The following is a 115,343-nucleotide window of genomic DNA, read 5'->3' on the forward strand; positions in this document are numbered from 1 at the left end:
AAACCGTGGAATCACTTATGTTCTCCAAAAGACATCAAGCGGTCGGTTTGTCTTTTTGGTTTTTCTTCCACTTGATGCTTTTCAGTCTTACAATTGGCTGGAGAGCCCTACTTCCTCCAAAGTACGGGTTACGTCTCACTTACACAGTGGCCAAAAAATCTACGACGTTACAACCCCAACTTCTGACCCAATTTTTGCCTATACCCGTTTCAATAACTTTATTGTATCCTGTATTTCAGGCGACGTGTTAGAAGATTGGATTCGCTACGCATCAAGTCCGCTGCGCACTACTCGCCCAAGTCGTTTTGAAACAATTAAAGATGACGCCAGTGAGTTAAGTGTTTTTCTTGACAACACACTCCTCTCTGATGTCTTGCGACGCGATGTCTCCACCAAATCGGACGCTGGTCTGCTTTATTTTCTTTCTTTTCTACCTAGTATTGAAAGTTTACACCTCGACCCCGTCTTTTCAAGCAAAAACACGACCCTTACCTCAAAAGGGAAAAAAATAAAGGTAGAAGGCTACCTCGATGCCCTCAACGACCAAAAAGCAAGCCCATTTAAAAATACCTTTTTTATCCCCAACAATACGGCCATCATGTACCGCCTTGGGTTTGATGATGCAGGTTTGTTTACGCGGAAGTTACGGGGACAACTTCAAAGTCTCTCTGCGGATTCAATCAACCAATCTCGGTCAGCACTCCAATCATTGATTAGTGCCAGCCGCATTGATTCTTTTTATCGTTTTTCTCACAAAGAACTTATTCTTTGTCAATTGGAGCCCAACAACGTCCTCACCAAAGGACAAGTAATTCTGCAACAAGTAAGCCCTAGCACTTCTTTAGAGCCATTTATTCGACGTTTAGCGATTCTTTTAAACAAAAATAAAGGATTACCCATCGAGCCCTTTCAAGGAGGAAAAGTGTATAGAATCGACTGGAATGAGCTTCCTGCGGTACTTTTTGGGGGACTTTTTAAAGGGTTTCCAAAATGTTATGTGGCCTTTCACAAAAATTTTGTCGTCTATGCCAACGATTCGCAAGTGCTAAAGGATTACCTCATTGACCTCGAATACCAACGTACTTGGGCAAATTCGGCCGTTTATAATGCTTTTTTTGACAAAACATTTCGGTCTTCCAACTTTACTTTTGTCATCAATCCACGTAAAAGCAAAGAATACATGGGCAGCGGCTTTATGAATTATCTTTTTAAAGCCCTTAGTTATGATATTACCGAACAATTGCCCTTTGACCAGCTTGTTTTCCAAAGTGCTTACAAAAAATCACGAGCTTATTCGTCGCTTACTTTTGGGCGTCTTAGTAAGGCATCTAGTGCTAAAATTTTGAATAAAGTATTCCTACAGCAAGAACTTGAAATACCAGAAGCTCCTTCAGGTGGCATTTTTACCGTGCGGAACTATCCCAATGGTATGGAAAAAGTTATCATCGCAACCGCAAGCAACGAATTACTGAACCCACTTGCCGAAGAGAAAAAACGGAAAATTGCGAAACTAGATGCCCCCATCGTAAGCGATATTTATTCGGTTGATTTTTTGAGTGTAGGCCGCCTTCAATACGTTTTTGCTACCGAAAAAAGCCTCAACGTAGTTGACGAAGACGACCAACAGCGGTACATGACCATTCCTTCGATTCGTTTACCATTAGGACGAAAAATTAGAAGCCTCCAACAACTTGAAAGTGGAATTGAGGGAAGTTTTCGGTTTTTGGTTATCGACACTAACGGATTTCTATACCTATGGAATAGCCCGACCCAACCCCCTATTTTGCTCAACACTTCTCGCCCTTTTGCTGATTTACTACTTCCAATTCACGAAGTCGAATACCAGAGCAAACGTCATTTTTTATTTACCCAGAGTACGGGTCAGATTGGCCTCATCAACGAATCGGGTGTTATTCCTGAACCTTACAAAATTGACTTTAAAACCAACTTTTCAGGACCATTCTTTGGCGTTTTTCTTCCTGAAAACAATTCAACTCAGCTCATTGGTGTAACCAAATATGGTGAGTTCATTGAAAATACGCTTACTGGAAAAACCATCGATCGGCGTCAGCTTTTCCGCACTGACCCAACTTCTTTTTTCCGCGCCAAAGCTGCTCCTAACAACCGTGATTGGTTACTTTTCCGCGAATCCGAAACACAATTTGCCGTGTTAGATAAAAAAGGAAACGAACTCTTTTCGGCCAAAGGTCTTATTGCCGCCAAAAACCAAGTTCAATACCATTACCTAAGTTCCGAAGTAAAGTTTTTGAGTGTAAAATCAGGAAATTACACCACACTTTATGACCTCAAAGGGTATCAGATTGGCGACAAACCTTTCCCAAGTGAGTATCCCGTTCGCATTAACCTTGTCGAAGGCTACAACAAGCTATTGGTCTATGGCTTTGCGAATAAAAAAATACAAGTTTGGTCGCTCAAACTACGTTAGTTACCGAATTTATGAAGATTTTTTTAAAATACTTACTCCTATTTATTGGGGCATTGCTTTGGGTCGTAGGCTGCGTTCCTACGTTTCGTAAAACAGCTTTTGAATGGGGTTTAACGAAAGATTCTTACCGTTATGGGGATTTGTATCGTTTGTCCAATTTGCCCCAATTCAAACAAGAACAGCTACCTTGTAACAACGCCCCACGCTTCGACTCCCCAACCGATTCCACGGCTTTATACATCATTGGGGATAGTTTTACGGAGCATCAGCGCGTTGGGAAACAAGATTTCAACGTTGGAGCTTACACCCGCATCCACTGGAACGAAGTAGAAACAATTCAACTTGATACTTCACGACGAAATATCTTGGTTCTTCAAACGGTAGAACGGCATTTTCGGGAGCACTTTGCGGTAGAAGTACGTAATTTTACCATTGGCCCCAAACAACCAAAAGTAAGCGGATTTTCGTTTGAAAATTGGGTGGCTGAAGTATATCAGAGTTTTGAAGAAACGTTAAAAGAAAGCGAAGAGTCTTTGGCTAGTTTTCTTTTTTCTGGCGATATTTTTCTGACCTTGAAAGAGTGGAAAGCCAACCTAAATCTTCAATGGTTTGGACGTCACAACGACCAAGTGGCTTTGTCTCCCGATAAAACACAGTTGCTGTTCGTCTGGGATACCGACTCTAGCCGTATTACGTCGTCTTTTAAGCTATTACCAGACAAAGAGCTAAAAACACTCATTAAGCAGGTCAATCAGACCCGTGATTATTACAAATCGCTTGGGTTTGATGAAGTATATCTCTCTATCATTCCTAACAAAACAAGCATTGTCGCATCCGACTTGGGACCTTACAACCACCTCATTGAGCGCGTTCAACGTGATTCGACCCTACAAGTTCCATTTATCGACGTCTGGACACCCTACTCCCAACGACCAACCACCGTTTACAGCCTAAGCGATACCCACTGGAGCTGTACGGGTCGGGCGATTTGGTTGGAAAAAGTAAACGGGGTACTTTCATTTTGATGAAAATACCCCGTTTGGTAACTTACTTTTACTATCAGTTAAATACTTGCTTGTAGTTTTTCTTTCGGATTAGCGCTATTAGTATGCCCAAGAAACCACCTACTAAGCCTGATATTGCGATAATTACACTTCTCCTAGGCTCCGATTTACGGGTAGGAGCTGTAGGTGGTTCTAGTACTTTAATAACTGGAGTTTCTTGATGGAGCTTAATCTTCGCCTCCTCGTATTTTGTCAACAAAGAATTATAAAAGTTAGACGACGTATTGTATTCTGCTTGAATCCGCTCTCGTTGAACATCGGCCGCTTGCAACCGAATCGTAGGTGCTTGAAATTGATCGCTATATTGCGCTTTTTTCTCCTGGTTTGAATAATACTTTCCCCTCGCTACATTCAAGCGTTCTGCCAAAAAGTCCACTTCTCTTCTATTTTTTTGAGTACGGTAATTAATTACATATTCTGTCAAATAGTCCATTGAAAATTTAGCCACAGTAGCCGCAACTACAGGATCAGGCAACTTAACATTGATACTAATTACTCCTGCTTTACGATCATACGTACTAAATATTCGCTTCCTCAAATCTTTGATACGGTTCTCATTTATGCGATTCAATACATAAAATCCTTTGGCCTCCACATTGAACTTCTTTAATAAAGTAGTATCTATTTCCTCATTTTCTTCTACTACTCGGTGATAAAACTCCTCGAATGTCAATTTTTGATTTGTTCGAGTTACCACGGGTTGTTTCATTAAGTCCAAATAAAAGGTCGTGCTTTTAAGCACTTCTGGGTATAAATCTGGCCGAATTGCTTCGGTAGCATTTTTTAAATCAATACCACTTAGCCCTAGTGCCCCTGCCAAACTTCCTAATGAGCCCGTTGCAGATGGTGGTATTTCTGGCAAAATTTTACCCTGAGACTCAAATTCCTCTTGAGCCGTAAACGCATAATACCCCCCACCGAGTGTGGTTAAAAGCCCAAATAGAATCACAATCCACTTTTCCTTCCAAACTATACGCCAGAGCTCCCCTAAATTTATGGGTGCTTTTAACTCTTTCTCGTCCAAATATTCTTCGTCTTTCATTAACCAAGTACTAATTTAAGGTTCTAATTAAAGTGATAATCAATACCGTAGCCGATGTCAAACCTGTAAACAAGGATAAGCGCTCTGCTGAATTTAGACGATTTTTTCTAGGACGAGTAGGTACAAACACTTGCATACCTCGTTCAACTTTGGGATAGAACTTCATCCCCAGAAATTTCTTAGTTCGGGCTGTAAATCCATTTGAATAAATCGCATATACCTTCGCAGTGTGGGCACTATCTGTAAATCCCCCTGCTTGTGTAATGTAACTTTTAAAACTAAACGTAGGGTTAAAAGCTATTACATTTGGATTAAACACTTGCCCACTCACGGTAACCGTTTCGGGAATTTTAGGTACGATAAGCTCATCTCCAGGCGCAAGCAACAGGTTATTGGAATGTTTCGGGTTCTTCAAAATCTGGGTGATATCCATGGCGATTAAGCGTCCATTTCTAAAAAACTGAATACCAGGCAAATAAGCTTCTTGACGAAAACCACCCGCCCGTTCAATCAAATTACTAATTCGTTCTTCCCGACTTGCGATTACGTACGTACTAGGGTACAATACCTGCCCTTTGATACTTACCGCTTGTTGAGCCAAGTAGTTGGGTAAACTACGAACAATCACCTCGTCATAAGGCTTTAATACAATACTAGAAACCTCACTAAGCTCCTTTGAAATATCGTACTTCGTCACTTCTACTGTTTCACTTTTTGTTTCATCATTGTATAATCGACGCGACAACTCTATTCCTTTTCCAGTAGCTCCATCCGTAAAACCTCCCGCCAACAAAATTAAATCTTGTAAGGTCATTTTTTCAGCAAAATCAAACACTCCCCCGCTATTTACCGCCCCCTGAATACCTACCGTCTGTGCCTGACGAGTTTCTGCAATTGACTTAATTACTAACACGTCTTCTCTTTTGAGTAGAATATCGTCACCCTCATTTTTAAACAATTGATCTAAATTAATTTGAATCAATTCTGGGTCTAAATTTTCGCGTTTTCTCTTTAATACCGCCCTGTTACGGAATGCATCTTCCCGCAATCCTTCTGCTTTTTTAATCAGTTGTTTGACCGTCTTAATATCATCACTCAAAGCAAATTCTCCAGGCCGAAAAACAGCACCAATAACTTCTACTTTATTTTCAAAACGATTTAAAATCGTCCCAACCACTAATTTATCTCCATTTTGAAGACTAAATTGACTTTGAGCGATTGGGTCAAATGTTATCAATTGTCTTTCTTTGGCCGTGTTACGATACACATTCACCGACGCCTGATACGATTGTTCGGTATAACCTCCTGCATAACGTAATAACTCACCAAAATTTTCATTGGTCTTCAATTCAAACGTCCCACTTCTTTTGACTTCTCCTTCTATCTCTGCCTTTTTAGCTGCTATCGGTATCAAAATCACGTCTTGGTCTCTCAAGTTGATATTTTCGGCTAGTGTACCTTTCATCAAAAACTCGTATAAGTCAACCTTTTGAATGACTTTATTATTTCTAAGTATTTGTATTTCGCGCATTGAACCATTTCCATTAGGGCCGCTGCATAAATAAAGTGCATGGAATGCCGTCGCTAATGAAGAAACAGTGTATGTTCCAGGATTAGTGGCCTCACCAATGACTGTTACTTTTATACTCCTCACATTTCCCAAAGTCACATCCACGTTTAACGTTCCATTTCTAAGTCCTGCGTAGAGGATTTTTAGGCGTTCAATAATTTTACTCTTTGCTTGTTCTATTGACAAACCGTTAACCGACAATGGGCTCAAGCTTTCTAGTTTAATCGTACCTTCAGGCGAGACCCTTGCATCGTAATGCTGATAAGCATATCCAGTAATGTCTATTCTGAGTTCATCATCTGGACCTAAAATATAATCTTTAGGAGTTGGTAATCGTAAGTTTGGCTCAAACGACAACGATTTATTAGAGAATAGTTGCGCACCGAACACATCCTTCTTTTTGCCAACTTCTTGGTCGTTGCCTACGGGCGTTGGTGTTTTTTCTGAAACCTGACCCTGTTGCTGACGAACGGTGTTATTCACATTCGTAGGAGTAGAACTTTCAGTTTTTATTTTTAGGGTGTTAATTCTAGCCCGAATTTTCGCGACATCCGCTTCACTATAACCTCTGGCCAATGCCCCAGCTTCTAATTCGGCTTGTGATAAGCCCTTACTCTGGGCCACTTTTATAAATTCTTCCAATTGTGCATCGGTCACTTCGTCAGCCGCTGGCAGGGCCTGTGAATAAGAGAAATGACATATTAAAAACAGAAGGGATACCCAACAATACTTTCTAAAACGCATGAATTTCAATAGGTTTAATAACTGGCCTTTCACTAAAAACGCCCCTACAAAGGTAGTGGCGTTTCGGATAGTTTACAAGCGATAAAACAGAAAGCCCCGCAGTTGCAGGGCTTTCGTTCGTATGAATCGTCTCGAGGATTAGTCTTGAGATACTTTCAATACTTTCAAAGCAGCACGCTTAGATGGAGTGCTAACTTGGATGAAGTACATACCAGTATTTTGGCTAGTCATGTCGATTTCTTCACGGTGAGTGTTAGTTTCAGGAGTTACCGAAGAAACTTTGATAGAACGGCCAGAGGCGTCAACCAAGTTCAACTTCACATCTTGACCTTTAGCACCGTTGATTGTCAATGACAATGTACGAGTTACTGGGTTTTGACCCATTGTCACAAATGGAGCTTCAGTATTCTCAGTTACGCCCTCACGAGCTGCACCTGAACCGATACCATTTTGTGATTGGATACGGAACCAGTATTCTTGGTATGCCAATTGTGTACCTTGAGCTGTACGTACGGCTGGATAAAGACCCATACCTTTTTCGCTCCAGTAACGGATGCTCAATTTATACAAACCTTTTGGCAATCCTTGCGTGTACTTAGGCTCACTTGTGAAACCATAAGCTCCGTGGTTGTGCGCATACAATTCAGTGAAACCATCACGGTTAGCATACATCAAGTATGGTGCGTTGTTTTCAACAGTGTTGTACGAGTATGGTACACCAGCTTCTGGTGTCACTAACATATCGTAAGAAATAGCACCTGCTGTTCCCAAAGCACATGACTCAACGTGTACAGTCCAGAAACGATCCGCTCCTTTGTTAGGATTCTCAGTAAAGAATACTGAAGGATTACCTTGTGAGCTGCTTTGCAATGATGGACCTGCGTCAACTGTTACAAAGTTAGCTGCCCAAGCAGATTTTGGTACGTTTGAACCAGGTTTAACACCTGACAATGGAGAACCGATATTGATAATTGTAATATCGAATGTTTTCCAAACTACAGTAGTTGTAGCACTCACTGGAGACTCACATGTAGTGCTTCCTACAGTAGTTACACACTTCGCAGTTACGGCACGTACTTGTGGTACATCTGATACCAATGCCAAAGCATTTCCTTCAGCACCTGTGCTCCACTTAACTACTGATCCTGATGGGCAGTTTGTTGTAAGCGTTACGTTTACACCAGTACATACTTCTGTTCCACCAATTGAAGTGATGACAGGAGCAGTAGCATTAGGAATGATATTGAATGTTACGTTATCACTCTTCTCGCTGTAGCAAGTAGCGTTAGCAGGCGCATTCTTGTCTTTACATTTAGCGTAGTAAGTTTTAGCCGTCGCAGGGATAGTTGATGGCAATGATGCCAATTCAACATCTCCACCAGCAGTTACTTCAAACCATACTGTTGCAAACTCACCACAGGTTGAACTACCTCCAAATGGAGTAGAAGCAGGAGCCGTTGCACATACATTACCAGGAGTCAATGTTGCAACTGGCTTAAATGAAGGCTTCTTATTGATTGTCAATTGCATTGGCGTTGACTCATTAGCACTGAAACAATCACCTAATTGACACTTAATACTATAGAATACAGTAGTACCTACTGCTTGAGTAGCTGGCGTTACTGTAGAGTTCATGTATTCTCCGCCGCCTGCGCGATACCAAAGTGTTTCGCCAGCTGGACATCCAGTAAATGTAATAGGAGTACTAGCGTCAGAGCTACAAATAGTAGCATTTCCACCTGCATTTACAGTTGTACCTGCGGCAGTCAAAGATACTCCTGTTGGATTTGTACCACGAGGATTAACTGTGTAAACCACCGTAGTTGTATCACTCACGCAACCATCAGAACCTGTGCTCTTACAAACAACTTTCCAAGTAGTTGTCTCAGCTGGTTGTGTATTTGGTTGTGATACCTGAACACCACCTTTAAGCCAAACCAACAATTGAGTTGAATTGCTACAAGTCAAGTTATTTTGTAATGGCTGACCTGCGCTTGTGTTAGCACACACAACCATTGGAGCGATTGGCGTAGCAGCAGTAAAGCTTGGCTTACCTGGACGAGCAGTCACCGTAACTGTAACGCCTGTAGTATTGCGTGGACCTTCGCAACCAATTGCACTAACGCAAGCTGGGTAGAATTTAAACGTACCAGCCTCTGGCATAATACCAGATGTTGGGTTTGTACCAGCACCATTTTGGTCTTTGAAGAACGTCTCTGCAGAACCTGTAGCTGTTGTATAGAACTTCAATGTTTCTCCAGAAGCACATCCGTTAGTTGTCACTGACACTTGACCACCTTGGCATACAGAAGCTGTAAGTGCAGTTGTTGTTGGAGCTGCTGGTAACGCTTGAACAATAACAGTAACCGTTTCCGAAGCGCCTTCACAACCATTAACAGTAATGCATGTCAAAGCATATGTGTATGTTGCTGGAGTAGCAGATGCTTTGCTTCCTTGAAGTACCATTGTAGTTGCAGGGCTAGGACCTACAATTTTCAATTGGCCAGCATTACATGTTCCGTAGAATTGCAATGGAGCCTCTGGGCACACTGTTGCTGTTGTAGCCGATGTTCCACCAACTTTGCTAACTCCAACAGCTGTTGGAGCAAGTGGAGTTGAAGTCGCTGTATAAGGTTGTACGTTCACCAAGTTTGCTACTGGTGTAATACAGCCTCCTGCCGTTTTACAGCCACCACCTACTTGGTAAGTAGTACCTGTAGTAAAGCTAGCAGGTGTCAATTCCAAGCCTGTCGTAGCATCTACCAAAATCGCTGTACCGCTGTTTGAACATGTAAAGCCAATCGTTGGTGCAGCTGGTGAAGCACCAACACAGCTTTGTACCAAATTCAATTGTCCCGATGGCAATGAAAGTGGATTAACCGTTGATGACGGTAATGCTACGCGAGGACTAACACATGCTCCATCTACACAAGCTGCATAGTACGTATAACCTGCAACCGCTGGAAAAGGAGAAGTAATTGTGGTAGAACCTGTTTGGCTAGTATAAATTACAGGATTACCAGTAGCACAAGAAATACCAGAAACAGTAATCGGAGCTCCTTCACATACAGGATTAGGAGAAACACTTAATCCTCCAAGATTAGGCACAGTGAGTGTATTATTAGTCCATGCAATGTTAGAACTAAGAGTACCTGCATTGAAAGTACAAACACCACCTGTTACGCGATAGCGAAGAGCAATGTTTGCGGTTGATGGTGATGCGGTTGCTGGCAATGTTAAAGTTCCACCAGTTGGTGAACCTACAGTACCTGCCGAGCCTGTAGCCAAGTCAGAATTGTCAGCTAAGTTAATAGCGACCAATTGAAGCGCTTGACCAACACACGAACCCGCGGGATTTTCAACAATGGTAGGGGCTGACGCAAGCGTAATCGTACTTCCACCACACACACTGGCGGGAACGCCTGTGGGGGCCGAAATACTCGAAATCTGGGCCATTGCTCCTACTGCCACCATCAATACCGCACAGAGTGAGAGTAAAAATTTGATTGGTTTCATTTGGATTTGTTTTAAGCTTTCTCCCCATGGAAAGCGTTTGGATTGTTTTAATGATGACTACTTGGGGGGGTAGTCCATAGTTTTTTCTAATAGCCTTACCGAGCACTCCCACTCGCAAGAGCTTACAGGGTGTAAGGTCAGCTAGGGGTTCCTTTGTTTTTGGGGGTTATAGTCTTTGAATTGTTTAACATAATTTAAGGTTTTGATACACGTACAAGACAGAGCAAAACAAACCTCACTTACTGTGACTCACAAAAATACGATAAGTCTCTACAAAACAAAAAAAAGTTAATCGCTATTTTTAAGTTTTTTTTAATGATTCTTGTCAGCCAACAGAGGATGAGTTATTTAATACTTGCTAGTAACGAGCGGTAGCCACTTGTGTCCGTTTTAGCAGTCGTTCCTATTTCTACTGCCTTTTGGGCTGCTTTTTTTGCTTCTTGTTTATTGCCCACTTTCAACAAAGCCTTGGCCTGTTCTGCGTACAAATCAGCCACTTCTTTGGTATTTTTTTCATTAGGTTTTAATAATTTCACGCCATTGGTCACCCAAGAGCTTACCGAGGAGACGTACGAATTATCGGTGGCTTTTTCATTAAAATATTTAACCAGATACGCGTAGTCAGCAAACACCATATAGCCCGTTTTTGCATACTGATTAAGACGCGCGGTTGCTTTAGCAGTTTCTTTCTGGCGGAAGTAAGCTTCAAGCTCTTTTAATAAGGTACGGCTATTGGCCATCTTGGCTGGCACTCCCAGTTGAAGAAAACGTTCACGAATGTTGGCAATTTCTTGAGGGGTGAGCTTTGCTGCCCGCGTACTTTCATACATCGTCAAGAATAGAATCAGTTCGCCCGCGTCTTTTACCTCTTTGGCTGGATATTTGGACTGATACTTTGCCAAATTTTTGAAAAAATAATCAGCCAACGGATTGGTTATGTCATTAATGAGGTTTTGTAAAATATAAAAACCCGTTTTCCCTTCGGCATCACTAGGTTTAGCAAGAGCTTTCGCGATATCGCGGTTCAGCAGCTCTAGCCTTTCTTTGTTTTTTGTAGCTTTTGCATATTTAGCATAGTTCACCAAAAATACAAAATCACGGTCTCCCTTTGCATATCGTTCGGCATAAGCGCTACTGCGCTTGCCTGGATCAAGAACATCCGAACCATGTCTTAGAACTTCTTCAATAAATTCGACCCGGTTAGGGCGCTCCATGGGGGGAGCTTGATGAATCAGGCTACCTGAGGCGGGATCAAAAAACAAAAACAAGGGAAATTCGACATAAGTAATTCCTTTCTGAGTTTGGATTACTTTCGAGTCTTCTGAGTTGGCCTCAAGTTTCATACTTATGAAATTGGCATTAAAAAAATCCCCTACTTTTTTTTCTTCCAAAACGGGCGCTAAGGCTGCACAGTGAGGACAGCCGTTGAGGTATATCTCAACGAATAAAATCTTGTTAGCCCTTCTCGCGGTTTCGAGTGCGGTTGAAAATGAAGTTGTTTGAAATTTAATACCCTGAGCTTGAGCACTCAATGCACTGATGAGTAGCATTGTCCCTACCAACAAACTAAACTGGGGACACTGGCGTAATTGACGTCGCATATATCTATTATGTATGTGTATTATTGGCTTGCCCGCAAATATAGTAATCTAACCCCGATGTTCTAATATATAAGGTAGGGCTTTTCTTCTAAAATTTATCAAAAGGTTTTAGCACCATCGTTCATTGCTTCACAAATAAATATTTTTAATTTTCCCCCAAAACAATATTTATCTTAGTAGTTTTGTTCTAGTAGGTCTCACAAGTATCCTACCTGTGCCCCGCCATCATAGCCAACGAGAACTTTGCGTTTATTATTATGTATATTAAGGACATTCCTCTTTTTCTCTATATTCGATATGTTATTACCCTATTTTTGTGTTTAGTATTCTCCGTTGATGGCAATGCCCAGAAAGATACAACAAACACCAAACGTTCGTTCTTCTATGGGGAACTAATAACAACTGCATCAACTGGTACTACTACGCCATTTTGGATTAAGAGTAACCAATATGGAAGCATACCCGATACATCATTTGCGGGACTAATTAAGACTGGCACGCACATACGTTTCGGGAAAGGCTGGCAGATAAACGCCGAAGGCATTATCAATACGCTCGCTATTGCATCAAGCCAAGTACCAGTATTCAATGGTACTTTTCAAAACAAATATCTTGATATTTACATTGGACGCCGCAAGGAAGTATTTGGTATCGGTGATACATTGGCGGGCGCTGGCTCTTTTATCTGGTCAGGAAACGCACTTCCTATTCCCAAAATTCACCTTGGCACCAACGGGTTTATATCTCCAAAGTTTCTAGGTGGGGCAGTCGCACTCCAAGCAACCATTGCGCATGGTTGGTTTGGAAAAGGGAAGTTTGCTTCGGGCTATTATTTACATCAGAAAAGTATTTTATTGCGTATCGGAAAAGTCCATAACCGTTTTGCATTATACGGTGGTTTTTTTCATTTTGCCCAGTGGGGGGGGAAAGCACCTCTACTAATTGGCCTCAATCGAACTCAGCCCGACGGCTCACTTCCGCATTCGTTACGTGATTTTGGATACGTATTTATAGCCAAAAATACACCCAAAATACCCAACATTAGCTCTTACGATTCTGTTAATCGAATTGGAAACCACCTAGGGGTACTTAATCTAGGGCTACAGTGGCAAACAGCCCACCATAAACTCCTCTTATATTACCAAAGACCTGCTGAAACGGAGGCCGTTTTTAAATATAATCTTCCAGATGGCCAATACGGTATCTCATGGACAAACAAGCGCACCTCTAAACAGCTAAAGTTTGATCAAATAAGCCTTGAATACCTCAGTACACTTAGACAAAATCTTCGTTTAACCCCTCAGTGGGGGTATCTTAACGATGACTACTTCAATAATTCTCAATACATGGACGGATGGACGTATCAAGGACAAGTAATAGGGACTCCCTTTATGAGTTTGCGTGATGCCACTCAAGCACGTTGGTTTGATGTCAAAGGAAAATACGAAAATCGTAACTATCAACAAATAAACGGCAACAGTTTTCAGGTATATTATTTAGGCGCACGGATAAGTTACCGCAGACAAAACATCCTTCAGATAAAAATAAGCCACACTCGGCAATCTCTTTATCAAAATACCGATGGTTCCTATCAGCAAGTAATACCTCAAACATCTATGTATGTAACTTTTGAAAGAAAAATGAGGTCAAATGCGGCTATAAATTTGAAGCTGGCTAGAGACACTGGAGATTGGCTACCCAATACTCACGGGGTTTATCTTTCCTATTTTAAACAAATTACTTTTTAGTTTCATAGAGCATCGCGTCTGAGAATCCTTGTACTTTTCTCAATTGCCATGGTATATCTTCTCTAATAAGAACTAGGTTTTCCCCACAAATATATGTTCGAAAAGGAATGTCTCCCAAGGCTTTATAAATAACCTGCGTTGTAGTAGGTCGATCACTATCAGGCACTTCAAAAATCAGGCACTTGACCTTCGATATCCATTGAAACGTACTATGACGAAACAGTTCATACTCAGCCCCCTCTATATCAATTTTCAAAATATCAATTGATTCCCATTTCATGAACTCCATTAACTCGGGCACCGAATATGCTCTTACTTCAGAGGAAGCTGTATCTGGAGTTGATTGAATCGAGTAACTTTCAGCTAAATCGCCCAATTTATTCCCAATTTGTACAAGTCCAGGCTCCCACCAGAGAGCTCCGTGAATCGTCTTAACGTTTGTAGTTTTTTTGAAATTCTGATATAAAACTTCATAATTTTTTGTTTCAGCTTCAATAGCCAAGATGACCGCATTTGGATAAAATAAGTAAAAACGAGTCGTTTCGTCGCCTATGTTTGCCCCTGCATCAAGTATGGTCTTGATTGGCTCTCCTCCATTTATGTCTATAAAATAATTCTGTTCGTAGAAATGAGTCATGACACCACTATCTATTGCTCCTCTGAACCAAAAGTCATGCTTACCCATTAATTTAACACCTCTTACATTGGGTTTTGTATGATATTTTCTACGCCTATTCGATAAGATAAGTACCTTAAAAGCTCCAAGTAAGCCAAAAACTTCAACACCTTTACAAAATCGGGTAAGCCATTCTAACAATCTTTGTACAATTCTGAACATATATTTTTCACTTTACAAAATGGAATAGCCACAAAAATAGACAGATTAAATCTAATTCGCACAGTACCCATCGATATTCAGCTACCCAATACATAAGCATGATGCATATTTCAAATTTCACACATTTCCCAAAAACTGAAACATTTTCTATATTTGCAGTCTAACCAATAGTCTCTTGTATTATATTTTCTACAAGACTTTTGATAAAGTAGGCAAATGAATATAACATATATTGGTAATTCTCATCCGTCCCAAACCTCATACCATCGCTACACATCACTACAAAGACTCGGTCATAATGTAGTAATTTGTGACCCTTATGAAACTTTAGCGAGCACCCTGAACCATCCAATTATCGGGCGTTTTCACTATTATAGTGGCTATAAGTTTTTGCAAAATAAGGTAGTAAATTGGATTCGTAAAAATTACAGCAGTTTTCAGAGTGACGTGATTTGGGTAGATAACGGAGAGCTATTTGGGTTGGAGGCTGTAACACATCTAAAGAGCTTGGGGGGTAAGGTTATCCTATATAATACAGACGACCCCACTGGTAATCGAGATCATGGACGCTTTAAAAGTTTTCTTAAAGCATTGTCAAAATACGACTTAATTGTAACAGTACGAGAACCCACTTTGCAGGATTTAATCAAGTTAAATGCACAAAACGCAATAAAAGTATATCGGTCTTATGATGAAGTAGTCCACAAACCCCCAGTAAAACCGATTCCAGATTATTTCAAATCTGACGTAGCTTTTATTGGAACTTGGATTCGGCACGAAAAGCGTGATCTATTCCTCCTAGAATTAATTAACCAAGGGATAAATGTTTCTATTTGGGGAGATAACTGGTCTAAGTCACCTCAGTGGCAAAAGTTAAAGCCATACTATAAAGGATCCGCCTTGTTTGGAGAGAACTATGTTAATGCAATAGCGGGTGCAAAAGTTAACCTAGGACTATTATCGAAAGGGAATCGAGATTTACATACAACTCGTTCAATGGAAATCCCATATGCTGGAGGGCTTTTCTGTGCAGAGAGAACAACCGAACATTTAGCCTTGTATAAAGAAGGCGAAGAAGCTGTATTTTGGTCAACAGCCGAAGAATGTATAGAAATATGCCATAAATTACTTCAAGATGCCGACAGAAGAGATAAAATTAGGAAAGCGGGGCAAAAGAAAGTGATAGAGTTAAAACTAGGAAATGAAGACATATGTAAGGAGGTTCTTTCACATGTTGCAATAAAAAGGGATTAAAACATGGTTTCGATAGCTTGTTCAACAAAATTTCACGCTTTCTTTTTAGCTAATGAATTAGATAAACACGGTTTATTAGAAACTATTCATACTTCATTTCACTCTCAAAAAAACACCTACTTAAATAAGCTACATCATAGAAAAGATAAGGAAGATATTTCTGTAGAAAGAATTAAAACTTATCCTCATATTGCTTTTTTATTGAAGTTATACCCTAAATATACCTATCAAATCAATGATTTATTTGATTTTCAGGTCAGTAAAAATCTCCTAAAAGGTAACGAAACAAAAGTTTTTATAGGCTGGAGTAGTATGTCACTGAGAAGTATCAAAGCATCCCAACAAAAAAATATAGTAACTATACTTGAACGTGGGTCATCTCATATGAGTTTTCAAAACAATTTGATTGCCGAAGAATATCAGTTAATTCTAAACAAAACTCAATATACAGACCCTAAAATTGTTAATAAAGAGTTAAAAGAATACGAAGAGGCTGATTATATTTCCATACCCTCCACGTTTGTAAAAAAAACATTTTTGCAATTCGGGATACCTGAAAAAAAACTTATTTTGAACCCTTATGGTGCTGGCGAGCATTTTCAGTATTTCCCGCGTCAGAATCAAAAATTACGTATCTTGTATTTTGGTGCTCTCAGCGTACGGAAAGGAGTAATTTATCTATTCCAAGCATTAAAAAACCTAAAGATTCCTAAAAGCGAATATGAGGTCTGGTTTATTGGAGGTATTGATGAAGAGATTAAAAGTCTCTACAATAAGTATGTAGAAAATAACTGGAAACATTACGGGCACCTTAATCACTATGAACTCAATAATTATTTAAACCAATGTGATTTAGGAGTTTTTCCTACAATTGAAGACGGATTCGGAATGGTTATTAATCAGATGCTAATATGTGGCATCCCTGTCATAACAACTCCTAATTCTGGTGGCCCTGATGTAATAAAAGAGGGTAAATCTGGCTTTATTGTTCCTATTAGAGACCACATCTCAATACAAGAAAAGATTCTACATATGTATCAAAATCGAGACAAGCTCAGGCAAATGCAAGATTATGCAGCTAGAAGTGCTTCTAATAACCTCTCATGGAGCGATTATGGAAATAGGTACTCGCATTTTATTAAACAAATAATATAAATTCGTAACTAATGAAGAGCGCAGCAGAAATACAAGCAGAATATTATAAAACTACCGCCGAAAACTATGACAACAGTCACCTTTTAGAAAAGGGGGAGCACGATATTGCCATGTCCTTTTTATCATCTTTTATTAGGTTGTATGATATAAAATCAATTTTAGACGTTGGAGCAGGCACTGGTCGCACTATTCAATTTATTCAAAACGAACACCCTCATGTCAAAATAGTTGGCATCGAACCTGTTCAAAAATTACGTGAAATTGGTCATTCTAAAGGCATTAATCAGCAAATATTAATAGACGGTGATGCTAATAATATCAACTTTAAAGAGAATTCATTCGATTTAGTGTGTGAATTTGGAGTATTACACCATGTACCTAATCCAGAAAATTGTGTTAAAGAAATGCTGCGTGTAGCAAAACACAGTATTTTTATATCTGATTGTAACAATTTTGGAGAAGGCAGCAAAACTGCCCGCTTATTTAAGCAATTTATCAATTTTTTAGGTTTGTGGCATTTTTATAGATATGTAAAAACAGCAGGAAAAATGTACGAAATATCAGAAGGAGATGGTTTATATTATTCTTATTCCGTTTTCAACAACTACAATTTCATTAAAAATAACAGTAGAAATATTTACACTGTTAATACGAAAAAAGGGGGAAAAAACCTTTATACCCAGGCTTCACACGTGGCTTTAATGGCAATAAAATAAATGAAATTGTACTCCCAATTAATAAAAATTGCTAATCAATACTCAAAATGGCTGAAAAATATTTTTTCGGCCATTTATAATCGTTCTTTAACAATCATTATTCAGCTGGTAACAATCCCAATTCTTCTAAAATATTTTGGCAAAAATTTATATGGTGAATGGTTATTACTGACAAGTATTCCTGCGTATCTTTCTGCAAGTGATTTAGGAGTTAATGTTACTGTTACTACTAAAATATGTTCTCTCGTGGCTCAATCAAACTATGGAGAAGCATTAGAGCTCTATAAAAGTGCGAACAAGCTTTTTTTAATAATCTCATTAATTGGTTCTATATTAATAGGAATAGCCATTTTTTTATTTGATTGGAAAGGAATACTTAATGTTAGCTATTTTGAAGGTAACGAAATTAATTATTGTCTTCTGTTTTTATCTATTAACATTTTTCTCTCTCCTATTTTAGGACTCTCTCAAGGTATCTTTAAGGCCGAAGAGCGTTTAGATTTATTTCAAAACTCATTATCTATTCAACAATTAATTGAAGCTATTACTTCTACAGTATTACTCATTTTAACAAAAGATATAGTAATAGTTTCAATCAGCTTTGTACTTATAAAAGTATGTTTCCTGCTATTTACCATCAACACTTTATCAAAAAGATATAAATGGTACAAATTTGGCTTTCAAAGTCATTTAAGTCATAGTATAAAATTATTACCTGTATCATTTCATTATATGATAGCTTTATTGGGGCAAAGTCTTTTCATTCAAGGTCCTATTTTATTAATAGGCAAATATTTAGGAAGTAGTCAGTTAATTATTTTTTCAACCTCCCGTACATTAACTAACGCAGGAAAATCACTGTCTAGTATTTTTTACTCTTCTTTTGTTGTTGATTACACTTATAAGTTATCAAAAAAAGAATACAAAAAAGCTTCAACTCTTTTCTACAAAGTACTTTTTATTACTTTTATATTGAGCGCTATTTTAACTTTTTCCCTTTTTATTTTTGGCTCAGAAATAATTTCTATTTGGACGAAAAATGAAATAAAAGTCGAAGAGAAGTTCTTTGGAGTGCTGTGCTTATCTTCTTTTTTTAGTACTTTAAACAATTGTTGTTATAGTATTTTATCTTCAACAAATCAAAATAAAAATATTGGTTTATTTTATTTTTTTAGTTCTATATGTTTATTTATTTTGCTTTATTTGTTTTCCCAAGGTTCTTTACTAATTTTTGCTATTTTAATACTTTCAATTGAATTTTTCCAATTTCTAGCATCATACATAGAAAGTAAAAGTGTGGTCACGGGAAAAAGAGCTCTTTTTTAATTATGATTGCTATATTTTTATTTAGCTTTATTCAAGTTGTATTTTCTATAATTTTATTTGCAAATAAAATTATAGAAAATACAAAATATCGTTATAATCCCTTCTTTCTAGGGGGAATTATAACTTTATTATATAATAGTATAGGCCCCATTTCAGTTTTTTTGAATGTGTCAGCGATTGCCTCAAACTGGGAACAATGGTGTAATGAAGAAGGCATAAACAACACAAATATTCTGATTGCACAAGTACTATTGTGTTTTCTAGGTACCTCATTTATCTTCATAGGGTTTATATTCAGCACAAAAATCTACAATTTTCAAAAAAAATTAAAAATAAACTTATTAAATAACTACAACTTCTATTTTTACTTATGTATATTTCTCGTATTTCTTCAAATATATTTTACTTTAAATGGAAGTTTTACACTTGGTGGTGTCAGTGATGACGAATTAGAAGACGGAATAAACCCAGTTTTATCAATCGTTTACCCATATTTTTACATCGTACCGTTCGTTTCTGGGCTATTCATAAAAATCAAAAAAAATACCAAGATTTGGATTTTGATTATTTTAATTGAATTATTCTGGCTTTTCTTTATGAACAAAAGGAGTTTAATCATTGGAATTTTAATTTTTTTATCTTCTATTAATCACTGGAACTTTATAAAAATAAATACAAAAAATCTATTTTTATACTTATTTTATTCAGTTACCTTATTTAGTTTTGTAAATATATTTCAAAAATTAAGGTTCATTGGATTAAATAATCTTTCCTTTTTATCCACTAACATCGATGATATTTTGTATTATACAAATACAATTGATGATGATTTTTTTAAAGATATTAGCGCTCAGTATGCTGCTATAAGGCCGTTTTCAAGTCATTTACCAATTGCTCGCTTTTTAAGCAATTTAGAGAGCCATAATTTAACTTTACTCAATGGAAAAGGCATAATAAATACTTTTTACAATAGCCTTCCAGGTAGCTTTTTTATCAAAAAAGATTTAATAAAAGTAAATGAAGCTCTTTATTCACAGCATTTTAATTCGCTATTTGACTATACAGACATAGGTGATACCATTATTTTGCAAGGTCTTACTGATTTTGGATATTGGGGAATATTTGTTTATTTATTGTTCATTTATCTATTTTTCTATATCTCATTAGAATATATAATACACTTATTCGACTCATTTACAGGCATAGTATTCTGGACTCAAACATTTATTCTTTCTTTAAACGCCTTTGAAGAGTCTTTCAGTGAGTATTTTATATACATCAGAAGTATTTTTTTTGCAATATTTATATCTATTATTTTAAAAATTTTCAATTTCAAAAAATATGAAAGATAAAATATTAATTTATCGTTTAGGTAGTCTAGGAGATACAATCATAGCCCTCCCTTGTTTTAACAAAATCATTGAAACCTTCCCTAACTCAGAAATAACGATCCTTACTAATGCCCCGGTTTCTAGTTCAGCAGCTCCGATAGCAAATATACTTAGTCCAAAAATTTATGATAGAATTATAACATACCCGATTGGCCTTCGAAATCCAATAGTTTTTTTTAGACTTTTAAAGAGGATATATGTTCTAAAAATTGATACATTATTTTATTTAACAGAGGCAAGGAGTCCATTAACAGTATTCAGAGATACAATATTTTTCAAGTTATTAGGCATAAAAAATATAATTGGGTTACCAAAAAAAGAAAGTGATTTTAAAGTAGAAAAAGATTCAGAATCAAACTTTAGTTTTGAATGGGAAGCTAAAAGGCTTACGAAAAGACTTACGCAATTCATTGGGGATATAGATTTAAATAATTCAAAAAACTGGGAATTATTTTTAACTGAAAATGAAAATCAAAAAGCAAAAATTTTCCTTAAAAATTATGCCAAAGGCCCGTTACTTACTATTTGTACTGGAACAAAATTTAACACAAATGATTGGGGAATAAATAACTGGAAATATTTACTATCTCTTTTAAAAAGCAGGCTGAAAGGTTGGAAACTCATTATAGTTGGAGGCCCTGAAGATATATTAAATGGAAATGAGTGTTTAGATGTGTGGGGTGGTGAAGGTCTTAACTTATGTGGATTAACTGAAGTAAGAGTATCTGCCTGTATTATAAAAAGAGCAAACTTATTCATTGGGCACGATAGTGGGCCGTTACATTTAGCTTCATGCGTTGGCACTCATTCTATTGGAATTTATTCAGGTAGAAATAAACCTGGTCAATGGTTTCCCAGAAAAAATAACAATAAAGTTATTTATCATTCAACAAGTTGTTCCGGATGTGGTCTAATTCATTGTTTGCACGAAAATAAAAAGTGTATTTTATCAATTACTCCAGAAGAGGTATTGAAAGAAGTAGAAATTCTTCTTTCAACTGTTAATTTTTAAATCTAAATATTCATGTGTGGAATAACTGGAGCTCTTACCTTTCGCGGAAACTATAGTAAAGATTTTATAGTTTCCGCAGTAAAGAAACAAACCAATCTATTAGCTCATCGAGGGCCAGATTCAGAAGGCCTATTTTTCGAAGAAGGCCTTGGCCTCGGGCATAGAAGATTATCAATCATTGATTTGAACGAGGCTTCAAATCAACCATTTACTGAACAAAGTAAACGATATACCATTGTTTTCAACGGGGAGATATATAACTATCAACACGTCAAAGATGAGCTTAGTTTTTACCCATGGCAAACCTCTTCTGATACTGAGGTTATTCTTGCCGCTTACATACACTGGGGGCCTTCGTGTCTCCAAAAATTAAACGGAATGTTTGCGTTTTCGATTTGGGATTCGTTCAAACAAGAGTTGTTTTTTGCTAGAGATAGACTAGGTGTTAAACCTTTTTATTATTACTACGATCAAAATATTTTTACATTTTCATCAGAACTAAGAAGTTTAATTGCAGGCAATTTTTTTACTCCTATTCTCAATCCTGATTCCGTTTCAGACTTTCTTATTTATCAATCTGTAAGAACACCTCATACTTTTTTTAAAAATGTTTGGCAGCTGCCTCCTGGACATTGGGGGCTGGTTTCAGGTATTAATTTCAAAATCAATCAATATTGGTCTATATTAGAATCCCCACAATCACCTTTCTCAAATCTAAATTATAATGACACACTTCTAGAGACTAAACGATTATTTACAAACGCCGTTCAAAGCCGTTTAGTCTCTGACGTTCCTGTAAGCGCATTTTTATCGGGAGGAATAGACTCCTCTGCAGTCGTTGCCACCATGGCTTCCCTATCACAAACCCCAATCGAGACTTACAGTATTGTCTTTAACGAAAAAGAATTTGATGAATCTGAATATGCTCAAATTATAGCTCAAAAATATCATACAAAACATACTGAGTTATTATTAAAACCATCCCAATTTTTAGACGAGCTACCTCAATTCTTTCGTTCGATGGATAGCCCGACCACTGATGGACTCAATACATACGTTGTTTCTAAATTAGTAGCTTCTACAGGAACAAGGGTTGCTCTTTCTGGATTGGGAGGAGATGAGCTTTTTGCTGGTTATGATGGTTTCAAACGCTTCAAAAAGTTTAATCAAATCAATTACCAATGGCTAAAACCCATAGGGTCTCTTATCGCTCCTTTATTACCTCGAAATCGGTCATGGAATAAAATTAGCCAATTATTACAAAGTTCAGAATGGGACTTATATAGCTTTTACAGTAATAATAGAAACACCTTTCTAAAACGAGAGCTCCAACAATTAGGGTTTAATTATAATGGGAACACTTCTTGGATAGATTTCCAGAATAATCAATTACACTCTAAACCAGCCCTTAGTCAGTACAGTATTTCTGAACTTACCCATTATACGCTTGATGTTTTACTAAAAGATACTGATCAAATGAGTATGGCCTCTTCTCTAGAAGTACGTGAACCTTTCTTTGATTATCAGTTTGTTGAGTTTATACTTCAAGTTCCTGACAAATATAAATATCACTCAAGTACCCCTAAAAGTCTATTAGTAAATGCTTTAGGGGAGCTGCTACCACATGAAATTATCTATCGACCCAAAAAAGGGTTTTCATTTCCTTGGAAACAGTGGCTCAGAAATGATATTAGGGATTTTTGTGAAGTACACCTTGAACAGCTAAGTCACCGTCAGTTGTTTGAAAACCAATCAATTAAAACAATATGGCATAATTTCTTACATGATAAACAAGGTATTACTTGGCTTCATATTTGGGCGTTGGTAACTCTTGAAGCTTATTTAAGTGAGAATAAATTATGAGCCCTAAAGTTCTCTTCGTGGTTGGCCAACTCTATCCAGGAGAGTCTGGAGGGGTAAGCATTTCGCTATATTGGTTGTTAAAGGGCTTATACGCGTCCAATCGTCTTCAAATAAAAACGATAACCACTACTTATGGTGTGAAACCTGGTCTTGTTCCCGAAAACCAATGGCTATCTACTGATTATGGCGAAGTTATTTATCTAAAGACAGCATTTATTTTCTTTGCTCCCGAAATGATAAAGTGTTTTTGGAAAGAAATTAGACAGGCCGATATTGTTCATCTCTCTTCAATTTTTTACCCTCCGAGTATCATTTGCTTCTTTATTTGCCTATTTTTCAAGAAAAAAATAATTTGGTCAACTAGAGGCTCTATAGATGATGTTGAGTTTCACAAAAAAGGGATTCTCAAGAAAATTGTTCTAGCTATCCTTGCTTTCTTCTCAAAATCAGCGGTTTTTCATACGACTAGCGATGATGAAACGCTATTTGCGCGTAAACGATTGGGATCTGATACCAAAATTGTTCAAATCACGAATTACATGGCCTTACCAGATCCAGTAAACACCCTCAAAGAACATTTTTTCTTGTTCATTGGGCGCTTTCACCCAAAAAAAGGCATTGAGAATTTATTGTATGCACTTGGCAGGTCAAAATATTTTATGAGTTCCAATTTCATACTCAAAATAGCAGGCGATTATGAAAATGAATATGGCAAAACTATCTTTGAGTTACATAAAGAGTTACATTTGCAGTCCAAAGTGACTTTCTTAGGATCTGTAACAGGAGAAGAAAAACAAAATTTATTGGCTAAAGCTTATTGTATGCTGATGCCTTCCTACTCTGAAAATTTTGGGGTGGTGGCTGCAGAGGCGTTGGCTCAATATACCCCTGTCGTAGCTTCTATTTATACCCCTTGGCAAAGTTTAAATACATACGAAGCAGGTTTCTGGGTAGATAATTCACCAGAAACTCTCGCTCAAGTTATTGACAAATTAATTACCATGCCGACAGCGGATTATGAGAGCATCGTTGCCCAAACCCGTAAATTGGTAGATAAAGAGTTAAATGTTTACACAAATATTCAACCTTGGTTAAATACCTATATAAATTTCAAGGATGTCTAAATACTCATTAATTGATACATTGGTTCGGGGCGTGCTCAAAATAAAATGGGGTACTACAACTATTTTGGGTAAACCATTTAGAGATACATCATCAGTCATGTATTATAACCCAATTGAGCATTTAACATTTCTTGGCAAACAAAAAATCTATTACGAATCTGATCTGCAGAATAAAATATCTGAATACATATCTCAGGGGGATCTAGTATTCGACATCGGAGCAAATATTGGACAGTATGCACTTTTATTTTCACATTTTGTTGGAGAAACTGGCAAAGTTATCTCTTTAGAACCTGATTGTGACAATTTTGCTATTTTAAGTCTTAATAAGTACAAAAACAATTGTACAAATCTAATTCTTATTAATCAAGGATTAGATTCTGTTGAACAAGAAAAAACTCTGTATAAAGACAAATTGACGGGTGGTCGTAAAAGCTCTTTTATTGAAGAATTTTCTTCTAAGAATAGTGAAAAACAAAAGATAAGCACAATTACATTCAGTACATTAATTGAACAGTTTGGTACACCGAACTTTGTCAAAATGGATATTGAAGGGTATGAAGGCAAGATAATTTCCCAATTAAGCGACCAAATTATCACTAAGCCTATTACTTGGTTTATTGAAGTACGAGAACCTTCTAAAGAAGAATGTTTTAATCGTTTTAAATTTACTCATAATTGCTACATACTAGATAATATATTAGTTGAAAATATCGAATCTGCTAGTAGAATACCAAATTTTGCAAACTTATTATTTGTCCCTAATTTTACACAATAAGTAATAAGATGATGAAAAACATTAGTGTTATTATTTTAACATTCAATGAAGAAATACACCTTGAAAGATGTTTAACTAATATTAGTAAAATAAGTAATTCTTTATTTATTATAGATTCTTTTTCAACAGACAAAACCATTGAAATTGCAAAAAAGTTTAATACAAAAATTTTTCAAAATAAATTCATAAATCAAGCGCAACAACTTCAATGGGCTATAAACAATTGTGATATACAAACTGAATGGATTATTAGAATTGACGCAGATGAATATTTTACATTAGAACTTATTAATGAAGTTAAAGAGCGGCTTACAGGATTGAATAGTAATATCAATGGTGTTATTTTAAAAAGAAGGCATTATTTTTTGGACAGATGGATACGCCATGGAGATAGATACCCTCTTTACATACTCCGTATTTGGAGAAATGGTAAAGCTACTGTTGAACAAAAATGGATGGATGAACATATTATACTCCTAGAAGGAGAGTCTATTATATTCAAGAATGATTTTATTGACCATAATTTAAATAACCTGTCTTGGTTTATTGACAAACATAATAAATATGCCACGAGAGAAGCTATCGAATTACTTATAAACGAATCCAGACGAGAACCAAATGGGTTATTTACTGATTTAAAAAAATCCATCAGCAATAGTAGTTATAGAAACCGTTTTTTTAAAAGTTTTTTTTATAAAAATAAGCTCCTACTGATTCGAAGTTGTATCTATTTCTTTTATAGATACTTTTTTTTGTTAGGTTTCTTAGATGGGAAAGAAGGCTTAATTTATCATTTTTTACAGGGTTTTTGGTATAGATTCCTTGTTGATTCCAAAATTGTTGAAATCAAACACATAGCTTCTAGGAAGAAAATATCAATCGAGGAAGCTATCATTGAGGTTACAGGCTATAAAGATTTTAAAGTATGATTTTTATTTTTTTGTATCGTTTAATTACGTTCATACGCATTTTATTTCATCCTAAAGGTGGTATAGGTTACTTAATGAACAACAGTAGGTCTATTGCTTCATTTGGTTTGAACCAGTCTTTATCTCAACTCATTCCACATTTGAAAACAATTATTGATGTAGGAAGTAATATTGGACAATATGCGCTTGCAAGCCATAGGTTTTACCCAAACGTTCAAATCTATTGTTTTGAACCTGTACCAGCTTGTTTTCAACAACTTCAAAAAAATACGAATAAAATTACATCAATCACTTCATTTAATAACGCGTTGGGTCATAGTAATGGACAAATAGCTTTCTTTGAAAATAAACATACCCACGCGAGTTCTGCACTCAAGGTAAGCGATTACCAACAGAGTACAGTGCCTAAAACAAAGGAATTTCGAGAAACTAAAGTTGATTCTATCAGATTAGATGACTTTAATTTCCCAACTATTTTAGAGCGACCATTGCTCTTAAAATTAGACGTTCAGGGTTACGAAAAGAATGTTTTGGAAGGAGCGAATGCTTTTCTTCAAAAAGTGGATTATATTCTTTTAGAGACATCTTTTATTTCTATGTACAAGAATGAACCTTCATTTGAAACAATAAACGTCATTCTTAAACAGCAAGGTTTTAATTTAGTGGCTCCAATCGGCGATTTTTCTGTTCATTTTGGACCCATTCCTCAATTAGATATGCTATACAAAAAAGCCCAGCAGTAGTCATGAGTTTTTCGACCGTAACAATTTTAGGTGTTCGATTTTTTGCTGGACAAGTAGAAGATGTCTTTAAGCAACTTGAAAATCATGGTGGATTACTTACCGCACCTGCTGCTCCTAATTTAGCGGATATTCTCAAAGAGCAAGACTATTATAATGCCCTGTACAACTCTGATATTGTCATTCCTGACAGCGGCTATATGGTATTAATTTGGAACTGGATTTTGCGCAGAGAGCCAATCCAAAAAATCTCAGGGTTAAAGTTTATTAACTTTTTCCTCCAACATATTTCTACAAGTCCCAAAAAGATTTTCTTAGTAAACCCTAGTAACGAAGAGGGGGAGGCCAATCGTCTGCTGCTACATAAAAAAGGGGCCCGCATATCAGACACTTGCATGTACACAGCACCTATCTATTCAAAACAGGTTGATGATCATAAGTTACTTGAATTAGTTGAGATCAATCAACCACATTGGATTCTAATAAATATTGGAGGTGGAGTACAAGAAAAATTAGGTCTTTATTTGCGCCAAAATCTGTCGTTTAAACCTGCTATTATATGTACAGGCGCTGCTATCGCTTTCAAAACAGGTAAGCAAGTGCCTATTCCAGCTTGGATAGACCGCTTGTATTTAGGATGGTTAGCTAGATGTGTATCTAATCCCCGCCTCTACATCAAAAGATACCTCAAGAGTTTTTACCTATTAATGATTCTAATTCGATACAAAGAAAAAGCTCCCTATAAATCTGCCCGTAAAATAGGCATTCTAAATGCTTAAAATGTTACCTTTGTGCTTGTCTCAGTCTAAACTTTAGATTATTGAGGGTAACATTTAACCTAACTGGCAAAAATCATTAGTGAGTTTATAAATGAATAAATTTTTACTGTTTCGCCCTTTTCAATTTCTTTTAGATCTCATTACATTGAGTTTCTCATTTGAAATGGGGCTTATTCTGGTAAACTCCTCTTTTTCAAACCATTACCAGCAACATCTCTTTTTATTTTTTCTTTTAAGTCTCTGCTGGTTTCTAGTTGTCGGCTTATTACGCCCCTACCAGCACACCCGCCTCAAATTCCACGTTTTTACCCTCATTTATAGGCATTTAATTGCTGTATTGCTGTTTTCAGCATTTGGGATTTTTATATGGATGCTTCTACAAGACTTCCATTTACCTAGGCTCCAGCTGTTTTATACTTTTTTACTTTTCTGGTTTCTTGGTTGCGTTTGGCGAACTGCGGCAGTGGTTTTACTTAAAATCTATCGAGCCAATGGTAACAACACGCTCAACTATGTCATCGTTGGGTACAACGAAACTTCACAAAGAATTAAACGCTTTTATGACCAACATCCTGAGTTTGGCTACAAATTTTATGGCTACTATGATGAGCTTAACACTCAGAATAAGCCTTCTATCAGAGGTGACTATAGCGTCCTTAATCAAATATTAGCGTCCAACCAAATCGATACTGTTTATTGCTGTATTCCCCGAGTGGGTCATCCGCTCCTAAAAGATATTGTAGAGAAATCGAATACTGCTTCGTACAAAGTGAAACTAGTAGTTGACTTTGCTTTCTTCTTTAGTCAAGCTCCTTCACTTGAATTTCACGGGATTACCCCAGTTATTTCCCTCTCTTCAGAATTTTTAGATCATTCACGTGAATACATCAGCAAAAGGCTTTTTGACGTCATTTTTTCTAGTACTATCTTATTGCTAGGTTCTCCTATTTTTATTCTGCTTGGTTTAATTACAAAAATAACCTCCAGAGGCCCAATCATTTTTTCCCAAGACAGGACAGGACAATGGGGCAAAAAGTTTAAAATCTATAAGTTTCGAAGTATGCATGTAGGAGCCCGACTTGGGCACTCCGAAGGTACGCTGGATAAACGCATAACTCCTTGGGGACGTTTTTTAAGAAAAACTCGACTGGATGAATTACCCCAATTTTATAATGTCTTACGCGGGGACATGTCAGTTGTAGGGCCACGCCCATTGGCTGACTATGACGTTAAAACACTCATGGACGAGTCTCCCGATGATTTTAAACTCATACTTTCCGTCAAACCAGGGATAACTTCTATCGGTCAAGTTAAATTTGGATATGCTGGTTCGCCCACAGAAATCAAACAGCGACTTCGCTATGACTTACTTTATCTTAACAAGGTTTCATTCTTCTTCGATATGTGGTTAATCATGAAAACAATGGTTATCATGATTAAAAAACAAGGAAAATAAATGACAATAGGACTCATCGGGGCGGGAATTTGGGGTAAAAACATCATCCGAGAATTGGTTAATCTAGCCGTCGATTTAAAAATTTTCGACCCCAATCCTGAAGCAAAAAAAGACTACCTCCATTTTTTTGTTGACTCAGTAGATGATTTACAAACAGTTGATGGCATTGTTTTGGCTTCCCCTTCCGTCACTCATCGCTCTATTTTAGAACAAATTGTTCCGTGGGGCATACCCGTTTTTATTGAAAAGCCACTCGTTACCTCACTTGAAGACGCCATCGCTCTTAAAAAGTTTGAAAATCACCCCCTGTTTATGATGCACATTTGGCGCTACCATGCAGGAGTGCAGCTTTTAGGTCAACTAGCTCGTAATAAAGAACTTGGCGATATTACAGCCCTTTATACGCATCGGTGCAACTGGACAAGCCCCCGTACCGATACGGATAGTATCTGGAACTTAGCTCCCCACGATTTAACAATTTCACTCGAAATTCTCGGTTATATTCCACAACCCCGTTCGGCAGTCATTGAATGGCACGGCAATGCTGCAAGAGGAATGACAGCCTTGTTGGGAGATTCACCGTTTGTTCAAATAGAAGTTTCAAACCGCTTTGCCGATAAACGCCGTGAAATTCGACTGCACGGTACCAAAGGGATTGCCATTTTGGCCGACGAAAAAGTAGATTATATCGAAATTTTCTACGGTGACGAAAGTAGTTACCCTACACCAAGTAATAGCGAAAAGCGTTTTTTTGAAACCACTCCACCTTTACGAAAGGAATTAGAAGCATTTTTAGCATATTTACGCGGTGGCTCACCTCCTATTTCCACTTTTCAGGAAGGAATCACGACCATCGAAGTTCTTACGGCACTTTACTCGTTAGGGGCCACAACTTGTTAAATTTTTCGGGCAACATGTCTCCTCGCTTTTCTATTTTACTTCCTACCACCAATGACCGTGGATTGCTACTTCCTTACTCAGTCAGTAGTGTTTTAAAACAGACTATCACTGATTTTGAGTTACTTATCATTGGTGACGGAGTGAATGAATTTACGAGGGGAGTGATTCAATCGCTCGTTAAACAAGATACCCGAATCAAGTTTTTTGATTTCCCAAAACACCTTCGCAGGGGCGAACCCAATCGGCACCAAGTACTTACACAATATGCGCAAGGAAAGTATGTCGCCTATCTTTTAGACCGCGACTTATGGTTACCCAATCACCTCGAAACTTTATTAGAGCTGTTTGAAAAGGGCAATTTTGTTTCTTCCAACTACTTTCGACTTTTTCAAAATGGAGACATTCGGTATGGCTATTCCAACGCTCGACAACATTTTGTTTTTTCGGCAGTAGCCCATACGTACGACTTTTATAAAAACCTACCCTACGGTTGGCGCACAACTCCACCTGATATTTTTACGGATGATTATATGTGGGCGCAATTTATGGATCACCCAGATTACCACCCGTTTTTTGGAAGTGAAGCAACAGTACTTTATTTTAAAAGAGGGGCCACATACCCAGGAATCCCGACCGAAAAACGCGTAGAAGAATTAAAAGAATGGGAAGTTAGACTTAGTGACACTGTCTTTATCCGTAAACTACGCACGGAAGCGCTTCAATCGCTTCTTGACGAACGTGCTGCTTTGCAAAGTGATTGGTTTAGAATCAAAGGAAAAACGTTAAGTGAACTCATCCCTTTTATCCAAACAAAGCTTACATATAGCCTTTATTCTCTAAAGCGGCGACTAGCGTACGCAAAGAAGGGGCATTAGAGGCTGCATCTGTCAGGATAGGATTATCGATTCCCCAAGGTAGCTCCAGTTCTGGATCGTCCCAGGCACAACGCCAGTTATCATCACCACCGTAGTCAACATAAGCCTCTGAGACTGATTGAATGTGAAGCGCAGGTGTATGAAAATACCAACCGTGCAGCATCCCTTTCGGGAAAATAAGCGCGGCAGGGTCATCTCCAAAAAGTTCAAATAAGGCAGATTGATGCTGCGTAGGAGAACCAGCGCGTAAATCTCTCAGGCCAAGCACGCAATGACCATCAATGAGACAAAAATACTCATCATGCCGTTGATGATAGTGCATTCCACGAAATACGTTTGCTTCCGATTTTACGACACTCCACTGCACGGGTTTAAGAACCGTCCCCCAATGGTCCTGAAAAATCTCAGTAAAGGATCCTCTGGAATCTTTATGTTCTTTCAACGACACTAATTTTACCTGATGTAATTGTGTCCCTGCAATTTGGGTGGATTTTGCGATAGCGGTGGTACTCATGAATCAACAACCTTTTTTACAAAAGTAATTGGCCTTTGTGACTACCACAAGATTTTGGGCTACTTTCTTCAAATCATCCGTTTTTCTCCTTATTGTGAAGTTATTTAACGGTATCTGACTTCTTTGGTTTTTACAAAAATGGGCTTTATCTTTGGACTTCTTCTATTCACAAGAGATTACTTGTAATTATGGAAATTTAAGGTGTTTTTCTAAAAAAAATACAAAATGAAGGAGCCTGAAGCTGAAAGTTTTTCTACCACCTTTGAAGAAATTCCATTGGAAGATTCTACCAAATATCCTACTTCTTACGTTGAGATTACCCCTACTCATTCTTCCACACTGGTGCAAAACCCATTGTATATTGTGTGTCCAGAGTCTAGTATTCCGCTTATAACAGAAGTATTACAAAATTATTCTTACACTCCCTTATTCAATCAATGTGATCAAATTTTCAAGCGACAAGGCGTAATTACTTATTACAATGCGGCATATATTGACGACCTTGAGAGAGAGTTCTTACTTAGAAACATTGAGTTTGGGGTGACCGTCATGCCATTGGTAGATTTTCTGGAGTCAAAAAATAAATATACAGAAATCAGTCTTTTAAATGGTGATTACTTTCTCAATAAAGAAGCATTCTCAGTATTGAGAAACCGTACAAAAATTGCTACTAAACGATTTTTTGACATCATTTATGCTTCTATTCTTTTGATACTTCTATCCCCCATTATATTGCTAACCGCCCTTGCCATCCGGCTAGAATCCAAGGGTTCCATTTTCTATCGCCAAAAACGCGTAGGACTTTATAATATCGAATTTGAAGTCATCAAATTTCGCTCAATGCGAGCCAATGCCGAAGCAAGTGGTGCGCAATGGGCACAAAAAAATGACCCCCGAGCTACCAGAGTAGGAACATTTATTAGAAAAACACGTATCGACGAGATTCCTCAGTTGTTTAATGTACTAAAGGGCGAAATGTCTCTCATTGGGCCTCGCCCCGAAAGAGCTGTTTTTATTGAAATGCTAAAAACAGCTATCCCTTATTACGAATTTCGACACGTGATTAAACCTGGACTAACTGGTTGGGCTCAAGTTAAATACCCTTACGGAGCTTCCATAGAAGATGGAATGTGGAAACACAAGTATGACATGTATTACATTAAACATCAATCATTCGGATTTGATTTTAAAATAATTTTACATACCATTAGGGTAGTTTTAGCTGGGTTGGGACGATAGATAAATTTGCGAGGCTACCTCTATGAGACATAGGTATTCCATTCATTTTTTAGTGTGCTTCTTCATTGGCGTGGTTAATGGTTACTCACAGTTTTTGCCTACGTCCGAGTATAATTTATCGGTGAATGCTTACGGCACTAATTCTCCTACCGTTCCATTTTGGTACTATGCCAATCAATATAACGTCATTCCCAAAAACTCTTCGTCCTTTATAGCAAGGGCTACTTTGGGGAATACCAAAGGGGATACCGTAAAGTACAGCTGGCGCGAAATACGGCTTTTATATGGCCTCGATGGTGCTTTTATTGCCCAACAAAACTCAAACACATTTAACCTTATTGAGAGTTTTGCAGGCATCAAATATGGACCTATCGAATTATTTTATGGTCGTCGGCTCGAAACAATGGGTTTATTGGGCGATACACTTCTTTCTTCTGGTTCTTATAGTTGGTCAGGGAATGCTCAGCCCTTCCCAAAAATTCAATTGTCAGTTCCCAACTTCGTAGAATTGCCTTTTTTTAGAGGACTATTCTCCATAAAAGGCTCTTTTGCCCACGGCTGGTTAGATACTCTCGCTGTTGCGTATGGCCCTCGAACCAATGCAGTAAAAGCCTATTTTCACCAAAAGACCTTATTCATCAAAATGGGTCGCCCAAACTGGAAAATTAATTTAATAGGAGGATTCAATCACCTTGCCCAATGGGGTGGAGAAGATCAAATTTGGCCAAATGGGCTTCCTCCAAAAGAGGCTTGGTGGGCCGTCGTCGTGGGAAAACCATGGCAAGACAGCCGCGTGGGCAACCACCTTGGAACGCTTGATTTAGGGCTGGTTTGGAAATTAGCTAACAATAAATCCTTGACTTTTTTTCGTCAAAATATATTCGACGATGGCTCCTTATATAATTTCTTAAATATTCAAGATGGACTTCAAGGCATAACATTTAACAATCGAAATACGCCAAATTATGCGCAAACATTTACCCTCGAAAAGGTGAATATTGAATGGTTAAACACTACTAGCCAAGGGGGAAATGTATTTGATTTTCAACAACAAATTTTTGGGAGAGACAATTATTTTAATCATTATGTGTATTCTGAAGGGTGGTCTTATAAAGGTGAAATGATTGGTACGCCTTTTATACCCAAGCAGAATGATATTATTAGTTCTTTTCCTCTCATCAAAAATGCGCAAACCCTCAATAATAGAGTCCAAATGCTTCACTTAGGCGCAAGTGGTTGGATAGATGAGTGGAAGTGGCTAGTAAAAGCCTCTTTTAGTAACAACTTGGGTACCTATGATTATCCATTTCCTTCCGCTAGACAACAATTCTCTAGCCTTCTCCAAATCCAAAAGGAACTACCTTGGTTACAGGGAATCGATTGGACAACATCCATTGCAATCGACGCTGGTACACTCTATGAACCTTCCGTAGGAATCCAATTAGGGCTTCGTAAAAGAGGATTTTTTTGATAACTTTGTTTTTTACATTGTTCTCACAAGTATTCTATTCGTCCAGAAATTACTTCTTTTCCCTTGAAAAAGCTTTTCGTATTACTGTCTTGTTGCTTTTTAATTTTGGGTTGTACAGGTTTGGCTACCGCACAAGATAGTACTGCAAAACATTCTTTTAGGACTGATTTCAGTGCTTTTTATTACAATACGGCCACCCAAATGCCCTTTTGGTTACGAGCGAATCAGTATGATGTCGTGCCAGAAAAAACAGCTGTTGCACTGAGTGGGGCAATCGACTTTGAAAGTAACTTATCTGTAAAAAATAATAAATGGAAACTCATAGGCGGTACTCAAGTGGTAGGAAATTTGCTAGATAGTAGAAGTACCACGCTATTTTTACCCCAGTTGTATGCAGGCGTCAAATATAAAAATTTACTTTTTTATGCTGGTCGCAAAAAAGAATTGTTTGGTTTGGCTGACAGTACACTTGGCACAGGTTCTTATATATGGTCAGGAAATGCCTTTCCGATGCCCAAACTCCAAATTGAAATACCAGATTATCAACCATTAGGAAAAAACAATCCTTGGTTAGCTTTTAAGGGGAATTACGCTCATAGCTGGTTTGGGACGAACAAGTTTGCCTACGGTTATTATTTGCACCAAAAGTCCCTTTATGTTCGTATCGGTAGGCAAAGCTCTTCCGTCAAACTATACGGGGGTTTTAACCACCAAGTACAATGGGGAGGAAAGACTTTTGACGATATCGCAACGGTCACAAATAAGACGCTACCTAGCAGTTTTGCAGACTATTTATTAGCCGTTATTGCCATTGGCCCCAATATTGGGGTTCGAAAAGGCAATGCCTTCGACTCTACTAACCGCGTGGGCAACCATTTAGGTACAGTTGATGTTGGCTTTGAACTTGATTTGAAAAAAGTAAATATTTTGGTGTATCGCCAAAATATCTACGAAGATGGGTCTTTATTCTACCTTACAAGCATCGCCGACGGCCTGAATGGAATTGTACTCACCAACCTTTACCCTAGCCACGAAAAAGGTAGAATTTCCTTTAAAAAAGTAGTATTTGAGTTATTAAATACCCGTAGTCAGGGTGGTGATACGTTTGTAATGACGAATGGGAAAAAACGCGGCAAAGACGAGTACTTCAACCACCAACAGTACTACGATGGGTGGTCGTATCGACGACGAATTATTGGCACACCGTTCATTACCAATCAGGAAGACACCAACCGCCCTGAAGAACAAAATACCAATGACATGGCTAATAATAACCGTGTTTTAGTATATCATCTTGGTTTTGAAGGCAATATTGGCCCCTCCATTCAGTTTTTATCCAAAATCTCGTACAGTGCCAATTACGGTACTTACATCTACCCCTACCCTACCGTTCCTAAACAACTTTCGGCTTTGTTACAACTCAAAGGCCAAATTCCTGCGCTTTCGGGATTAGAGTGGGTTGCTTCTGCGGCCATTGACCGTGGTGACCTCTATACCAAAAATACAGGTTTTAAAATAGGCTTTAGGCAAACCTTTGGTACAGGAAAATTCCGTACTTCCCATTAGGATATTGTATCGTGTATGCTTTTTCCAACAGCTCCGCAGCGAATTGTGTCACTTGTTCCCTCGCAAACTGAGCTCCTTTTTGACCTTGGTTTGGAAGGCAAAGTAATAGGTATTACAAAATTTTGTTGCCACCCCGCCGATAAAGTAAAGAACATCGCAAAAATCGGCGGAACCAAAAACTTTGACTTTGAAAAAATCAAGGCGCTACGACCTGATTTGATTATCGGCAACAAAGAGGAAAATTACCAAGAAGGCATCGAAACTTTGCAACAAGATTTTCCCGTTTGGATTTCTGACATCGTCACGTTGGAAGAGTCGCTTGAAATGATTCAGAAGGTTGGTCAACTTACCCACGAAGAACCTGAGGCTCTCAACATTTGTCAACAATTATCTACCCAATTTAGCTCGCTCCAATCGCCGTCGCGTCGCCCACGCGTAGCGTATTTTATTTGGAAAAAGCCCTATATGGTTGCTGCAAATGGCACGTTTATCCACGAGATGCTGCGTAAAGCTGGTTTTCTAAACGTATTTGAAGACCTGACACGTTATCCCGAAATCTCAGAAGCAGACTTACAACAAGCCGCTCCTGAGCTTATTTTTCTTTCTTCAGAGCCTTATTCATTTCGAGAAAAACACTTACTAGAATTTCAAGAAATTTGTCCCTCTGCCCATATTATGTTGGTTGATGGTGAATTGTTCAGTTGGTACGGGAGTAGGTTATTAAAATCCGTTGCTTATTTCAATGAATTGAGAGATTGTTTGTCAAAATTCTTCGTTTCCTGATTTTGTACAAAACTATCTTTGCAAATTTTTAACATTGTACTCAGTTTCATACGATTTTATACCTAAAACCCTCCTTACTATGCTGCTTTTGTATGTCCTGTTGGGGATTGTAGCCCTTGTTTTGTTAGTTGCCTATTTTCACCTTGATACGTTCATTTCCTTCGTCATCGTCAGTATTGGCTTAGGGTTAGCCTGTGGAATGAGCGTAAGTCAAATCAGTCAGTCGCTCGAAAAAGGCATCGGCGGAACGCTCGGTTCATTGGTAATTATCATTGGTTTTGGTTCAATGCTTGGCAAACTCGTGGCAGATAGTGGCGCAGCCCAACGTATTACCACCACCCTCATGAATATTTTTGGTCTTAAATACCTACCTTGGGGGCTTGCATTGGCTGGTTTTATCATTGGTTTACCTTTGTTTTATAATGCGGGTTTTGTGATTGTTATCCCCCTCATTTTTACTATTACTGCCTCCACCCGACTTCCCATGTTGTATGTCGCTATTCCGATGTTGTCTGCACTTTCGGTGGCGCATGGTTACCTGCCTCCTCACCCCTCGCCTACGGCCATTGCCACCCAATTTAAAGCAGATGTGGGGCAGACACTCTTTTACGGGATTTTGGTAGCGATTCCTGCCATCATCATTGCAGGTCCTATTTTTGGAAAAACCTTAAAAAAATACAACCCTAAGCCCGACGCTTCACTTTTTAATACCCGCCAATTTACCGAAGCCGAGATGCCTAGCCTGAGCATTAGCCTTGTAGTAGCACTTTTGCCTTTGCTTTTGTTGACATTGATGCCTTGGCTCAAAGGACAATTTGAGGAAAATTCGGCGTTACACACCATGTTTTCCTTTTTGGGTGATCCATCTATTTCGATGCTTATTTCAGTACTGGTAGCTATTTATTTCTTGGGAATCCGTCGGGGAAGAAGTACCAAACATGTGATGAAGTCATTGGAAGAAGCCTTCAAAAGCGTCTCAATCATTCTCTTAATTGTAGCAGGAGCGGGAGGGTTTAAACAAATACTCACCGACGGCGGAGTAAGTAAGTACATTGGTGAACTACTAGCAGGTGTTCAAATTTCGCCACTTTTGTTAGGTTGGGCGATTGCGGGCGTGATTCGCATTTGTGTGGGTTCGGCTACGGTAGCGGGCCTCACTGCCGTTGGAATCATCGCTCCTTTGGTTCAAAGTCAGGGAGTTAAGCCCGAATTAATGGTCTTAGCAATCGGCTCGGGGAGCTTGATTTGTTCTCACCTAAACGACGGTGGTTTTTGGTTGTTCAAAGAATATTTCAACCTGTCTATCAAAGAAACCTTACAAACTTGGACGATTATGGAAACCATCGTTTCGGTAGTGGGTTTAATTGGAGTTCTAGTTTTAAACCAATTTGTTTAGTCTGGCTAAAACCCATCTAGTTAAAAATCAACTATTTGAACATAAAATTCTATTTATAAGCAATGATTACTTCGGTAGTCATTGCTTATTTTTTAAATTTATTTATTAATTTGCTTCATCAATATTTCTAACCTTCAATCCCTCCCACTCCATGAAAAATTTCTTGGAACGCCGCTCATTTCTAAAAGCTACGGCAGCCATTGGTTCTGCCTTAGGATTACCCTTTGCTTCTAATGCTCGCTCAAATTCAATAGAAGAAACCATTGCTCGAACAACTGTCATCCCCAAGGCCGCTGGTAAGTCAGTAATTGGCTTAAAATCAGCACCGATTCCGCAGGTTCGGGTGGCTTTTATTGGGGTCGGGAACCGTGGTTCGGGACACGTAAAACTGGTACATGCCTGTGGTGCCAAAGCCAAAATTGTCGCCGTTTGCGACATTCAGGAGCGCTATACCAACCGAACCAAACAGTGGCTTGAATCTAAAGGGGTCAACGACGTGGCCTACTATCATTCTAAAGTAGATGCGTGGAAAGAAATGTGCCGTCGCGATGACATCGACCTTGTTATCATTGCCACTCCTTGGGAAGACCACGTGCCCATGTGCGTCTATGCCATGCAACAAGGCAAACACGCTGCGACAGAAGTACCTGCCGCTTATACCATAGAAGACTGTTGGAAACTGGTAAATACCGCCGAGCAAACCCAACGCAACTGTATGATGCTCGAAAATGTTTGCTACGGCGACGAAGAACTTTGGGTCTTAAACATGGCCGAACAGGGTGTTTTTGGTACCATTACTTACGCTGAATGTGGCTACATCCACGATTTGCGGGAACTACTTTTCTCCAAAACTGAATACTATAACATGTGGCGGATTCGTCACAATTTGACCCGTGACGGAAATCTTTATCCTATGCACGGACTTGGACCTGTGTCTCAATACATGAACATCGACCGTGGCGACCGTTTCAACCACCTGGTGTCCATGAGTAGTTTGGAAGCTAGCCTTAGCGAGGATTCCAGTACGATGACCGACCCGTCTAACGAATTCCACGGGCGGAAAGGTTTCAAACATGGCGACATGAACAATACGCTCATTAAGACGCATTTAGGGCGTACTATTTTGGTACAACACGATGTCGTCACCGCCCGTCCTTACAGCCGTATCAACATGTTGGCAGGAACAAAAGCGTTCCATACAGGCTATCCAAGCCGTTTTGCCAAAAAAGGGCAAGGACACGGTTTTATTAAAGACGAAGAATACAAAGCCTTACGCGAACAATATAAACACCCAATTTGGGCAAAAATGAAGGAAGAAATCGAGCGTAACGGCGGGCACGGCGGCATGGACTTCGTGCTGATTTATCGCTTGATTGACTGCTTCAACCGTGGGACAGCCCTCGACATGGACGTGTATGATGCCGCCTCATGGTCGTCGGTAACTCCGCTTTCTGCGCTTTCGATTCAGGGAGGCAACGCTCCTGTTAAATTCCCCGACTTCACGCGCGGACGCTGGAAAGAAGACCGTAAACTCGGTATTTTGACCAACGTTTAATCTCTCCCTCAGTCTTTTCTAAGACCTTCCAAGTTTCCGAAACTTGGAAGGTCTATTTTACCACCATTCCCATGACCTTTCTGAACAAACTACTCGTTGGTACAGTAGCTGTCTGCGTTTTAGCATACGGCTATCATTCCCTGTCTGAAAGCGAAATTGATTTTAATACGCAAGTCAAGCCTATTTTGAACAAAAAGTGCATGGCTTGCCACGGTGGAGTAAAAAAAGCAGGCGGTTTTAGCCTCTTGTTTGAAGAAGAAGCTTTCGGAAAAACCAAATCTGGAAAGCCTGCCATCATTCCAGGAGATGCTGCTCACTCCGAATTTATCCTTCGCTTGACGCACCCTGATCCTGAAAAATTTATGCCCAAAAAGGGCGAGCCTCTCAGCAAAGAAGAAATAGAGACCTTGACTAAATGGATTGACCAAGGAGCAAAATGGGGAAAGCATTGGGCCTACCAGGCCGTTGAAAAGCCAGCGGTTCCAAGTAATTCTTGGTGGAAGTTTTGGCAAAACTCGTGGGCGAATAATGATATTGACCACTTTGTGGCCGAAAAATTAAAAGAACAGCAATTATCGCATAGCCAAGAAGCCGATAAAGCCACGCTGTTACGCCGCGTAACGCTCGATTTGACAGGGCTTACGCCCACCGAAAAACAATACAAAGCTTTTCTTAACAATCCAGCCTCCAATGCCTACGAAACGGTAGTTGATTCTTTGTTAAAATCACCAGCTTTCGGGGAAAAATGGGCTTCTATGTGGCTCGATTTGGCACGCTATGCCGATTCAAAAGGCTACGAAAAGGACGATATTCGCAATGCTTGGCGTTACCGCGATTGGGTCATTAAGGCATTTAATCAAAACATGCCCTATGACCAGTTTATCACCGAACAATTGGCAGGTGATTTGCTTCCAAACCCTACTGAAAATCAGCTCATCGCAACTGGTTTTCACCGAAATACCACCAATAACGACGAAGGAGGAACCGACGATGAAGAGTTTCGCGTGGCTGCCGTGCTCGACCGCGTAAGCACCAATTGGGTAGCTTTCAATAGTACGACCTTTGCGTGTGTCCAATGCCATAGCCATCCGTATGACCCTTTTAAGCACGAAGAGTTTTATAAATACATGGCCTTCTTCAACAACACGCGCGACGAGGATGTCATGGATGAATCGGCTCACTTGCGATTTTTCAACGAAACCGACCAAAAGAAACTGGATGAAGTCGCTCAATGGGTGAAAACTTCCGTTTCTGAAACGAAGTCGAAAGAAATTGTTCATTTTTTACGAACCGTCGAACCACGCATTTACGCGCACAATTTTGATAGTTTTCAAAAAGGAACTTCCGAGCCTAGTTCGTACATGGGCATGCAAAATGGAGGAACCTGCCGCTTAAAAAACGCCCCAACCATCAATAAAAGTCGGATGTTGATTTCTTACGTTACGGCGCAAGTCGGTGGAAGTATCGAAATTAGAACCGATAGCCTCAACGGCCCTAAATTAGCCGTGGTAAAACTTGATACGGCGCAAGGGCGTAATTTTTGGAACGGCCTCACGCTCCTCAAATGGGTGAATCTTCCTAACTTCAGCACCCGAAAAGACCTACATTTTATTTTCCGAAATCCTAAACTCGCGACTGAAACTCAAGATGTTTGCTTGGTCAATTGGGTCATGTTTTTGGAAGACGACTTTCCTGGAAAAGGAAAAGAAGGCTACGAAACTCAGTTCAAACATTTCAACGAACTGTTGCTCACCCGCACCGAAAACATTCCTATTCTGCTCGAAAATCCAGCCGATTTGAAACGTACCACACGAGTTTTTGAGCGAGGAAGTATGTTTTCTCCTACTACGGCAGTTGAGCCCGATGTGCCTCATTCATTACACCCATTTCCTAAAAATGCCCCACGAAATAGACTAGGATTAGCCCAATGGATCACGGCCAAAGAAAACCCGCTCACGGCTCGAACGCTGGTTAATCGGGTGTGGGAACAGTTATTTGGAACAGGTCTTGTCGAAACCCTCGAAGACATGGGTTCGCAGGGCTTTGCTCCTACCCACCAGGCTTTGCTCGACTACCTTTCGTACCGTTTTATGGACGATATGAAATGGCAAATCAAGCCACTATTGAAGGAGATTGTTCTATCGGCCACCTATCGTCAAGATTCGCACGTTACCGATGAACTTTTAGAAAAAGACCCCGCCAATCGCTATTTGGCACGTGGTCCTCGCGTTCGATTGACAGGCGAGCAGGTTCGTGATCAAGCCTTGGTCGTCAGCAATTTATTGAGTCGAAAAATGTACGGACGTCCTGTCATGCCTTACCAACCACAAGGAGTTTGGCAAGTCGTTTACAGCGGTTCTAAATGGAACCAAAGCGTAGGTGAAGATGCTTATCGACGCGCCATTTATACCTACATTCGGCGCTCAAGTCCGTATCCAAGTATGCTTACGTTTGATGGCTCCACGCGCGATGTCTGTTTGGCTCGGCGGATTCGCACCAACACTCCTTTGCAGGCATTGGTTACACTCAACGATTCGGCTTTTGTCGATATGGCCCAACACTTTGCCCGTCGAATGCAGCATGAAGGGGGCAAAACCGTTGCTTCCCAGCTTCAAAAGGGATATGAGTGGATGACGGGTCATGCACTTCCAAAACCAAAGCAAGAAGTATTTGAAAAGCTCTACCAAGAAGCGTTCATTCGCTTTCAAAAAAACCCAAAAAAACGCGAAGACTGGATGTGTAACAGCACAGCCGAATCAGCCGCGTTGGCGTTTGTGGCCAATACTATGTTGAATATGGACGAGTTTATAACGAAGGAATAACCCATGAAACTTCAAAACGAACTTCAACTCGAATCCGCTCTGTTGGAAACTCGGCGGCATTTTCTCAAGCAATGTACTTCAGGGCTGGGCATGATGGCCTTAGGAACCATGTTTGGAAGCTGCGGCAACGGAAGTACTAAAAAACAGCTTGTTGCAAATCCATTGGATGTCAAGATTCCACATTTTGCAGCTAAGGCTAAATCGGTGATTTTCTTGCACATGTGCGGTTCTCCGTCGCAACTTGAGCTGTGGGATTACAAGCCCGAATTGGCCAAATTGGACGGCAAACCTTGCCCCCCTTCGTTTTTGGAAGGCAAAAAATTTGCATTCATCCGTGGAGTACCCGACATGCTTGGGTCGGTAGGTGTGTTCAAGCAACACGGCCAATCGGGCGCGTGGATGTCCGATTATTTTACCTACTTACCCCAAATGGCCGATGAAATTTCGTTTTTGAAAGCCATGTACACCGACCAATTCAACCACGCTCCCGCACAGTTGTTTATGCACACGGGTAGTGCCCGCTTAGGTCGGCCGTCAATGGGCTCGTGGGTAACGTACGGGTTAGGTTCTGAAAACGCCAATTTACCAGGCTTTGTCGTCCTTACGTCGGGAGGAAAAGCCCCCGATGCGGGAAAATCAGTCTGGGGAAATGGATTTTTACCATCGGTATATCAAGGTGTGCAATGCCGCTCCGAAGGTGACCCCGTTTTGTTTTTGAGCGACCCCAACGGCTTAGACCGAGATTTACGTAAAAAAGCCATTGATGCCCTCACGGCGGTCAATCAACAACAATACGAGGAATTTAAAGACCCCGAAACGCTGGCCCGCATTGCTCAGTACGAAATGGCCTTCAAAATGCAGGTATCGGTACCCGAAGTGATGGATATTAGCAAAGAACCCACCTACATTCATCAACTCTACGGCACGCAACCAGGGCAATCATCTTTTGCTAATAACTGCCTTTTGGCGCGTAAATTGGTGGAAAAAGGCGTTCGTTTTGTACAGTTATACGACTGGGGCTGGGATACCCACGGCGACGGAAAAGGGACTTCGTTGGAATTTGGGTTACGTGATAAAATCAATCAAATCGACCAATCCATCACGGCTTTACTGTTGGATTTGAAACAACGTGGTATGTTGGACGAAACCTTGGTGGTGTGGGGCACGGAATTTGGCAGAACGCCGATGCAAGAAAACCGCAACGGCAAAAAAATGCCTTTCAAAGGCCGCGACCACCATACGGATGCGTTTACGTGCTGGATGGCAGGCGGCGGTGTCAAGCGAGGATTTAGTATGGGAGAAAGCGATGAGCTTGGGTATTTTGGCATCAAAGACCGAACGCACATTCACGATTTACAGGCGACGATTTTGCACCAACTTGGTTTTGACCACGAACAACTCACCTACGAGTTTCAAGGACGAAATTTCCGACTGACCGATACTGCGGGCAAAGTGATTAGAAACGTGATTGCCTAAAAAAGATAAAGCCCCGCTATCGTGAGCGGGGCTTTATACTGACTATTCCTAAACCCTTAACCTTTTCTACATGAAAAAACTAATATTATTATCTATCAATTTTTCTCTTGTTCTTTAAAAACCATTGAGTGAGCTAATTTGTTCCCCTTGATTTTCAAGTTCTTCGCTTTCCATAAGACTGTTCCAGTCTAGCTTCCAGAGAAAATTGATGTTATGCGATGTCTTTTTTAAACTTTGCAACCAGTCTTTCGCATTTGTATCATTGCTACTACTCAGCGAATGAATCATTAGACTAACTGCGTTTCTAAACTGCTTTTGCTTTTCAGCGTCAACATTCAAAAACTTAGACGGGGAGTTGTTGTAATAAGTCACAATTTCTACAAAAACTTTCCAATCTTCTTGCTCAACGAAAGGCGTGTACTGTTCATTGATGTACTGTTCAAATGCCTTTTGTTGTGCTTTCACCAGTGAAGTAACCTTCGGGCTGGCGTTTGTTTTGTTACTTTCTTTTGCGTTTGACTCGGTCGCTAAAAGTACAAACCCGAGTGCAATTGCAAATATAATTGAGTTAACCGTTACTTTCATAATAAAGTTCAATTTTGCTCTTGCTCATTGAACGATACAAAGGTCGGGATAAATTTTTAATCTCCAAATTTCCATTTTCCGCAAATTAAAATATTATTTCGACTAAACTTCTATAAATAAGGGTTTTAGGAACAGTATAAGTAAGATTTATGATTTTTGTCAGAATTTTATTTTGGTTAAAAAAATAAAATGTCGATAAAATTTTTTTTAACAAAAAAATAAAGTTCTTTAAAAAATACAATCATTGATTGAAATTATTCATCGTATTTTGTATTCCTAAAGTACAAAAACTGAGTACTGCGTCGCCAGCACGGTCCAAATCGATAAGTAGTTCTTCAAAACTATCTTCTGGAAAATTACTCAAAACATACCTAACCTGCTGTCCGCGCGGAAAATCACTTCCTACCCCAAAGCGCATTCGGACGTATTCTTGCGTCCCCAACAATTCTTCAATGTTGCGCAAGCCATTGTGCCCGCCATTCGAGCCTTTGGGTTTGATTCTTATTTTTCCTTGCGGCAATTGGATTTCGTCCGTAATCACCATCACATTTTCCAAAGGTACTTTAAACGCATCCATGTAGTACCGAAGTGCCTTGCCACTGAGGTTCATGTAGGTGGTGGGCTTAATGAAGTAAATTTGACGCCCTTTGTGTTTAAACTCAGCCGTATAGGCGAGTTTTTGCATCGTAAACTTAAAATCATGCTGCGCTGCAAGACGGTCGAGCACCATAAATCCAATATTATGCCGCGTAAGGGCATATTCTGGGCCTATATTTCCAAGGCCGACAATCAAATATTTCATAGTTTAGACTGAAAATAAAACGAAGGTAGTAACTACTTTTTAGAAGCGACTATTTTTTGTTGAAGGCCATTAAAAAAGGCTTCTCGGTAGGTATCTCCCAGTGGAATGTGGCCTTCGGCAACCATAATTTGATTACCGTCAATTCCCTGTATTTTGCCCAAAGCAACAATGTACGACTTGTGTACCCGCAAGAAATAGGTTTTGGGTAAACGCTCTTCGAGTTCTTTAATGGTAAGAAGCGTAACGATTCGTTTGTCATCGGTGAAAATCGAAACGTAGTTTCCCAGTCCTTCGACGTATCTTATTTCGGAAAGAACCACTTTCAGCAATTTTCCTTTGGTTTCGGTCTTCACAAAAATATAATCGTCGAGAAACGATGTCGTCGAAGTAGAGGCCGTCTTGGGTTGCTCTTCTGCCTCAAGTAGGGTTTGAGCCTTTTGAACTGCTTTCAAAAAACGTTCAAAACGCATGGGTTTTAACAAATAATCAACAATGTCTAAATCATATCCTTCGAGCGCATATTCGGGATATGCCGTGCAAAGAATGACTTTTGTCCGCCCTCCGAGAAGTTTTAAGAATTGAATGCCCGTAATTTCAGGCATGTGTACATCCAAAAACACCAAATCAATCGGCTCTTTTTGAACAAGTTGGAAGGCTTCGATGGCATCGGTTGTTGCAGCAACCAGCTCTAAGTTTGGGATTTTTTCGACATATCGCGAAATTATGTCCAAGGCATGTTGCTCATCATCAACGGCAAGACAACGAATTGACATCGTAATTGGGGATTGGTCCGAACCACAAATGTACAGATTCTCACTCATTGTTAAACGTGATTTATGACCAAGTTAACCTCAAAATAGTACTTAGTATCGTTGATTCTTAGCTGGTGTGAATTTGGGTAAACCAACTCTAACCTACGTCGTACGTTGTTTAGACCAATACCACTTGAATGATCCTTCGGGCCTTCCGACTTTCGATTTTTCACCGTAAACACCAACGAAGAGTCAGACGCCACCTGAAGATTTATTTGGAGCGGCTCTTGGGGATTAGTGGTTTTTCCATGTTTAAATGCGTTCTCTACAAATGAAATAAGCACTAAAGGTAAGATACGCTTGTTGGCTACATTTCCTTCCACGCTGAATTCTACCGCCAATTTATTCCCAAAACGAAGTTGATGAATCGTAATAAAATTTTTAATATGGTTTACTTCTTTTTCCAGTGATACCAAGCCCGTTTCGTCTGTATCGTGCAAGCTATATCGCATCATATCCGACAATAACAAGATGGCGTCCCCCAACGATTCTGAAAGTGGCACTGCCTGCGCGTGTAAGTAGCTAAGGCTGTTGTAAAGAAAGTGGGGATTGATTTGGTTTTTAAGCGAACTTAGCTCCGCAACCAACGCCATTTTCTCCAATGTTTGGCGTTTTTTTTGTTCCTCAAAATAGTCCATCAACACACGGTACCCAAACCCCACAATCATAAACACCAACGATGTACGAAGCAACCAAGGGAAATATTCTAAAAAGCTACTTAGGTATTCGGCCGAAAGAGACCCAAAAAGCAACTCCGTGACGTAGGTTCGGAAGAATGAAAAAACGGCTGTTACTGATATTTGCAACGCCAAAGAGCTCAACAGCCATTTGGTTTTATTTCCAGAATAAGGGACTATTTTAAGCAGATACGCATAGCCATAGGTAACGCCTGTCACCAACACCATGTGCAACACAAACCAATAGAAATAGTGCCACGTAAAGGTTTGCTCAAATCGTCCTTGCAGATAATTGCTTATTGAGTCCTGTAGAAGCAGCAACGCCCCCCAAAAAGCCCAGAAATAAATGTGGTATTTGTATTTATGCCATTGGTTCATTTTGCTGTGAAATTCTTTTTAAGACAAATATCGGTTACATAATCATTATGATATTGGTTTATTGGACGAATTTGGCTTTTGGGCTGACCAACGATGGCTTTGTCCATGTGAAACTCAAACCCATAATGTTTCAATTTCAAACCGCGAATAGGGGTGTTTATCACTTTTTTTAGCAGGATATACCACTAGACCCTACTTTTGAATCACCCAACAGCCATACAGCCATTTAATTATTTTCTTTCAGTCATGAAAACGACAAGCGCCCCGTCATTGAGTTGACGGGGCGCTTTGTATAAATATAAAAGCTACTACAAATCCATTGGTTTAGTCGTTGACTTTTTCCACGACTAAATTATGGTTGGTGTAAATGCAAATGTCGGCAGCGATGTGTAAACTTTCACGCACCATCTCTTCAGCAGAAAGGTGCTGTGCGTGTTTTTTAAGTGCTAATGCCGCCGACTGGGCAAACATAGAACCCGAGCCAATGGCTGCCACCTGATTGTCGGGCTCAAGAACGTCTCCCGTACCCGAAATCACAAGTAATTCCCCTTTTCCCGCCACAATCATCATGGCTTCCAAGCGGCGTAAATAACGGTCGGTACGCCAATCTTTGGCTAATTCGATCGCAGCACGTTTCAAGTTTCCTCCGTAGGCGTTTAGCTTTTCTTCAAAACGCTCCATCAACGTAAAGGCATCGGCCGTTGAACCTGCAAAACCTGCAATTACTTTCCCACCTGCTAGGCTTCTTACTTTACGAACATTGCTTTTTGCCACGGTATTTCCCATCGTAGCCTGCCCATCGGCCCCTACAACTACCTCGCCGTTATGAATAATTCCCACTACTGTAGTGGCATGAATTGGTTGCATATTTTTAAAATTTGTTTTGACTGTTCATCCCCTGGTTTTAAAGAAAAGTAACCCATAAAAAATCCCTCTCCCGACAATAACGCAGGAGAGGGACGATATGGTTTCAGAATATTAGACTAACATTCCGAGTGGGTTTTCTAACAACTTCTTGAACGTTTGCAAGAAAGCAGAACCCGTAGCACCGTCAACGACACGGTGGTCGCACGAAAGCGTTACTTTCATGATGTTGGTAGGATAAATACTACCGTCTTCTTTGAACGCTGCTACTTTCTTGATACCACCCACGGCCATGATACACGAATCTGGTGGGTTGATGATCGCCGTAAACTCGTCGATGCCGAACATCCCTAAGTTAGAAATCGAGAAGGTATTGCCTTCCCAATCTTTAGGCTGAAGTTTTTTGTCTTTGGCTTTACCTGCCATGTCTTTCACTTCGCTCGCAATTACCGAAAGTGTTTTCTTATCAGCATCCCGAACCACAGGAACCAACAGGCCTTCATCGACCGCTACGGCTACCCCTACGTTAACGTAGTTGTACTTACGGATTTTATCGCCTAACCAAGCCGAATTGATGGCTGGATGTTGTTTAAGTGCCAACGCTGCCGCCTTGATAACCATGTCATTGAACGACACTTTCACTGGGCTCACTTCGTTGATTTTACCGCGTAATTCCATCGCCTTATCCATCGTAATTTCCATGGTAAGGTAGAAATGCGGAGCAGTAAATAGGCTCTCGCTCAAACGACGCGCAATCGTCTTACGCATTTGCGATATAGGTGTATCTTCAAAATCTCCAACCGAAGGAGCGGCCGCTGGTGCAGCTGGCTGTGCTTTTGGAGCGGCTGGTTGCGTAGCTGCTGCTACTGGTTGTGGGCTGCTTGCAGAAGCACCATCAATGTCTTTTTTCACGATACGACCACCCTCGCCCGAACCAACGACTTGGCTTAAATCAACACCTTTATCTTTGGCAAGTGCTTTTGCCAACGGAGAAGCCTTGATACGTCCATCTCCGCTTGTAGCAGCTGCTGGAGCAGCGGTTGCGACTGGCGCAGAAGCCGCCGCTTCTGGGGCTGCTGGCGCAGGTGTACTAGCTGCTTGTGGGCTTAGAAGAGATTGATAATCAGCTCCTGCCTCACCAACAATCGCAATAATGCCATCGACAGGTACGGCTTCGCCTTCTTTCACTCCTAAATAAAGAAGCGTTCCGTCTTCATAGTTTTCAAGTTCCATTGTCGCTTTGTCGGTTTCGACTTCGGCAATAATGTCACCAGACTTCACTACATCTCCTACTTTTTTCAACCATGCTACAAGCACCCCTTCGGTCATCGTATCCGACATTTTAGGCATTCGTACCACGGTGGCATTTACAGGTGCAGCTGGGGCTGCGGCCGCAACAGGAGCAGGCGCTGGCGCAGCTACTTCTTGGGGAGCAGGCGCGGCTGGAGCTTCAGCGGGGGCAGGCGCAGTACCTCCACCCAACAATGCTTGATAGTCTTCGCCTGGGGCTCCAATAATGGCAAGAATACCATCAACGGGCACGGCAGACCCTTTTTCTACGCCAATGTAAAGCAGTGTACCTTCTTGGTACGACTCCATGTCCATCGTCGCTTTGTCAGTTTCTACTTCGGCGATAATATCACCTGATTTGATTACATCTCCTACTTTTTTGTGCCAAGCTGCAATGACCCCTTCGGTCATTGTATCAGACATTTTGGGCATTCGGATTACTTCTGCCATAGTGAGTGGGTATGAATAGGGAATCTTTTTTCGTTAAATTTCAAGGGTCAAAATTAGTAGAATCACGCAAAAGTCGTCATCTTCTTTCAGAATTAGTTTGACTTTTGGGATTCAAAGTTTATTCCGCTGTATATTTCTTCCATTGGAATTTCGGCTTGGATGGAAGAAAATGCGACGGTTTGGTCGAGTTGTTCATATACTCGGTATTCTACGATAGCGTAGTAATGATGGCTATGTTCTGGCAATCCCATAAATACTTCATTTATAATGTCCGCGACATGCTACAATTGTCACTCTTTGATCATCAACTTTATAAACCAGTCGGTGTTCATCGGTTATTCGTCTCGACCAATACCCCTTTAAATCTCCTTTCAATGGTTCTGGTTTTCCTTTTCCTACAAAAGGCGTGCGTTTGACTTCTTCAATCAGCTCAACCAAGCGCAAAAAGGTCTTTAAATCATATTTTTGCCCATTGAACGAAATCTTCCCATGCCTTTTGATGGAAGGTAGTATCTCTCATTGAGTTTTAGAAAGGCTTTGAAGAACCGTTTGATATTCTTCCTCTTTATAAGAAACTAAGTTCTTTCCTTCCTCAACATCACTAATCCGTTCCAAAAGCTCATTCATGGAAAATTCTTCTTCTTGAATAGCAAGAGTCAATTTTATATTCTTCCCACGATACAAACTTTTGAGGCGTTTCAAGAAATTCCTATCTAGTTCATCAAAACCATTGAAATCAAAAGTAGCAGTCATAAATAGTGATTTATTAATTGATCTTCAACACCGCCATAAATGCTTCTTGAGGAATCTCTACGCTGCCCACTTGACGCATTCGTTTCTTTCCTTTTTTCTGCTTTTCCAACAATTTACGTTTACGCGAAATATCCCCGCCGTAACATTTTGCCAATACGTCTTTTCGCATCGCTTTGACGGTTTCACGGGCGATAATTTTTTGACCAATTGCCGCTTGAATCGCAATTTCAAACATTTGGCGCGGTATCAATTCCCGTAGTTTTTCGCAAAGTTTTTTACCCCATTCATAAGCCTTCGTACGGTGAACAATGGCCGAAAGTGCATCCACTCCGTCGCCATTAAGCATCACGTCTAACTTAATCATGTCTGATTCGCGGTAGTCGAGCAGCTCATAGTCAAGGGAAGCGTACCCACGAGAAATGGTTTTCAATTTATCAAAGAAATCAAAAACTACCTCGGCCAATGGCATTTCAAAAATCAATTCAACGCGCTCGGCAGTCAGATAATTTTGGTTTTTCAACAAACCGCGCTTATCCATACATAGCTTTAAAATTGCGCCAATGTATTCCGACTTCGTGATGATTTGGGCCTTGATAAATGGCTCTTCTATCCACGAAATATAGGTTGGCTCAGGCATTTCGGAAGGAGCACTTACTTCTAATTCCGCACCTTTGGTCGTCACTACCTTAAACTTCACAGAAGGGACGGTGGTAATAACCGTCATGTCAAACTCACGTTCCAAACGCTCCTGGACAATCTCCATGTGGAGCATTCCCAAGAACCCACAACGGAACCCAAAACCCAAGGCCGCCGATGTTTCGGGTTCCCACACCAAGGCTGCGTCGTTGAGCTGGAGTTTTTCCATCGCTTCGCGCATTTCTTCAAACTCACTGGTTTCGACGGGGTATAATCCCGCAAATACCATTGGTTTTACTTCCTCAAAACCTTTGATAGCTTCTTTGGATGGCTTTTCGGTATGGGTAATGGTATCGCCCACTTTTACCTCTTTGGCTACTTTAATTCCCGAAATCAAATAACCTACGTCGCCACATTCAATGACGTCTTTAGGCTCTTTTTCGAGGCGAAGCGTTCCAATCTCGTCGGCGTTGTATTCTTTACCCGTCGCCACAAATTTTACTTTGTCGCCTTTACGAATGCTTCCGTTCTGAACGCGGAAAATTACTTCAATCCCACGGTACGAGTTAAAGACTGAGTCAAAAATCAACGCTTGAAGCTCCGTAGCTGGATTTCCTGACGGGGCAGGAATGCGCTCTACGATTGCATTCAAAATATCTTCAATCCCAATACCTGCTTTACCCGACGCAGGAATGATATCGTCGCGGTCGCAGGCCAGAAGATCCTCCATCTCGTCTTTTACCTCTTCAGGCATTGCCCCTGGGAGGTCGATTTTATTCAATACAGGAATGATGACCAACCCTTGGTTCATAGCCAAATACAGGTTAGAAATCGTCTGCGCCTCTACTCCTTGCGAAGCATCGACCAACAAAAGAGCCCCCTCACAGGCTGCAATCGAGCGCGATACTTCGTAGCTAAAATCAACGTGGCCTGGTGTATCGATGAGGTTAAGGGTATATTTTTCTCCCTTATACATATAATCCATCTGGATAGCGTGGCTCTTGATGGTGATACCCCGTTCCCGTTCCAAGTCCATATCATCTAACAGCTGGGCCTGCATCTGACGGTCAGTAACCGTTTTGGTAAACTCCAACAAGCGGTCGGCTAAAGTACTTTTGCCGTGGTCAATGTGGGCAATAATGCAAAAATTACGAATATTCTTCATTCAAAAAGTCGTTATACTAGCTCACCAATAGACAATTGGTTTGCAAAATTACGTTAGATTCGCCGAATAACAGCGGGTTGAAGGGGATTGTTTCACGATGGCTTTCTAGCAGAGTATTTTTGTCTTCTTTTTAACTATGAAATAGGCAAACTTCATTATGAAGTTTGCCTATAGTTGTTACTGAATTAAAACCTAGTTTTACTAATGTAATGTATTTTGGGTCTCAAGCCGTAGCAAACCCTGAAAATCGCCGAGCACTTGGAGAAACAAAGCCCAGAACAATATCATTTCTATCCACTCCATTTGCCATCAATTCGTCCACTACTTCACGTTCAGTATTATTACACTGAATCCAAATTTTTCCGTCAATAATATCGAAATGAAAAATGGGGCCAAAGATAAAATGTTTGCCTTTCCAGCCTACCGAAAGCAACTGAAAACTATTATGCTCTTTGTCAGCTAAGACTCTTCGTTCCACAGCTGTAGTTGTAGTATTTCCTGTCTCACTGTTGTAGCGATTTAAGAAATCGAGAATTACCTCTTGATAGTGCTTTATTTTATCCATTCCACAATTCGGTTTTCGTCGGGATTATAGACAACAATTTTTGCTCTAATACGCTCTAATGATTTCTGAATAACTCGCTTTTGAAAAAAACGCAACCATACCTCTTCTGGTATAGCTAAAAATAGTACTCGCTCTGGATCTTGAATTTCTAAAGCTACATAATAATCGTTAAACTGTCCTACTGCCTTGTGAAACTCATTGATAGTTGACGGACCTACAAAACTTTTAACTTCCACTGCTATTCTTGCATTGTCTTTTTCAGCAGCAATGAGTGGTTCAGCTCCCAAGTCAATTTCGTAGCCAACCTCATCTACTTTAATAGCATAAGGATCATGAGTTATTAACCAGTTGTCTTTCTCTAATGCTATTCGAACGTTGTCGTGATAAAAATCTTTAGCCATGCTGTATTTTTTAACAAATTTAACCGTTTACAGCGTTCAATCAAGCATCACAAAATTCTACAAATTAAACCAATACGTCAATTTCGCCTGAATAGAACGGTTTCTTGACTCTCCGTTTGCTGTGTTATAATTGTCGATATAGACCAAGAAGAAATCAGACACGGGGGCAAAACGCCATTGAAAACGGGTGTTAACATTCATGTTCTCAAACTGACTGTTGTACTGCAAAAAAGTCGTCAAAAATACCTTTTTGGAGAAAGTCCAATCCAACCGTGGCCCAATTAGAAACACATTGTTTTCTCCGATTGGTAAATTGATTCGATTGTACGTAAAATTCATTGCTAACGCAATGTAAGGTTGATAACGGTAATTGATAGAACCCGCCAAGCTTACAATCGTACCGTCGTAGTACTGACCAATCAGCGGTTGGGCAAACAACCACCATTTTTTACGCTGGTCAGAGAAGTAATTCAACGACGCATTGTAGTACGTATAACTTCCCCCCTGCTTCAACGACGGCAATTTTCCGTTGCTTCGTAAAGCATCAAAATCCGAAAATAGGTACGTGTAATTTTGGTTCAACGACAACAACATCCGTGCAGAACTTTGGAACGACATCGACAAAAATGGCCCCGCAGTTCGGTCGGTGATACCTACGTTAGGCATCGAATATTGCTCCAACGCCACTCCGACACTGTATCGATTGACCAAGCGCGTTCGGGGATAAAACGAAAATCCAAGTGTAGGATTGATACGCAAGAAGTCCTTGCGTGGTACAAAACCTACTTCAGCGTCGTAGCCTTTTCCGACCCAATCGTGCGCCCAACGAAAAGTGTATTTAAGGACGCTGTACATCAACGAAAATCCGTTGGCAAACGCATCTTTTTGTTTGGTTTCACTGAAAGATTGATGATAATACGCTTTTCCTTGCCAACGACTGTCTCTAGAAGTAAAATTATACTCCAACCCTCCTACGCGGTTGTAGGCCGTCAGCTTGGGACTCATTTCTGGGTGCAACGTTTGTTTATTGACAAAAATCGCGGCAATGTTTGAGCGGCTAAACACCTTCCGCTGCACCGACGCCACGGCAAAGTTTGCACCCGAAATCCCCTTAAATTCATCGTCGGCGGTTTGGGCATTCAGCAAACCTATGCGCCAGTTGTCATCCAGTTTTCCGCTCAAACGCGCGCCGTACACGATACGATTAGGCACGCCCAAGCCCGTGGTCGAATCTTTGGCAATCCCAATTTGACGTGAAAAAAATGGGCTCAAAATCTGATTTCCCGCTCCGCCCAAGTTGCCCTGCGGAGGCAAAAATGGGTTGATAACGTAGCTACCAAAACCCGAAAACAAATCGGAGTTTTCCAGAAAAAACTGACGCTGTTCGGGAAGGTTGATGTCAAAACGAGTCAGGTTAATTATCTGACGATCCGCTTCTACATTGGAAAAATCTGGGTTGACCGTCAAATCTAAATTCAGTCCAGAGGTGACCGCGATTTTGGCGTCTCCCCCCACATTGAACCGAGTTCCGTTGTTGGGATTATTTCGATTGACAAAATCCTGCGAATTGCCCGTAGCAATGTACGGAATGAGTGAAATATTCGCCCCCGTTTTTCGCAATGGTTTTTCAAACACAATTGGCATCGAATACCCCAAATTCATAATCAATTGATTTTGGGGTATTTGAATCACCGTACTTTGTTCATTAATCTGAGTATCAAACCGATAACTTTTAAAGAGCCACTGGGTAGTTCCTTCTTTAAAACGCAAGGTTGTAAACGGAATAGCCACCTCAGTGGTCCAATAGTTGTCGTAAATTTTCGACTCTGCCGTCCATTTATTATCCCAAAACTCGCTGAAGAACGTATTATCGGTTGCTCCGTTGTACAACAATGCCTCCCGCATGACGCCCAAAGGATTGGTGCCAAACAGAAAGGCATTGGTACGGTCGTTGAAGGTATCAAAAATAAAACTCACGTTGTCATTGCTGCCTGCCCGATAATCCCGACGGTACGACAATACTACGTAGTTTTTATGTTGTGCATAGCATTTGGCACTGACATAGATGTTTTTATCGTCAAATGTCAATTTCACTTCGGTTTTGTAAACAGCCTTGAGCGTATCGGCAGGAAAATACTGCCAAAAGGTTCCAATCGTAGGAATGGCCGCCCACGTTTGTTCGTCAAGCACACCGTCTATTTTTATTTTTTCATTGGTAAACTTGACTTGATAAGGCGGCGCGGTTTGGGCCAATGCAAAAAGGGGCAAGCACAACAATAGTAAAAGTCTCATCTCAATACGCAAAACGGTTTAGGTCAACAGAAGGCACTTAACAAGCCACAAAACTACTCATACTGAGCCAATAAACGGAGCTTTTTGCCAATATGTACGGTCACTGAGTTGAGCTATCAGAAAGCACGCCAAATCGGTTGCGCTAATTTTTTCACCCAGCATGTCTTCTGTACTTATTAAAACCTCTTTTCGACTATCTGTCAGCTCGATAAGTGGAAGCCGAACCAATGTCCACTGCACTTCACTGGCACTCAAAATTTCATATTCTCGTTGTTTATCGGCGGTAGAAAGCGGGAAATTTGTTCTCATCCATTCGGTTGAGAACTGCGTTTTAGCACTTTTTTTGTCAAAAGGCGTATCGACGTTCAATCCTGTAGTCACAATATACCGTTCGATGTTGCACTCGTTCATCGCTCTAAGTATGTTTTGCGTAGATTGACTAAAGATTGTAGGTTCACTATTAGGGATACCTAAACCCAACGTACTTATCACCGCGTCACAGCCTTGAATCAACCAACGCACGACTTCATAATCTCGGACATTGCCATCCAAAATTTCAACCGCAGGATGATTATAAAACAAAGGTAAGTCTCGTGAAGAAGCATCACGAACCAATAACTTCAAACGAAAGCCTCGTCGAAGCAGTTCTTGTAATAAATAAGCGCCTGATTTACCTGTGCCGCCTATCACGGCAATAATTGGGGAAGAATTCATAAAAGTCTTTGTAAAAATTGAAAAATAAGAAAACCATCAGTCGTTATTTCATCGACTGAGAAGGATGGTAATACTCAGAAGCCACCCACGTTTCGCGTATTTTTACAAAGAGATTTTAATGAGACAAATGTACCTTTTTTACAAATACTTCCAAAATGCCCACGGTTTTCGAGTAGTGAGGTAACTCAAATTTTGGTCATTGGCATAGGCTTCGCGCTCAAAACAAATGTTTCGGTAGGCTCGATAGCGGTGACGATAAACGATAAGGCGCACCAGATATTCCAAAAGATACCAAACATAAAAAAGTAACAAGCCCATCTCCGCCTGTTGCCGCAAGTGAATCCGCTCGTGGTTAATAAGCCACGCAGGAGGATTTTGTTTCTTAAAAAAGACCCACGGAAAAAAAGTCAGTCCACCTACCCAAAGGAAAGGGACATGCACCGAAATCATGGGTAAACGCGGTCGTTTTAGCATGAAATTGTCAAAAATTTGATTTCTTTTAATGAAAAATCTAATTTTAGCACTCTTTGGCGAAAAGTTAGGAGTTTCTGGCACAAATCACAAAATCGTCGTTTCTCCCTTTGACCAAACCATTAACCTTTACAAGCCCCATGCGATTTACTGCCAACCTCCTCAATGTGTTTGATCACATTATTTCTTATGCCGAAATCGACGTTGAAGACACCCGCATCGTCAACATTTCTATTCTTGGAGGAGAACGAGTAGGTGCTCCCTACGTACTACCTGGTTTTATTGATGCCCACGTACATATCGAAAGTTCGATGCTGACACCCGCCCAATTTGCCCGACTGGCCGTGGTACACGGCACAGTGGGAACAGTTTCTGACCCGCACGAAATTGGGAATGTACTGGGCGTAAAAGGCGTCGAATACATGATTGAAGACAGCCGACGAGTACCGTTTAAGTTTTGCTTTGGTGCGCCGTCGTGCGTACCTGCGACCACTTTCGAAACCGCAGGCGCCACCATCTCCGTCAAAGAAGTTCGGCAATTGTTGGCATTAAAGGAGATTGGTTATTTGGCCGAAATGATGAATTTTCCTGGGGTGCTTAACGAAGACCCTGATGTAATGATGAAGATTCAGTGGGCCAATGCCTTCAACAAACCCATCGACGGCCACGCGCCTGGGCTTCGGGGAGAAGCTGCCAAAAAATATATTGAAACGGGCATCACCACCGACCACGAATGTTTTACGTACGAAGAAGCATTTGAAAAAATCCAACTAGGACTCGAATACGTCTTGATTCGAGAAGGAAGTGCGGCCAAAAACTTTGAAGCGCTTATTCCACTGATGGCTCAGTATGCTTCCCGACTCATGTTTTGTTCGGACGACAAACATCCTGATAACCTGGTCGATGGTCACATCAACCAACTGGTGAAGCGCGCTTTGGCCAAAGGCTACAAGCTTTTCGATGTCTTACGAGCTGCTTGTGTCAATCCTGTGTTGCATTATCGCCTGCCAGTGGGGCTACTGCGCGAAGGCGATTCGGCAGACTTTATCATGGTGGATAATCTGAACGATTTTACCATTCTTGAAACATACATCAACGGCCAAAAAGTAGCCGACCGTGGCACGTCTCTCTTGCCTGATTTGCGCAGTCCAATCGTCAATCAGTTTGATTGTCAGCCTTGCCAAGCATCCGACTTAGCCATTCCAGCTCCTAGTACTTTTCTTTCTTTGAAAGTCATTGAAGCCCTAGACGGGCAGTTAATCACGAATCTTCTTGAAATGCCCGCCCGCGTCGAAGCGGGGTGCATTGTTTCGGATACCGAGCGCGATATTCTCAAAATCGCGGTCATAAATCGGTATCAGCCTGCCCCTGTTGCCATTGGTTTTATCAAAAATTTTGGCCTTACGCAAGGCGCATTGGCTTCGTCGGTAGCGCACGATTCACACAACATTATTGCAGTAGGTTGTGATGATGAAAGCCTTGCCAAAGCCATCAATTTGGTGATTGAAGCCCGAGGCGGCGTCAGTGCCGTAGATGGTGAAGGGAGTGAGCATATTTTATCGCTGCCAATCGCAGGTTTAATGTCGGATAAAGACGGCTACGACGTCGCAAATCAATATACAGCGCTCGATTCTTTTGTTAAGCAAACGTTAAATTCAACGCTTGCGTCCCCTTTTATGACCTTATCGTTTATGGGGCTACTTGTAATTCCTTCTCTGAAAATGAGCGATTTAGGATTATTTGATGGGAGTACATTTCAATTCACCAAATTATATTCTGAAAATTAAATGTAAAAAAAACACTTTTTATTTTGCAACTTAATATAAAGAAAATTACATTTGGGCTGTGATTGTTTCAAAACCCCAAACCCCTCCACCCAAATGCCCCGGTTTCATCTAACTACTCAGGAAGAGGTAACTCTTTGGAATCAGTTTCGTCAAGACGACGAGGCAGCGTTTGCAAAACTTTATCAATGTTACGTTCAGCTTTTGTACAACTATTGTACGCAATTTAGTGTCGATAAAGCTTTGATTAAAGATTGTATTCACGATTTGTTTGTAGAACTTTGGCAACACCGTCACACGCTTGGTGACACCACATCGGTTCGTTATTATTTGATGGCTTCGATCAAACGTAAATTGGTTCGCCATCTCAATGCCCAACAAAAAAATACGAGTAGCGAAGAAATTCCTTTGGAGTACCACCACCTTTACACTGCTTCGGCGGAGTCGTACGTAATCGCTCAAGAAGAGTATTTACAGACCAACCGCAACCTCAACGAAGCCATGGAGCGCCTCCCACGCCGTCAGCGCGAGGCCATTTTCTTGAAGTTTTATGTCAATATGACCAACGAAGAAATTTCGAACTTCATGAAAATTAACATCCAATCTGTATATAATTTGGTTTTTGGTGCTTTGACAAGCATGAAGAAGCAATTATCGGCCGAGCACGTAATTGTTTAAAAATATATTACTATTCCGACACCTTAATCTTGTGCCCGCAACTGAGTTGCGGGCTTTTTTTATCTATTAAAATTCAAAAGTATCCCACACAAATCGACAAGCCTTTACGGTGCTTCCTCCTGGCATTATTTCAGTAAGCGTCGCTTGGTTTGTTCCTCCTACTTTTTCGTAAAAAATGCGGGCGGGATGGTTATCTTCCAGTACTTTGAGGTAAAGCTTGGGTTGCTGGTAAGCTTCTAAACTCCACTCATAGACTTTCCGCATCAACTTCCTTCCAACTCCTCTCCCTTTCAACTCAGGCGCTGCGTGTAGGTTATCAATGAATGTACCGAAAGGGTCCGTTGAGCTACCATAAGCGCACACAAATCCCATGGCATTGCCTTGGTCATCGACACACAAAATAATGCGTTGGTTTTCGGCGGGTTGTTCAATTCGTTCGGTCCAGACCTTGATGCGGTCGGCCGTTACATGATTGTCGAGATAATCGTCCGACAACATACCTCGGTACGTTGTTTTCCAACTCGCCGCGTGAAGGTGAGCAATCGTCTCAATATCGTTGGTAGTAGCAATGCGAAAAAGCGCCATAAAATGTAGAATGTTATAGTTCCAAAGATACGTCCTAGAAAGTATTTTGGGAATAGTAAAAAAGGAAAACTGCGCGAAAAGGCACAAAGGTTTGTATTTTTGCCCCACTAATAACAGCAACCATGCCAGCACCCCTCCCCGAACGTATGCGCCCGCGCACCCTTGACGATTTCATCGGTCAACCTCGACTTCTAGGTCGCAATGGCGCACTCAAGCGAGCCCTTGAAAACAACCTCATTCCGTCCATGATTTTATGGGGCCCTCCAGGGGTCGGCAAAACAACTTTGGCGCTCCTGATTGCCGAAACCACCAAACGGGTTTTTCACTCGTTAAGTGCGATTAGTTCAGGCGTAAAAGAGCTGCGTGAGGTATTGGCAAGACCATCGGGTTTGTTTCCTCCTATTGTATTTATTGATGAAATTCACCGCTACAACAAGAGTCAGCAAGACGCTTTACTGGGGGCGGTAGAAAAAGGCCAAATTACGCTCATTGGTGCTACCACCGAAAACCCGTCGTTTGAAATCAATTCTGCCTTGTTATCGCGTTGTCAGGTGTATATTTTAGAAGGGCTAGGTCAAGATGAACTCATCAAAATGCTGCACCAAGCTGCCGAAAAAGACGAAATTTTAAAAACCAAAAGCATTCAATTTGATTCCTACGACGCCTTGCTTCGTTTGTCGGGAGGAGACGGCCGTAAGTTGCTTAATTTGCTGGAATTAGTGGTCAATGCGCATTTCCACGAAAACCCAATCGTGATTAACGATGATACTGTGACGGAGGTGGCGCAGCAAAATTTGGCACGATACGACAAGTCAGGCGAACAACATTACGATATTATTTCAGCTTTTATTAAATCTATGCGCGGCAGCGATCCCAACGCGGCGCTGTATTGGATGGCCCGCATGATTCACGCAGGCGAAGATCCCGTGTTTATTGCCCGACGGATGTTGATTTTGGCATCGGAAGACATCGGCAATGCCAACCCCACGGCCATGATTATGGCCAACGCCTGCGTAGATGCCGTCAAAGCGATTGGCTTCCCCGAATCACGCATTATTTTATCCCAAGTGGTGGTATATTTGGCGACCTCGCCCAAAAGTAACGCTAGTTATGTGGCCATTAACGAAGCCTTGGAATTGGCCGAAAAAACGGCGCATTTACCCGTTCCATTGCACCTGCGCAATGCGCCTACCAAGTTGATGAAAGAAATTGGCTACGGCAAAAACTACAAATACGCGCACAATTACGAAGGCAATTTTACGCCTTTGGATTTTTTACCTGATGAATTGAAGGGAACAAAACTCTACGAACCTGGCCAAAATGCCCGCGAAAACGAAATCAGAAAAAGCCTGCAAAAATGGTGGGGAGATTGGTACGGTTATTAAACCTTAAATTTGGCAATGGCTGCGCGCGTTTGTTCCGACAACACAAGTCGCCCACTCATGGCTGCGCGTTCGTAAAGCAACGTGCTCCAGTGCTCAGTTCCTTCCCAAAACACTTTTTTAAGCTGTCGAAGCGCATCGGGATTATAACTTGCCAGCTGATGGGCTAAGGTAGCTACGGCATCGTCTAATGCTTCGATGGATTCGTACACCTCGGCGTACAGCCCTTTTTCTTTGGCCCAAATTGCGGAATAAAAGGTAGGGGCATTGAGGGTCATTTGTGAAAATGCCGCTACTCCGATTTTTCGTTCGATGGCTGGCCCAATGACAAAAGGTCCAATGCCAATCAGCAATTCGCTCAAACGTACGGCGGCGTGTTGGGTTGCCAAACAATAGTCAGTGGCAGCGGCAAGCCCTACGCCTCCGCCCACGGCTTTGCCTTGCACGCACCCAATCACGACGGCGGAGCTTTGCCGACAGGCATTTATAACATTGGCAAAACCCGAAAAAAAAGTCAACCCTTGTTCTTCGGTTTCGATAGAAGCTAGTTCTTCAAAACTTGCTCCCGCACAAAAGGTACGTTCTCCCCCGCTTTTTAGCACAATCACTTTGGTTCGCTCCTCTTCTCCCACTTCCGAAATAGTAGCGGCCAAACGTTGCAGAAGTGCACTGGGCATTGAGTTTTGGGCAGGATGAAAAAACGTAATGGTGGCAATTCCTTCAGCGGAATGTTCGGCGGTAACGTAGGCTTCCATGTTATTAGATTAACGTTTGCGCTTTAAAAGTTTCTCGTAGGGTGGAAACCAGCATTTGATGGCTTCTTTGGGTTTGCGGTGGAAAAAAGGCGCGTATAGCCCAAAATACAAATCTGCTCCCTGTGGCTTTCCAATACCAAAAATTCCCGTAAAGTGGTCTGTACCAACAATAATAGGACCGATCCTCGCGGCCAATCCGATGGCGACCGCACGGTAGTTGTCATACAAACTCAAAGGAGCAGCAAATTCAATCCAACGCGTTTCGTACCTTGGGGTTACGGCCAAGACCGACTGTGGTCTAATGTTCATGTAGTTTTTTCCCCTCAACCCTTGCACCCAAATGGCATTCACGTACCAAGGGCCTTTATAATGATAATCAAAGCTGACATTGGCCGCCAGCGGAAGTCCTACTTTAAACGCCTGAGGCGCATCGTCTGGATTTACCGACAATGAGCGATTGACTGCCGCCACCGCCAAAGGTGTTGTATTGGCCATGTTAAATTCTGTGTAAGAAAACTCGTCCCTTACTTTTTGGACGTCTATTTCCCTTGCATAATTCAGGTTTTTGTAATTGAGCCGCCCAATATCCGTAATCGCTGCCGAAACCCTAAACTTATACTTGTTCTTGTTTGGGTCAGGTTCTTTGCCTCTCTTGGGGACTTTTCGCGTATATTCATTAAACTCAGGGCGATATTCGTACACTACCCCCAAATCAGCGCCCCAGCTACCACCCGCCGAAGCTTTCCCAAACAGAAATTTAGGACTAAGACCAATGTTATCAAAAGCCGCCCCCGTGGTGTAGCCATAAGTTGCATCGAGGTTTTGAACGACAATAAACTCCCTTTCACGATTTAAACTTTCTACCACAATTCGATGGTCGGTATTTCGTAAATCGGCATGAACGTTATAGACGCCCACCAACCGTTTTACGGTTGCGCCCACTTTCAAAAAATGCTCATCATAATCAGCCACCACCGCTCCCAGCGTCATTCCCATTTCGAGAAATCCATTGGTATTTAATTTGGCCTGTTGGTTGAGAAAATCTTTGCTTTGAAGGTCTTTATTATCAGTTCCGAATCGAATCACCCGCGCGGTTTCTTCCGTGACATCTGTTAGACTCATGGCATATCTCCCACGGCTAGTGAGCCCAATGGCAAAACGATTATTGTTAAAAGAATAAAGCAGTGAAGGCCCGCGCAAATCACCTCCCGCGTGCAAATGTTTACGCTCGCCGTTGAGGCGTTCTTGGTAATATTCTTCTTTCCAAACAATCGCTCCCCGCTCACTTCGGTATTTTTTAGGAACGGTATTGGTCATGATTCCGAACATGGAATACGGAGCAGCCCAACGGATGTAATTATTAGCCAAGAAAATATCGTTCCCTACCAAATTGATGTATAACTTATGTCGCGAATCGGCGGCGTGCGCTGGATTGAGAAAAAGGGCGTTGGTTCCTGCATAGTTACTCGACGAAATTCCAAGCCAATGTTGTGCCCGCCCCTGAACACAGGCAAGTAATCCAACAACAATCATCCAAAAGCGATTCGACATTTTAACAGTAGTAAAGTAGGTGTTGTAAAAGTAAGGGCTCTAAAGTAACAATGTACTTATTTAAAGTAAAAACTTAACGGCAAAATACTATACAAAGTACGGCATAATCCAATAATTTCCGAAACTTGTCCATTAATACTAACCAAAAGAACAAATTACCACAGAAAATTTGGTAAAATCTCCACTTTATCCATATCTTGTTCGGTAAAACAAATAACTCACCAACGATTTTTCACCATTATGCAATTTTCATTCAAAAACTATGATACCGAAAAGTTCTATGATGAGATGTTTACCCCCGATGGCAAAGTACGCCCTGGGTACGAAGCATTTAAGCAACGTGTAGAGCAGCTCAACAATACAGAACTCGCTAACCGTCAGCACACTGCGGAGCGCGCGCTGATGTCGATGGGAATTACTTTTAACGTGTATTCGGAAGGTGAAGGAACGGAACGCATCATGCCTCTGGACATCATTCCAAGGGTAGTAACAGGCGACGAGTGGAACCGCATGGAGAAGGGACTTATCCAACGCATTACGGCACTCAATCTTTTTATTGATGATATTTACAACGATCAAAAGATTTTAAAAGATGGCGTTGTTCCCCGCGATTTAATCGAGACGTCTAAGTGTTATCTGGAAGCCTGCAAAGGCTTAAAACCACCCAAAGGCATTTGGTGCCACATCACAGGAACCGACCTTATCCGTGGCGATGATGGTGAGTTTATGGTACTCGAAGACAACCTTCGCTGCCCGTCGGGGGTTTCGTACATGCTCGAAAACCGCGAACTTTCTAAACAGATTTTCCCCGAAGTGCTCGCTCGTACGGGCGTTCGTCCTGTATCTGACTACCCTGCGCGTCTGTTTGAGATGCTGAAATTTATTGCCGACCGTCCCGACCCAAACATTGTGGTACTTACGCCTGGGATTTACAACTCTGCGTATTTTGAACATTCGTATTTGGCCCAACAAATGGGGGTTGAGCTCGTTGACGCCCGCGATTTAGTGGTTTCGGGTGGCTATGTAAAAATGCGCACCACGCGTGGTTTTGAAATCGTGGATGTGATTTACCGTCGCCTCGACGACACCTTCCTCGACCCGCAGGTATTTAACCCACACTCGTTGTTAGGGATTCCAGGCATTTTTGATGTCTATAAAAAAGGGCGAGTTGCTTTGGCCAATGCCCCAGGAACGGGAGTAGCCGACGACAAGGTAATTTATGCCTACGTGCCGCGCATCATCAAGTATTACCTCGACCAAGAAGCGATTATCCCGAACGTGCGCACGTACATCTGTCGCGAAGACGATGATCTTAAATATGTGCTTGAAAACGTAGAAAATCTAGTTATTAAAGAAGCCAACGAAGCAGGAGGCTACGGAATGCTGATTGGCCCTAAAGCGACCAAAGAAGAACACGAGATTTTCCGCCAAAAAATCAAAGAAAATCCGCGTAATTATATCGCCCAGCCCGTGATTTCGCTTTCTCGCGTGCCTTGTTTCTTGGACGACCACGCCGAAGGCCGCCACGTTGACTTACGCCCTTATATTTTGTACGGCGATGGTATCAACGTTATTCCTGGTGGACTCACGCGCGTAGCCTTACGTAAAGGCTCCCTCGTCGTTAACTCTTCGCAAGGAGGCGGTGGAAAGGACACTTGGGTCACTTATTAGGAATGTCGAGTGCAGAGTGCAGAATGACAAAAAATAAATGTCGAGTGCAGAATGCAGAGTGTCGAATATTTAAACTCGACATTTTGCATTCTGCACTCGACACTTTTTATTTTTCTCCAATCTCATACTTATCGGTGTATTTGCGGTATTGGCGTTTGTGGCGATCGTCGAGGTCGATTTTACGCCCACGAATGAAGGCATGGTCAATGCCATTAGAACGCATATCCAAAATATCTCCTTTACACACCACCAACGTGGCCAATTTTCCTTTTTCAATCGTACCCACGACATTGTCAATTCCCAACAATTTAGCAGGAGTTGACGTAATCATTTTTAGGGCTTCTTCCGACGAAATTCCGCCAAAACCTGCCGCAGTACCTGCCGTAAACGGAAGGTTACGCGTCCGCCAATAAGCTTCGCCGTAGCTCAAAGCTACCGTTACACCCGCTTTTTGAAGCAGCGCAGGCAAACGGTACGGCTGGTAAACAGGCTCGTCTTGACGCGTAGGCAAACGGTGCGTTTCGCCCAAAACAACGGCGACGCCATTTTCTTTCAAAAACTCCGCCACACGCAAGGCATCTTCGGCCCCAATGATGATGATTTTCTTCACGCCTTGCTGTTTGGCAAACTTCACTGACTCTACAATATCTTTGCTATTATCGGCGCGGATGTAGAGGTTTTGACGCCCATCAAAAAGACCACGTAATGCCTCCAGTTTGAGGTTGGTAATGGGTGGGTTTTTGATTTCGCTGTAGGCACGTGCGTCCGAAAATAGCTGCGCCAACGAGTTAATCACTTCTTGGCGACGCGTATTGCGTTGAAGATTTACCGAAAAATCATCAAAATTAAACTCACGGGCAAAGAAAGCAGGCCACGTTAGCCAAAGCCCGTCGTCTTTTTTGAGCACGGCATCTTCCCAGTTCCAACCGTCTAATTCCATCACCGACGAAGAGCCTGAAAGCGTACCACCTTGGGGCGTCGCTTGGGTCAATAGCAATCCATTGTTACGCAAAGTAGGAATCACTTCTGAGTCTGTATTGTACGCAATCAATGCCCGCACGTTCGGGGTTATGCTCCCTACTTCTTGGTTATCGACGGTAGCTCTTACCGACGAAATTTCGACCAAACCTGTTGTTGAGCCCATCGCAATAAGACCTGGATACAGGTGTTTGCCAGTAACGTCAACTACCTCCGTTTTTGATTTATCAAACGCTGTACTGGCATCGCCCACGGCGGTCAATACACCTTTGTCGAACACTACCACGCCCTTTTCAATCACCGTCCCATTACCGACGTGAACAGTTCCTCCAACCAGCGCCATTGGCTTAGATTGTGGCTTGGCAGGAGCAGGGTTCTGAGCGTTGGCGCTGAGTGATAATAAGCTAAAAAGTACAGGAGCAGAAGCTCCAAAAACTACCTCAGCCAAGCGCCTGATGGTCGTTGTTTTTGTTTTATTTATGGAAACAATCATGGAAATTTCTTTTTAATTCATTCGTAAAAACCAACACAAAGCTACTTGCCTTCTTCTTCACCTTCTGCCATAATGCCTTCAACGTCTTCGCAATGCCACATGCGCTGACGACGGAACGGTGGACGAACGGCCGTAGCACCGCCTGTTTTGGCAGAAATCATCTTCTGAATCAAACGCGCACGCTCTTGCTCTACTTCACCACGGCGCTTGTCGTCGCCATCGGTCGAATAGCAAATCGCACCTTCTACAATCGTATAGTCAGGACGGGCGTAAATAGACAGCGGGTGGTTGTTCCACAATACCAAATCAGCGTCTTTTCCTACTTTGATACTTCCTGTGCGTTTGTCGAGGCGTAAGATTTTAGCGGGGTTAATCGTCACCATTTTGAGGGCTTCCGTTTCGGCAATACCACCATATTCGACGGCTTTGGCCGCTTCTTGGTTGAGACGGCGCGCCATTTCGGCGTCGTCAGAGTTGATACTGGTCAATACGCCTACTTTGGCCAAAATCGCGGCATTGTACGGAATCGCGTCTTTTACTTCCATTTTGTACGCCCACCAGTCGGCAAACGACGAACCTGCCACGCCGTGTTTTTTCATTTTGTCGGCCACTTTATATCCTTCCAAAATGTGCGTAAATGTGTTGATTTTGAACCCTAACGAATCGGCTACTTTGATCAGCATGTTGATTTCGGACTGCACGTACGAGTGACAAGTAATGTGGCGCTTACCGTTCAAAATTTCGGCCAAAGTTTCCAATTCAATGTCCCGACGTGGAGCTGGAACGCCAATTTTATTTTTCATCGAATTGTACGCATCCCACGAGCGGTCGTACTCACGCGCACGAATAAAATGGTCGTAAAAGACTTGTTCTACCCCCATCCGTGTTTGTGGATAACGCACAGTTGCGTTCGGACTGTTCGCCTGTTTTACGTTTTCACCCAAGGCAAACTTGATGTATTGCGCTTCGGGAACAAGCATTTCGTTGACGTTGCTTCCCCATTTGAGTTTTACAACGGCCGACTGCCCACCAATTGAATTAGCCGAACCGTGCAACAACTGTGACATGGTTACACCCCCTGCTAATTGGCGATAAATATTGATATCATCAGGGTTCACAACGTCGCTCATCCGCACTTCTGCCGAGCTTGACTGTCCACCTTCGTTGACCGAAGCGAGGGCAATGTGCGAGTGTTCGTCGATGATACCTGGTGTAAGGTGCTTGCCAGTCCCGTCAATCACGCGGGCTGTAGCTGCCGAAAGGTTTTTACCCACTTTCGTGATTTTACCGTTTTCAACCAATACGTCCGTATTTGTCAACACGCCTGCGTCTTCACTGGTCCAAACCGTCGTGTTTTTTACCAAAATTGTTTCAGACTTTGGTTTTTCGGTGTTTCCAAACCCAACAAATGGATAAAGTGGTTTACCGACATTAGGGACTGGGCGCTGGGTAGAATCACGGCGGGCTTCAGGGGTTTTGAAAGCTTCTTGGAACGTAGCAACCCATTTGATCGCCTCTCCTTTGGCATTTTCACCACTTCCTTTCAAGGTCGTTCCTTCCAAATACCCTGTCAAACGAGTCGTAGCATTCGGCGTACGGCGGTCGGGTTGGAAATTGATGGAAATGACGTCATTGAGGAACGTAACTTTCGGGGTAATTTTTACCGTATCGCGCAACACCACTTGGTATTCTGGCTTATCGGGCTTCCCAGTGATGACAAGTTTTCCTTTTTCATCATTCAGGTTCAACTGATACGTCCCACGAATGTCCGTTTGGCTCAATGAATTGATGACGTATTTTTTACCACGAATCCAGTTTTCGTACAGAATATTATCCGCGCTAAAAATACTGCCCGACGTAATGATAAAGTTTGCCCACGTACCTGTTTTGAGGCTTCCGATTTTATCGCTGCATTGGAGCAATTGGGCAGGAATGGTCGTGAGGGCTTCGAGAGCTTTGGTTTCGGTCAAACCATGTTCAATGGCTTTGCGAAGGTTTGGCCAAAATTCAGTTTTGGTTTTTAACAATGCCGACGTCAGCACAAAATTCACGCCTGCTTTTTCGAGCGTCGCGGCGTTGGCAGGAGCCATTTCCCAGTGCTTCATTTCGGCAAGGCTTACGTTATCGGCATCCCATGCGTCTTCTACATCAAAAGCTGATGGGTAGTTAATCGGAACAATAATAGAGCCCCCCGCAGCTTTGATTTCGTCCACGCGTTGATACTCATCGCCTGAGCCCCTAAAGATATATTGCGTTTTAAATTCGTCGCCGAGTTTATCCGCCCGCAACAGGCTCCATTTGTCCGTCGCCTCAAAAATGGTTGGCAATGAAGTATGTTTGTTAAATGCCTCCAATGAGAGGTTAAACTCTACGTTTTTACCGCTGTTTTTGTACCACTCAGCATCGTAGTAAGTCTGACGCAGAAGGGCCATCGAGCCCATGGGTGAGTTGGGATACTGCTGGGTAGAAGTCCCTTTACTGAACGACAAGTGAAAAGAGGCAGGATGGCGAAGTACCGTGGAGTTCTCACTTTCTGAGGACAAACTCACCAACGCTCCCGTTCCACGCACAATCCCATCGTGGTGGTGGGTCAGTACCGCGCCAAAACCCAACTTACGAAGTTCGTCGGCTTTGGTGGTATTAAGGGAAAAAATCTTACCTGCTTCGGCATCGGCATTCACGGCTTGGTTCCAGCCATAAGCACCTTTTTTGTTGGACTCAATTTGCGGAGAAAACCCACGACCACCACGCTGTCCACGCGCGATTTCGGGCATTCCGTAATCGGACTCCATGTCTATAAGCGCAGGATAAATCCGACGACCTTTTAGGTCAGTAACCACCGTCCCCGAAGGAATTTGAACGTCTTTGGCTGCCGCCACAACAATCCCATTTTTGATGAGCAAGGTCGCATTTTCGATGACCGTTCGGGCATCGACATAAATGGTCGCGTTGGTAAAAGCGTACATTTCTGGCCGCTCGTCATAGACCCCGTTGCGGGGGAAAGTGGGCGTTTGCGCCCTCACGGCCGAAGTTACCGCTAGTGTGATGAGAAGTGTAATAATTTTTTTCATGCAAAAAAAACGGAGTAAATGTGAGTATTCTAACCCAAATCTACTCCGTTCGTTGCGAAAGCCCAAACTGCTTTAGGGCTTATTTACTCGTCCTCAGGCGATTTTGCGACCAAGAGGGGTTTTTACGAGTTTTATTTTGTAATTATCTTGACCAATGTACCCTGCTGCACTTGGTCGTTGGCTTGGAGTTGGTTCAAAATCCCCAATTCGTCCAGTCTGCTATCAGGCATTCCAAAACTTTTCATTACATCTTTAAAAGCGGCCGTCCGTGCCACTGTTTTGATACGAATACGATCAGGTTTACGGTTGAGCTTGTCGGGGTCGTTGAGGTTACGGAAATTTTCAGCAACGTTACGGAATGTCGCAAAATTCGTATTAAACGTTGGTGCATAACTCATGCCGTGCATGGCCAAAATCATCCCATTGTACTCGTATAAATACGTTGCAACCTGCACCACCGTGTTCGGGTCTTGGGCTTGTTGAGGGGCAGTTTGGCCTCCTTGCTGCTGCTGTTGTTGCTGCTGGATTTGTGAAACCATCACCACCGCAGGGATTCCATTGATGGTTGTCTTTTTGTTTTCCAACACCTTGAAATTGTAGTTTTTGACCACGTTCTGCGCCGCCTCATCCAAGGTCTTACCTTCGGCTACGGTTAGCATCATCATCGACTTGCCATCTTTAGCGGCCATTTGGAACTGTACAGGCGAGTTTTCGTACTGCCAATCGCGCGGTACGGGAAACTGAAACTTCAATTCTGGGTGATAAAAATTCCAATTTTCTACAAATCCTTGCTTTGGATCATCCCCAAAAATAATACCGTCAATCATGCGCAGATAACGCTCTCTTTCCACCAAATACTGGCCTGGGTTTGCCTTTTGGTATGCTTCAGCCATTTGGCGCACATTGGTAAAACGGTCACCTGGATCGGGGTGGGTTGACATAAAGGTAGGAATGGCTTGGCCACTTTTGTCAGAAATACGCTTGATAGTTCCGAAAAACTGCGCCATTTCGCGCGCATCATATCCTACTTTGCTTGAGTAGTCCACCCCAATTTTATCAGACTCCGACTCGTGGGCACGGCTGTAGCTCAACAATACCATCTGTAACCCTTGCATGGCTTGATCACCCATTTGACGTACTTTTTCTGACAGTACCATCCCTGCCATCAACCCTACTGTTCCAAGTACTTGCGAGGTTTGTTGACGGGCAGAGTGGCGCGCGGTAACGTGACCAATTTCGTGCCCTAGTACCCCCATAAACTCGGCTTCATTATTAAAATGGGCCATGATTCCTCTCGTAAAATACACATACCCACCTGGGACGGCAAAGGCATTTACCACTGGCGAGTCAACAATATGAAACTGGTATTTCAAATCGGGGCGGTGCGAGATAGCCCCCATCGACTTCCCCTTTTCATTGATAAAGTTTTGTAGTTTCGCATCCTCGTACAAGCCCATCGTAGCTACAATCGACGGGTGAGACTGAGCCCCAAGGGCAATTTCTTGCTCTTGCGACATGAAGATAATTTCTTTTTTGCCTGTAACGGGGTTTCGGGAACAGCTTTGCAAGCCCAAAGTCGCCGCCGCTACAAAGTATAACCACAAATGTGAGGTCTTTCTCATAGATAATTAAGAATAAATTAAAAGATACGAATCTATATAATTGACACAAATTTCCAAAAAAGTAACCATTAAGTCACTATAAAATCCACATCCTAATGCAATTCAAACCTACCAAATACTTACTAAAAAAATACCAATCGACATTTTTATCCTTTTTAGGATTATTATTGGGAGTTGTGGGGATTCCGTATCATATTTTTGGGCAAAAAATTCCCCAATATACAGGATACGCATTGGTATGGTCGGATGAGTTTTCCAACGACGGAACTCCTAACCCCCAAAACTGGGCTTTTGAAAAAGGATTTGTTCGCAACCACGAGTTACAATGGTACCAACCCGACAATGCGTACGTCAAAAAAGGTAAACTTATCATCGAAGGACGGCGCGAGCAAAAGCCCAACCCAACATACAGCGCACAAAGCCAAGATTGGCGCAAACAGCGTGCCAACATCGACTATACCGCCGCTAGTTTAAAAACGCAAGGTCTGCACAGTTGGCAATATGGTCGCTTCGAAATGCGGGCTAAGATAGATACGCAAGCGGGAATTTGGCCTGCATTTTGGACGCTAGGCGTAGAAGGCGAATGGCCGCGCAACGGCGAAATCGACATCATGGAGTTTTACCGTGGTATGCTGTTGGCCAATGTAGCGTGGGGAAGCGAAACTCGTTTCAAAGCGATTTGGCGCGACCTTAAAAAACCGATTGAGACGTTTCAAGACCCACGTTGGCGCAAGAAATTTCACGTGTGGCGCATGGACTGGGACGAAAAAGCCATTCGGCTTTACGTGGATGGTGAGTTGCTGAATTTTGTGGAACTTCAATATACCATCAACCAAGACGGGACGCAGAAAAACCCATTTATGCAGCCTCACTATTTGTTGCTCAACCTCGCCATCGGCGGCGACAACGGGGGCGACCCTTCTTCTAGTCAATTTCCGTCCAAATACATCATCGACTACGTACGCGTGTATCAAAAATAAACATTGCTATGAAATCACTCTTCTTGCCCGTGTTTTTCCTTCTTTCGTGGAAGGTATTTGCTCAAAATCCTGAAAAAATCGTTCAGCAGCAATTGGACGCTTACAACCGCCAAGACCTCAAAGCCTTTGTGGCAACCTACAGCGATACCGTTGAGATTTACAGTTTTCAAAACGCCAAACCGCGCGTTTTGACTAAGAAAGACTTGGAAGATGATTACGGAAGTCTTTTCAAAAAGTTTCCCCAAAACTTCGCTGCCTTGCACGGGCGAATTATTCAGGGCAACTACGTCATTGACAAAGAATACATTACGGGACGCGGCCAAGAATTTTCGGCCACCGCCATTTATCTGGTGGAGAAAGGACTGATACGCAAAGTATGGTTTTTACGCTAAAACAAGCTGCACAAGCTGCCCTCAAACTATAATTTGGGGGCAAAATGGACTAGCGTCTCTAAGCTGCCCCCGAACTATAATTCGGGGGGCAAAACGGCCTCGCGTCTCTAAGCTGCCCCCGAACTATGATTCGGGGGCAAAACGGACTAGCGTCTCCGACGCAAAACCGAATTATTCAACCCGAATCAGCGAGACTTCCGCCACTTGTAAGCCCCGCTCTGCCTCTTTACAATTCCATTGAAAAACAACCTCACCGTTTTTAATCGCCTCGGCAGGCACTTCAAATTCATATTCAGGTTGTTCACCCAGTTTGATGTAATCATGGATGAAAACGCCACTAGAAGTCATCATTCGCACGTTAGACTTAAACCTGCCGCTATAGACCACCTTTACTTTGTACTTGACTCCTTTTTCAAGTTGGTCGTACTTGATTTTCAGAATGTTATCGTACAACACTTCGATTTGACTCGTCCATGCCCTCGGCACAGCTGGAACGGGCGTGCTCATTCTTGGGTAGCTATCAAAATATTCTTTGGGTAAGTTCATCCCATAACCTATACGCGATGACTGAAGGCTTTCGGGGTCGTTGTTCCAATTATACTTAGTCGTCACTACCCTTGCCCGACTAGTAGGATTCATAAATTGGTCGTAGATACCGCCCTTGCCTGGGTAGGTACGACTGAGCAAACGCGCCAATGCCTGTTGTCCCTGCGTGTCGTCCATTCTTTCCAGTTTTTTGAGCTCGCGCATGAGCCAAGGCGCGTCGTTGAGCGGGTAATCGAGGTTATCAATAAAATTGCCCCGACCTGGCATAGCGCCGTGTTTTGCCACTGTCAGCTGCGCCCCAATACTTCGATGAAGCGAGTCTGCCAAGGCAAGGCATTTTTCTCTTAAAGGTACAGCAACGGGTTCATTCCACGCTTTACTCAAAACCTCCATCGCTTTCTGAGCCCTAGTTTGAGCATTGCCTTCACCAAACTTCAAGAGGTCGTAGGCTTGTCGTTCCAATTGAGCTTCGTAGAGGCTTCTTTCCCGAATATACGCATCGAAATACGCCCGAATCTGCCCCATTTGGAAACGCGGATTGGCCAACAAAACAGGCGAAGCTGCTTGTTCCATTTTCTGCCATCGAAGTAGTGTCCGTTCGATTTGATTGGCGGCCAACACAGGTCCTTTAATGTTGGTTTCTAATTCTGATAAGCCCAACGCCCCATCCATGGCCAAATCTGCCCCAAAAAACAAACGGCTGTAATCTTTCAACGTTTCTCTGACGTCCATTTTGGGATCCCAATCTTGGTCACTCCAGATAAATTTGTTCACATCGTCGTTGGTTCCTTCCGAATAACTGATGCTTCCAATGCAATACGGAGCGACGATATTGTGGAAAAACTTCTGGTCTTTGGGACGAGGATTTACCGCTTCGCGTCCGAGTGTAACCGCCCAAGCAGGATCCCAGTCAGGTTCGGGGTATTGCGCGGCGATGGAATGCGTAATGTCTGGATAGTTCCGAATAGGAATCGACGGCTTCACAGTTTTACGGATTTGGTCAATCGGCACTTTTACCCAAGGCCCATAGACAATACCTCCCAACCAAGGATACCCTTTGTTGACATGGCGAAAAAACGCGTCAAACCACGCTTTGGTCGGTTTGAACGACTGGGGCGAAATCCAAATTTTGGCGTTAGGATGGTATTTGTTTAACAGCAATGCCATTTTATCCATCCACTCAAAAAGCTCGTCGGGTTCGAGCTCGCCTGGGTCGCCACCTGGTACAAAAACGGCGTCTATTTTTGAGACTGCTTTAAAGACCGTCTCGCGGGCGGCCAACTCATTTTTTACTTTTTCGGGGGTAGTAAAGTCTTTGCCAATGTTGGGATACCACATCCAAACATCCAGCCCGTAACGTTGGCAAATCCGTGCTTGTTCTTTGACCATGTCCAACGTTGCCAATTTCATGTGGCGGCTGGTAGGCTCGTCGTCGGTGCCTGGCGGGAGAATTTCGATACTATTAGCTCCAAAAAGTGCCAATTCGCGGATGTATTGGTCGTACTGCGCCACGGTAAAGGCATCGTACGAGTTGGTTTTGGGGCGATAACCCAACTGGTGTCCTCGGACGAGGTATTTGGGACTAGTAGAAAGTCGCAAATCGGCAGGAAAACGAATTTGTCCTTGGGTGATTTCGGCCTTGCGGAGCAAACGCCCCACCCCGTACAAGACGCCTCGTACGTCTTTTCCCGCAATCACAACTGCTTTTTTATCGGCCAACGCCACCATCCGAAAGCCTTCTTGGGTAGGTGCTGCCAACCGAAGTAAGTCTGTTCGTAGCGTCGAGGGTAATTCCGTGAGGTTTTTATCCAGCACCAAATAAATACTGGCACTTGTAGTTTCAGAAAAATTGGGAGAAACGCTGGGTTTAATTCCCGAACGCTTTGCAATTTCTTCCTGCAAAATGTTTACAATTTCTTTGAAAGCAGTGGCATCGGCAGGGCGATGGTGAATACTGGCTTGGGTCAGGTCTATCCACGATTGGGCATAGCCGACGTGGAAAACAACAAAAAAGAGGAGTGCGGTTAAAATAGATTTCATTGGTGCGTTATTTCAGAATCAGATTTTCCAAGTACAAAAAGAATCTTCCCGAAAGTTTTGAACTTTCGGGAAGGCTGTAAGCATAGGAACTCTAATTTTTCAAAGTCAAATAGTGCCAAAAACTACCTAATTCCAAGGCTTACTTGTGCCTTGAATGAGCCACATTTTGGCGTATGGGTGGTCTTTGCTTTGTCCTGATGGGATATAGTTGGTGCTTCCTAAACGTCCGACGGCTGAGTTATAATTGGTCAAATAAGAAGGATCTTGATTGGGGACAGGATACATATAACGAATCGGCAAAGCTTTGCCATACTGCGCTACATCGCCCGCCTTCAACGCAGGAAAGCCCGTTCGTCTCCAGTCAAACCACGACTCAATGCCAAACCAAGAGGAAAGCCATTTTTGCTCCATAATTCGCTCCAGTTTGTTAGAGGCCGACGCATAACTAACCGATGCCTGTGCGTAGTATTTTTCATAGTCATAACTCGCCGTAAATACCCCTGCTTTATCCATCGAAGCACGAATGGCCTTTTTGTAGTGACCTTCAGCGTCGGTTGCACCAAAATTTCCCGCCAAAGCAGCTTCCGCCAAAATAAACTCTACCTCGGTGTACGTTATGATGTTCATTGGAACATAAGTATCCGTGTTTTTACGGTAGCGTTCGTGCAAAAACGAAATGTAAGGATTGCGTTCGTTGTGATAGGCGGTTGCGTCGTTTCCTTTGTTATACGCAACTGCTTGCGTAATGGCCAAACCCACTGGCAAACCTACATACAAGGATGTATCCACATTGGTAGCTGTTGTGGGCACATACACCACCGAATAACTTTCGCCGTAGCTATTTTTTACCGTTACGGTTGTTTCTTTGGTGACTTTGGTATCCCATTTACGCTGCACAGGTTGTATCCAACGTTGAAGACGCGGGTCATTTAGGGCGATTAACTTATTAACAAATGGCTGTCCGGGTTTCAGCAAAAAGTTGGGGTTCGGCGAATTGAGCGGGCCACCTGGGGCTGAATTATCGGCACTTGCTCCCACAAACGCCATCGAGGCATCATCGCTATTGCTCGTGAAAGCATCGGCGGACGCTTCCGTAAATTCGGTTTGGATATTTACGCCCAATGCACTCATTTCTGAACGTTTATCGGCCAAGCGCAAGGCATAGCGCAAACGGAGCGAATTGGCCAATTTCCTCCATTTTTTTCCGTCTCCTTTGTACAAAATATCTGACGTTGGGTTGACGGCATCTTTGCTTTCAAGGCTATTGAGCAAGGTCACGGCTTGTTTCAAATCGGTCATAATACCTTTATACACGACGGCCTGCTCATCGTATTTTGGAAAAAATAAACCAGAAGATGCCTTGAGCGACTCAGTGTAAGGTATATCGCCGTACAAATCGGTTAATAAACCAAACACGGCCGACCGCATCGTGAGGGCGATGGCCTGAAAAAAGCGGTTATTTTCTTTGATGCCTTTGTCGTAAATCAACTGATTATTGCGCAAAATCTCATAATAACCGTTCCACGACTCTTGCGTCCAAGCGTATTGGTTGATGACTGCTGCCCCTTCGTTGGTTCCCGCCTGCATGTACTGCATCGCTGCCCCAATTTTAGACCCGTCTCTGCCCAAGCTAAAGAAAGTTTTACCCGTGTTGGACAGTACGTAGGTCATAATATAGTTGGAAGAAACATCTTCTGGACTGTTGGGATTTTTGTCGATTTCGGTCAAATCTTGACACGAAAACAGCAAACCACCTACGGTTAAAGCGGCAATCCCTTTTTTTATGTTTGTGAATTTCATCGCTACCCAATTTTAAAAGTCAACATTCAATTTGAAACCTACTGAGCCAGTGATTGGCATCACGTTGTAATATTCAACCCCCTGCGACCAGCTGGTACCAGTGGGACGGAAGGCGCGCTCAGGATCCAAGCCCTTGATTCCGTGACGGGTCCACATGTACAAATTGTTCCCAACAATCGACAAAGAGGCGTTTTGAACTTTGAAACGGCTAACAAAGCTTTTTGGCAAAAAGTAAGTTACCGAAATTTCTCTCAACTTGACGTACGTGGCGCTGTACAAATTGCGGTCGGGGAAAGGACGATTGGCGTATCGGTACGCACTGAACGGATCAATCCATTTGCTACCAGCTCCTCCCAAATTTTCTACGTAAACGGTATTTCCTGCGGCATCTTTGGTGGCAAGAACCCCAGGGTTCAGGCTGGCATCTTGCAGGCGTTTGGCCGCCTCGGTGCTTCCTTCTGGCCACGCAAAACCTCCATAAGCAGCGTTTCTTCCTCCTACCCAATTTCCGAGATAAGCGTCTGGATTGGCTTTGATTTGCTCGGCAAGGCTACGCGACGGATCGTAAGGCACCCCCGATAGCGTCTCGTCTAGCATCCCGTTGTTGCCAAGAAACATCATGGTATTAGAGTAAAACTGTCCGCCTTGACGCCAGTCGATATTGGCAAATATGCTCAAGTTTTTGTAGCGAATGGTCGGCTGAATACCCATCAGGAAATTATGGTTAAAGTTGCCGATTTTCATCAAGTTGTTGGGGTCGTTATCGGTTTGGTAAAGCCCACCGCTGGTGACGATTGGGTAATTATAATAAGGAGACGACTTGTCTTTTACCCGCAACATAGGCGCCATATAAATATCGCCCACTTGCCCTCCTTCGTAGGTACGAACCTCCGCGCCGCTGTACGATGTAAACGAGAAATACTTGATTCCTTCAGCCAACTTACGAATGTAGGTACGGTTGCGAGTCAAGGTAAAATTCATGTCCCACGTAAAGTCTTTGGTTTTGATTGGGGTCGTGACTATCCCAATCTCAAAACCCTGACTTTCCACCAATCCCGCATTGATTTGCTTGTTGCTCGCTCCTGATTCAATGGGTGTGACAATCGAAAGCACTTGGTTTCGGTTGCCGCGTTTGTAATAAGTGGCTTCTAGTCCAAGTCGGTTTTTGAAGAATTTAAAATCCACCCCAATCTCGTGCGACGTCGAAATTTCGGGCTTCAAATCAGGATTTCTAAGTACTCCCGCCATGTACATACGCTTGGCTGCACCCCAGTCGAGGGCGGTACTGTAAGTTTGTGAACGGCTGTATGGGTCAACGTCGTTACCAACTTGGGCAAAACCTGCCCGCACTTTGGCAAAATCAACCCAAGATGGCATTTTGACTACTTCTGACAACAAGACACTCAACGACGCCGACGGATAGAAGTACGAATTGTTTCCTTTTTTTAGAGTACTTGTCCAGTCGTTACGGGCGGTCAAATCCAAATAAACAAAGTCCTTAAACCCAAGCGATGCCGACGCATACACGCCATAAAGCAGTTTTCTTGAAAAAGAACTCAGCGGATTGAACGTTCCAGGCGCACCGTTGGCAATGGTATATAACCCTGGAATGACGAGTTCGGTCGTGGCATTGTACAACGATTGGTAGTATTGTTCCAAACGGTTGGCACCTACCATCGCGTTGAGGTTCCAGCTGTTTTGAAAGCTCTTTTTATAATTGAGCATCAAATCCAAGTTCTGTTCTTTGCGGTAATCGTTGGAAATGGTATAACCACCTTTCAACGCTTCAAAATTGCTGTACGCTTTTTTGGCCTCAAAAATCTCGCTGTACGAATCCCGCGCGTATTTGCCCGTTAGGGTCAACTCATTGGTAAAATCATAATCCATCTGAATCTTTGCCACCGTACGGTCGCGGCTAAAACCCGTCAGGTTTTCATAGACCAAAAAGAATGGGTTGTTTTGTTTGTCTTTGTATTTAAGTTGGGCAATTCCCTCTTGGCCTGGCAACCAATAGTTGCGTAAGTCGTTGATATTTACCTGCGAACCCATTTCATAAACACTTCTAACGGGGTCGTTGCGGCTGGCGTCAATCAAGGGGCGGTTGTCTGAGCCCGACTGGGTTACGTTCAAACTAACGGAAGTGCGGAATTTGTCCGTAATGTTATAAGCCGAGTTTAGGGCAATCGTTAAGCGCGACAAATCGGTATTGGGAATAATGCCCGAGTTGCTCATATTTCCTACCGATAGGCGGAAATTGCCTTTTTCATAATTGCCATTTACCGACACGTTGTTGGTGTTGGTAACGCCCGTTTGAAAGAAATCATTGAAGCGGTTCGGGTACGAAATCAAGGGGGCTTTTTGACCGTTGCTGTTCCACAAAGCCCAGTTTTCGCCCGCATCCAAGGCAGCGCCCCAGCTTTCGTTTTCGGCTTCTTCCAGCACGTGCGCACCCGTTTTTCCCGAACCAAATTTGTTTTGAACGTGTACATATTCCAGCGGTTTATCCATCACCACCGAGGTATTGAGAGAAACCCCAATGCCTTTTTTCCCTCCTGTCCCCGATTTGGTCGTAATCAAAACCACGCCACTTCCTGCCCGCGAACCGTACAACGCCGCCGCGCTAGGTCCTTTCAAGATAGAAATGTTAGCAATGTCGTTGGGGTTAATGTCCGAAATTGGATTTCCCATGTCGGCTCCCGCAAAGGAGTTGGTCATGCGGTTCGCAACGGGCACACCGTCAATCACAAACAAGGGCTGATTGTCGCTATTGAGGGAGTTAGCCCCGCGAATCACCATACTCACCGATGAGCCAACAGCGCCACCCATTTGCGAAATTTGAACCCCCGCCACTTTTCCCGCCAAGGTATTTAGAACGTTGTTTTGGGGCGTTTGGGTAAGGGCGGTACTTTCTACATTCCCCACCGAATAGCCCAGCGAGCGCTTTTCACGTTTGATACCCAAGGCGGTTACAACGGCCTCGTTTAGGATAATGGCACTTTCTTCTAACTCTACTTGTAAGTTGGTTTTGTCTCCCAACGCCACCTCTTTGGTTTGGTACCCGATAAACGAAAATACCAACACCGACGTAGAAGCGGGGGCATCGATGCTAAATGAGCCATCACTTCCCGAAATCGTTCCCGTTTGGGTTCCTTTTATCACGACATTTACGCCAGGCAAAGGCGCTCCATCCGATTTTGCCACCACCTTACCCGCAATCACCTTCACCAATTTTCGGGCAGGGGCTAATGCCTGTACTTCCGAAACTTGGGGTGTTGAGGTGGTTGCGGGGGGCGTTACTCGCAAGGGTTCCTGTACAAACCCCGCCCATTTGGTCATGGGCGTCAGTAGGTACAGATTTTTGTCGAGTTTTTCATAGCGTAGATTTAGTGTGGATGATATAAAATCTAGTTCTTTTTCAAGCGACCCAAACTGTTGCACCCCATACTCGATGGTTTTGTTTTCAACGGTTCGTCGGTCATAAGAAAAAGAAACTTTGTATCTGGACTGAAGATCTTTCAAAGCGCTTTTGAGCGATTTGGTCGTTGTTGACTTTTGGTACTGACCCTGAACTCCAGCTACTTCGCGCGAGGCCAGTAATTGTCCTGATGCCTGAAAGGCAAAGCAGCAAAACAGTAGCCCCAGCGCCTGTTGCCGTGATTTCCGACGGTAGAAACTTTTCATATAGACAATGGTTTAATATTCTAAAAACCTAACAATCAATCGTTAATAGACTTCCGCACTTGAATTCCACCCTCCGTACGAACCACCTGACCTGGGTACGCTTTTTCCAAGGCATTAATGAGTACAGCGGGGTCGTCAGACGGAAAAGCTCCGTTGAACTCTCCTAGCTCGCTACCTGGCTCTACTTGCACTTTCAGGCCAAAACGGCCTTCTAACGTCTTTTGAATTTCGGTCAGCGTTGCATTTTCAAAAACCACCTTGCCCGACTGCCAAGCAGCGTAAGTTTGAACGTTGATTTCTGATTTTACCAAGCCACCCGAAGCCGTTGAATATTCCACCAAATCGCCTGGTTTCATCACTAATTTTTGGGCGTGGTTATTTGCCAGTGACAATTCTACTTTGCCCGATTCGAGCGCCACGGATGTAGCATTAGCCCCATTGCGGACGTTGAAGCGTGTTCCTAATACAGCCACATCCACTTCGCCCGAATGCACCACAAATCCTCGGTGATTGGGTAGGTGGCTCACGTCAAAAAATGCCTCTCCTTTAAGCCACACCTCTCGGCTTCCAGTAGCGTTTTGATTCAAATTTGCTACTTTCAACTCGGCACCTTTGTTCAGTTTTACCAGAGAGCCATCGGCCAATTTCAGTTCCATCATGTGCTCCGAAGCCACATATACGTTGTCGGTCTCTTCTTTGTTCAAATACCAAACCAGCCCAAATGCCATCAAAATACTCGCTGCAACAGGCCACGCCCATCGAACAAATACATTTGACAGCGAACGAGTTACGGGCTTGGTTTCTTCCCAATCTTGCACCCTCGACATCAATCGTGCTGTCGCTTGCTCTATCTGCTGTTCATTGACTAGCCTCTCTTCTTCGCTTTGCATAAATTGCAACAAAGACACGGCCTCGTCCACACTCGCCTTGAGGGAAGGATTGTCGGCCATCGACCTATTCCATTTTTCAACCGACTCATCATCGGTTCGGAAATACCAAGCAAGAAAGGTCTCGTCGGTCAGCAATTGTTCTGGTTTCATATCAAGATTATTAACCCTTTCATATACCAGTACCGCAAAGCATCACGGGATAATCATTTTTTTTCTTATTTTTTTTTTATTCTCAAAAAATTAAAATTGCTACATCATTAAATAGCCTACTTTTGCTTCACTTTTGTAATAGTGGTATATAAACACTTGGTTAGATGGATGAAACTCAATTGTGGAAGGGTTTTCTAAACGCCGACCAAAAAGTTTTTGAGGGACTTTTTAAGAAGTATTACAGGCCGTTATATCTGTATGGGTATAAAATTGTCCGTAATACGCAGCTTTTGGACGACTGCATCCAAGACCTTTTTTTTGAGCTTTGGACGTCCAAAGAACGTCTGGGGGAAGTTACGTCGGTCAAAGGCTATCTCTTCAAAGCCCTGAAATTCAAGCTAACGAGGGAATTGCGAAAGGAAAATCGCTTTGATGTCATTGAGGAAGAACCTAGCGAGTGGTTTGAAATCAGCCACGAAAGTTGGTTAATAGAACAACAAACCGACCACGATCAAAAGGAACGGCTCACCCATTTGATAAGTCAACTTACCAAGCGGCAGCAAGAAGCCCTTTATCTTCGTTTTTTTAGCCAATTAAATTACGACGAAATCGCCGAAGTGATGAAGCTGACCTACCAAGCGGTCGTCAATTTGATTTACAAGTCCGTAAAATTTCTGCGAGAACACCTTGTCCCACTTCTTGTACTTTTGGTACAGGCATTGTAAGCCTCACGAATCTACCCGAAATGGGCTAACAATCGCCGAAAAGCGCACACTTTCGTAAATACTCGAAACGGGCAGGGTAAAACCTAAACGATTGAAGGATATTTCGTCTGTTAGCTTCTCATAAGTTTGATACAACCATAACTCAGGGTTTTCGGTGCGGCTGTACAACTCTACACTGCATTCGTACTGAGAAACAATGAGGTAATACTGTAACGAAGGGATTTTCTTGTATTTCTTTAGCTTAAAATCCTTATCATATTCTGCTGTACTTTTAGACAAAACTTCTACCAAAATAGAAGGGTGGGCAACGATGTATTCATCTTCTTTATCTCGCTCATCACAGCTTACCATTACATCTGGATAGGGATAATAGGTATTTTTTATTACCTCCAGCTTGACGCTCTCGCTAAAAACGTCACAACCTTTAGGGCGAAACACACGCTTTAAAGCACTTTGAATATTATCAGTGATAATGTTGTGATTTTTGGAAGTACCTGCCATGGCAAATACCTCACCCTCATAAAATTCATACCGAATTTCACTTTGGTTATCAAGCTCAAAATATTCTTCTACGGTGTAGTGTTTTTTCTCCAATTGTGCTCCCATTGGCCAATTAATTTTAGCTAGTAGGAAGGCAAAATACATTTTTTTTCCCAAACTCCCCTACTTTAGTTTATTCAAGGTATAATAAATCGCGCGGTTCATGAGCAGTTTTCCATCAGGTGTTTTAAGTTCTCCCATTTTAAGGTCATAGACGTATCCAGCTTTCAATTCTGCCAGTTTAAAGGATACTTTCTTGCCATCAGGCGAAACCGTCACTTCTTTAATTGCTACGTCGGCCACGTCGGTTTTAGGCGAGCCGTACGGGCGGTGGTATTTGTAGTAATAACGCTGAAATTTATATAAACTCGGATTAGCCGCTATTTTGGCATCTACGGGCAGCGAGAATGTAAGTTCAAAGCCTTCTTTGGTCAGGTTCATCGCCATGATTTCGAGCGGTACTTTGCCTTTCCAGTGAATCCGAGACAATCCTTCGTCGCCGACCCAACCGTGGTCGTTGTGACCAATCCACAAATCGCCGTTTTTGTCAAATACCAATCGGTTATTGCCTTTCAATAGCCCCGTACCATCGCCAAAAGCCACACAAGCACCCTGCATTTGTCCACCTACTTCTTCCATCAGTAAACGCACCAAGCGCGGATAATCCATTTCTCCAATGAATAGTTGCCCCGTAAAAGGCCCAAATTTCCCGCCCGTGTTGTCGAGTAAAGGCTGAGTTACCGAATGGGCGATTTCGGTATGTGGAAACGCTATCGCTTCGCGGGTTCGCATACTATCGAGCTGTTCGACGGGCAACGAAAGTGGCTTGACACGAGGAAAGTCTTTCTTCCAAATTAAGCTCGCGACGTGTCCGTAAAACTTATCTTTTTCTACGTGATACAACGGGCTAGTCCCACGCCAATCCCCCTGATTATCCGACACATACAAACGACCTTTGGCATCCAAACCCAATCCATTGGGCGAGCGAAAGCCCGATGCGTAAGGCTCCAGTTTATTGGTTTTGACGTTATATTTCATCACCCAACCACGGTACGGCACACACGAATACATACGCCCCTCGCGACTGAGCGAATCGTACGTTCCGCGAATTTCGGGACGAATTCCCGCACCGTTGGAGGCCACATTGAGCGCAATAAAATAATTGCCGTCTTTGTCTTTGAGCGGTCCAAAAGCAAATTCGTGGTAGTTTCCTGACATCCCAAAATCGTCGGTGACAGTTTCATAAACATCTGCCACTCCGTCATTGTTGGTGTCTTTGATACGCGTCAACTCGGGGCGCTGCATCACCAAAATCTCCGTATTGCTAATAGCAGCTACGCCGAGCGGGTCATGCAACCCTTCCGCAAATTTCTTCCAGACTTTGGTTTTGGGGTTGTAAGTCATCACTTCTCCCAAGTGAAAACACGCCACCAAACGGCCATCGGGCATAAAATCCATCCCACCCGTCTCGGCACGTAGTCCTTTGGGCAGCTTGATTTGTTCGGTCTCGTAATAATTGGTGATTGTATCGCGCTGCGCGTACAGCGGGCTTATCAATAGTTGAACCAAAAAATAGGCAATCAAAAAGCTTTTTTGTAGGCCGCTACTTTTGGGATAATTCATCGTTAACTCGATTCTTAAATGGATTCTTTTTACGTATTTTTTTTCTTCGATCACTTTTCGGTTGAGAGCAACCGAAAACACACTCCAGTGCTTGCGGTTACTAATAACCGCGACCCACTGCGAACTAAACCTCGGCGCAAGCTTTCGGTTGTGAGCAACCGAAAACACGGTATTAATGCCCGTGATGCGCTCCGTGTGCTGTATTAGGCGACTGCATCGTCACGACGCACTTGGTCGTTCCTTTGGGAATGGTCAGCGTACCGTTTTGCCACTTCCCTACCGACGATTTGTAGGTGATGCCATCCGTCGATTGGGTCACCAAATAAACCAATTGCGTGGTTGGTTTGCTAAACACAAATGTTCGTACCAAGCCTTCGTCGTTGGGTTGAGCCTTCAGAGTTTCTCGCACTTCTACGCCGTCGATGGCATAACGAAACGTAGGCAGACGATTGGTCAAGGTGTATCCCTTAAAATCTACTTCGGGTAATTTATCTGCTTTTCCTACCCGCAATGGATACGTGACATTATCTTTAAAATAAATCGTTCCTTGGATTTTTCCCAAGGCATTGCCATTCCCTTTCCAATGGTCGGTGTTATCGACAAAACCACCGCGCCACGCATACCGCAAATAACACTTACCCGCGTCAAAACAATAAGCATGAGACGCCGTCAAAGCCACCGCAATGGCCGCAGGACTACAGTCGGGCATAAACGTGCGGTAGAGCAGCGGGTATTCGAGTGGAAAAGGGTGCGGCGAACTCGGGATGCGCTCCAACGTTTGGCGCGAAGGTGGAATATTAGGGTCGGTGGCGAGTAGTGGTAACGGCTTGGTGGTGACGTACATCGCACCGTACATCACATAGCCGTGTCCTGGGTAGGTACACACGTACGGGTACACACCTTCGGTCGCAGGCGCGGTAAACGTAATGGTCTCGGTGGTGTTGGGGACTAAGATTTTACTCGCTACCAATACCTCTGGCATCGGAGGCACATAATTGACAGCTTGGGCTTTATCGCCCATTTTGATGACGGCTTCTACCACAGGCAGGCGCTTATCGGGCTGCGTAATCACCAAATTATGCGCCATGTCGTCTTCGTTTTTAAACAAAATCTTGACTTTTTGATTGGGTTTGACCGAAAAACGCGCCAAATCAAATTGTAGGCCCGTAATGGCTTGCAGCGTGATGGTGGTGTCGGACTGCCCAAACGAACGAAAGGCGAACAAAACAACGAATAGTCGAAAAACAACTTTGTACATACTACTTGGCTTAGTCGGAAAGGTCTCTTGCTATAAATACTGGAAAACCCGAAAATTTACTCCCCGCTTTCCCGTAATTCAAAAGAAAAACGCTGAGGCAAGCAAATTGTTCTCAAAGAACATTGTTTATCCCAGCGTTTAACAAGTATTTTTATAGTTAGCGTCCTTGAACTACTAACACGGCCGACTGACCCTTCCAAGGCGATTTGTAGCTTTTAAATAAATACCAATCGGCTAGAGGCTCCTCGTGCGTTTCTCCCGTAAAAATATTAAACCAAGAAGCCTGAAGCTTACCCGTTGCAGGCTTCGGAATCACCAAGTTGGTTTGGTAATTTTGGGAAGGTACAAAGTAAAGATACAAGCCTTTATTGTCCGTCAAAGGATAGCCACTTGAGGCCAAATTATCGTTTCCCAGTCGGCTATTAATCGTTAACTTCGGCTTGTAGGGAGTAAGCGTATTAAAGTCATATTTTGTAAATAGCGTTTGTAAATGTTGGTAGTAATCAAAGCGTGGCTTAGAGTAAGCGGTTGAACTAAGGGCATCATGAATCACGATATTCCACGAGGTGTTTTGCCAATAATAGCTTGAATACACACCTGCAAAAACACAGGCATAATTACGTTCAAGGCATACTTCTGGGCTAGTATAATTCCCTGTGAATGATACAAAAGGCCCTTCTTCGTACCCTCCATGTTCGATATTCATCACTGGCTTATTGGGGTGTTTGAGATAGGCTTCTAAGCTTAAAGAATACAAATCAGAACGCCAGTTTTGAATCGAAATAAAATCCACCTTATCGGGCTCGCGCGAGCAATATTCATAATCATGAACTGTCACCAAGCGTTGGTAAGCATCAAGGCGCCGAATACGGCTAATTCGCTCATTGATGTACGGGATGTCACAGCGTCCATAGTCGAGGGCTTCTTTGGATACATCCCAAATGATATTGGGGTATGCTTGATACCGCTTAATGATGTAATCGAAATACCGATTATCTTCCGCCGAATACATCGTTGGCCAATTGACCTTTTTATTCCAGACATAAATCATCAAGTGACACACAATTCCTTGTTCATGCAAGTAGTTGACCACCCTATCTAGGTGTTGAAAAAAAGGCACATTGAGTTGCGAAAAATCGGGATGTTCGTTGGTGCCTCCAAAAACGGTATAAGGAGGTTTTTTATAATTGTAACGTTCAGGAACCTCCTTAGGGGTTGGCCATCCGACATCATACGCATACACATTCATTACGACTTGGTTAAACCCATTTTTCTTTACGTCTTGAATAATTTCTTTGGTTTTCGGTAAGGAAGCCTTTGGGTCATTTATGTCAAGTGCAAATAGCCAGTCAAGCTCAAAAGCCAGCGCGAAATAGGGTTTCCCATCTTGGTACACAAATTTTTGAGGCGTTTCCGCCGCCACAGTAACAGCACCATGATTTTCTGGTTTTACTGCTTTATTGGCAACAATCTTTCCCCTCAATCCTGCTAAACTTTTTACGGTCGAAAACGTTTCAAAGGTAAGAGTACCCGTTTTAGATGGCGTAAAGCGCAGCACGTATTCGTTTGCCCCATTGTAAAATCCTGCCACCGATTGTTTTTCGTGCGCTTCGTTCGTAATAACAGCCCCAAACGTCAAATCGAAGGGACTCCCCTCAACCGAGTTGGGAAGTTTAAAGATTAGGTCAAGGGGTTGATACTGCTCCGCCACAATAGTCGTAACTTTACCAGTATATTCCATTTTTTGTTGTCCCTTGACAATCGTACTTTGCAGAAGACAAGCGAGGGCTAGTCCCCTAAACAGAGGTTTAAGATTCATTCAAAGATGCGTTAGATTCCAATTAATAAGTCCAAGAAACAATTTGTAATTTTCCGTTATGTGCAACGACTGATGTCGTTTTTTGCACTTTCATTTTCCCACAAAGTGTCTATAAGTTTTTTTCATTTTACAAGAAATTCAAGCTAAATATTTCTGCAAACCTTTGCAAAAGCGATTAAAAAGCCCAATTGCGCCTTCTATTCAATGATTAGATGACATTTTTCACCTGCTTTTCCCCAAGAAGCCTTGTTCCTAACAAATTATACATTTCCGTTATTGAGGGCCTAAGTGCATGAATGAAATAACCTTAAAAACAATCGCCGACCAGCTGGGACTTTCGATTTCGACGGTATCAAGAGCATTGAAAAACCATCCTGATATAAAGCAAGCTACCAAACAAAAAGTAGTAGCTCTTGCTCAACAATTAGACTATGAGCCAAACTCGCTGGCAGCTCAACTTTTGCAACGAAAAAGTAAGACCATCGGGGTCGTTGTACCTAAAATTCTGTATCCCTTGTATGCCCTCGCTATCACTGGGATAGAAGACATCATTACCCAACACGGCTATCAGGTGGTTATTTGCCAAACGCAAGAAAGTTATGCCAAGGAAGTCGAACAAATCAAACGACTTCTTTCCTTTAGAGTGTCAGGCATCATCTTGTCTATTTCGGCCTATACAACTCAGTATGAACACCTTTACAAGGTAATTCGCAAAAACACTCCACTGGTTTTATTCAATCGTGACTGCCAAGAAGTCGAGTGTTCTAAAGTGCTCATCGACAATCACAAGGCCGCCTACGAAGCGGTACGTGTTTTTTTAGAACTAAACAAAAATCGAATTGCGTACATCGGAGGACCTACGTATTTACAAATCAGCCAACGCCGTTTATATGGGTATCAAAAAGCCCTCGAAGACGCTAATCTTGATCTAAACCTTGATTATATAAAATTGGTTGATTTTGAAAAGCAATCTATTGACGAAGCCATTCACCAACTTTTAGCACTACCTACTCCTCCTAATGCCATCTTGACTTTCAGCGATCAAATTGCTCAAGCGACTATCGTTGTAGCCAAACAAAAAGGGTTCAGTATTCCCCATGACTTGGCGGTCATTGGTTTTAACAACGAACGAGCCGATGAGCTGATGACCCCCACTTTAAGTTCGATAGACCAGCCCGCCTACCAAATGGGGGTTTGTGCTGCCGAACTGATATTAAAACAGTTGAGCAGTGAGCAGCCGCTTTCGGAGCAAATCATTTTAAAAAGTACACTCATCCGCCGTCAATCCGCCTAAAATATGGCAACACCGCAACCTCCCCTGAAAGGATTACTCGTCGGAACGGGCTTTTTTAGCCAATTCCACATCGAAGCTTGGATAAGACTACCCAACATCTCAATTGTAGCCGTGTGTGGCTTAGATGCACACGAAGTTTTGGCTTTTTCTCAAAAGTGGTCAATCCCAAATGTTTACACTTCATTTGAAGAAGCACTAGAACAAGAAAAACCTGATTTTGTTGATATTATTACCCCTCCCACTACCCATTTTTCTTTGGTACAACAAGCAGCCCAACGTGGAATTGATATCATTTGTCAGAAACCTATCGCCCCTTCCTTGACCGAGGCTCAGGCCCTTGTTTCGCTTGCCGAAAAGTACCAAGTGCGGCTGATGGTGCATGAAAACTTTCGGTTTCAGCCTTGGCACCGCGAGCTAAAAAAACTACTTGACAGTGGGGTAGTTGGGAATCAAATTTACAGTATTTATTGGCGAATGCGTATGGGAGATGGCTGGCAAACCGATGCCTACTTGGCACGGCAGCCTTACTTTCGCGACTACCCCCAACTCCTCGTTTATGAGACAGGGGTACATCTCATTGATACGCTAAGGTACTTGACAAACAGCGATGTTACAGGCGTAATGTCGCGTTTACATCGGCGCAATCCTCAGATTCGAGGCGAAGATAGCGGCATGGTTTTTCTTGAGTTTGAAAACAAGATAGAGGCTATTTTGGATATGAGCCGATATAACGAGGGTAGTCACCACAATCCACGTTATACCTTTGCCGAGTGCCTTTTTATTGATACAAATGGGGGAACCCTACGCCTGTTTCCGAATGGGTCTATCGAAATACAGCCGCTAGGACTCCCCCCTACGATGCACTTTTATCCACACAACGACTACGGTTTTGCGGGCGATTGTGTCTTTGCTTGCCAGCAGCACTTTGTTGATTCATTGCTCTCCCATCAACCTTTTGAAACATCAGGGAAAGCTTATCTTAAAAATCTAGAAATTCAGGAGCAAATCTACGCCAAGTCTCCATTTCGTACTGAAACTACCCCACAAAACGCTTCGTGATGTTAATCGCTTTGGCGCGGGTTTCTTCAATCAATGGGTGAACGGGCTGTGCCAACGCCTCTAAAACGTCGTCGATGGTATCTTTAAATAAGAGGTTGACAGGCATCACGACTTTTTCCGTCTCGCTGGTTTGCAACACGGCAATGGGTTTTACTTTGCCCGAAGCCGATAATTGACTAAAGCGACGGCGGCCGTCCAAATAGCCTTCTTGGGTAGGTTCAAAAACCACTTCTTCGGTGGTTATTTCGGCCAACTGCGCCGCATTTTTTTCGTCCAATGCCGCCAATAATTGACGCAAATGCACCGTGTCTTTTCCCGTCCGAATCCGCTCCCGCAACGACTGACGAATCAAGTACGTGATGGCATGTGTCACGTCTAAGCCAATTTCGGCCATTTGTTTAAAAATCAAGGACGTTGGCGACATCCCAGGTAACGTATTGGGGTCGTGGAGCAAAACACGCCCGTCGGGCGTTAAAAACCCGTCAATACGCGCCACCGAATTCATGCCCATTTTTTCAAATACCAACGCAATGTTATATTGAATTTTTTGGTTGAGCTCCAGTGTCGCACGTACGGGAATAAACTTCCGAGTAACGTTTAGTTTATATTTTGTTTTAAAATCAAACGTCTGATTTTCTTCAAGTTTGGCAATCTCAGTGGGAGGTAAAGCGATGACCGTACCATCGTTGTCCTGAATCACCCCGCACGAAAACTCTTGTCCTCTGACAAACTCTTCCAACAATACTTGGTCTTCGGCATTGGCGGATAAAAGAGTCCGTTTGAGTGTTTCGGGTTGACTGTTGCCCGTTGCCCAATTCCCCAACTTCTCAAGCAATTCGGTGGGGTGATAGATAAATTCACCCGTTTGTTCGAGTACAACGGGGTAACCGATGCTTTCGTCGAGATTGGCAATGCGCTGCGCAAATGCGTGTTTTTCCTCCTCCGAGTATCCTTTCCATTCGTCAGCGGTTACTTCCAAAGCAAAAAAGCACTGGTTCATGGCTTTCACAAAGTCGTCGAGGCTATCTTCTTTGACAATCGCAACGCCAATCGACGACCCTTGGTGAGGGGCTTTTACCACAATCGGCAAGCCCAACTCCGCTTTGGCTGCTTCAAATACCTCCGCCGCTTCCGTTCCACGCCATTGTTCCCAGCGAACCACCTGCATTTTTTTCTGCTGACCGTTGGCGCGGGCAATCTGCTCGTTTTGCAAAATTTTATCAATACTCACTGCCGACCCTAGCAATCCAGGTCCCATATACGGGATTTTGTGCCACTCTAGCAAACCTTGAACAGCACCATCTTCACAGTCGGGGCCGTGGAGGATGATAAAGGCAAAGTCGAAATACGTTTTAAAATCTTTGGGCTGAATCGGCGTACCAATAGCGTGCATCAACGCCTCAATTTCTTGGGGTGCAAGTTGTTTTTGCAACGACTCAATATACACTTCAAAACCACCGTCGCGAAAGGCAGGCCCAGGATAAAACTCCCGAATCCCCGAATGGTACAACTTTTCCTCGTCGGTCAGGATAAAATTACCGAGGCTGTCCACAAACACCAGTACAGGAGTGAACAACGTTTTGTCGATGTTTTCGTAGGCAGTTTTACCACCTGCATAGGAGATTTCGCGCTCACGCGCTGGGCCGCCAAAAAAGATTCCGATACGCACGTTGTAATTAATTTTAATTGGATAAGTAATTTTTATTTTTATCTCAAAGCTCTCTATGGCTCTAATTGTTTTTTAGACTTTTCAGTCAAAAAATACCCCCCTGTCTGTGCTGCTTCGCCTCTAAACTCCACCAATCCAGCTTCCTTAAGTTGCTGAATATAACGCTCCATCGTCCTTTCCGAGACATTTACAGCACGAATGTAGTCTGGTGCTCTATACCCTTCTGTCTTTCCTATCGTTTGAAGGAGTTTGACTAAATTTTCTCTCACCTTACTGGTGGTATTCGCAAAAAAAGCTTCGCCAACTATTTTTACAAAAGCTCCGTCAGTTGCTCCGTCAGTTGCTCCGCCAATCACAGATTTATCAACGATGCCTTCCTTTCTATGATTAACCCCATTTTCTTCATTAAAAAAAGTGAGTTTAATCGTATGTTCTCCTATTTCCCAAACTGGTGTTTTAAGACCTGCTTTTTTACAAGCCTCAATAATTTTCAGTGTCCCCCGTCCTATTTTTTCGATATAACCTTTCATAAATACAATTTGGGCTATATCAGGGTTATAAGGCATAGACAAATGGTTTTTCTTCAATTCACTCGGTTTGTAAGGCGACTTTCCAGTATTGGTTATTTCGAGCCTATCGGGATAAATAATAATAGATAGATTGCTCGAAGGTTTTCCATACTCCCGATGTATCAACGCATTCAACACCCCCTCTCGAAGTGCTACCATTGGATAAACATAACCATCGCTTCTTACCCATTGAGTTTCGTCAAATTTACGTACAAAGGCTAAGTTATTTTCAAGAAACTTTTGGATAGCTTCTATATTTTGAAAGATATTACCTTCCAGCACTTTATCGTCCGTAAAGACATCTTCTGTTTTTTCTCCTTTCAAATAAGCTATCCTCACCCTCGCTTGAGGAATAAAACGTGCGGGGTTTTTAGCAAATAAGATGACTGCTGCATTCGTAAAACCCCCATTTTGGCAAAGGCCATAATGCGACAAAAAATCTATCGGTTCTGCGAAGGTATCTTTCAAACTAGCGATCGCCTCTTTGGCCATCATCTTTTTAACCTCCAGCATATCTAAATCGTCAATCTCTACGCCCAACGCAATTTGACGTTCCCAGTGAATGTCATTTTCTTGGCGTTTCTGTATCAGTCCAGATATTTCTTTTGAGGTAGCTTTATGTGTACGCTCTCCCGTTCGAGCGTAAATAATGCCTTCAAAAATATAAGGTTGTTTTGAGCCTTCCCACACTTTTAATAGAAGTAATGGTTTTTCATCATATATTTCAACCGATACCATTACTGGAGCTTCGGGCACTATCTCTTCAACAAGATACGTTTCTAGCTCCTCTTTAGCATTCTCAACATCATTAACTCCAACGATGGTTTTGTTATCACTGACACCTATCAAAAGTTGTCCACCTCGATGATTTAAAAAACTACAGATCGTTTTACCGATACTTTCTTTACGAACAGACTCTTTAAACTCAAGTCGCTCACTCTCCTGCTGACTTAGTAAATCTTTGATGAGTTGTTCCGATTTCATTTTGTTAAATCCTTTAAGTTTGCCAGTTCACGTTCTACTCTTTTTATATCTTTGAAAAGGGTTTCGACATGTCTGAACGCCTCATCTGGTCTAAAAAACTCTTGTACCCAATGGTATTTTCGATGCTCGTAGGGTAAATCATTTTGTACAGCATCATTGTACATATCAATTACTTTAACACTATCCATCACTGAGGTTTTTTGAATTTCAAAACTATTTCTCAGCTTATCAGTGAACATATACTGCAACAAGAGTTTGCGTGAAAAAGTAACAAAACTATGGGCAAGAAACCTCCTTGGCTTGTTTAATTCAATGGCTTTCTTAAACTCCAAGTGGGTTATTCCTGTACTATAAAACGGATAAATAATACCAAAAAAAATATCACAATCTTCCAAAGCAGCTAAACAAGCTTCTGTATTGCTCATTCCCAATGGCGGATGTAAGGTTCCATATTCTGAATTGATTACATCGTATCCGTAGCCTTTAAGCATTGCACATATTTGCAGCAAAACATCTCTGTTTTGATACACTGAAGATGCCAGCATCAATTTAATTTTACGCTTTTTACCCATTGCGCTCTTGGCCTATTTTATCCTTTCTCTTTTTTATTTCGTCAAAAAATAATCCCACGTTACTTTTGCCGCTTCTGCAATGACTCGGTCGCACTGTGCCTCAGGCAAAGGGGTATTGGACAAGAAAACCGCAATAGCCACGTATTTTCCGTTGGGAAGTTGCATAATGCCAATGTCGTTGGTCGCCACGATGATTCCCTGTTTATTCACGCCTGAGTAACCCGTTTTGTGCGCTACCGTCGCATTGGCAGGCAATACTCCCTTAATTTTACGTGGGCCAGTCGTCGTGCTCACCATCGTATTCCATACAAAATCCCAGCTATGCTTTGAGAGTATCTTTTTTTCAAAAAACACAGCTAATAGCTTCGCGGCGGAGCGCGGTGTACTCCAGTTGGCAAACTGAACGCGGTCATCGGCATGCATCTCTTCTTCAGTACCCACAATATTTACGTCACTGATTCCAATACTTTTGATGTATTTATCCACCACTTTTGTTCCTCCCATGAGACGAAACAAAATATCACAGCCATTATTATCGCTTTGCGCCACGGTGTATTCGAGGATTTCGCGCAGCGGAAGCTCTACCTCACCGTTGGGGTATTTTTCCCGCAAAGGGCTCCACGTATTAGGCAACAAGTCTTTTTTGGTCACTTTAATTTTTTGCTCCAACGTCCATTTCCCTTTATCAATCTCGTTCATCACTGCCAACGCCAAATGAAACTTATACACACTCTGCATCGGGAAATGCCCTTGTCCATTGACACTCACGGTATCGCCGTTGCTCAAATCAATCACTCCAACGCCCAACACTCCATTGGTGGTAGCCGCTACCCGCTGTAACTGTTGGCGAAGTGCGCTATTGGGTTGCGCCCACGACGGGCTAGAAAAAAGAAAAAATACTTCTACTAAAATGGCAAGCTTTGACTGTTTCATACTTTGTAATGGATAGAAATTATTGTTTGATGATGCTGATGGCGCACCCGCCGCCTTTGGCCAAACGAATGCTGAGGGTAGTCTTGTTGGTAACGGTCATTTTCTCAATTTCGTACGCTTCGGGATTAGTTTGCCAGTCAGCCCCTTCCCCGTCGCGGTAGATGGTGGCTTGGTACGTGGCACCTTCTTCTAAAAAGTCAAAGTTGAGGATGGAAGTACGCGCATTTTCGTCCGAAATCGCCCCCAAAAACCAGTTTGGTTTTCCTTTTGCTTTGCGGGCAATCGTAACAAAATCGCCTGGCTCGGCCGCCAATACCTTGGTATCGTCCCAATCAACAGGAACGTCTTTGATAAACTGAAACGCGTCTAAGTGCTTATTGAAGTTTTCGGGAAAATCGCCCGCCATTTGCAAAGGACTGTACATGGTCACGTATAATGCCAGTTGTTTAGCCAACGTCGTCCGAACGCGCGTAGTGCGCGAGGCGTCGTATTGATTAAGCTGAAAATGAAAAAAGCCAGGGGTATAATCCATCGGGCCACCCATCAAGCGCGTAAAGGGTAAGATAGTTTCGTGTTCGGGAACAAGGCCTAGTTTGGGGGCATTGTTAAACTCGTTTCCTCGGGCGGCTTCGTTGGCGAGCCAGTTGGGATACGTTCGGTGTAAGCCCGTAGGGTGTGCAGGTTCGTGGGCTTCGACCATAATTTTGTATTCCGCCGCTTTTTGCGCCACTCGTTCATAATGATTGACCATCCACTGCCCGTCGTGATGCTCTCCTCGCGGAATGATACGGCCTACGTAGCCCGTTTTGACCGTATTCATGTGGTTATCTTGCATGTACCGAAAGGCCTTATCCATCCAACGTTCGTAATTGGTCACCGCCCCCGAAGTCTCGTGGTGCATAATAATCCGAACGCCTTTTTGACGGGCATACTCCGTCAGTTCTTTGGTGTTGTAATCGGGATAAGGAGTGATAAAATCGAACACATTTTCTTTCCAGTTGCCAAACCAGTCTTCCCAACCCTCGTTCCAGCCTTCCACCAATACCCCATCAAAACCGTGTTGGGCGGCAAAATCAATGTAGGTTTTTACGTTGGCCGTATTGGCTCCGTGCTTTCCCGACGCTTTTTCCCAAGTCGCTTTCCCCACGTGCATTTCCCACCACATCCCGATAAACTTTTGGGGCTTAATCCACGAAACATCCATAATTTTTGAAGGCTCGTTGAGGTTCAATATCATTTTCGACGCCAAAATATCCGTCGCTTTATCACTCACATTGATTGTCCGCCACGGAGTGCTAAACGGCGTTTGCAAATAGGCTTTGTTACCTACTGCATCGGGCACGAGGTGAGACGTAAGGGTAAACGTTTTTTTGTCGAGTGCAAGGTGCATCACAGGGTAGTTGACCAAGGCCGCCTCGTGCAGGTTGATGTACATACCCGTTGGGGTTTTGAGCATCAACGGCACCTGAATCACGTTTGGCCCAATGACCGATTTAAGAGCAATATCAGTCTCCTTCGCTGCTGCCGCCACCGCGTCCACTTGGCTCAGTGGAGTGGTGTTGTACAAATACTCGTTGGTATCATAATCACCTGGTATCCAGAAGGCTTTATAATCGCCAGCCAAGTTGATTTGCGTCAGTTCGTCGGCCACCACAAAGTGATTGAGGTGTTCTTGTTTAGGGAACTCGTACCGAAACCCTACACCTTCATTGAACACCCGAAAGGCCACTTTCACCACAATTCCCGCTTTGTCTTTGAGGGTCAGCGTCAGGGCTTTGTAATGGTTCCGAATTTGATTTACTTCTCCCCAAACAGGTTTCCATGTTTCGTCCACGGTGGCAGAGTCTATGCTCACCAGCGAAAATTGGGTCAACATCGTTTTGGGACGGCTCAACGAAAAGCCCAGCGTGGACGGCTCTACAAAAGTCGTTTTTTTGTAAGAAACGCTGTACGAAACCGTGCCATTGGCAGCAAGTTGGGTCTTGAGCACCACGTTTTTGTCGGGCGAAGCCACGGTGGTTGTTTGGGCGTGAGTGCCTCCTAACGCCCCTAGCAATAGCGCAAGTAAAAGTGTTTTTTTCATTTGTATCATCATAGGTTAAATTAATTCTCTCTCATCGTGGCTTTGCCAGCGTCGCTTTCATTCGGTAGCGGAGCACCACTTTTTTGCCCGATATTTTTTCTAACACAGGCTTCAAAATTTGATTGGCATTTTGTTTAGTTTGTTCCAAAATCCCCATTTCTAAAGCTGCTTTTTGAATTTGTTGCTCGGCATGTTGGTAAGCCGCTTGCACCAGTTTGGCTTCTTCCATGAAGGCATACTCGGTATTGTAGACTTTGGACTTTGAGTGGTCGATTTTATAGCTACAAAGTTCGGGTTCGGGCAAGTGTACAATGACCGTATCCGACTCCTCGGTGACGTCGGACGTCGTAATTTTTGTCAAATCAATGCAGCCAATCGCCTCACCTTGTACAATCAATACTGCTTTGGGGTTGGGTAGCCACTGCACTACTTGCTCGTGCTCCACGATGTCTTTGAAATTGTATTTTACTAGCTCCATTTTACCCAGTGCCTGCACTTCTTCAAGCACCACAGCATGAGTCGTTTGGGTCTCGTTTTCAGCCCCCAACGAAAACCACTTCCCCGTTTTGAAAGCTTCCCACAGGGCAATTACCCCGCTGATTAACACCACTGCAAAAACAACTCGCAACAACAAACGAAAAATAGTGGACATACAGGAAAGTACTTAATTTGAAAATGAGAAAATTTGAAAATAATACATGCCCTCTACAAGGCAACCTAACGCACGAATCGCTTCTCTGAGTAAATGTACAAAAGTTAGATTAATCTCTTGGTAAGCTAGTGAGAGAGATAATTATCAACTTTTTTTAATACAATTTTCACTGCTGTCTATCAATGACTTAGCCGTTTTATTAAAAATCAAGTTCAATTTAGATAGCGACACAGACGTAAAATTCTGTACCTTTGTATCCCGTAACCAGTCCAAACAAACTCCAAAGTCATGGCTGCTCACGGGCAAAAAACCGCAAAATATATCTTCGTTACTGGCGGTGTAACATCTTCATTGGGAAAGGGGATTATTGCCTCTTCACTCGCAAAACTCCTCCAATCACGCGGATTGTCGGTCACTATTCAAAAATTTGACCCCTATATCAACGTTGACCCAGGAACACTCAACCCCTACGAACACGGTGAATGCTATGTAACAGACGACGGCGCCGAAACTGACCTCGATTTGGGTCACTACGAGCGTTTTTTGAATGAGCGTACCTCGCAGGCTAATAACGTCACTACGGGCCGTATTTATTACGACGTCATCATGCGCGAACGCCGTGGTGACTTCTTGGGAAAAACCGTTCAGGTAGTTCCTCACATTACTGATGAGATCAAAAAACGAATGCTTCTTCTCGGTGAAACGGGCGAATACGACATCGTTATTACCGAAATCGGCGGCTGTGTGGGGGATATCGAATCTCTGCCATTTTTAGAGGCTGTTCGTCAGTTGAAATTTGAATTGGGCGAAAACGATGCGTTGGTGATTCACCTTACGCTGATTCCTTATTTGAGTTCGGCAGGTGAGTTGAAAACCAAGCCTACTCAACACTCCGTTCGAATGCTCCAAGAATCAGGTATTCAACCCGATATTTTGGTATGCCGTACCGAGCACCCACTTCCGCAAGAAATGCGCCGCAAAATCGCGTTGTTCTGCAACGTTCAACCCGCTTCGGTGATTGAAGCCATGGACGCATCGACGATTTATGATGTACCGCTTTTGATGAAAAAAGAGCGCCTCGACCAGCGCGTGTTGTACATGCTAGACATTTACGACGACAAAGACGTGGATTTGGAAGCGTGGCAGATTTTTGTAGATCGTCTCAAAAATCCAAAACACCATATTCGTATTGGATTGGTGGGTAAATACGTAGAACTACACGACGCTTACAAGTCCATCACCGAGTCGTTTATTCACGCTGGGGCGGTCAATGAGTGTAAAGTCGAAATCGAATGGATTCACTCCGAGCACCTCACTCCCGAAAATGCGGGTGAGAAAATGGCGTCGCTCGACGGAGTTTTGGTAGCTCCTGGCTTTGGCGAGCGCGGTATCGAAGGTAAAATTGCCGCCGTACAGTACGTTCGCGAACACAACATTCCGTTTTTTGGTATCTGTTTAGGAATGCAAATGGCCGTCATTGAATACGCTCGCAACGTGTTGGGTTGGGCCGATGCGCACTCTACCGAAATGGATAGCGAAACCGATCACGCGGTGATTGGAATGATGGAAGATCAGAAAAACATTACCAACAAAGGCGGAACAATGCGTTTGGGAGCCTATGCTTGCAAATTGCAGTCGGGTACGTTGGCACATAAGATTTATGGCAAAACCAAAATCAGCGAGCGCCACCGTCACCGTTATGAGTTCAACAACTTGTACCGCGCCGATTTCGAAAAAGCTGGTATGACCATGTCAGGTATCAACCCTGAAAACGATCTTGTAGAGGTTATTGAGCTTTCAAATCACCCTTACTTCATTGGCGTGCAATATCACCCTGAGCTAAAGAGTACGGTCATGGCTCCTCACCCGTTGTTTGTTCATTTTGTCAAAGCGTCTTTGAACAATGCCAAACAAAAACGTTCAACCAAAAAAACAACGGTGGTTGAGACGGTAGCCGAACCTGCAGGAGCAACGGCATAATCGCTTTATATCGTCTTTAACTGGTGCTGAAAGAACCATGCTTTCAGCACCTTTTTTTATTCGTTTCTGTGGATAATTCTTCGTCTTTATTAGTCATTCTTGGCCCTACTGCCTGCGGAAAAACCCGCTTGGCTACGCAGCTTGCAGCCCAAGTCGAAGGAGAAATCATCAGCGCTGATTCGCGGCAAGTGTACCGAGGCATGAACCTAGGCACAGGCAAAGACTTAGACGAATATGTTGTTGATGGAAAAAACATCCCGTATCACCTCATCGACATCTGCGACGCAGGCGAAGCGTATCACGTACATCGTTTCCAAGTCGATTTTCAGGTTGTGTTTAGCAACATTCAGAACCGCCACCGCACGCCTATTTTATGCGGCGGGACGGGGCTGTACATCGAATCGGTCTTAAAGCAATACCAGTTTACGGGCATACCCGTCGATGAAGCGTTGCGTAGCCAACTTGAAACGCTGTCCGATGAAGCCCTTTTAACGCGTTTTAATACCACTTCCTCGGCTTATTCTGCCTTGGCAGACACATCTACCCGAAAACGGCTCGTGCGTGCCATAGAGATTGCTACGTACCTACAAACGCATTCGTTTGAAACGGCACCAGCCCCCCCGCTTAACTACCAAATTTTCGGGCTTGATTTACCCGTCGAAGAACGACGGACGCGCATTACCCGCCGCTTGCATCAGCGCCTTCAAGACGGAATGATTCACGAAGTACAAGCTCTACTTCAGCAAGGAGTTACGCCTGAACAACTCATTTATTATGGGTTAGAATACAAGTTTATTACGGAATACTTAACAGGCGTACTTGACTACGCAACGATGGTCGAACGGCTCAACGTTGCCATTCATCAGTTTGCCAAACGCCAAATGACCTTTTTCCGTAAAATGGAGCGCGACGGACTAACGATTCATTGGTTAGATGCCCTTGCCCCCCTCCCCCAACTTATCGAAGAAATACGCCGTTCTGTCTCTTGATTGCTTACGGTATCTCAGAAAGTGATTACGGCTTCTCAGAAAGTGATTACGGCTTCTCAGAAAGTGATTACGGCTTCTCTGAGAGTGATTACGGTTTCTCAAAACCGTAACAAAGGGTTTCTCAAAACCCACCATTTGCTTCGATTCATTTTACTCGTGGTGAAGGTTTCTCAAAACCTTCACGGTCCCCTTGAGTATTCCCAGTGTTGAAAGTTTCTCAAAACCGAAGCGTTTTCCCTCAAAAACAATCAATCAGAACGACGCGAAAGATTGCTGTGTTTACTTTGGAACTTTTACAAGGGGTCAAATGGTTTACTGATTAAATATTAAAACACATATTTATCGTACCGGCGACCCGGTCATTCTTACGAAAATGGGAAAGGCACTCGAAATCACGGATGCTAATTTTAGCGAAATAGTAGAAAATTCTGATAAGACCATCACATTGGTTGACTTTTGGGCAGAATGGTGTGGACCTTGCCGTTTGGTAGGCCCTGTGGTAGAAAAACTTGCAGGTGACTTCGACGGTAAAGCGACGATTGGTAAGGTTGACGTTGACTCAAACCCTGAGACAGCTGTTAAATTTGGAATTCGTAGTATTCCAACGTTGTTGTTTTTCCAAGACGGTAAAATGGTAGATCGCGTAGTAGGTGCAGTGCCAGAAGCAGCGTTGAAAGCTAAATTGAACTCTTTCTTTCCTGAAGCAGAACAATTGGCATAAGCAACCGCTTAGTCACTTTATAAAACTAAGAAAGCCCCGCAAATGCGGGGCTTTCTTAGTTTGTCTATTAGCAATTAAAAGAAGAATTAGCCCTTCATTTGACCACGAAGCGCGCGTGGGATTTCCACACCTGCGATTGGCAACGAAGTATTGTTCAAAATTTTGAACCCTTCTACTTTCAAATGACCTACTTTCACTGATTTACCTAAGTCAAGGTCAGCTACTGGCACATCCACATAATCAGGGATGTTATCTGCCATACCTTGAACTTTGATTTTATGGAGTTTTTGCACCAATTTACCCCCTTTAGACACACCTACTGCCGTTCCGATAAAACGAACAGGTACTTCTACTTTGATTTCTTTTCCTTCTTGAATCAACAAGAAGTCAGCGTGAAGAATAATGTCACTTACTGGGTGATATTGTACATCCTGCAAAATCGCATTGTAAATAGTTCCTTCGATGTTCAACGTTACGTTATACACATTTGGTGTAAAAAGCAAGTCGCGGAACAAATACATCGGAGCTGAGAAGTGAATTTGCTCTGCACCTCCGTACAATACGCATGGAACCATTGCTTCTAAACGCAACGTGCGAGCTTCTTGTTTGCCGAGATTCGCTCTTTTAAACCCTACAATCTCTGTACTTTTCATAATTAATTGGCCCCTAATCCCTAAGGGGAGTGTTTGAGTGAATCGTACCTTGGGATTAAAAGGTACGTGTTAAATAGCGTAAACTTGTGCCTACGCTGGATTTATAAATAATGAGCTAATAGATTCGTGGTCACGGATGCGGCCGATGGCTTTTGCAAAAAGCTCTGACACCGACAATACCTTGATTTTTTCGTTTTCTTCGCGCAACGGAATGGTATCCGTAACGATGAGTTCTTCCAATACCGACGTACGAATACGTGTATGCGCGTCACCTGACATCACAGGGTGAGTACAGATGGCCCGAACCGACTTAGCGCCTTTACTCATTACGAGTTCAGCAGCTTTGCACATGGTCCCGCCCGTATCAATCAAGTCGTCAATAAAGACAACGTTGGCATCTTTAACGTCCCCGATTACCTGCATCGACGCCACTTCATTGGCACGTTTACGGTACTTATCGCAAAGGATAATGTCGGCGTTAAAGAACTTCGCGAAGTTCCGCGCACGGGCCGCACCACCTACGTCGGGCGACGCGATGACAAGGTTTTCTAGCTCTAGGCTCTTAATGTAAGGGACAAACACACTGCTTCCCTCCAAGTGCACCATTGGTATATCAAAAAAACCTTGAATTGCTCCTGCGTGAAGGTCGAGCGTCATGATTTGCTCTGCGCCAGCTGCTGTCAGAAGGTTAGCAACCAACTTTGCCGCAATGGGTACGCGAGGTTTGTCTTTACGGTCTTGGCGTGCATAACCAAAGTACGGAATCACGGCCGTTACTTCGTGAGCCGACGCACGCTTGGCGGCGTCAATCATCAACAACAACTCCAAGAAGTTATCTGCCGAGCCAAACATAGACTGTACCAAATACACATCGCATCCGCGCAATGATTCTTCAAAACTTGGGGACAATTCGCCATCGCTAAAACGGCGTAAATTGTAACCACCTAAGTCGCGCCCGTAGTGGCGAGCGATCTTTTCGGCTAGGTACGTTGATTGTAAGCCAGAAAATATTTTGATTGGATTGAAAGAGGCCATGCCCTGTAGAAAATTTCCGCAAAGGTAGGGAGTTTTTTTAGAAAAGCCAATAGACCTTCCAAGTTTCGACAACGCCACATAACAAACTTGGAAGGCCTGAAGCTACTTAGTCGGTTTCATGCGGGCGAGCCTTGCTTTCACCGTCACGTTGGTTTTAGAACCTATTACAAACCACTTACGACGTGCAGCGAATTGCGGAAAAATAATCATGTCGTACCCTGGGTTTTTGCGCATAAGGTCAAACATCGCCATTTGCTCCACCCTCGATACATTGTTTAAGCCAATAATCCCATTGATGACAAAATTTACGGCTTCTACTTGGCTCGCAGCCACCCCCGTCACACTTCCATTAAGCTGCGGACTAAAAGGGTCATTGGGTAAACCTCCTGCCTGCCCAAACTCCCAATTTCCGCCAAAAAGGCGTTTCCAGTCAACCATCAATACTTTGGTTTGATTGGCTTCTCCGACCACTTGCTCCGACAGCTCTAAATCTTCGTGGTGAAGCCATAGCTGATAATTGGCTTCTCGCATTGAATTACGGCTTACGGTACAAGAGGATGCCATAGCGGCAAGCGCTACAAAAGTGATAATCGTTCTTTTCATGTCTGTCTGAAATGGTTTAAATAACGCTGTAAAAATGACTTTTGGCAAAAGTAACTATTTTTTTAAACCAACAAACACAAAAGACCTTCCAAGTTTTTACCTCGTTAGCATCTACACTTTGGAAGGTCTGACTATCTTTTCACGTCAAGCTGTTCAGCCCGACTTTTAAGGGCCTGATTCATTTTGACGAAGTTGTTTCGGGTATCGTTTCCAATTTGTTTTAAAATCAACGAACTAAGAATACCCGAGAAATTTTCTCCGTGAATAAGATTAACTTGGTTTTCAGAAATTTCTTCAATTTCAAAGTAATGATGGCCATCAAAAAGCCCTTTTACCCAAAGTGAACCTAGCCAACCAAAACTTCGATTGGGCGCTACCTCTACTACTTTGGGTTTAAATACAATGGTTTTATCTCCATTTTGAAGCGTATTTCTGAGTTTTGTACCCACTTTCAAGACACCCTCACTTTTTACAATAAATGGATTCCAAACGGCATAGGCATTGAGGTCGGCGAGGATGCTCCAAACCTTTTCTTTGGACGCATTGATGATGATTTCGGTTCTAATTTTGTGTTTCATGACCGCAACATTTAATGATGTTGCAAAAGTAGCTTGCCAACGCCTCCTCCTCCATTAACAATTGTAAAGAAATGCGTTCAGCTAACGTTTTTGTTGCGCAAGTCGGTTTCGGATGCGGCTCATCGACACGGGGGTCATGCCCAAGTACGAAGCAATAAGGTGATGAGGCACTCGGAGTAATAAATCGCCATTTTGTTCTACAAACTTTGCATAGCGTTCCTCAGGGCTATCGAGCAAAAAAGAAGACAAAATTTGTTGTGCATTGATAAAACGTTGCTCGGCAATTTTGCGGGTGAGCACATTAAATTTGGGCAGCGCTTCGTAGAGTTCGTTCATTTTGGGCTGGGTAATGACCAACAAATCAGCCTCTTCAAGTGCTTCCAACGACTGAATACTGGGCGCTTGTCGCAAAAAACTATCGTAACTACTGGCAAAGAGATTTTCTCGAAAAATAAAGGCCGTAATTTCATCGCCTTCGTTTTCGTAGAAAAGACGTAACATTCCTTTGTTGATAAAATACAGTTCGTTGGCTACTTGCCCTTGCCGCACAAGCGAAAATTTTCGAGGCACTTGTTTAAACACAAACGCATTCTCCAAAATTGCTTTTTCACGGTCGGTGAAAGTGACAAATTGGGCGACCAATTGATGCAAAGCGTCAAACATAGGAGGAGAAGATTTGCCTAAAATTAATTATTTTTTAGCAAATCGAAGAAGAATAAAACTGACGGTTTTCACAGCGATAAAGGCCGCGCCTACCCCAATAATTGCCCCAGCAATGATGTCTAATGGATAGTGAACCCCCACATAAATACGGCTGTAAGAAACTAACGCTGCCCACGGAAAAAACCAAAGGAGATACTTATTGGGTCGTTTGACGGCCGCGCTACACACCAACCACAAAGCCGCAGCAAGCCCAAAACTATTGGCCGCGTGCGACGACGCAAATCCGTAGGTTCCCCCGCAACCTTCGACAACCAAGTGGATTTTATCCTGCAAATAAGCAACATGACAGGGCCGCAACCGCTCCACCCACGGTTTTAACAGCGTAGAAGCGGTTTGATCGGCAATGATAATCGTCAAAATCAACGCGCCAATCATGCCCGCCGCTTGCTGTTTGTACTGCCATACCAACCAAATAATCAGCAAGGCATACATCGGAATCCAGGTATTTCGTTCCGTCACCCAATACATCAGCGTGTCAGCCCAAGGTGCATGAGCACCGTTGAGTGACAAAAAAATCTGCGTATCAAGCTGTTGAATCTCGTGGAGCATTTTTTTGGTTTACTGTTTGGGGTTTACTGTTTTTTGGGTTTGTATGAAGGGATACCCATAACCCGACCTCTTTCCGTTTACAGCTTGAGGTTTTTAGGTTTTTGATAGGGTGTTAGATACCTCCTTCGTCGGTATGACAAAACTTCGTCGGTATAGCAAAAACTGTAAACCTAAAAACCCGAAACAGGAAACCGTAACAAATTAAGAAAGCCCTATTTTCTCCCGTACTTCGGCTAGTTTTTTGGAGGCTATCGCACGCGCTTTTTCTTCTCCTTCTTGGAGTTTTTGTTCGAGTGCGGCGGGGTTTTCTTCGTAATAATACGTAAACATCTCGCGCTCTTTCGCAAAACGTGTTTTTAGGGCTTCAAAAAATGCTTGCTTGGCATGACCATAGCCATACCCACCTTTGAGGTAGTTTTCGCGCATGGTTGCAATATCGCTGTCACTGGCTATGAGCGAATATAATTTAAACGTAAGGTCCGTTTCTGGGTTTTTCGGTTCTTCAAGCGCTGTCGAATCCGACAAGATTTTCTTGGTTACTTTTTGTAGCTCTTTTTCTGATTGAAAAAGGTCAATATAATTTCCGTATGACTTGCTCATTTTTTGTCCGTCGATACCTGGAATGGTCATCAAACGTTCGTCGATTTTCCCCTCAGGAATCACAAAAGTATCGCCATAAGTACGGTTAAACGCCTCCGCCATGTCGCGGGTCATTTCGAGGTGCTGCTTTTGGTCTTTACCTACGGGGACGTAATTGGCGTCATAAAGCAAAATATCCGAGGCCATCAACACAGGATACACAAACAAGCCCGCGTTGACATCGGCCAAACGGTCGGCTTTGTCCTTGAACGAATGGGCATTGGCCAACATTGGATAAGGTGTCAAGCAAGACAAATACCACGTTAGCTCGGTATGGTAGGCCGATACCCGCGACTGACGATAAAACACCACTTTATCGGTATCAAGACCACACGCAAGCCAAGCTGCCGCCACGGCACGGGTGTTGTCTTGGAGCACTTTCGCATCTTTGATGGTCGTAAGCGAGTGCAAATCTGCAATAAACAAAAACGACTCGTTATCAGATTTTTCCGACAACTGAATCGCGGGCAAGATGGCGCCCAAAATGTTACCTAAGTGTGGTTTACCGCTACTCTGGATACCTGTTAATATTCGAGCCATTGTGTATTGTTTGTACTTGTGACGTTTTTCCCTTTTCCGCTGCCTTCTGGACAGACCTACGTTTGGGTGCAACAAAATTGCTATTTTTAGGCCAAAATACGAAATCTGATGTTGACACTATCTACCCTTGAGTTTCTTCAAGAACTAGCCGAAAACAATAACCGTGAGTGGTTTACTGAGCACCGCAAGCGCTACGATGCCGCCAAAAAAGAAATGGAGGCATTGGTAAAAGACCTTATCAAAGGCATTGGAGAATTTGAAAACCTTCCCAATACCGAGCCCAAAGATTGCCTGTTTCGTATCAACCGCGACATTCGTTTTTCCAAAAATAAAGCACCTTACAAAGAATGGCTTTCGGCGGCGGTTGGCCCAGGAGGTCGGCACTCGGGCCGCATTGATTTTTATGTACACATCCAGCCTGGAGAATCGTTTTTGGGCGCTGGAATGTGGAACCCTACTCCAAAACAACTGGCGAAGTTTCGGCAAGAGATTGATTTTAATCCAGAAGCTTTAAAAAGTATCATTGAAGCACCTGAGTTTAAAGCGTACTTCCCCGAAGCGTGGGGCGAAAGCCTACAACGGATGCCCAAAGGCTACCCTGAAAATCACCCTGACATCGCACTATTGAAGCGCAAACAGCTTTTTTTCATGCACAAATACACCGATGCCGAAGTCACTTCGCCCAACTTTGCCAAAGAGATAGTCAACGGTTGCCGCCTTATCAAACCTTATTGTGACTTCTTGAATTACTTGTTTTTTGAGGAAGAAGAAGAGAGCTTTGAACTGTAACCGCTAGCGATTCTAAGGACGTTTATTTATATTTAACCATCCATTTAGTGTTTTAGTATCTAAAATCATTGTTCTTGTATGGGATTGGTATATGCAGAGGTAGAACTTATCAACGCGGAAGATTTAGCTTTGGCCCGCAAGTTTTATATTGGCGAAGATGAAATAAAGCGCATGTATGTTACTGGTCTTGTGGATACTGGCAGCTATATGCTTTGTATCAATGAGTCAATTCAGGCCCAAATGCAATTTCCTGTCATGGAAAAACGAATTGGGCAAATGGCGAACGGCGACCGTATAGAATATGATGTTGTTAGCCAAGTTGAACTACGCTTTAAAAATAGACGTACTATTTGCAACGCCATGATTCTTCCTGGCGATAGTGAAGTACTCATTGGCGCCATTCCACTTGAAGACATGGACGTACTCATCCATCCATTGCGCCAAGAGCTAATTGTCAATCCAGAACATCCTTATTTTGCCCAAATGAAGTTAAAAGGAGTGAAATAAGGACATTCTCATGAAAATCGTCTGTATTTCTGACACGCACAATCTCCACCGAGCAACGGCTGTTCCCGATGGGGATATTCTTATTCACGCTGGCGATATTACAGTAGCAGGCGACGCACGTGAAGTAGCCGATTTCAATACTTGGTTAGGCACTCTGCCCCATAAACACAAAGTCGTGGTAGCTGGCAACCACGACTTTTGTTTTGAAAATTCACCTCAAAAAACAAAGGCATTATTGACAAACGCCCACTACCTTCAAGATAGTGGTGTCGAAATCGAAGGTTTGTTTATTTGGGGCTCACCTGTTTCTCCGCACTACCACGATTGGGCTTTTAATCGAAAACGCGGAAGTGAAATTCGTCGTCACTGGAAACTTATTCCACCTCATACCGACTTATTGATTACTCACTGCCCCCCTTTTGGTATCCTTGATACTTCCGACCGAGGTAGCCACGAAGGCTGTCGCGATTTGCTCGACGTCCTTCAACAACGGGTACGACCGCGTCTGCACGTTTTTGGACACATTCACGAAGCACACGGATACACGACCATTGGAACTACCCAGTACGTAAACGCTTCCATCGTAGGTCCCAAAGGCTGGACTCGAAGATTTTGGTTGCTCAATCAGCTCACCCAGCTTGGTATTCGGATCTTTCGATTGTTCCAATGGCTAAAAAACCTCTTTTGGAAAACTACTCCTGCACAACGTCACTCATCCACCCTATCCCAATTTCAATGGGAAGTAGCCCACGCTGCCATTGTTATTGAAACCGCGTCTCTAAGTACTGATCCAAATTTTCGAGCGCCATCGAAAAGCCTTCTTTAAAGCCCATCTCAACCACTTTTTCGAGGTCGCTTAGTGAATCGTACGAAATCGTAATCTCAACCAATGTCATGTTGTTGGTCGTAGCGGCAAAGGCATTGTTCCATAGAGAACGCGGAAAATCCTGCACAACCGTCCCGTGTTCATCACAAAAGGCATCGAGCCCTGAAAAGCTTTTTTTAGGGTCAATTTTCTGATAATCAGCTCGGCACCAGTGGATTTCATTTTCGGGTGAAATCATACAATAGTGCCAATAACCTCCTTCTGAAAAATTCATGCTTTTCGTCTGGGTACGGTATGGCTTCGGCGCCCACCAAAGGTCGAGCAGTTCGGGATTTGTCCATGCTTCCCATACCAAATCTACATCTGCGGCAAACTCGCGTTTTACGTGGATGGTGTTGTTTGCCTTGTTTACCGAAAAATCAAAGAGAAAGCGCGTGTTCATGGGTGTTTTTGTTTTTTTAAGGTTGATAATACTTCGTCTAATTGAGCAAATCGGCCTTTCCAAATCTTCCTGATTTGGCTGAGCCATTGGTCTATTTTATTCATGATTGCTAATAGTTTTCAAATAAAAAAGAAACCATTTGATTGCAAATATAATAAGCAATCAAATGGTTGCAAGTTTTTTCATGCTTTTTTTGTGAAACAAATGGGTTTCGTAAAGCAATAGCTTACATTTGGAAGAATATATTATTGTACTTTTTATATAGGACAAATCATCAAACAGCCCCAAAAAATAGCGTTTCTTTATGCGCCCAGCGTAGAAAGCATTATTGTTGGCTCAAGCCCTATCTTGGCAGTAATCTTGGTATTTGCGGAGAAGTACTTTTTTCGCAACTTGGCTATTTTAGTACAGTTTTGCCTAAAAAATCTCAATTTCTGCTCAAAATGTTTTGATTTTTCACAAAAAACTCGTATATTGTTCGTTTCAAGTAAAATACAACTGTATAAGCCATAAAGCATTTGTTTCTTTTTTAAGCTGTTTTTCAGCCAACTAGCAGCCGTCAAAACAGAAAGCACATACCGAGTTGGTCTCGGTTATGTGGACTTATACAAACTTGCTATTTCTATCACTATTCTAAGTCAACCATTACGCAGTTTTTGATTTTCAACCTAGGTTGACAGGTACTCTTTTACATTTTTTTAAACCATCCACCCCAAAGCACAGCTATGGAATTGTATTATTCGTTCTCGGTTCTCATTGTGTTAGCATCTGCTTTTGCTTACATCAATCTCCGTTTTCTAAAACTCCCTCCTACCATTGGTATCATGGTCATGGCCATTCTCGTATCCATTATCTTACGGTTCGCGGGGCATTGGCTTTTTCCAGTTACTACCCAAAAACTTCTCAAACTCCTCACAGAATTTGACTTTACGGGAGTTTTGATGGGGGCAATGCTCAATTTTCTGCTCTTTGCGGGAGCAATTCACGTCAACTTTGCTGATTTGAAAGAGCATCGCCTGCCGATTCTGACTTTTTCGACCATCAGCGTTATCATTTCTACCTTTATTATCGGGGGAATTTTGTACTATGGCCTTCCTTTGTTTGGCCTTGAGCTGCCGTTTTTGTATTGCTTGCTATTTGGCTCGCTGATTTCCCCTACCGACCCCATTGCCGTTTTGGGCATTCTCAAAAAAGCCAATGTTCCAAAATCGCTTGAAACCAAAATTGCGGGGGAGTCACTTTTCAATGATGGGGTCGCCGTCGTGTTGTTTGCCGTGATTTTGGAGTTGACGCAGGCCCCCACCATCGACATTTCGCTGGGGTCTATCAGTTGGCTACTAGCAAAGGAAGCATTAGGCGGCTTACTGCTTGGGGTGTTGCTCGGTTTTACGGCTTCTAAAGCCATCAAAGGCATCGACGATTACATCGTTTCGGTACTTATTACGTTATCAGTCGTGATGGGAGGCTACCTCATTGCGCAGGCTACCCACACGTCGGGGCCGCTTACGATGGTCGCGGCAGGGCTTATTATTGGAAATTACGGTAAAAAAGCCGCCATGAGCGACGAAACCAAAGACTATCTGACAAAATTTTGGGAGCTAAACGACGAAATTCTGAATGCGATTTTGTTCTTATTCATGGGTTTTGAGTTGTTACTCATTCCAGACCTGAAACTGAACACTTATTCCGTCGTTTCGGCAATTACCATTGTTGTCGTTCTTTTTGCCCGTTTTTTATCTATCTGGTTGCCGTCGCTCATTGTTCCTTTCAAACTCAACAAAGGCTCACTCACGATGCTTGTTTGGGGCGGACTTCGCGGCGGGGTTTCTATTGCCTTGGTGATTGCCATAGGCGATAACCCGTACAAAGATTTATTGTTACAAATGACCTACTTCGTGGTGGTCTTCTCTATTATTTTCCAGGGGCTGACTTTGGGAAAAATGTCAGGAAAAGTACTAAACCGAGTGGTGTCGAACTAAGCATATTTTATTACCCATTTCCCAATCGTTGTGCCCGACTCCAGCTGCGCGTGGGCTTGCTTGAGCGTTTCGGCCGATAATCCGTGAAGGGTGTGGGTATGCGTATGAAACAACACTCCTTCGTCGAGTAGCTGTGCCACACGATTAAGGATATGATGCTGTTCAATCATATCGTCGGTTTGGTAGGTCGAACGGGTGTACATAAACTCCCACGAAAAGCTCACACTCTTACTTTTGAGTTTATTCAACGCCACAGGGACCGCGCTGCCCGTAATAGAAGCAATGTGTCCTTGTGGCTTGATGAGCTCGGCCATGGCATCCCAATAGCCGTTGTTATCCACAAAATCAACGATAAAATCGACGAACTGAAACCCTGCGCCGCGTACTTCTTCTACCAAATTTCGGTGGTTAACGACCACATCTGCCCCCATTTTTTGGCACCATTCGATGGTTTCTGGGCGCGAGGCCGTGGCAATCACTTTCAATCCCAGTAGTTTTTTGGCGATTTGAATGGCAATCGACCCTACGCCTCCTGCTCCTCCAATGATAAGCAAGGTTTTGTTTTGATCGCGCTCGACCGAAAGCCGCATACGGTCGAAGAAAATTTCCCAAGCCGTCAGGACCGTCAAGGGCATAGCCGCCGCTGCTTCGTCGAACAACGTGGACGGTTGTTTTCCCACAATTCGCTCATCAATCAATTGGTATTCTGAATTACTTCCTGGCTTGGTAATGTCTCCTGCGTAATAAACTTTATCACCGACGTTAAACAAACTTACGTTTTCTCCTACCGCTTCTACCACTCCCGCCGCATCCCAACCAATGATTTTGGGCGTATCTAATACGGTACCTTTGGCGGAATTTTGTCGTATTTTAAAATCAACGGGATTGACCGAAATGGCGCTTATTTTTACCAATAATTCGTGGCCGCTGGGCTGGGGTTTGGCGGTTTCAAATTCAATAAAACTCTCCTCTTCCGAGATGGGCAACGATGTCTTGAATCCTACTGCTTTCATCTGTGTTTTGCTATTTTTTATCCCAAAAGCGTATAAGTAAAAAAAGCAGATAATCGTTCCTTCTTAAAAACCAAACATCTCGAAAGTTGGAAACTTTCGAGATGTTCTTTCGCTATTTCCACGCCTGTCTTCGTCCGACCATCCACACAAACTGAATAAAATTAAATTCCATTTGGTCAAACATCACTTTCTTTCCTTCGGCTTTGAGGTGGAGGTTAGGTGTATAGCGAAGGTTGGTACGCAACAACCACGTTTCGGAGCGGCTAATGCGAATATCCCAACCGAAAATCACGCCCAGGGCTACTTTTTTGGCTTCAAATGACTTAGAGACGCCATTGTCTGTATTGGTGAATCTCAAGTCTTCGTAGGCGAGTGTAGGGCCTACGTAAGGTACAAAACCATGGTAATCGCCCAAAAATTTGTAAGTTTCAAGGGTATATGAACGGCGTTCGTAATTGAGGTGTACGCCGTATCCGCTCATGCCGTAGCCCAATTTACGGTACGACACGCCCACGTTGGCATCCGCTTTGTGAAAGTAACGCCCCGCCGCAATGTCAGGAATCAAACTTCCTGGGCTTTCTTGCTTTAAAAATGGGTACTTATCTTTAATGTATTCTGATTTTGAGATTTCAAACGAGCTTGATGGACCAATTCCCACGTACCAGCAGTTCAAACGGTTACGTGTTTGTAATTTTTTTACGCCCATTTTCATATATTTTTCGCCGTATTTAGAAGCCAAACCGCCATTGGTATTAATCCAATAACTCAGGCCCACGTTGAACGACCAAGGCGATACTTCCAAAGCACCGTATTGGGTACGAGACAGTGGGTACTGAAAGGCCGTGTGACGTTGATAGTTGACACCCGCTTGAAACAAAAGTTTCTTGGTGGCATACACAACACCCGCTTGATACGGAAAGGTCGTCTTGGCCACCGACGGCACTGTGGTATAATTTTTATTAGGTTCGTTGGAGATTTGTGCAAAGCTAAATCCTTTGAAAGCAATTCCTACAAAAGGCCGTAGTTTACCTTCTTTGATAGCCCACGGGAAAAAACGTGCGCCAGTTTCAACACCTTCACTGTACGAAACGTTGGCCAATTCGGCAGGGATTTTTTTACCAAATTCAGCCACAGGAATGGAGACGTAGAAATCAGCATGTCCCCAAAAGTGCGTTCCACCCAATAAAATACGAGGTGAAGTAGTTCCCCCAAAATCAACCGATGACAGGCCGCTCGGGGTGAGATATTGTGTTGTTCCGCCTGTGGTCGTAAAAGCGTCTATGCCAAAGTAGGATTTGGCAAATGACGTCCGAACTTTTAAGCGTTCTACCGTTGTGTCTTTTTCGGCGGTTTGCGCTTGAACCGAGAAGGAATGAAGTACCGAACAAGCGGCAATAGTAAAAATGGTTCTTTTGAAAATGGCTGTTAGGTTCAATAAAGCTTCCATAAAAAAACGTGTTTGTGTTTTGACTGACACAAACGTAGAGGGTTAAAAATAGCTGTCCAAAAAAAAGGGATGTTTACCCAGGTTTTGGGACGAATGACCCGTTTTGGGGCTTTTATCGCCTATTTTGGGATGAATGACAAGCTATTTTTTGAAATAAGTAGCAATCAAATCGGTATAACGACGAGCTACAGGAAGCGGATATTCGACGTTTTTAAGTTGTAATTTATAGCCTTGCGCATTCCCAGTGATTTTGGCGACTTGCTTTAGATTAATAATAAATGAGCGATGACACCGTACAATATCGACATGCTGAATCTGCTCTTCCAAGCGACTGAGGCTACTCCGAATGAGCATTTTTTGCAGGTTATTTTCTTTTAAAAATACCACCTCCGAGTAGTTGCTCGCCGATTCAATAAACAATAGCTCCTCGGGCGTAAGGCTAAATGTATCTTTGAGATTTTCGGCAATGAGCGTGATTGTTGCTAAAGCCGTAGGTTCGGGTTCTTCTTCTTTAACGGTTTTAATCACGAGTTTGTCGGTCGCATATTTGCGCTGCAAGCGAGTGTAATCAAGTAATGTAATGATGGTTGTAGGAATAATGCCGATAGCTACGGTAATACCTATCCAAGCAAATAACTCTTTGATTCGGAATGAGCCACCGACAAAACTTTGACTGTAAAGCCAGTTTCCTACAGAAATAATAACTAAGATTAATAAGACCCCCAGAATTTCTTTCCCGACCGTCCAGTTTGCTTCCGAATACCAACGTTTGAACAAAAGCGGCATGGTTAGGCTAATGCCCGACAGGCACAAAAAAGTCACCAGCCCATAGCCTGCTAGGATCAGGTTTTTGTGGGGATGCTGCCAATAAGATGCTCCAAAAGGCTGGAAAATAATCAAGAATAGTGCGATAAAAAGCCCTGCTCCTGCCGAAACCAATAACCAATAGCGAGAAAATAGCGCGTTGTGCGGATAGGGTTGCAAAAGTAATGAAGTCATAAGATACAGAAAAAAAGCCACTCCGAAGAATGGCTTTTTTATAAAAAATCAATAAAATCTTATACGCCTTGTGACGTCAATTTAGCGCCTAAGTATTCGCGGTTGAGACGAGCGATGTGCTCCAAAGAAATTTCTTTAGGGCATTCAGCCGAACACGCACCTGTATTGGTACACGAGCCAAAGCCTTCTTCGTCCATTTGCGCTACCATACGCTCTACGCGCATTTTGCGCTCTGGCTGGCCTTGTGGCAACAACGCAAATTGGGATACTTTGGCCGATACGAATAGCATTGCGGAAGCATTTTGGCAAGCCGCCACGCAAGCGCCACAGCCGATACACGCCGCTGCTGCAAATGCTTCGTCGGCGTCTTCTTTGGCAATTGGAATGCTGTTGGCGTCCTGTGCATTACCCGTGTTGACCGACACAAACCCACCTGCCGCTTGAATGCGGTCAAAAGCGTTACGATCTACCACCAAGTCTTTGATGACAGGGAACGCCTTAGCACGCCAAGGCTCTACCACGATGGTGTCACCGTCGCTGAAGCTACGCATGTGCAACTGGCAAGTAGTGATTCCACCTTTCGGGCCGTGTGGACGGCCGTTGATGTACATGCTGCACATCCCACAAATACCTTCGCGGCAATCGTGGTCGAAAGCAATAGGTTCTTTACCTTCACCGATGAGTTGCTCGTTCAACACGTCGAACATCTCCAAGAATGACATATCGGGCGAAATACCAGCAACTTGGTAAGTTTCGATTTTCCCTTCTGTTTTTTTATTTTTTTGTCTCCACACCTTCAAGGTGAGATTCATATTTCCTGCTGACATTTTGTTTTGAAGTTTTTTTTGTCACGCTGTAAGGGTCTATAAACATCGAAATATGGTTTTTAGACCCTTACAGCGTGATAAAAGGTGATTACTTATAAGAACGTTGGGCAATCTTAATGTTTTCGTACACC

The 115,343-nt window shown here is 42.7% G+C and carries 97 protein-coding genes (2 of these 97 running past the window's edge); 43 read left to right on the forward strand and 54 right to left on the reverse strand.

What is annotated here, in order from left to right:
• Both K339_RS0100535 and K339_RS0100540 read left to right on the forward strand, forming a co-directional pair.
• Positions 1-2,446, forward strand: partial view of a hypothetical protein gene (locus K339_RS0100535; RefSeq protein ID WP_157607428.1) — the 3' portion only. Its footprint begins 281 nt before the window's first position; only the last 2,446 of its 2,727 coding nucleotides appear in the window; its start codon lies off the left edge, out of view; the stop codon is at positions 2,444-2,446.
• An 11-nt stretch (positions 2,447-2,457) separates the two neighbouring features.
• On the forward strand, positions 2,458-3,471 hold the full coding sequence (locus tag K339_RS0100540; protein WP_028521853.1) for an alginate O-acetyltransferase AlgX-related protein: 1,014 nt from the start codon (positions 2,458-2,460) through the stop codon (positions 3,469-3,471).
• A 34-nt stretch (positions 3,472-3,505) separates the two neighbouring features.
• Here K339_RS0100540 and K339_RS0100545 read toward each other — a convergent pair whose 3' ends face one another.
• The 4 genes from K339_RS0100545 to K339_RS0100560 all read right to left on the reverse strand — a co-directional run bounded on the left by K339_RS0100545 (position 3,506) and on the right by K339_RS0100560 (position 11,983).
• Positions 3,506-4,552, reverse strand: coding sequence for a Wzz/FepE/Etk N-terminal domain-containing protein (locus K339_RS0100545; protein WP_028521854.1), 1,047 nt, complete (start codon positions 4,550-4,552; stop codon positions 3,506-3,508).
• Positions 4,553-4,562: 10 nt separating this feature from the next.
• A complete protein-coding gene (locus K339_RS0100550; RefSeq protein WP_028521855.1) occupies positions 4,563-6,866 on the reverse strand; it encodes an SLBB domain-containing protein in 2,304 nt (767 codons plus the stop codon).
• Positions 6,867-7,004: 138 nt separating this feature from the next.
• A complete protein-coding gene (locus tag K339_RS0100555) occupies positions 7,005-10,382 on the reverse strand; it encodes a T9SS type A sorting domain-containing protein (protein ID WP_028521856.1) in 3,378 nt (1,125 codons plus the stop codon).
• A 344-nt stretch (positions 10,383-10,726) separates the two neighbouring features.
• Positions 10,727-11,983 (reverse strand): thioredoxin family protein, encoded by a 1,257-nt coding sequence (locus tag K339_RS0100560; RefSeq protein WP_028521857.1) that lies wholly within the window; start codon positions 11,981-11,983, stop codon positions 10,727-10,729.
• Between the two features lie 257 nt (positions 11,984-12,240).
• Here K339_RS0100560 and K339_RS0100565 point away from each other — a divergent pair, with 257 nt between their 5' ends.
• Positions 12,241-13,731 carry a capsule assembly Wzi family protein gene (locus K339_RS0100565; protein ID WP_028521858.1) on the forward strand — a complete coding sequence of 497 codons (1,491 nt, stop codon included), beginning with the start codon at positions 12,241-12,243 and terminating at the stop codon, positions 13,729-13,731.
• Here K339_RS0100565 and K339_RS0100570 read toward each other — a convergent pair.
• Positions 13,721-14,569: an FkbM family methyltransferase gene (locus K339_RS0100570; RefSeq protein ID WP_028521859.1), complete on the reverse strand. Its 849-nt coding sequence runs from the start codon at positions 14,567-14,569 to the stop codon at positions 13,721-13,723. The two genes, K339_RS0100565 and K339_RS0100570, sit on opposite strands and share 11 nt — an antisense overlap.
• A 216-nt stretch (positions 14,570-14,785) precedes the next feature.
• Between K339_RS0100570 and K339_RS32210 the strand changes: the two genes are divergently transcribed.
• The 15 genes from K339_RS32210 to K339_RS35635 all read left to right on the forward strand — a co-directional run bounded on the left by K339_RS32210 (position 14,786) and on the right by K339_RS35635 (position 30,867).
• On the forward strand, positions 14,786-15,823 hold the full coding sequence (locus K339_RS32210) for a CgeB family protein (RefSeq protein ID WP_051397711.1): 1,038 nt from the start codon (positions 14,786-14,788) through the stop codon (positions 15,821-15,823).
• 3 nt (positions 15,824-15,826) lie between these two features.
• Positions 15,827-16,978, forward strand: a complete 1,152-nt coding sequence (locus K339_RS0100580; RefSeq protein ID WP_028521860.1) for a glycosyltransferase family 4 protein — start codon at positions 15,827-15,829, stop codon at positions 16,976-16,978.
• Positions 16,979-16,989: 11 nt separating this feature from the next.
• Positions 16,990-17,694, forward strand: coding sequence for a class I SAM-dependent methyltransferase (locus K339_RS0100585; protein WP_028521861.1), 705 nt, complete (start codon positions 16,990-16,992; stop codon positions 17,692-17,694).
• A complete protein-coding gene (locus K339_RS0100590) occupies positions 17,695-19,020 on the forward strand; it encodes a lipopolysaccharide biosynthesis protein (RefSeq protein ID WP_028521862.1) in 1,326 nt (441 codons plus the stop codon).
• Between the two features lie 2 nt (positions 19,021-19,022).
• Positions 19,023-20,372, forward strand: a complete 1,350-nt coding sequence (locus K339_RS0100595) for a hypothetical protein (RefSeq protein ID WP_028521863.1) — start codon at positions 19,023-19,025, stop codon at positions 20,370-20,372.
• Positions 20,362-21,423, forward strand: a complete 1,062-nt coding sequence (locus K339_RS32215) for a glycosyltransferase family 9 protein (RefSeq protein ID WP_051397712.1) — start codon at positions 20,362-20,364, stop codon at positions 21,421-21,423. Before K339_RS0100595 ends, K339_RS32215 begins: the two co-directional genes overlap by 11 nt.
• Before the next feature lie 12 nt (positions 21,424-21,435).
• On the forward strand, positions 21,436-23,286 hold the full coding sequence (gene asnB / locus K339_RS0100605; protein WP_028521864.1) for an asparagine synthase (glutamine-hydrolyzing): 1,851 nt from the start codon (positions 21,436-21,438) through the stop codon (positions 23,284-23,286).
• Positions 23,283-24,410 (forward strand): glycosyltransferase, encoded by a 1,128-nt coding sequence (locus K339_RS0100610; RefSeq protein ID WP_028521865.1) that lies wholly within the window; start codon positions 23,283-23,285, stop codon positions 24,408-24,410. Before asnB ends, K339_RS0100610 begins: the two co-directional genes overlap by 4 nt.
• On the forward strand, positions 24,403-25,188 hold the full coding sequence (locus tag K339_RS0100615) for an FkbM family methyltransferase (RefSeq protein WP_028521866.1): 786 nt from the start codon (positions 24,403-24,405) through the stop codon (positions 25,186-25,188). The genes K339_RS0100610 and K339_RS0100615 overlap by 8 nt, the downstream gene beginning before the upstream one ends.
• Positions 25,189-25,196: 8 nt before the next feature.
• Positions 25,197-26,117, forward strand: coding sequence for a glycosyltransferase family 2 protein (locus K339_RS32220; RefSeq protein ID WP_064750933.1), 921 nt, complete (start codon positions 25,197-25,199; stop codon positions 26,115-26,117).
• Positions 26,114-26,860 (forward strand): FkbM family methyltransferase, encoded by a 747-nt coding sequence (locus K339_RS0100625; RefSeq protein ID WP_028521867.1) that lies wholly within the window; start codon positions 26,114-26,116, stop codon positions 26,858-26,860. The genes K339_RS32220 and K339_RS0100625 overlap by 4 nt, the downstream gene beginning before the upstream one ends.
• 2 nt (positions 26,861-26,862) lie before the next feature.
• Positions 26,863-27,636 (forward strand): WecB/TagA/CpsF family glycosyltransferase, encoded by a 774-nt coding sequence (locus K339_RS0100630; RefSeq protein WP_028521868.1) that lies wholly within the window; start codon positions 26,863-26,865, stop codon positions 27,634-27,636.
• A gap of 91 nt (positions 27,637-27,727) precedes the next feature.
• Positions 27,728-29,092 carry an exopolysaccharide biosynthesis polyprenyl glycosylphosphotransferase gene (locus K339_RS0100635; protein WP_037298776.1) on the forward strand — a complete coding sequence of 455 codons (1,365 nt, stop codon included), beginning with the start codon at positions 27,728-27,730 and terminating at the stop codon, positions 29,090-29,092.
• On the forward strand, positions 29,093-29,992 hold the full coding sequence (locus K339_RS0100640) for a Gfo/Idh/MocA family protein (RefSeq protein ID WP_028521870.1): 900 nt from the start codon (positions 29,093-29,095) through the stop codon (positions 29,990-29,992).
• A 14-nt stretch (positions 29,993-30,006) separates the two neighbouring features.
• Positions 30,007-30,867: a glycosyltransferase family 2 protein gene (locus tag K339_RS35635; RefSeq protein WP_157607430.1), complete on the forward strand. Its 861-nt coding sequence runs from the start codon at positions 30,007-30,009 to the stop codon at positions 30,865-30,867.
• Here K339_RS35635 and K339_RS0100650 read toward each other — a convergent pair.
• A complete protein-coding gene (locus tag K339_RS0100650; protein WP_028521872.1) occupies positions 30,809-31,381 on the reverse strand; it encodes a dTDP-4-dehydrorhamnose 3,5-epimerase family protein in 573 nt (190 codons plus the stop codon). The genes K339_RS35635 and K339_RS0100650 overlap by 59 nt on opposite strands.
• 225 nt (positions 31,382-31,606) lie before the next feature.
• Here K339_RS0100650 and K339_RS0100655 point away from each other — a divergent pair, with 225 nt between their 5' ends.
• The 8 genes from K339_RS0100655 (at position 31,607) to K339_RS0100690 (ending at position 43,689) form a co-directional block, all read left to right on the forward strand.
• Positions 31,607-32,620 (forward strand): exopolysaccharide biosynthesis polyprenyl glycosylphosphotransferase, encoded by a 1,014-nt coding sequence (locus tag K339_RS0100655; protein WP_064750935.1) that lies wholly within the window; start codon positions 31,607-31,609, stop codon positions 32,618-32,620.
• A 22-nt stretch (positions 32,621-32,642) separates the two neighbouring features.
• A complete protein-coding gene (locus K339_RS0100660; protein WP_028521874.1) occupies positions 32,643-34,091 on the forward strand; it encodes a capsule assembly Wzi family protein in 1,449 nt (482 codons plus the stop codon).
• 201 nt (positions 34,092-34,292) lie between these two features.
• Entirely contained in the window at positions 34,293-35,657 is a 1,365-nt protein-coding gene (locus K339_RS32230; RefSeq protein WP_037298891.1) for a capsule assembly Wzi family protein, read from the forward strand.
• Positions 35,658-35,672: 15 nt separating this feature from the next.
• On the forward strand, positions 35,673-36,440 hold the full coding sequence (locus tag K339_RS0100670; RefSeq protein WP_037298781.1) for an ABC transporter substrate-binding protein: 768 nt from the start codon (positions 35,673-35,675) through the stop codon (positions 36,438-36,440).
• 79 nt (positions 36,441-36,519) lie between these two features.
• The gene (locus tag K339_RS0100675) at positions 36,520-37,836 is read left to right on the forward strand and encodes a gluconate:H+ symporter (RefSeq protein ID WP_028521876.1); all 1,317 of its coding nucleotides are present in this window, start codon (positions 36,520-36,522) and stop codon (positions 37,834-37,836) included.
• 151 nt (positions 37,837-37,987) lie between these two features.
• A complete protein-coding gene (locus K339_RS0100680) occupies positions 37,988-39,391 on the forward strand; it encodes a Gfo/Idh/MocA family protein (RefSeq protein WP_028521877.1) in 1,404 nt (467 codons plus the stop codon).
• Between the two features lie 71 nt (positions 39,392-39,462).
• The gene (locus K339_RS0100685) at positions 39,463-42,213 is read left to right on the forward strand and encodes a DUF1553 domain-containing protein (protein ID WP_028521878.1); all 2,751 of its coding nucleotides are present in this window, start codon (positions 39,463-39,465) and stop codon (positions 42,211-42,213) included.
• Between the two features lie 3 nt (positions 42,214-42,216).
• Positions 42,217-43,689, forward strand: a complete 1,473-nt coding sequence (locus tag K339_RS0100690; RefSeq protein ID WP_028521879.1) for a DUF1501 domain-containing protein — start codon at positions 42,217-42,219, stop codon at positions 43,687-43,689.
• A 114-nt stretch (positions 43,690-43,803) separates the two neighbouring features.
• Here K339_RS0100690 and K339_RS0100695 read toward each other — a convergent pair whose 3' ends face one another.
• The 15 genes from K339_RS0100695 to K339_RS0100765 all read right to left on the reverse strand — a co-directional run bounded on the left by K339_RS0100695 (position 43,804) and on the right by K339_RS0100765 (position 56,547).
• Positions 43,804-44,274 (reverse strand): hypothetical protein, encoded by a 471-nt coding sequence (locus K339_RS0100695; protein ID WP_028521880.1) that lies wholly within the window; start codon positions 44,272-44,274, stop codon positions 43,804-43,806.
• Between the two features lie 241 nt (positions 44,275-44,515).
• Positions 44,516-45,076 (reverse strand): aminoacyl-tRNA hydrolase, encoded by a 561-nt coding sequence (pth, locus tag K339_RS0100700; RefSeq protein ID WP_028521881.1) that lies wholly within the window; start codon positions 45,074-45,076, stop codon positions 44,516-44,518.
• A gap of 32 nt (positions 45,077-45,108) precedes the next feature.
• Positions 45,109-45,897: a LytR/AlgR family response regulator transcription factor gene (locus K339_RS0100705; RefSeq protein ID WP_229598672.1), complete on the reverse strand. Its 789-nt coding sequence runs from the start codon at positions 45,895-45,897 to the stop codon at positions 45,109-45,111.
• Between the two features lie 2 nt (positions 45,898-45,899).
• Entirely contained in the window at positions 45,900-46,943 is a 1,044-nt protein-coding gene (locus K339_RS35640; protein ID WP_051397715.1) for a sensor histidine kinase, read from the reverse strand.
• Between the two features lie 324 nt (positions 46,944-47,267).
• Positions 47,268-47,810 (reverse strand): ATP-dependent protease subunit HslV, encoded by a 543-nt coding sequence (gene hslV / locus K339_RS0100720; protein WP_028521883.1) that lies wholly within the window; start codon positions 47,808-47,810, stop codon positions 47,268-47,270.
• A 111-nt stretch (positions 47,811-47,921) separates the two neighbouring features.
• Entirely contained in the window at positions 47,922-49,547 is a 1,626-nt protein-coding gene (locus K339_RS0100725; protein WP_028521884.1) for a pyruvate dehydrogenase complex dihydrolipoamide acetyltransferase, read from the reverse strand.
• 92 nt (positions 49,548-49,639) lie between these two features.
• A complete protein-coding gene (locus K339_RS36915) occupies positions 49,640-49,798 on the reverse strand; it encodes a hypothetical protein (protein ID WP_157607432.1) in 159 nt (52 codons plus the stop codon).
• A gap of 7 nt (positions 49,799-49,805) precedes the next feature.
• Positions 49,806-49,991 carry a Txe/YoeB family addiction module toxin gene (locus K339_RS32240; RefSeq protein WP_310586582.1) on the reverse strand — a complete coding sequence of 62 codons (186 nt, stop codon included), beginning with the start codon at positions 49,989-49,991 and terminating at the stop codon, positions 49,806-49,808.
• A gap of 72 nt (positions 49,992-50,063) precedes the next feature.
• Positions 50,064-50,300 carry a hypothetical protein gene (locus tag K339_RS0100735; protein WP_028521885.1) on the reverse strand — a complete coding sequence of 79 codons (237 nt, stop codon included), beginning with the start codon at positions 50,298-50,300 and terminating at the stop codon, positions 50,064-50,066.
• Positions 50,301-50,313: 13 nt separating this feature from the next.
• A complete protein-coding gene (gene lepA / locus K339_RS0100740; RefSeq protein ID WP_028521886.1) occupies positions 50,314-52,101 on the reverse strand; it encodes a translation elongation factor 4 in 1,788 nt (595 codons plus the stop codon).
• Positions 52,102-52,324: 223 nt separating this feature from the next.
• The gene (locus tag K339_RS0100745; protein WP_028521887.1) at positions 52,325-52,666 is read right to left on the reverse strand and encodes a XisI protein; all 342 of its coding nucleotides are present in this window, start codon (positions 52,664-52,666) and stop codon (positions 52,325-52,327) included.
• A complete protein-coding gene (locus K339_RS0100750; protein WP_028521888.1) occupies positions 52,654-53,067 on the reverse strand; it encodes a XisH family protein in 414 nt (137 codons plus the stop codon). Before K339_RS0100750 ends, K339_RS0100745 begins: the two co-directional genes overlap by 13 nt.
• Positions 53,068-53,124: 57 nt before the next feature.
• Complete coding sequence (locus K339_RS0100755; protein WP_028521889.1) at positions 53,125-55,359, reverse strand: DUF5916 domain-containing protein; 2,235 nt, start codon at positions 55,357-55,359, stop codon at positions 53,125-53,127.
• Between the two features lie 57 nt (positions 55,360-55,416).
• Positions 55,417-56,073: an NAD(P)-dependent oxidoreductase gene (locus tag K339_RS0100760; protein ID WP_028521890.1), complete on the reverse strand. Its 657-nt coding sequence runs from the start codon at positions 56,071-56,073 to the stop codon at positions 55,417-55,419.
• 138 nt (positions 56,074-56,211) lie between these two features.
• A complete protein-coding gene (locus K339_RS0100765; protein ID WP_229598673.1) occupies positions 56,212-56,547 on the reverse strand; it encodes a hypothetical protein in 336 nt (111 codons plus the stop codon).
• 137 nt (positions 56,548-56,684) lie between these two features.
• On the opposite strand from K339_RS0100765, the gene ade reads away from it, so the two are divergent.
• Positions 56,685-58,331, forward strand: a complete 1,647-nt coding sequence (ade, locus tag K339_RS0100770) for an adenine deaminase (RefSeq protein WP_028521892.1) — start codon at positions 56,685-56,687, stop codon at positions 58,329-58,331.
• Positions 58,332-58,424: 93 nt separating this feature from the next.
• Positions 58,425-59,006, forward strand: coding sequence for an RNA polymerase sigma factor (locus K339_RS0100775; protein ID WP_028521893.1), 582 nt, complete (start codon positions 58,425-58,427; stop codon positions 59,004-59,006).
• A gap of 66 nt (positions 59,007-59,072) precedes the next feature.
• On the opposite strand, the gene K339_RS0100780 is transcribed toward K339_RS0100775, so the two are convergent.
• Positions 59,073-59,591, reverse strand: a complete 519-nt coding sequence (locus tag K339_RS0100780) for a GNAT family N-acetyltransferase (protein WP_028521894.1) — start codon at positions 59,589-59,591, stop codon at positions 59,073-59,075.
• 122 nt (positions 59,592-59,713) lie between these two features.
• Here K339_RS0100780 and K339_RS0100785 point away from each other — a divergent pair, with 122 nt between their 5' ends.
• Entirely contained in the window at positions 59,714-60,976 is a 1,263-nt protein-coding gene (locus K339_RS0100785) for a replication-associated recombination protein A (RefSeq protein ID WP_028521895.1), read from the forward strand.
• Here K339_RS0100785 and K339_RS0100790 read toward each other — a convergent pair.
• Complete coding sequence (locus K339_RS0100790; RefSeq protein WP_028521896.1) at positions 60,973-61,728, reverse strand: enoyl-CoA hydratase/isomerase family protein; 756 nt, start codon at positions 61,726-61,728, stop codon at positions 60,973-60,975. The genes K339_RS0100785 and K339_RS0100790 overlap by 4 nt on opposite strands.
• 9 nt (positions 61,729-61,737) lie before the next feature.
• Positions 61,738-63,279, reverse strand: a complete 1,542-nt coding sequence (locus K339_RS0100795) for a DUF5723 family protein (protein WP_028521897.1) — start codon at positions 63,277-63,279, stop codon at positions 61,738-61,740.
• Positions 63,280-63,519: 240 nt separating this feature from the next.
• Here K339_RS0100795 and K339_RS0100800 point away from each other — a divergent pair, with 240 nt between their 5' ends.
• Positions 63,520-64,950, forward strand: coding sequence for a circularly permuted type 2 ATP-grasp protein (locus K339_RS0100800; protein ID WP_028521898.1), 1,431 nt, complete (start codon positions 63,520-63,522; stop codon positions 64,948-64,950).
• 106 nt (positions 64,951-65,056) lie between these two features.
• On the opposite strand, the gene K339_RS0100805 is transcribed toward K339_RS0100800, so the two are convergent.
• From K339_RS0100805 to K339_RS0100815, 3 genes are all read right to left on the reverse strand, one after another.
• Positions 65,057-66,421 (reverse strand): amidohydrolase family protein, encoded by a 1,365-nt coding sequence (locus K339_RS0100805; RefSeq protein ID WP_084332063.1) that lies wholly within the window; start codon positions 66,419-66,421, stop codon positions 65,057-65,059.
• 41 nt (positions 66,422-66,462) lie between these two features.
• On the reverse strand, positions 66,463-69,492 hold the full coding sequence (locus K339_RS0100810) for an amidohydrolase family protein (protein ID WP_028521900.1): 3,030 nt from the start codon (positions 69,490-69,492) through the stop codon (positions 66,463-66,465).
• Positions 69,493-69,623: 131 nt separating this feature from the next.
• Positions 69,624-71,114, reverse strand: coding sequence for a M48 family metalloprotease (locus K339_RS0100815; RefSeq protein WP_037298784.1), 1,491 nt, complete (start codon positions 71,112-71,114; stop codon positions 69,624-69,626).
• A gap of 95 nt (positions 71,115-71,209) precedes the next feature.
• Between K339_RS0100815 and K339_RS0100820 the strand changes: the two genes are divergently transcribed.
• Both K339_RS0100820 and K339_RS0100825 read left to right on the forward strand, forming a co-directional pair.
• Positions 71,210-72,094, forward strand: coding sequence for a glycoside hydrolase family 16 protein (locus K339_RS0100820; RefSeq protein WP_084332064.1), 885 nt, complete (start codon positions 71,210-71,212; stop codon positions 72,092-72,094).
• 8 nt (positions 72,095-72,102) lie between these two features.
• Positions 72,103-72,486: a nuclear transport factor 2 family protein gene (locus K339_RS0100825; RefSeq protein ID WP_051397716.1), complete on the forward strand. Its 384-nt coding sequence runs from the start codon at positions 72,103-72,105 to the stop codon at positions 72,484-72,486.
• Positions 72,487-72,657: 171 nt separating this feature from the next.
• Here K339_RS0100825 and K339_RS0100830 read toward each other — a convergent pair whose 3' ends face one another.
• The 4 genes from K339_RS0100830 to K339_RS35645 all read right to left on the reverse strand — a co-directional run bounded on the left by K339_RS0100830 (position 72,658) and on the right by K339_RS35645 (position 81,593).
• A complete protein-coding gene (locus tag K339_RS0100830; RefSeq protein ID WP_028521904.1) occupies positions 72,658-75,072 on the reverse strand; it encodes a hypothetical protein in 2,415 nt (804 codons plus the stop codon).
• Positions 75,073-75,198: 126 nt separating this feature from the next.
• Positions 75,199-76,872: a SusD/RagB family nutrient-binding outer membrane lipoprotein gene (locus K339_RS0100835; RefSeq protein ID WP_028521905.1), complete on the reverse strand. Its 1,674-nt coding sequence runs from the start codon at positions 76,870-76,872 to the stop codon at positions 75,199-75,201.
• A 12-nt stretch (positions 76,873-76,884) separates the two neighbouring features.
• Positions 76,885-80,553, reverse strand: coding sequence for a SusC/RagA family TonB-linked outer membrane protein (locus K339_RS0100840; protein WP_051397717.1), 3,669 nt, complete (start codon positions 80,551-80,553; stop codon positions 76,885-76,887).
• Positions 80,554-80,588: 35 nt separating this feature from the next.
• A complete protein-coding gene (locus K339_RS35645; RefSeq protein WP_051397718.1) occupies positions 80,589-81,593 on the reverse strand; it encodes a FecR family protein in 1,005 nt (334 codons plus the stop codon).
• A 164-nt stretch (positions 81,594-81,757) separates the two neighbouring features.
• On the opposite strand from K339_RS35645, the gene K339_RS0100850 reads away from it, so the two are divergent.
• Positions 81,758-82,318, forward strand: a complete 561-nt coding sequence (locus tag K339_RS0100850) for an RNA polymerase sigma factor (protein ID WP_028521907.1) — start codon at positions 81,758-81,760, stop codon at positions 82,316-82,318.
• Between the two features lie 3 nt (positions 82,319-82,321).
• On the opposite strand, the gene K339_RS0100855 is transcribed toward K339_RS0100850, so the two are convergent.
• The 4 genes from K339_RS0100855 to K339_RS0100870 all read right to left on the reverse strand — a co-directional run bounded on the left by K339_RS0100855 (position 82,322) and on the right by K339_RS0100870 (position 87,558).
• Positions 82,322-82,924 carry a Uma2 family endonuclease gene (locus K339_RS0100855; RefSeq protein WP_028521908.1) on the reverse strand — a complete coding sequence of 201 codons (603 nt, stop codon included), beginning with the start codon at positions 82,922-82,924 and terminating at the stop codon, positions 82,322-82,324.
• A gap of 57 nt (positions 82,925-82,981) precedes the next feature.
• Complete coding sequence (locus tag K339_RS0100860) at positions 82,982-84,481, reverse strand: DUF7133 domain-containing protein (RefSeq protein ID WP_229598674.1); 1,500 nt, start codon at positions 84,479-84,481, stop codon at positions 82,982-82,984.
• Positions 84,482-84,653: 172 nt separating this feature from the next.
• A complete protein-coding gene (locus tag K339_RS32250; RefSeq protein ID WP_051397719.1) occupies positions 84,654-85,739 on the reverse strand; it encodes a plastocyanin/azurin family copper-binding protein in 1,086 nt (361 codons plus the stop codon).
• 157 nt (positions 85,740-85,896) lie between these two features.
• On the reverse strand, positions 85,897-87,558 hold the full coding sequence (locus K339_RS0100870; protein ID WP_084332066.1) for a DUF5060 domain-containing protein: 1,662 nt from the start codon (positions 87,556-87,558) through the stop codon (positions 85,897-85,899).
• Between the two features lie 292 nt (positions 87,559-87,850).
• Here K339_RS0100870 and K339_RS0100875 point away from each other — a divergent pair, with 292 nt between their 5' ends.
• Together K339_RS0100875 and K339_RS32255 are read left to right on the forward strand one after the other, a co-directional pair.
• Positions 87,851-88,852: a LacI family DNA-binding transcriptional regulator gene (locus K339_RS0100875; protein ID WP_028521911.1), complete on the forward strand. Its 1,002-nt coding sequence runs from the start codon at positions 87,851-87,853 to the stop codon at positions 88,850-88,852.
• Positions 88,853-88,855: 3 nt separating this feature from the next.
• Entirely contained in the window at positions 88,856-89,911 is a 1,056-nt protein-coding gene (locus K339_RS32255; RefSeq protein WP_037298786.1) for a Gfo/Idh/MocA family protein, read from the forward strand.
• Here K339_RS32255 and K339_RS0100885 read toward each other — a convergent pair.
• The 6 genes from K339_RS0100885 to K339_RS0100910 are packed head-to-tail and all read right to left on the reverse strand — an operon-like array spanning position 89,889 to position 97,373.
• The gene (locus K339_RS0100885) at positions 89,889-91,580 is read right to left on the reverse strand and encodes a D-alanine--D-alanine ligase family protein (protein WP_028521912.1); all 1,692 of its coding nucleotides are present in this window, start codon (positions 91,578-91,580) and stop codon (positions 89,889-89,891) included. The two genes, K339_RS32255 and K339_RS0100885, sit on opposite strands and share 23 nt — an antisense overlap.
• Positions 91,581-91,633: 53 nt before the next feature.
• Positions 91,634-93,133: an RNA/DNA-binding domain-containing protein gene (locus K339_RS0100890; RefSeq protein WP_028521913.1), complete on the reverse strand. Its 1,500-nt coding sequence runs from the start codon at positions 93,131-93,133 to the stop codon at positions 91,634-91,636.
• Entirely contained in the window at positions 93,130-93,705 is a 576-nt protein-coding gene (locus K339_RS32260; protein ID WP_157607434.1) for a DUF4062 domain-containing protein, read from the reverse strand. The genes K339_RS0100890 and K339_RS32260 overlap by 4 nt, the downstream gene beginning before the upstream one ends.
• Positions 93,706-93,738: 33 nt before the next feature.
• Positions 93,739-94,638 (reverse strand): class A beta-lactamase, subclass A2, encoded by a 900-nt coding sequence (bla, locus tag K339_RS0100900; RefSeq protein WP_028521915.1) that lies wholly within the window; start codon positions 94,636-94,638, stop codon positions 93,739-93,741.
• 19 nt (positions 94,639-94,657) lie between these two features.
• Positions 94,658-96,721 (reverse strand): glycoside hydrolase family 97 protein, encoded by a 2,064-nt coding sequence (locus K339_RS0100905; RefSeq protein ID WP_051397722.1) that lies wholly within the window; start codon positions 96,719-96,721, stop codon positions 94,658-94,660.
• A 31-nt stretch (positions 96,722-96,752) separates the two neighbouring features.
• Positions 96,753-97,373, reverse strand: coding sequence for a DUF4230 domain-containing protein (locus tag K339_RS0100910; protein ID WP_028521917.1), 621 nt, complete (start codon positions 97,371-97,373; stop codon positions 96,753-96,755).
• A gap of 288 nt (positions 97,374-97,661) precedes the next feature.
• Between K339_RS0100910 and pyrG the strand changes: the two genes are divergently transcribed.
• The 4 genes from pyrG (at position 97,662) to trxA (ending at position 101,063) form a co-directional block, all read left to right on the forward strand.
• Positions 97,662-99,353 (forward strand): CTP synthase, encoded by a 1,692-nt coding sequence (pyrG, locus tag K339_RS0100915; protein ID WP_028521918.1) that lies wholly within the window; start codon positions 97,662-97,664, stop codon positions 99,351-99,353.
• 23 nt (positions 99,354-99,376) lie between these two features.
• Complete coding sequence (gene miaA, locus K339_RS0100920) at positions 99,377-100,342, forward strand: tRNA (adenosine(37)-N6)-dimethylallyltransferase MiaA (protein WP_229598675.1); 966 nt, start codon at positions 99,377-99,379, stop codon at positions 100,340-100,342.
• The gene (locus tag K339_RS0100925) at positions 100,343-100,552 is read left to right on the forward strand and encodes a hypothetical protein (RefSeq protein WP_028521920.1); all 210 of its coding nucleotides are present in this window, start codon (positions 100,343-100,345) and stop codon (positions 100,550-100,552) included.
• Positions 100,553-100,715: 163 nt separating this feature from the next.
• Complete coding sequence (trxA, locus tag K339_RS0100930) at positions 100,716-101,063, forward strand: thioredoxin (RefSeq protein ID WP_028521921.1); 348 nt, start codon at positions 100,716-100,718, stop codon at positions 101,061-101,063.
• An 86-nt stretch (positions 101,064-101,149) separates the two neighbouring features.
• Here the strand turns inward: trxA and K339_RS0100935 are convergent, their stop codons facing one another.
• The 7 genes from K339_RS0100935 to trpS all read right to left on the reverse strand — a co-directional run bounded on the left by K339_RS0100935 (position 101,150) and on the right by trpS (position 106,383).
• Positions 101,150-101,716, reverse strand: coding sequence for a 50S ribosomal protein L25/general stress protein Ctc (locus tag K339_RS0100935; protein ID WP_028521922.1), 567 nt, complete (start codon positions 101,714-101,716; stop codon positions 101,150-101,152).
• A 90-nt stretch (positions 101,717-101,806) separates the two neighbouring features.
• Positions 101,807-102,751: a ribose-phosphate pyrophosphokinase gene (locus tag K339_RS0100940; RefSeq protein WP_028521923.1), complete on the reverse strand. Its 945-nt coding sequence runs from the start codon at positions 102,749-102,751 to the stop codon at positions 101,807-101,809.
• Positions 102,752-102,853: 102 nt separating this feature from the next.
• Positions 102,854-103,354 carry a hypothetical protein gene (locus K339_RS0100945; protein ID WP_037298790.1) on the reverse strand — a complete coding sequence of 167 codons (501 nt, stop codon included), beginning with the start codon at positions 103,352-103,354 and terminating at the stop codon, positions 102,854-102,856.
• Positions 103,355-103,485: 131 nt separating this feature from the next.
• Positions 103,486-103,932 carry an SRPBCC domain-containing protein gene (locus tag K339_RS0100950; RefSeq protein WP_028521925.1) on the reverse strand — a complete coding sequence of 149 codons (447 nt, stop codon included), beginning with the start codon at positions 103,930-103,932 and terminating at the stop codon, positions 103,486-103,488.
• A gap of 81 nt (positions 103,933-104,013) precedes the next feature.
• Positions 104,014-104,595: a Crp/Fnr family transcriptional regulator gene (locus K339_RS0100955; RefSeq protein ID WP_028521926.1), complete on the reverse strand. Its 582-nt coding sequence runs from the start codon at positions 104,593-104,595 to the stop codon at positions 104,014-104,016.
• 27 nt (positions 104,596-104,622) lie between these two features.
• The gene (locus K339_RS0100960; protein WP_028521927.1) at positions 104,623-105,204 is read right to left on the reverse strand and encodes a phosphatase PAP2 family protein; all 582 of its coding nucleotides are present in this window, start codon (positions 105,202-105,204) and stop codon (positions 104,623-104,625) included.
• Positions 105,205-105,405: 201 nt separating this feature from the next.
• Positions 105,406-106,383: a tryptophan--tRNA ligase gene (gene trpS / locus K339_RS0100965; protein ID WP_028521928.1), complete on the reverse strand. Its 978-nt coding sequence runs from the start codon at positions 106,381-106,383 to the stop codon at positions 105,406-105,408.
• Between the two features lie 108 nt (positions 106,384-106,491).
• Here trpS and K339_RS0100970 point away from each other — a divergent pair, with 108 nt between their 5' ends.
• The 3 genes from K339_RS0100970 to K339_RS0100980 all read left to right on the forward strand — a co-directional run bounded on the left by K339_RS0100970 (position 106,492) and on the right by K339_RS0100980 (position 108,505).
• Positions 106,492-107,172 carry a DUF2461 domain-containing protein gene (locus tag K339_RS0100970; protein ID WP_028521929.1) on the forward strand — a complete coding sequence of 227 codons (681 nt, stop codon included), beginning with the start codon at positions 106,492-106,494 and terminating at the stop codon, positions 107,170-107,172.
• Between the two features lie 78 nt (positions 107,173-107,250).
• Entirely contained in the window at positions 107,251-107,679 is a 429-nt protein-coding gene (locus K339_RS32265) for a retropepsin-like aspartic protease (RefSeq protein ID WP_051397723.1), read from the forward strand.
• Positions 107,680-107,689: 10 nt separating this feature from the next.
• Complete coding sequence (locus tag K339_RS0100980) at positions 107,690-108,505, forward strand: metallophosphatase domain-containing protein (protein ID WP_028521930.1); 816 nt, start codon at positions 107,690-107,692, stop codon at positions 108,503-108,505.
• Here K339_RS0100980 and K339_RS0100985 read toward each other — a convergent pair.
• Complete coding sequence (locus K339_RS0100985) at positions 108,441-108,947, reverse strand: SRPBCC family protein (RefSeq protein WP_028521931.1); 507 nt, start codon at positions 108,945-108,947, stop codon at positions 108,441-108,443. The genes K339_RS0100980 and K339_RS0100985 overlap by 65 nt on opposite strands.
• Positions 108,948-109,672: 725 nt before the next feature.
• Here K339_RS0100985 and K339_RS0101005 point away from each other — a divergent pair.
• Positions 109,673-110,926 (forward strand): cation:proton antiporter, encoded by a 1,254-nt coding sequence (locus K339_RS0101005; protein ID WP_028521933.1) that lies wholly within the window; start codon positions 109,673-109,675, stop codon positions 110,924-110,926.
• Here the strand turns inward: K339_RS0101005 and K339_RS0101010 are convergent.
• From K339_RS0101010 to K339_RS0101030, 5 genes are all read right to left on the reverse strand, one after another.
• Positions 110,923-111,939 carry a zinc-binding alcohol dehydrogenase family protein gene (locus K339_RS0101010; RefSeq protein WP_028521934.1) on the reverse strand — a complete coding sequence of 339 codons (1,017 nt, stop codon included), beginning with the start codon at positions 111,937-111,939 and terminating at the stop codon, positions 110,923-110,925. The genes K339_RS0101005 and K339_RS0101010 overlap by 4 nt on opposite strands.
• Positions 111,940-112,051: 112 nt before the next feature.
• Positions 112,052-113,386, reverse strand: a complete 1,335-nt coding sequence (locus tag K339_RS0101015) for a hypothetical protein (protein WP_028521935.1) — start codon at positions 113,384-113,386, stop codon at positions 112,052-112,054.
• A 141-nt stretch (positions 113,387-113,527) separates the two neighbouring features.
• The gene (locus tag K339_RS0101020; RefSeq protein ID WP_028521936.1) at positions 113,528-114,385 is read right to left on the reverse strand and encodes a LytR/AlgR family response regulator transcription factor; all 858 of its coding nucleotides are present in this window, start codon (positions 114,383-114,385) and stop codon (positions 113,528-113,530) included.
• Between the two features lie 59 nt (positions 114,386-114,444).
• The gene (locus K339_RS0101025; RefSeq protein ID WP_211243771.1) at positions 114,445-115,197 is read right to left on the reverse strand and encodes a succinate dehydrogenase/fumarate reductase iron-sulfur subunit; all 753 of its coding nucleotides are present in this window, start codon (positions 115,195-115,197) and stop codon (positions 114,445-114,447) included.
• 103 nt (positions 115,198-115,300) lie between these two features.
• A protein-coding gene (locus tag K339_RS0101030) for a fumarate reductase/succinate dehydrogenase flavoprotein subunit (protein WP_028521938.1) crosses the window boundary here: on the reverse strand, positions 115,301-115,343 show its end. The gene runs 1,946 nt beyond the window's last position; the window shows 43 of its 1,989 coding nt (coding positions 1,947-1,989); its start codon lies off the right edge, out of view; it ends in the stop codon at positions 115,301-115,303.

This window comes from Runella limosa DSM 17973, from assembly GCF_000482465.1.
Taxonomy (GTDB): domain Bacteria; phylum Bacteroidota; class Bacteroidia; order Cytophagales; family Spirosomataceae; genus Runella; species Runella limosa.

Coding starts and splice junctions, on each gene's coding strand:
- K339_RS0100540 (WP_028521853.1), top strand. CDS start 2,458: ATGAAGATTTTTTTAAAATACTTACTCCTATTTATTGGGGCATTGCTT.
- K339_RS0100545 (WP_028521854.1), bottom strand. CDS start 4,552: ATGAAAGACGAAGAATATTTGGACGAGAAAGAGTTAAAAGCACCCATA.
- K339_RS0100550 (WP_028521855.1), bottom strand. CDS start 6,866: ATGCGTTTTAGAAAGTATTGTTGGGTATCCCTTCTGTTTTTAATATGT.
- K339_RS0100555 (WP_028521856.1), bottom strand. CDS start 10,382: ATGAAACCAATCAAATTTTTACTCTCACTCTGTGCGGTATTGATGGTG.
- K339_RS0100560 (WP_028521857.1), bottom strand. CDS start 11,983: ATGCGACGTCAATTACGCCAGTGTCCCCAGTTTAGTTTGTTGGTAGGG.
- K339_RS0100565 (WP_028521858.1), top strand. CDS start 12,241: ATGTATATTAAGGACATTCCTCTTTTTCTCTATATTCGATATGTTATT.
- K339_RS0100570 (WP_028521859.1), bottom strand. CDS start 14,569: ATGTTCAGAATTGTACAAAGATTGTTAGAATGGCTTACCCGATTTTGT.
- K339_RS32210 (WP_051397711.1), top strand. CDS start 14,786: ATGAATATAACATATATTGGTAATTCTCATCCGTCCCAAACCTCATAC.
- K339_RS0100580 (WP_028521860.1), top strand. CDS start 15,827: ATGGTTTCGATAGCTTGTTCAACAAAATTTCACGCTTTCTTTTTAGCT.
- K339_RS0100585 (WP_028521861.1), top strand. CDS start 16,990: ATGAAGAGCGCAGCAGAAATACAAGCAGAATATTATAAAACTACCGCC.
- K339_RS0100590 (WP_028521862.1), top strand. CDS start 17,695: ATGAAATTGTACTCCCAATTAATAAAAATTGCTAATCAATACTCAAAA.
- K339_RS0100595 (WP_028521863.1), top strand. CDS start 19,023: ATGATTGCTATATTTTTATTTAGCTTTATTCAAGTTGTATTTTCTATA.
- K339_RS32215 (WP_051397712.1), top strand. CDS start 20,362: ATGAAAGATAAAATATTAATTTATCGTTTAGGTAGTCTAGGAGATACA.
- asnB (WP_028521864.1), top strand. CDS start 21,436: ATGTGTGGAATAACTGGAGCTCTTACCTTTCGCGGAAACTATAGTAAA.
- K339_RS0100610 (WP_028521865.1), top strand. CDS start 23,283: ATGAGCCCTAAAGTTCTCTTCGTGGTTGGCCAACTCTATCCAGGAGAG.
- K339_RS0100615 (WP_028521866.1), top strand. CDS start 24,403: ATGTCTAAATACTCATTAATTGATACATTGGTTCGGGGCGTGCTCAAA.
- K339_RS32220 (WP_064750933.1), top strand. CDS start 25,197: ATGATGAAAAACATTAGTGTTATTATTTTAACATTCAATGAAGAAATA.
- K339_RS0100625 (WP_028521867.1), top strand. CDS start 26,114: ATGATTTTTATTTTTTTGTATCGTTTAATTACGTTCATACGCATTTTA.
- K339_RS0100630 (WP_028521868.1), top strand. CDS start 26,863: ATGAGTTTTTCGACCGTAACAATTTTAGGTGTTCGATTTTTTGCTGGA.
- K339_RS0100635 (WP_037298776.1), top strand. CDS start 27,728: ATGAATAAATTTTTACTGTTTCGCCCTTTTCAATTTCTTTTAGATCTC.
- K339_RS0100640 (WP_028521870.1), top strand. CDS start 29,093: ATGACAATAGGACTCATCGGGGCGGGAATTTGGGGTAAAAACATCATC.
- K339_RS35635 (WP_157607430.1), top strand. CDS start 30,007: ATGTCTCCTCGCTTTTCTATTTTACTTCCTACCACCAATGACCGTGGA.
- K339_RS0100650 (WP_028521872.1), bottom strand. CDS start 31,381: ATGAGTACCACCGCTATCGCAAAATCCACCCAAATTGCAGGGACACAA.
- K339_RS0100655 (WP_064750935.1), top strand. CDS start 31,607: ATGAAGGAGCCTGAAGCTGAAAGTTTTTCTACCACCTTTGAAGAAATT.
- K339_RS0100660 (WP_028521874.1), top strand. CDS start 32,643: ATGAGACATAGGTATTCCATTCATTTTTTAGTGTGCTTCTTCATTGGC.
- K339_RS32230 (WP_037298891.1), top strand. CDS start 34,293: ATGCCCTTTTGGTTACGAGCGAATCAGTATGATGTCGTGCCAGAAAAA.
- K339_RS0100670 (WP_037298781.1), top strand. CDS start 35,673: ATGCTTTTTCCAACAGCTCCGCAGCGAATTGTGTCACTTGTTCCCTCG.
- K339_RS0100675 (WP_028521876.1), top strand. CDS start 36,520: ATGCTGCTTTTGTATGTCCTGTTGGGGATTGTAGCCCTTGTTTTGTTA.
- K339_RS0100680 (WP_028521877.1), top strand. CDS start 37,988: ATGAAAAATTTCTTGGAACGCCGCTCATTTCTAAAAGCTACGGCAGCC.
- K339_RS0100685 (WP_028521878.1), top strand. CDS start 39,463: ATGACCTTTCTGAACAAACTACTCGTTGGTACAGTAGCTGTCTGCGTT.
- K339_RS0100690 (WP_028521879.1), top strand. CDS start 42,217: ATGAAACTTCAAAACGAACTTCAACTCGAATCCGCTCTGTTGGAAACT.
- K339_RS0100695 (WP_028521880.1), bottom strand. CDS start 44,274: ATGAAAGTAACGGTTAACTCAATTATATTTGCAATTGCACTCGGGTTT.
- pth (WP_028521881.1), bottom strand. CDS start 45,076: ATGAAATATTTGATTGTCGGCCTTGGAAATATAGGCCCAGAATATGCC.
- K339_RS0100705 (WP_229598672.1), bottom strand. CDS start 45,897: ATGAGTGAGAATCTGTACATTTGTGGTTCGGACCAATCCCCAATTACG.
- K339_RS35640 (WP_051397715.1), bottom strand. CDS start 46,943: ATGAACCAATGGCATAAATACAAATACCACATTTATTTCTGGGCTTTT.
- hslV (WP_028521883.1), bottom strand. CDS start 47,810: ATGCAACCAATTCATGCCACTACAGTAGTGGGAATTATTCATAACGGC.
- K339_RS0100725 (WP_028521884.1), bottom strand. CDS start 49,547: ATGGCAGAAGTAATCCGAATGCCCAAAATGTCTGATACAATGACCGAA.
- K339_RS36915 (WP_157607432.1), bottom strand. CDS start 49,798: ATGGGATTGCCAGAACATAGCCATCATTACTACGCTATCGTAGAATAC.
- K339_RS0100735 (WP_028521885.1), bottom strand. CDS start 50,300: ATGACTGCTACTTTTGATTTCAATGGTTTTGATGAACTAGATAGGAAT.
- lepA (WP_028521886.1), bottom strand. CDS start 52,101: ATGAAGAATATTCGTAATTTTTGCATTATTGCCCACATTGACCACGGC.
- K339_RS0100745 (WP_028521887.1), bottom strand. CDS start 52,666: ATGGATAAAATAAAGCACTATCAAGAGGTAATTCTCGATTTCTTAAAT.
- K339_RS0100750 (WP_028521888.1), bottom strand. CDS start 53,067: ATGGCTAAAGATTTTTATCACGACAACGTTCGAATAGCATTAGAGAAA.
- K339_RS0100755 (WP_028521889.1), bottom strand. CDS start 55,359: ATGAGACTTTTACTATTGTTGTGCTTGCCCCTTTTTGCATTGGCCCAA.
- K339_RS0100760 (WP_028521890.1), bottom strand. CDS start 56,073: ATGAATTCTTCCCCAATTATTGCCGTGATAGGCGGCACAGGTAAATCA.
- K339_RS0100765 (WP_229598673.1), bottom strand. CDS start 56,547: ATGCTAAAACGACCGCGTTTACCCATGATTTCGGTGCATGTCCCTTTC.
- ade (WP_028521892.1), top strand. CDS start 56,685: ATGCGATTTACTGCCAACCTCCTCAATGTGTTTGATCACATTATTTCT.
- K339_RS0100775 (WP_028521893.1), top strand. CDS start 58,425: ATGCCCCGGTTTCATCTAACTACTCAGGAAGAGGTAACTCTTTGGAAT.
- K339_RS0100780 (WP_028521894.1), bottom strand. CDS start 59,591: ATGGCGCTTTTTCGCATTGCTACTACCAACGATATTGAGACGATTGCT.
- K339_RS0100785 (WP_028521895.1), top strand. CDS start 59,714: ATGCCAGCACCCCTCCCCGAACGTATGCGCCCGCGCACCCTTGACGAT.
- K339_RS0100790 (WP_028521896.1), bottom strand. CDS start 61,728: ATGGAAGCCTACGTTACCGCCGAACATTCCGCTGAAGGAATTGCCACC.
- K339_RS0100795 (WP_028521897.1), bottom strand. CDS start 63,279: ATGTCGAATCGCTTTTGGATGATTGTTGTTGGATTACTTGCCTGTGTT.
- K339_RS0100800 (WP_028521898.1), top strand. CDS start 63,520: ATGCAATTTTCATTCAAAAACTATGATACCGAAAAGTTCTATGATGAG.
- K339_RS0100805 (WP_084332063.1), bottom strand. CDS start 66,421: ATGATTGTTTCCATAAATAAAACAAAAACAACGACCATCAGGCGCTTG.
- K339_RS0100810 (WP_028521900.1), bottom strand. CDS start 69,492: ATGAAAAAAATTATTACACTTCTCATCACACTAGCGGTAACTTCGGCC.
- K339_RS0100815 (WP_037298784.1), bottom strand. CDS start 71,114: ATGAGAAAGACCTCACATTTGTGGTTATACTTTGTAGCGGCGGCGACT.
- K339_RS0100820 (WP_084332064.1), top strand. CDS start 71,210: ATGCAATTCAAACCTACCAAATACTTACTAAAAAAATACCAATCGACA.
- K339_RS0100825 (WP_051397716.1), top strand. CDS start 72,103: ATGAAATCACTCTTCTTGCCCGTGTTTTTCCTTCTTTCGTGGAAGGTA.
- K339_RS0100830 (WP_028521904.1), bottom strand. CDS start 75,072: ATGAAATCTATTTTAACCGCACTCCTCTTTTTTGTTGTTTTCCACGTC.
- K339_RS0100835 (WP_028521905.1), bottom strand. CDS start 76,872: ATGAAATTCACAAACATAAAAAAAGGGATTGCCGCTTTAACCGTAGGT.
- K339_RS0100840 (WP_051397717.1), bottom strand. CDS start 80,553: ATGAAAAGTTTCTACCGTCGGAAATCACGGCAACAGGCGCTGGGGCTA.
- K339_RS35645 (WP_051397718.1), bottom strand. CDS start 81,593: ATGAAACCAGAACAATTGCTGACCGACGAGACCTTTCTTGCTTGGTAT.
- K339_RS0100850 (WP_028521907.1), top strand. CDS start 81,758: ATGGATGAAACTCAATTGTGGAAGGGTTTTCTAAACGCCGACCAAAAA.
- K339_RS0100855 (WP_028521908.1), bottom strand. CDS start 82,924: ATGGGAGCACAATTGGAGAAAAAACACTACACCGTAGAAGAATATTTT.
- K339_RS0100860 (WP_229598674.1), bottom strand. CDS start 84,481: ATGAATTATCCCAAAAGTAGCGGCCTACAAAAAAGCTTTTTGATTGCC.
- K339_RS32250 (WP_051397719.1), bottom strand. CDS start 85,739: ATGTACAAAGTTGTTTTTCGACTATTCGTTGTTTTGTTCGCCTTTCGT.
- K339_RS0100870 (WP_084332066.1), bottom strand. CDS start 87,558: ATGAATCTTAAACCTCTGTTTAGGGGACTAGCCCTCGCTTGTCTTCTG.
- K339_RS0100875 (WP_028521911.1), top strand. CDS start 87,851: ATGAATGAAATAACCTTAAAAACAATCGCCGACCAGCTGGGACTTTCG.
- K339_RS32255 (WP_037298786.1), top strand. CDS start 88,856: ATGGCAACACCGCAACCTCCCCTGAAAGGATTACTCGTCGGAACGGGC.
- K339_RS0100890 (WP_028521913.1), bottom strand. CDS start 93,133: ATGAAATCGGAACAACTCATCAAAGATTTACTAAGTCAGCAGGAGAGT.
- K339_RS32260 (WP_157607434.1), bottom strand. CDS start 93,705: ATGGGTAAAAAGCGTAAAATTAAATTGATGCTGGCATCTTCAGTGTAT.
- bla (WP_028521915.1), bottom strand. CDS start 94,638: ATGAAACAGTCAAAGCTTGCCATTTTAGTAGAAGTATTTTTTCTTTTT.
- K339_RS0100905 (WP_051397722.1), bottom strand. CDS start 96,721: ATGAAAAAAACACTTTTACTTGCGCTATTGCTAGGGGCGTTAGGAGGC.
- K339_RS0100910 (WP_028521917.1), bottom strand. CDS start 97,373: ATGTCCACTATTTTTCGTTTGTTGTTGCGAGTTGTTTTTGCAGTGGTG.
- pyrG (WP_028521918.1), top strand. CDS start 97,662: ATGGCTGCTCACGGGCAAAAAACCGCAAAATATATCTTCGTTACTGGC.
- trxA (WP_028521921.1), top strand. CDS start 100,716: ATGGGAAAGGCACTCGAAATCACGGATGCTAATTTTAGCGAAATAGTA.
- K339_RS0100935 (WP_028521922.1), bottom strand. CDS start 101,716: ATGAAAAGTACAGAGATTGTAGGGTTTAAAAGAGCGAATCTCGGCAAA.
- K339_RS0100940 (WP_028521923.1), bottom strand. CDS start 102,751: ATGGCCTCTTTCAATCCAATCAAAATATTTTCTGGCTTACAATCAACG.
- K339_RS0100945 (WP_037298790.1), bottom strand. CDS start 103,354: ATGAAAAGAACGATTATCACTTTTGTAGCGCTTGCCGCTATGGCATCC.
- K339_RS0100950 (WP_028521925.1), bottom strand. CDS start 103,932: ATGAAACACAAAATTAGAACCGAAATCATCATCAATGCGTCCAAAGAA.
- K339_RS0100955 (WP_028521926.1), bottom strand. CDS start 104,595: ATGTTTGACGCTTTGCATCAATTGGTCGCCCAATTTGTCACTTTCACC.
- K339_RS0100960 (WP_028521927.1), bottom strand. CDS start 105,204: ATGCTCCACGAGATTCAACAGCTTGATACGCAGATTTTTTTGTCACTC.
- trpS (WP_028521928.1), bottom strand. CDS start 106,383: ATGGCTCGAATATTAACAGGTATCCAGAGTAGCGGTAAACCACACTTA.
- K339_RS0100970 (WP_028521929.1), top strand. CDS start 106,492: ATGTTGACACTATCTACCCTTGAGTTTCTTCAAGAACTAGCCGAAAAC.
- K339_RS32265 (WP_051397723.1), top strand. CDS start 107,251: ATGGGATTGGTATATGCAGAGGTAGAACTTATCAACGCGGAAGATTTA.
- K339_RS0100980 (WP_028521930.1), top strand. CDS start 107,690: ATGAAAATCGTCTGTATTTCTGACACGCACAATCTCCACCGAGCAACG.
- K339_RS0100985 (WP_028521931.1), bottom strand. CDS start 108,947: ATGAACACGCGCTTTCTCTTTGATTTTTCGGTAAACAAGGCAAACAAC.
- K339_RS0101005 (WP_028521933.1), top strand. CDS start 109,673: ATGGAATTGTATTATTCGTTCTCGGTTCTCATTGTGTTAGCATCTGCT.
- K339_RS0101010 (WP_028521934.1), bottom strand. CDS start 111,939: ATGAAAGCAGTAGGATTCAAGACATCGTTGCCCATCTCGGAAGAGGAG.
- K339_RS0101015 (WP_028521935.1), bottom strand. CDS start 113,386: ATGGAAGCTTTATTGAACCTAACAGCCATTTTCAAAAGAACCATTTTT.
- K339_RS0101020 (WP_028521936.1), bottom strand. CDS start 114,385: ATGACTTCATTACTTTTGCAACCCTATCCGCACAACGCGCTATTTTCT.
- K339_RS0101025 (WP_211243771.1), bottom strand. CDS start 115,197: ATGAATCTCACCTTGAAGGTGTGGAGACAAAAAAATAAAAAAACAGAA.